Origin of the sequence: Shewanella salipaludis (assembly GCF_012911865.1) — a bacterium.
GTDB lineage: Bacteria > Pseudomonadota > Gammaproteobacteria > Enterobacterales > Shewanellaceae > Shewanella > Shewanella salipaludis.
Map to the genome: position 1 here is coordinate 173,015 of NZ_JAAXYH010000004.1, position 115,343 is coordinate 288,357.

At 57.4% G+C, this 115,343-nt stretch carries 101 protein-coding genes and 4 tRNA genes (2 of these 105 running past the window's edge); 51 read left to right on the forward strand and 54 right to left on the reverse strand.

Annotation, left to right across the window (positions count from 1 at the left end; all coding sequences use genetic code 11):
* Positions 1–51, forward strand: partial view of a YgiQ family radical SAM protein gene (locus HC757_RS07985; protein ID WP_169563796.1) — the 3' end only. 2,301 nt of this gene lie to the left of the window's left edge; only the last 51 of its 2,352 coding nucleotides appear in the window; its start codon lies off the left edge, out of view; its stop codon occupies positions 49–51.
* Positions 52–154: 103 nt separating this feature from the next.
* Here HC757_RS07985 and HC757_RS07990 read toward each other — a convergent pair whose 3' ends face one another.
* Positions 155–1,090: a cysteine hydrolase family protein gene (locus tag HC757_RS07990; protein WP_169563797.1), complete on the reverse strand. Its 936-nt coding sequence runs from the start codon at positions 1,088–1,090 to the stop codon at positions 155–157.
* Positions 1,091–1,165: 75 nt separating this feature from the next.
* Here HC757_RS07990 and HC757_RS07995 point away from each other — a divergent pair, with 75 nt between their 5' ends.
* Entirely contained in the window at positions 1,166–2,083 is a 918-nt protein-coding gene (locus tag HC757_RS07995; RefSeq protein WP_244623318.1) for a LysR family transcriptional regulator, read from the forward strand.
* Positions 2,084–2,166: 83 nt separating this feature from the next.
* On the opposite strand, the gene HC757_RS08000 is transcribed toward HC757_RS07995, so the two are convergent.
* A complete protein-coding gene (locus tag HC757_RS08000; protein ID WP_169563798.1) occupies positions 2,167–2,748 on the reverse strand; it encodes a YSC84-related protein in 582 nt (193 codons plus the stop codon).
* A gap of 127 nt (positions 2,749–2,875) precedes the next feature.
* Positions 2,876–3,784 (reverse strand): hypothetical protein, encoded by a 909-nt coding sequence (locus HC757_RS08005; protein ID WP_169563799.1) that lies wholly within the window; start codon positions 3,782–3,784, stop codon positions 2,876–2,878.
* 501 nt (positions 3,785–4,285) lie between these two features.
* Between HC757_RS08005 and HC757_RS08010 the strand changes: the two genes are divergently transcribed.
* The 7 genes from HC757_RS08010 to HC757_RS08040 all read left to right on the forward strand — a co-directional run bounded on the left by HC757_RS08010 (position 4,286) and on the right by HC757_RS08040 (position 9,593).
* Positions 4,286–5,080: a hypothetical protein gene (locus HC757_RS08010; protein WP_169563800.1), complete on the forward strand. Its 795-nt coding sequence runs from the start codon at positions 4,286–4,288 to the stop codon at positions 5,078–5,080.
* Between the two features lie 113 nt (positions 5,081–5,193).
* Positions 5,194–5,493, forward strand: a complete 300-nt coding sequence (locus HC757_RS08015; RefSeq protein WP_169563801.1) for a hypothetical protein — start codon at positions 5,194–5,196, stop codon at positions 5,491–5,493.
* A gap of 12 nt (positions 5,494–5,505) precedes the next feature.
* A complete protein-coding gene (locus tag HC757_RS08020) occupies positions 5,506–6,960 on the forward strand; it encodes a protein adenylyltransferase SelO (protein WP_169563802.1) in 1,455 nt (484 codons plus the stop codon).
* A gap of 15 nt (positions 6,961–6,975) precedes the next feature.
* Positions 6,976–7,293: a DUF3630 family protein gene (locus HC757_RS08025; RefSeq protein ID WP_169563803.1), complete on the forward strand. Its 318-nt coding sequence runs from the start codon at positions 6,976–6,978 to the stop codon at positions 7,291–7,293.
* Complete coding sequence (locus HC757_RS08030; protein WP_169563804.1) at positions 7,280–8,281, forward strand: serine/threonine protein kinase; 1,002 nt, start codon at positions 7,280–7,282, stop codon at positions 8,279–8,281. The genes HC757_RS08025 and HC757_RS08030 overlap by 14 nt, the downstream gene beginning before the upstream one ends.
* A 130-nt stretch (positions 8,282–8,411) precedes the next feature.
* Positions 8,412–9,020: a thiol:disulfide interchange protein DsbA/DsbL gene (locus HC757_RS08035; protein WP_169563805.1), complete on the forward strand. Its 609-nt coding sequence runs from the start codon at positions 8,412–8,414 to the stop codon at positions 9,018–9,020.
* A 360-nt stretch (positions 9,021–9,380) separates the two neighbouring features.
* Positions 9,381–9,593 carry a DUF1107 family protein gene (locus HC757_RS08040; protein WP_169563806.1) on the forward strand — a complete coding sequence of 71 codons (213 nt, stop codon included), beginning with the start codon at positions 9,381–9,383 and terminating at the stop codon, positions 9,591–9,593.
* Here the strand turns inward: HC757_RS08040 and zapB are convergent.
* Positions 9,590–9,790, reverse strand: coding sequence for a cell division protein ZapB (gene zapB / locus HC757_RS08045; RefSeq protein WP_169563807.1), 201 nt, complete (start codon positions 9,788–9,790; stop codon positions 9,590–9,592). The genes HC757_RS08040 and zapB overlap by 4 nt on opposite strands.
* A 180-nt stretch (positions 9,791–9,970) precedes the next feature.
* Here zapB and HC757_RS08050 point away from each other — a divergent pair, with 180 nt between their 5' ends.
* From HC757_RS08050 to HC757_RS08065, 4 genes are all read left to right on the forward strand, one after another.
* Positions 9,971–11,512 (forward strand): Na+/H+ antiporter NhaC family protein, encoded by a 1,542-nt coding sequence (locus tag HC757_RS08050; RefSeq protein WP_169563808.1) that lies wholly within the window; start codon positions 9,971–9,973, stop codon positions 11,510–11,512.
* A gap of 37 nt (positions 11,513–11,549) precedes the next feature.
* Positions 11,550–11,900, forward strand: a complete 351-nt coding sequence (locus HC757_RS08055; RefSeq protein WP_169563809.1) for a RidA family protein — start codon at positions 11,550–11,552, stop codon at positions 11,898–11,900.
* Between the two features lie 181 nt (positions 11,901–12,081).
* A complete protein-coding gene (locus HC757_RS08060) occupies positions 12,082–12,855 on the forward strand; it encodes a DUF1223 domain-containing protein (RefSeq protein ID WP_244623320.1) in 774 nt (257 codons plus the stop codon).
* Positions 12,856–12,987: 132 nt separating this feature from the next.
* Positions 12,988–14,079, forward strand: a complete 1,092-nt coding sequence (locus tag HC757_RS08065) for a branched-chain amino acid aminotransferase (RefSeq protein ID WP_169563810.1) — start codon at positions 12,988–12,990, stop codon at positions 14,077–14,079.
* 124 nt (positions 14,080–14,203) lie between these two features.
* Here the strand turns inward: HC757_RS08065 and HC757_RS08070 are convergent, their stop codons facing one another.
* The 7 genes from HC757_RS08070 to HC757_RS08100 all read right to left on the reverse strand — a co-directional run bounded on the left by HC757_RS08070 (position 14,204) and on the right by HC757_RS08100 (position 26,007).
* Complete coding sequence (locus tag HC757_RS08070; RefSeq protein ID WP_425313955.1) at positions 14,204–18,724, reverse strand: EAL domain-containing protein; 4,521 nt, start codon at positions 18,722–18,724, stop codon at positions 14,204–14,206.
* Between the two features lie 217 nt (positions 18,725–18,941).
* Positions 18,942–20,387 carry a bifunctional 2-methylcitrate dehydratase/aconitate hydratase gene (locus HC757_RS08075; protein ID WP_169563811.1) on the reverse strand — a complete coding sequence of 482 codons (1,446 nt, stop codon included), beginning with the start codon at positions 20,385–20,387 and terminating at the stop codon, positions 18,942–18,944.
* Positions 20,388–20,667: 280 nt separating this feature from the next.
* Positions 20,668–21,621, reverse strand: coding sequence for an acyltransferase (locus HC757_RS08080; protein WP_169563812.1), 954 nt, complete (start codon positions 21,619–21,621; stop codon positions 20,668–20,670).
* Positions 21,614–22,534 carry an acyltransferase gene (locus HC757_RS08085; RefSeq protein WP_169563813.1) on the reverse strand — a complete coding sequence of 307 codons (921 nt, stop codon included), beginning with the start codon at positions 22,532–22,534 and terminating at the stop codon, positions 21,614–21,616. The genes HC757_RS08080 and HC757_RS08085 overlap by 8 nt, the downstream gene beginning before the upstream one ends.
* Before the next feature lie 242 nt (positions 22,535–22,776).
* Complete coding sequence (locus HC757_RS08090) at positions 22,777–23,619, reverse strand: PhzF family phenazine biosynthesis protein (protein ID WP_169563814.1); 843 nt, start codon at positions 23,617–23,619, stop codon at positions 22,777–22,779.
* 281 nt (positions 23,620–23,900) lie between these two features.
* The gene (locus HC757_RS08095) at positions 23,901–24,215 is read right to left on the reverse strand and encodes a hypothetical protein (RefSeq protein WP_169563815.1); all 315 of its coding nucleotides are present in this window, start codon (positions 24,213–24,215) and stop codon (positions 23,901–23,903) included.
* 268 nt (positions 24,216–24,483) lie between these two features.
* Positions 24,484–26,007 (reverse strand): YifB family Mg chelatase-like AAA ATPase, encoded by a 1,524-nt coding sequence (locus HC757_RS08100; protein ID WP_169563816.1) that lies wholly within the window; start codon positions 26,005–26,007, stop codon positions 24,484–24,486.
* Between the two features lie 286 nt (positions 26,008–26,293).
* Between HC757_RS08100 and paeA the strand changes: the two genes are divergently transcribed.
* Complete coding sequence (paeA, locus tag HC757_RS08105; protein ID WP_169563817.1) at positions 26,294–27,598, forward strand: polyamine export protein PaeA; 1,305 nt, start codon at positions 26,294–26,296, stop codon at positions 27,596–27,598.
* A 60-nt stretch (positions 27,599–27,658) separates the two neighbouring features.
* On the opposite strand, the gene ilvY is transcribed toward paeA, so the two are convergent.
* Complete coding sequence (ilvY, locus tag HC757_RS08110) at positions 27,659–28,531, reverse strand: HTH-type transcriptional activator IlvY (protein WP_169563818.1); 873 nt, start codon at positions 28,529–28,531, stop codon at positions 27,659–27,661.
* Between the two features lie 187 nt (positions 28,532–28,718).
* Here ilvY and ilvC point away from each other — a divergent pair, with 187 nt between their 5' ends.
* From ilvC to HC757_RS08145, 7 genes are all read left to right on the forward strand, one after another.
* A complete protein-coding gene (gene ilvC, locus HC757_RS08115) occupies positions 28,719–30,200 on the forward strand; it encodes a ketol-acid reductoisomerase (RefSeq protein ID WP_169563819.1) in 1,482 nt (493 codons plus the stop codon).
* Between the two features lie 524 nt (positions 30,201–30,724).
* On the forward strand, positions 30,725–32,398 hold the full coding sequence (gene ilvG, locus HC757_RS08120; protein WP_169563820.1) for an acetolactate synthase 2 catalytic subunit: 1,674 nt from the start codon (positions 30,725–30,727) through the stop codon (positions 32,396–32,398).
* Positions 32,399–32,525: 127 nt separating this feature from the next.
* Complete coding sequence (ilvM, locus tag HC757_RS08125) at positions 32,526–32,786, forward strand: acetolactate synthase 2 small subunit (protein WP_169563821.1); 261 nt, start codon at positions 32,526–32,528, stop codon at positions 32,784–32,786.
* Between the two features lie 20 nt (positions 32,787–32,806).
* The gene (locus HC757_RS08130) at positions 32,807–33,730 is read left to right on the forward strand and encodes a branched-chain amino acid transaminase (protein ID WP_169563822.1); all 924 of its coding nucleotides are present in this window, start codon (positions 32,807–32,809) and stop codon (positions 33,728–33,730) included.
* Between the two features lie 53 nt (positions 33,731–33,783).
* Positions 33,784–35,643, forward strand: coding sequence for a dihydroxy-acid dehydratase (gene ilvD, locus HC757_RS08135; RefSeq protein ID WP_169563823.1), 1,860 nt, complete (start codon positions 33,784–33,786; stop codon positions 35,641–35,643).
* 1 nt (position 35,644) lies between these two features.
* On the forward strand, positions 35,645–37,237 hold the full coding sequence (gene ilvA / locus HC757_RS08140; RefSeq protein WP_169563824.1) for a threonine ammonia-lyase, biosynthetic: 1,593 nt from the start codon (positions 35,645–35,647) through the stop codon (positions 37,235–37,237).
* A gap of 168 nt (positions 37,238–37,405) precedes the next feature.
* Entirely contained in the window at positions 37,406–38,557 is a 1,152-nt protein-coding gene (locus HC757_RS08145; RefSeq protein WP_169563946.1) for a pyridoxal-phosphate-dependent aminotransferase family protein, read from the forward strand.
* A 1-nt stretch (position 38,558) separates the two neighbouring features.
* Here the strand turns inward: HC757_RS08145 and HC757_RS08150 are convergent, their stop codons facing one another.
* Together HC757_RS08150 and ubiK are read right to left on the reverse strand one after the other, a co-directional pair.
* Positions 38,559–39,503, reverse strand: coding sequence for a LysR substrate-binding domain-containing protein (locus HC757_RS08150; RefSeq protein WP_169563947.1), 945 nt, complete (start codon positions 39,501–39,503; stop codon positions 38,559–38,561).
* A gap of 607 nt (positions 39,504–40,110) precedes the next feature.
* A complete protein-coding gene (gene ubiK, locus HC757_RS08155; protein ID WP_169563825.1) occupies positions 40,111–40,365 on the reverse strand; it encodes a ubiquinone biosynthesis accessory factor UbiK in 255 nt (84 codons plus the stop codon).
* A gap of 178 nt (positions 40,366–40,543) precedes the next feature.
* Here ubiK and rep point away from each other — a divergent pair, with 178 nt between their 5' ends.
* The gene (gene rep, locus HC757_RS08160) at positions 40,544–42,556 is read left to right on the forward strand and encodes a DNA helicase Rep (protein WP_169563826.1); all 2,013 of its coding nucleotides are present in this window, start codon (positions 40,544–40,546) and stop codon (positions 42,554–42,556) included.
* A 44-nt stretch (positions 42,557–42,600) separates the two neighbouring features.
* Here the strand turns inward: rep and HC757_RS08165 are convergent, their stop codons facing one another.
* Positions 42,601–45,234, reverse strand: a complete 2,634-nt coding sequence (locus HC757_RS08165; RefSeq protein WP_169563827.1) for a diguanylate cyclase domain-containing protein — start codon at positions 45,232–45,234, stop codon at positions 42,601–42,603.
* 218 nt (positions 45,235–45,452) lie between these two features.
* Between HC757_RS08165 and HC757_RS08170 the strand changes: the two genes are divergently transcribed.
* The 4 genes from HC757_RS08170 to HC757_RS08185 all read left to right on the forward strand — a co-directional run bounded on the left by HC757_RS08170 (position 45,453) and on the right by HC757_RS08185 (position 45,877).
* Positions 45,453–45,529: transfer RNA gene (locus HC757_RS08170), tRNA-Arg, on the forward strand.
* A 40-nt stretch (positions 45,530–45,569) separates the two neighbouring features.
* Positions 45,570–45,645, forward strand: a tRNA-His gene (locus HC757_RS08175).
* A 20-nt stretch (positions 45,646–45,665) separates the two neighbouring features.
* Positions 45,666–45,742, forward strand: a tRNA-Pro gene (locus HC757_RS08180).
* Between the two features lie 58 nt (positions 45,743–45,800).
* A tRNA-Pro gene (locus HC757_RS08185) sits at positions 45,801–45,877 on the forward strand.
* A 3-nt stretch (positions 45,878–45,880) separates the two neighbouring features.
* Here the strand turns inward: HC757_RS08185 and HC757_RS08190 are convergent.
* The 12 genes from HC757_RS08190 to hemC all read right to left on the reverse strand — a co-directional run bounded on the left by HC757_RS08190 (position 45,881) and on the right by hemC (position 64,529).
* Positions 45,881–46,312: a heterodisulfide reductase-related iron-sulfur binding cluster gene (locus HC757_RS08190; RefSeq protein WP_169563828.1), complete on the reverse strand. Its 432-nt coding sequence runs from the start codon at positions 46,310–46,312 to the stop codon at positions 45,881–45,883.
* Between the two features lie 48 nt (positions 46,313–46,360).
* Positions 46,361–48,325 carry a bifunctional diguanylate cyclase/phosphodiesterase gene (locus tag HC757_RS08195; RefSeq protein WP_169563829.1) on the reverse strand — a complete coding sequence of 655 codons (1,965 nt, stop codon included), beginning with the start codon at positions 48,323–48,325 and terminating at the stop codon, positions 46,361–46,363.
* Positions 48,326–48,333: 8 nt separating this feature from the next.
* Positions 48,334–49,041: a transglutaminase-like cysteine peptidase gene (locus HC757_RS08200; protein WP_169563830.1), complete on the reverse strand. Its 708-nt coding sequence runs from the start codon at positions 49,039–49,041 to the stop codon at positions 48,334–48,336.
* A gap of 19 nt (positions 49,042–49,060) precedes the next feature.
* The gene (locus HC757_RS08205; protein ID WP_169563831.1) at positions 49,061–49,666 is read right to left on the reverse strand and encodes an OmpA family protein; all 606 of its coding nucleotides are present in this window, start codon (positions 49,664–49,666) and stop codon (positions 49,061–49,063) included.
* Positions 49,663–51,012, reverse strand: a complete 1,350-nt coding sequence (locus tag HC757_RS08210) for a TolC family outer membrane protein (protein WP_425313957.1) — start codon at positions 51,010–51,012, stop codon at positions 49,663–49,665. The genes HC757_RS08205 and HC757_RS08210 overlap by 4 nt, the downstream gene beginning before the upstream one ends.
* A gap of 77 nt (positions 51,013–51,089) precedes the next feature.
* On the reverse strand, positions 51,090–52,466 hold the full coding sequence (locus tag HC757_RS08215) for an HlyD family type I secretion periplasmic adaptor subunit (RefSeq protein WP_169563833.1): 1,377 nt from the start codon (positions 52,464–52,466) through the stop codon (positions 51,090–51,092).
* Complete coding sequence (locus HC757_RS08220; RefSeq protein WP_169563834.1) at positions 52,463–54,640, reverse strand: type I secretion system permease/ATPase; 2,178 nt, start codon at positions 54,638–54,640, stop codon at positions 52,463–52,465. Before HC757_RS08220 ends, HC757_RS08215 begins: the two co-directional genes overlap by 4 nt.
* A 195-nt stretch (positions 54,641–54,835) precedes the next feature.
* Positions 54,836–60,133, reverse strand: a complete 5,298-nt coding sequence (locus HC757_RS08225) for a retention module-containing protein (protein ID WP_169563835.1) — start codon at positions 60,131–60,133, stop codon at positions 54,836–54,838.
* 293 nt (positions 60,134–60,426) lie between these two features.
* Positions 60,427–61,593: a heme biosynthesis HemY N-terminal domain-containing protein gene (locus HC757_RS08230; protein WP_169563836.1), complete on the reverse strand. Its 1,167-nt coding sequence runs from the start codon at positions 61,591–61,593 to the stop codon at positions 60,427–60,429.
* Complete coding sequence (locus HC757_RS08235) at positions 61,590–62,783, reverse strand: uroporphyrinogen-III C-methyltransferase (RefSeq protein WP_169563837.1); 1,194 nt, start codon at positions 62,781–62,783, stop codon at positions 61,590–61,592. The genes HC757_RS08230 and HC757_RS08235 overlap by 4 nt, the downstream gene beginning before the upstream one ends.
* A gap of 78 nt (positions 62,784–62,861) precedes the next feature.
* Complete coding sequence (locus HC757_RS08240) at positions 62,862–63,587, reverse strand: uroporphyrinogen-III synthase (protein WP_169563838.1); 726 nt, start codon at positions 63,585–63,587, stop codon at positions 62,862–62,864.
* Positions 63,588–63,596: 9 nt separating this feature from the next.
* On the reverse strand, positions 63,597–64,529 hold the full coding sequence (gene hemC / locus HC757_RS08245) for a hydroxymethylbilane synthase (protein ID WP_169563839.1): 933 nt from the start codon (positions 64,527–64,529) through the stop codon (positions 63,597–63,599).
* A gap of 199 nt (positions 64,530–64,728) precedes the next feature.
* Between hemC and HC757_RS08250 the strand changes: the two genes are divergently transcribed.
* On the forward strand, positions 64,729–67,143 hold the full coding sequence (locus HC757_RS08250) for a class I adenylate cyclase (protein ID WP_169563840.1): 2,415 nt from the start codon (positions 64,729–64,731) through the stop codon (positions 67,141–67,143).
* Positions 67,144–67,168: 25 nt separating this feature from the next.
* Here HC757_RS08250 and cyaY read toward each other — a convergent pair whose 3' ends face one another.
* The gene (gene cyaY, locus HC757_RS08255; RefSeq protein ID WP_169563841.1) at positions 67,169–67,498 is read right to left on the reverse strand and encodes an iron donor protein CyaY; all 330 of its coding nucleotides are present in this window, start codon (positions 67,496–67,498) and stop codon (positions 67,169–67,171) included.
* A 100-nt stretch (positions 67,499–67,598) separates the two neighbouring features.
* On the opposite strand from cyaY, the gene lptM reads away from it, so the two are divergent.
* The 6 genes from lptM to HC757_RS08285 all read left to right on the forward strand — a co-directional run bounded on the left by lptM (position 67,599) and on the right by HC757_RS08285 (position 72,226).
* Entirely contained in the window at positions 67,599–67,742 is a 144-nt protein-coding gene (gene lptM / locus HC757_RS19180) for an LPS translocon maturation chaperone LptM (protein WP_244623372.1), read from the forward strand.
* Between the two features lie 19 nt (positions 67,743–67,761).
* Positions 67,762–69,006 (forward strand): diaminopimelate decarboxylase, encoded by a 1,245-nt coding sequence (gene lysA, locus HC757_RS08265; RefSeq protein WP_169563842.1) that lies wholly within the window; start codon positions 67,762–67,764, stop codon positions 69,004–69,006.
* Between the two features lie 63 nt (positions 69,007–69,069).
* A complete protein-coding gene (gene dapF / locus HC757_RS08270) occupies positions 69,070–69,897 on the forward strand; it encodes a diaminopimelate epimerase (protein ID WP_169563843.1) in 828 nt (275 codons plus the stop codon).
* Complete coding sequence (locus HC757_RS08275; protein WP_169563844.1) at positions 69,894–70,550, forward strand: DUF484 family protein; 657 nt, start codon at positions 69,894–69,896, stop codon at positions 70,548–70,550. The genes dapF and HC757_RS08275 overlap by 4 nt, the downstream gene beginning before the upstream one ends.
* A 39-nt stretch (positions 70,551–70,589) precedes the next feature.
* Positions 70,590–71,504, forward strand: coding sequence for a tyrosine recombinase XerC (gene xerC, locus HC757_RS08280; RefSeq protein ID WP_169563845.1), 915 nt, complete (start codon positions 70,590–70,592; stop codon positions 71,502–71,504).
* Positions 71,504–72,226: an HAD-IA family hydrolase gene (locus HC757_RS08285; protein ID WP_169563846.1), complete on the forward strand. Its 723-nt coding sequence runs from the start codon at positions 71,504–71,506 to the stop codon at positions 72,224–72,226. The genes xerC and HC757_RS08285 overlap by 1 nt, the downstream gene beginning before the upstream one ends.
* Before the next feature lie 77 nt (positions 72,227–72,303).
* Here the strand turns inward: HC757_RS08285 and HC757_RS08290 are convergent, their stop codons facing one another.
* The 4 genes from HC757_RS08290 to prmA all read right to left on the reverse strand — a co-directional run bounded on the left by HC757_RS08290 (position 72,304) and on the right by prmA (position 75,335).
* Positions 72,304–72,819: an AlbA family DNA-binding domain-containing protein gene (locus tag HC757_RS08290; protein ID WP_169563847.1), complete on the reverse strand. Its 516-nt coding sequence runs from the start codon at positions 72,817–72,819 to the stop codon at positions 72,304–72,306.
* A 192-nt stretch (positions 72,820–73,011) separates the two neighbouring features.
* Positions 73,012–73,317: a DNA-binding transcriptional regulator Fis gene (gene fis / locus HC757_RS08295; RefSeq protein WP_169563848.1), complete on the reverse strand. Its 306-nt coding sequence runs from the start codon at positions 73,315–73,317 to the stop codon at positions 73,012–73,014.
* Positions 73,318–73,333: 16 nt separating this feature from the next.
* Positions 73,334–74,302 carry a tRNA dihydrouridine synthase DusB gene (gene dusB / locus HC757_RS08300; protein WP_169563949.1) on the reverse strand — a complete coding sequence of 323 codons (969 nt, stop codon included), beginning with the start codon at positions 74,300–74,302 and terminating at the stop codon, positions 73,334–73,336.
* Positions 74,303–74,447: 145 nt separating this feature from the next.
* Entirely contained in the window at positions 74,448–75,335 is an 888-nt protein-coding gene (gene prmA, locus HC757_RS08305) for a 50S ribosomal protein L11 methyltransferase (protein ID WP_169563849.1), read from the reverse strand.
* A 291-nt stretch (positions 75,336–75,626) separates the two neighbouring features.
* Between prmA and HC757_RS08310 the strand changes: the two genes are divergently transcribed.
* The 3 genes from HC757_RS08310 to HC757_RS08320 are packed head-to-tail and all read left to right on the forward strand — an operon-like array spanning position 75,627 to position 79,129.
* The gene (locus tag HC757_RS08310) at positions 75,627–76,307 is read left to right on the forward strand and encodes a fumarate reductase cytochrome b subunit (RefSeq protein ID WP_169563850.1); all 681 of its coding nucleotides are present in this window, start codon (positions 75,627–75,629) and stop codon (positions 76,305–76,307) included.
* Positions 76,308–76,340: 33 nt separating this feature from the next.
* Positions 76,341–78,365, forward strand: a complete 2,025-nt coding sequence (locus HC757_RS08315; RefSeq protein ID WP_169563851.1) for a fumarate reductase flavoprotein subunit — start codon at positions 76,341–76,343, stop codon at positions 78,363–78,365.
* The gene (locus HC757_RS08320; protein ID WP_169563852.1) at positions 78,362–79,129 is read left to right on the forward strand and encodes a fumarate reductase iron-sulfur subunit; all 768 of its coding nucleotides are present in this window, start codon (positions 78,362–78,364) and stop codon (positions 79,127–79,129) included. The genes HC757_RS08315 and HC757_RS08320 overlap by 4 nt, the downstream gene beginning before the upstream one ends.
* Positions 79,130–79,246: 117 nt before the next feature.
* Here HC757_RS08320 and rho read toward each other — a convergent pair whose 3' ends face one another.
* Positions 79,247–80,512 carry a transcription termination factor Rho gene (rho, locus tag HC757_RS08325; RefSeq protein WP_169563853.1) on the reverse strand — a complete coding sequence of 422 codons (1,266 nt, stop codon included), beginning with the start codon at positions 80,510–80,512 and terminating at the stop codon, positions 79,247–79,249.
* A gap of 215 nt (positions 80,513–80,727) precedes the next feature.
* The gene (trxA, locus tag HC757_RS08330; protein ID WP_169563854.1) at positions 80,728–81,054 is read right to left on the reverse strand and encodes a thioredoxin TrxA; all 327 of its coding nucleotides are present in this window, start codon (positions 81,052–81,054) and stop codon (positions 80,728–80,730) included.
* A gap of 152 nt (positions 81,055–81,206) precedes the next feature.
* Here trxA and rhlB point away from each other — a divergent pair, with 152 nt between their 5' ends.
* The gene (gene rhlB / locus HC757_RS08335; protein ID WP_169563855.1) at positions 81,207–82,526 is read left to right on the forward strand and encodes an ATP-dependent RNA helicase RhlB; all 1,320 of its coding nucleotides are present in this window, start codon (positions 81,207–81,209) and stop codon (positions 82,524–82,526) included.
* Positions 82,527–83,447: a Ppx/GppA phosphatase family protein gene (locus HC757_RS08340; protein WP_169563856.1), complete on the forward strand. Its 921-nt coding sequence runs from the start codon at positions 82,527–82,529 to the stop codon at positions 83,445–83,447.
* Between the two features lie 64 nt (positions 83,448–83,511).
* On the opposite strand, the gene HC757_RS08345 is transcribed toward HC757_RS08340, so the two are convergent.
* From HC757_RS08345 to rraA, 13 genes are all read right to left on the reverse strand, one after another.
* Positions 83,512–83,985, reverse strand: a complete 474-nt coding sequence (locus HC757_RS08345; protein WP_342343052.1) for a thioredoxin family protein — start codon at positions 83,983–83,985, stop codon at positions 83,512–83,514.
* Positions 83,986–84,077: 92 nt separating this feature from the next.
* The gene (gene hemB, locus HC757_RS08350; RefSeq protein WP_169563857.1) at positions 84,078–85,091 is read right to left on the reverse strand and encodes a porphobilinogen synthase; all 1,014 of its coding nucleotides are present in this window, start codon (positions 85,089–85,091) and stop codon (positions 84,078–84,080) included.
* Positions 85,092–85,100: 9 nt separating this feature from the next.
* Positions 85,101–86,987 carry a sensor domain-containing diguanylate cyclase gene (locus HC757_RS08355; protein WP_244623328.1) on the reverse strand — a complete coding sequence of 629 codons (1,887 nt, stop codon included), beginning with the start codon at positions 86,985–86,987 and terminating at the stop codon, positions 85,101–85,103.
* Positions 86,974–87,783, reverse strand: a complete 810-nt coding sequence (locus HC757_RS08360) for a TatD family hydrolase (protein WP_169563858.1) — start codon at positions 87,781–87,783, stop codon at positions 86,974–86,976. The genes HC757_RS08355 and HC757_RS08360 overlap by 14 nt, the downstream gene beginning before the upstream one ends.
* Positions 87,784–88,284 carry a hypothetical protein gene (locus tag HC757_RS08365; protein WP_169563859.1) on the reverse strand — a complete coding sequence of 167 codons (501 nt, stop codon included), beginning with the start codon at positions 88,282–88,284 and terminating at the stop codon, positions 87,784–87,786. It lies immediately after the preceding gene.
* 58 nt (positions 88,285–88,342) lie between these two features.
* Positions 88,343–89,089 carry a twin-arginine translocase subunit TatC gene (gene tatC / locus HC757_RS08370; RefSeq protein WP_169563860.1) on the reverse strand — a complete coding sequence of 249 codons (747 nt, stop codon included), beginning with the start codon at positions 89,087–89,089 and terminating at the stop codon, positions 88,343–88,345.
* A 3-nt stretch (positions 89,090–89,092) separates the two neighbouring features.
* Positions 89,093–89,485 (reverse strand): Sec-independent protein translocase protein TatB, encoded by a 393-nt coding sequence (tatB, locus tag HC757_RS08375; protein ID WP_169563861.1) that lies wholly within the window; start codon positions 89,483–89,485, stop codon positions 89,093–89,095.
* Positions 89,486–89,490: 5 nt separating this feature from the next.
* Positions 89,491–89,733, reverse strand: coding sequence for a Sec-independent protein translocase subunit TatA (tatA, locus tag HC757_RS08380; protein ID WP_169563862.1), 243 nt, complete (start codon positions 89,731–89,733; stop codon positions 89,491–89,493).
* Positions 89,734–89,849: 116 nt separating this feature from the next.
* Positions 89,850–91,499 carry a ubiquinone biosynthesis regulatory protein kinase UbiB gene (gene ubiB / locus HC757_RS08385; protein ID WP_169563863.1) on the reverse strand — a complete coding sequence of 550 codons (1,650 nt, stop codon included), beginning with the start codon at positions 91,497–91,499 and terminating at the stop codon, positions 89,850–89,852.
* On the reverse strand, positions 91,496–92,113 hold the full coding sequence (locus HC757_RS08390; protein WP_169563864.1) for a ubiquinone biosynthesis accessory factor UbiJ: 618 nt from the start codon (positions 92,111–92,113) through the stop codon (positions 91,496–91,498). Before HC757_RS08390 ends, ubiB begins: the two co-directional genes overlap by 4 nt.
* 1 nt (position 92,114) lies before the next feature.
* Complete coding sequence (ubiE, locus tag HC757_RS08395) at positions 92,115–92,870, reverse strand: bifunctional demethylmenaquinone methyltransferase/2-methoxy-6-polyprenyl-1,4-benzoquinol methylase UbiE (protein WP_169563865.1); 756 nt, start codon at positions 92,868–92,870, stop codon at positions 92,115–92,117.
* 629 nt (positions 92,871–93,499) lie between these two features.
* Complete coding sequence (locus HC757_RS08400) at positions 93,500–94,546, reverse strand: formimidoylglutamase (RefSeq protein WP_169563866.1); 1,047 nt, start codon at positions 94,544–94,546, stop codon at positions 93,500–93,502.
* Positions 94,547–94,648: 102 nt separating this feature from the next.
* Complete coding sequence (gene rraA, locus HC757_RS08405; RefSeq protein WP_169563867.1) at positions 94,649–95,134, reverse strand: ribonuclease E activity regulator RraA; 486 nt, start codon at positions 95,132–95,134, stop codon at positions 94,649–94,651.
* 320 nt (positions 95,135–95,454) lie between these two features.
* On the opposite strand from rraA, the gene HC757_RS08410 reads away from it, so the two are divergent.
* Both HC757_RS08410 and HC757_RS08415 read left to right on the forward strand, forming a co-directional pair.
* Entirely contained in the window at positions 95,455–95,964 is a 510-nt protein-coding gene (locus tag HC757_RS08410) for a phosphatase PAP2 family protein (protein WP_169563868.1), read from the forward strand.
* Between the two features lie 73 nt (positions 95,965–96,037).
* A complete protein-coding gene (locus tag HC757_RS08415) occupies positions 96,038–97,078 on the forward strand; it encodes an MJ1255/VC2487 family glycosyltransferase (RefSeq protein ID WP_169563869.1) in 1,041 nt (346 codons plus the stop codon).
* 29 nt (positions 97,079–97,107) lie between these two features.
* On the opposite strand, the gene HC757_RS08420 is transcribed toward HC757_RS08415, so the two are convergent.
* The 5 genes from HC757_RS08420 to argS form a co-directional block, all read right to left on the reverse strand.
* Complete coding sequence (locus HC757_RS08420; protein ID WP_169563870.1) at positions 97,108–97,488, reverse strand: gamma-butyrobetaine hydroxylase family protein; 381 nt, start codon at positions 97,486–97,488, stop codon at positions 97,108–97,110.
* A 126-nt stretch (positions 97,489–97,614) separates the two neighbouring features.
* Entirely contained in the window at positions 97,615–98,940 is a 1,326-nt protein-coding gene (hslU, locus tag HC757_RS08425) for an ATP-dependent protease ATPase subunit HslU (RefSeq protein ID WP_169563871.1), read from the reverse strand.
* Between the two features lie 19 nt (positions 98,941–98,959).
* Positions 98,960–99,484: an ATP-dependent protease subunit HslV gene (hslV, locus tag HC757_RS08430; protein ID WP_169563872.1), complete on the reverse strand. Its 525-nt coding sequence runs from the start codon at positions 99,482–99,484 to the stop codon at positions 98,960–98,962.
* A gap of 274 nt (positions 99,485–99,758) precedes the next feature.
* Positions 99,759–100,337 carry an SPOR domain-containing protein gene (locus tag HC757_RS08435; protein ID WP_169563873.1) on the reverse strand — a complete coding sequence of 193 codons (579 nt, stop codon included), beginning with the start codon at positions 100,335–100,337 and terminating at the stop codon, positions 99,759–99,761.
* Positions 100,338–100,340: 3 nt separating this feature from the next.
* Positions 100,341–102,086 (reverse strand): arginine--tRNA ligase, encoded by a 1,746-nt coding sequence (gene argS / locus HC757_RS08440; protein ID WP_169563874.1) that lies wholly within the window; start codon positions 102,084–102,086, stop codon positions 100,341–100,343.
* A gap of 310 nt (positions 102,087–102,396) precedes the next feature.
* Between argS and trxC the strand changes: the two genes are divergently transcribed.
* The gene (gene trxC / locus HC757_RS08445) at positions 102,397–102,816 is read left to right on the forward strand and encodes a thioredoxin TrxC (protein WP_169563875.1); all 420 of its coding nucleotides are present in this window, start codon (positions 102,397–102,399) and stop codon (positions 102,814–102,816) included.
* A 459-nt stretch (positions 102,817–103,275) separates the two neighbouring features.
* A complete protein-coding gene (locus HC757_RS08450) occupies positions 103,276–103,692 on the forward strand; it encodes a hypothetical protein (protein ID WP_169563876.1) in 417 nt (138 codons plus the stop codon).
* Positions 103,693–104,588: 896 nt separating this feature from the next.
* Here HC757_RS08450 and priA read toward each other — a convergent pair.
* Positions 104,589–106,784, reverse strand: coding sequence for a primosomal protein N' (priA, locus tag HC757_RS08455; RefSeq protein ID WP_169563877.1), 2,196 nt, complete (start codon positions 106,782–106,784; stop codon positions 104,589–104,591).
* Between the two features lie 115 nt (positions 106,785–106,899).
* Between priA and HC757_RS08460 the strand changes: the two genes are divergently transcribed.
* From HC757_RS08460 to HC757_RS08470, 3 genes are all read left to right on the forward strand, one after another.
* Positions 106,900–107,538, forward strand: coding sequence for a LysM peptidoglycan-binding domain-containing protein (locus HC757_RS08460; protein WP_169563878.1), 639 nt, complete (start codon positions 106,900–106,902; stop codon positions 107,536–107,538).
* Positions 107,539–107,694: 156 nt separating this feature from the next.
* Positions 107,695–107,907: a 50S ribosomal protein L31 gene (gene rpmE, locus HC757_RS08465; protein ID WP_169563879.1), complete on the forward strand. Its 213-nt coding sequence runs from the start codon at positions 107,695–107,697 to the stop codon at positions 107,905–107,907.
* 737 nt (positions 107,908–108,644) lie between these two features.
* Positions 108,645–109,892: a malic enzyme-like NAD(P)-binding protein gene (locus HC757_RS08470; protein WP_169563880.1), complete on the forward strand. Its 1,248-nt coding sequence runs from the start codon at positions 108,645–108,647 to the stop codon at positions 109,890–109,892.
* Between the two features lie 93 nt (positions 109,893–109,985).
* Here the strand turns inward: HC757_RS08470 and HC757_RS08475 are convergent, their stop codons facing one another.
* The gene (locus tag HC757_RS08475) at positions 109,986–110,282 is read right to left on the reverse strand and encodes a hypothetical protein (RefSeq protein WP_169563665.1); all 297 of its coding nucleotides are present in this window, start codon (positions 110,280–110,282) and stop codon (positions 109,986–109,988) included.
* On the opposite strand from HC757_RS08475, the gene csrD reads away from it, so the two are divergent.
* The 6 genes from csrD to mshL form a co-directional block, all read left to right on the forward strand.
* Positions 110,179–112,092 (forward strand): RNase E specificity factor CsrD, encoded by a 1,914-nt coding sequence (gene csrD, locus HC757_RS08480; RefSeq protein ID WP_169563881.1) that lies wholly within the window; start codon positions 110,179–110,181, stop codon positions 112,090–112,092. The two genes, HC757_RS08475 and csrD, sit on opposite strands and share 104 nt — an antisense overlap.
* Positions 112,093–112,329: 237 nt before the next feature.
* Positions 112,330–113,211, forward strand: a complete 882-nt coding sequence (locus HC757_RS08485) for an MSHA biogenesis protein MshI (protein WP_169563882.1) — start codon at positions 112,330–112,332, stop codon at positions 113,209–113,211.
* Positions 113,208–113,810: a PilN domain-containing protein gene (locus tag HC757_RS08490; protein ID WP_169563883.1), complete on the forward strand. Its 603-nt coding sequence runs from the start codon at positions 113,208–113,210 to the stop codon at positions 113,808–113,810. Before HC757_RS08485 ends, HC757_RS08490 begins: the two co-directional genes overlap by 4 nt.
* Positions 113,807–114,460: an MSHA biogenesis protein MshJ gene (locus tag HC757_RS08495; protein ID WP_169563884.1), complete on the forward strand. Its 654-nt coding sequence runs from the start codon at positions 113,807–113,809 to the stop codon at positions 114,458–114,460. The genes HC757_RS08490 and HC757_RS08495 overlap by 4 nt, the downstream gene beginning before the upstream one ends.
* Positions 114,447–114,776, forward strand: a complete 330-nt coding sequence (locus HC757_RS08500; protein WP_342343053.1) for an MSHA biogenesis protein MshK — start codon at positions 114,447–114,449, stop codon at positions 114,774–114,776. The genes HC757_RS08495 and HC757_RS08500 overlap by 14 nt, the downstream gene beginning before the upstream one ends.
* A 24-nt stretch (positions 114,777–114,800) precedes the next feature.
* Positions 114,801–115,343, forward strand: partial view of a pilus (MSHA type) biogenesis protein MshL gene (gene mshL / locus HC757_RS08505; protein ID WP_169563885.1) — the start only. Its footprint extends 1,119 nt past the window's final position; the window shows 543 of its 1,662 coding nt (coding positions 1–543); its start codon is at positions 114,801–114,803; its stop codon lies beyond the right edge, outside the window.

Consider the following 115,343-nt stretch of genomic DNA (forward strand, 5'->3'; position numbering starts at 1 on the left):
AACGGCAATAAGCCCAGGGCCGGCAAGCCAAGCCCAAACAAGTCCAGATAAGTCCAGATAAGACTGGTAAAGAAGGCGTTTAGCCCGGAAAACTAAAAAAATGGCTGCCGATGGCAGCCATTTTTTTATGCAGCAGGCACAGAGTTCGGCCGGGCTAGGCGTGCGCCTGCAGCCATTCGTTGGCGGTTTTCAGCTCGGCCATGCCGAAGGCGAGGGAGCACAGGTTGGCGGCGATAACCTGCGGCGCCGTCAAGGAGACACCGCCCAGGCTCAATGTCGGAGCGGCGATGGCATCGGCAATGACAGTCACTCCATAGCCTTTCTCTATGGCGCTGCGGGTCATGCTCTGGATGCAGACGTGGGCCATGGCCCCGGTTACCACCAGCTCATCTATCCCCAGGGTGACCAGCACCTGCTCCAGTTGGGTATGGGTGAAGCTGTCGACCCTGTGTTTCACCACTAAGGTTTCATCTTCCTGTGGCGCGAGTGCCGGATAGATCTCGCTGCCCTGGGTTCCCGGGGCGAAGAAGCCGGCTTCGGGATCCTCGAAGATGTGCTGCACATGTATGACGGGCTTTCCCTGGCGACGAAATTGTTCCAGCAGGATCAGTGTCTTGGCCGCTGCCGCCTCTGTGTCCGCCAGCGGGAAGCGCCCGCCGTCGAAATAGTCATTTTGCATGTCGACTATCACCAGGGCGGTGCGTTGTGTCAGGGGTTGTGCATGCTGGGCCAGGACGCTGAAATCATCCTCCGCCAGGTACCACTGACCATCTGCGGCCTTGATCCATAGCTCCTTGGTGATGAAGCCGCTGGCGATGTTCATGCGCCAGTTGGCCGACAATATTGCCTGGCTATCATCCAGCACCTTGATGTCGACGTTGCGGTAGATCAAGTCTCCTGGCCTGTGGCCGGCGAAGTCTTGCCAGAAGCCGGCGATAGCCTCTATCCCGGCGAAGCGCCCGAAGGGCGAGACCTGCAACTGTGCCTGGGGTAAATAGCGTGCGATACAGGCCTGGGTATTGCCCTGGTTGAAGTCCTGGATCCACTGGCGACTGGCGTTCATTACCTGCTCTCTGATGGCTTGGGTCATATTAGCTCCTTTGTTGTAGTGGAACTCAGTTTATTGTTTAATTAATCCATGATAATTAGCCAAATGATGAAATGAATGTTCATAAAAAATGAACTTAAGCGTTTGCCCTACCAGATGCTGGTGTTCGATGAGGTGGTCAAGTTGGGTTCATTTACCAAGGCGGCCGAGGCGCTCGGGCATACCAAGTCCGCTGTGAGTCAGTACATCACTCAGTTGGAAGCCGAGTTGGGGGTGCGCTTACTCAATCGCAGCACCAGGCAGCTTAATCTGACCTTTGCCGGCCAGCAGCTGGCCAAACGCAGTGCCCAGTTGCTGGAATTGCTGGGGCTGACGCTCGAGGAGAGCCGGGCGCTGAACGCTGTGCCCAGGGGACGCCTCGCCATCACGGCTCCCCACGCTTTCGAGGCAGGTCTGATCACACCGCTGGTGGCCGAGCTGGTGGCCGAGTATCCGCAGCTCGCCCCCGAGCTACTCTTCAGCGATGAACGCTTGGATCTGCTCGAGCATAAGCTGGATCTGGCCATTTCGGTCGGGCCCCAGAAAGACAGCGGTTATCAGGCGATCCCCGTGGGGACGCTCGACAACATTCTGGTGGCTTCACCGGCTTTCCTGGCGCGTCATGGTCCTGTTGCGGCAGCCGCCCTAGGCTCCTTGCCCTTGATCGTGACTCCCTGGCAGCAGGATTGTCACCTGAGTTCGGCCAGGGGAGAGTCGCTGAGCTTCTCCTCCAGCCGATCGCTGAGGGTCAACACTTCCCTGGGGGCGGTGAATAGCGCCCTCTGTGGCGCCGGCATTGCCTTGGTTTCAAGTGTGTTTGTCGCCGCGGCGCTGGCCGAAGGGCGGCTGCAGCGCGTGTTGCCCGACCATGCCGGACCATCGCGCCGAGTCTATGCCTTGCATGGCTATCGGCAGCAGCTCCCCCTGGTGCTTCGCCTCTTGGTCGAGCGGCTGACCGCGCGGCTTGCCAGGGTTCAGGGAGTGTCGGTGGGCTGAGCCGGGAATGAAAGGGGCGATCGCAGTTGGACCGCCCCCATTGGCCTCTCGTCGATTGCTGTCATGGACAGGATGGGACCGGTTTATTTGGCCTCGAAGGTGAAGGATTGTCCCGCCAGGGCGGCTTCGAACATCAGCCCGCCCTTGGCCATGGTAAAGACCGCCATGCCATTGATATAGGAGGCCTTGGCGGCATCATTGTCGGCGCCCGCCTGTCCGGCGCCGGCCGAGTTACCCGTAGTGCCTGCCTGGGCGTTGGCACCGAGATTGATGGCGACAGCGGAGGCTTGGGCACCAAACTCGAAACTGCCGCCGGTGAAGTCGTTATAGGCCTTGGCATCCTTGAAGAAGATGAGTTCGCTGTAGGCCTGGCCGCCGAGCTGGAAGCCTATGGATAGCTGGGTCAGGCTCGAGTCTCCCCGATAAACGCCCCCCTGAAATACCCGCCCCTTGCCATAGGCGGCGCCTATGCCGATGCCGCCTTTGCCAACCGTGGGGAAAAGGGCGTAACCGTAGGCGTTGTTGAAAAACCTTTGGGTTTCCTGGGCTTGCTGAAAACGCTGCAGAGCTTCAGTGTAACTGTCAGCCGCGCTCGCCATGGGCGCAAGCAGCATGCCGATAAGCAGGCTGCAGCCGATGACGACACTTGAGTAAAAACTTTTCATATGAGTCTCCAAAAAACGTGGGTTGACCTGAATAAGCTTACCCCCGGGCAGCCGAAAAGACAGCCCTAAATGAGCCGGGGTCAGCCCGAGTTCAGCTAAGTCGCAGGGATGGGCTTGGCCCGGCGCGTTATTCCTTATCCTCGGGAGCGGCGCCATTGTCTGTGTCTGCCTCTTCCAACACAGTCTGCAGGTAGTTGAATTCCTCCCGGCTCAGCACCTGTGCCAGCTCCTTGGAGTGACCCTCTTTGCTGGCGCTCATCAGCCCCCTGAGATAGGCCACCTGAGTGATCTGCTTCAGGCCATAGAGCACCAGGATATAGACCGTCAGCAGCATGCTCAGGCGGGTCACCGCCAGGGACAGGGTCGAGAGCTGATCGCCGAAATAGAAGGGCAAGATCACCAACAGGGCACGGATCAGCCAGTTCACCAATACGCCCAGGGTCAGCACCAGCAACCAGCGAAACTTGATCTCCTTGAACTCATCCTTATGACGTCTGGCTTGACTGGATTTATAGTCGACCAACATGAAGATGATGGCGAGGGCATAGAGCCCTGTCTGCAGGGTCAAGAGTCCAACGAGCACGGCGCCAAGCACATTGAAATGCCCCAGGTTTCCCAGGCTGGAGATGCTGATGAACGCCGCTTTGCTTGTGAGGTCGATATGGGTCAGCAGGGCGACCGTGACCGACAACATGGCGACCAGGGCGGGCAAGAAGTGCCAGGATAATCCCGATGCCTGTTTGTTCAATCCCAATAAACGCCTGCAGTAGAGATAGAGGGAGGGCATCAGCAGGAAATACACGGGAATGAACAGGGTCATCAAGAGGTGCAGGGGAATGGGACTGTTTTCCCGGGTCAGCATGCCGGTGAAGAAATACAGGGCGATCAAGTTGAAGATGTTGGCCAGCAGATGGCGGCTGTCGAAGGCGCGGCGATAGATATGCCGAATATAGAATGCCAGCAGCAGGCAATGCAGTCCCCCTAGCAGGGAAAGCCACCAGTAAGCCTGCAGGAAAAAGTCGCTGAATTCGTTCATCTATACCTCGCGTCTTTGTTATAGCAGGGATAATACCGGCTGCAAATTAATTTTGTTTATCCGAGGCCGTGTTCGTCAGCAGAGGTTCAGTTGTTTGTGTCCATGTCAGGCACCCGGTTGGGGCATCCATCCCTCAAACAGGGTAAATCCCGAGTATATGCCAGGACTAAGGCGCGACTTCTGCGGCGGCAGCCTCACTGGCGGTCCTGGCGATAGCAAGGATGCCACGGCAGCGGATTTTGAAGCCGGGCAGCCTGACCAGCCAGGCATTCCAAGGAATTAGTCCCTGGGTTTGCAAAAATAGTGCTTTGGGGATGTATTTGGTACTCAAGCGGAAAATAATGTATAAACACTTGATTTACACTGAGAGTATGCTCTATTAATAGCGCTTAATCTTTGCTCGTTATTGGCTCGTGTGAGTGTGGTGTTTCCTGTCGCCACAGGTTTGGAAATGAGGTTACGAATATACTTGGTCCATAGGGCCATTCAATGGTGAATACGATGAAAATTATAATTATTTTTTTGCTCGTTGTTATCGGTGTGTATCTGTACCGCCGTACTCAGCGTCTGGCGAGAGAAGAGCAGCAGCGTAACATTAAGCCGGAGGCCCGGAAAACAGCGGCAGAACCGGTCGAGTCGCTCGCCCGGCCAGAGAGCGGTGAAGCACAGCCAGAGGTTGAGCAGGCCGCACCCCAGACAAGCACAACAGCAGCTGTGGCAGAAATCAGCGCGGAGCCGGCACCCGAGCCGGAAACGGAAACAGAAACGGAAGTTGCAGCCGCGGCAGCCCCCGAACCTGCGGCAGCGGTCGAAGCTGCACCCGAGCCAATGCCTGAACCCGAGCCGGCCCCTGACGCCGAACCTGCACCCGAAGTGAAGGCCGAGCCGGCAGCGGCGGCCGGCGTCGATCTGAGCTGGGCCAATCCCCAGCTGACCCAGGCCATGAGCGACTATGAGGCGGCGACGAGCGTGCAACTCAAGCATCAGGCGCTGCTCGGCGTCCTGGGTGAGTGCTATAAGCAGCGTAAACAAGCCGACTATCTGAATTTTGGTGCCAACCTGGCGACAGACTATGTGCAAGTCTTCACCGAGTTGCAAAAGCAGATGCCTGGAGTCGAACAGAAGGGACAGGGATTCATGCAGTTGGCTACCCTGCTCAACGACAGCGGTCGTTTCGATACCGCCATAGAGCTATGCCAACAGGCATTGCAGCATGGCTTGAGTGACGGTACTGTGACAGGTTTCGAGGGACGCATAGCCAGGATTGAGAAGGCAAAACTCAAGGCGGCGCAATAAAAGCGGTAAACTCACGGGCGCCGGCAGTGTAGAATCTGAAGTGACTGGATTTGCAAGAAGCGAACTTAGGTTCGCTTTTTTTATTTTTCATGGTTCGAACAGGGCGGGGCGGCATGAGACGAGTTGGTTGGTGGTATAGGGTTTTCTTGCTGTGGGTCGCTGTCGCCTGCCTTTCCGCTTGCACCCGGACGCCCGAATGGACCCTATTCTATTATCCAGAACGGGCCGAGCTGCCCGCCGATGCTGTTAACCCGGAGGCGATAGCGGGTTATTATGAAGATCTGGCGCAATGCCGCAGCAAGGCCAGGGGCCTGCTGCGTTTGAGTGACAGCGGTGTCGGCAGCTACCTCTGTGGCGAACGTTGCGCTTTCAGCGAGCAGAAACGGCTTCAATGTCGGAGTGTCAGTCAGTAAATGGAACACAAGATGCGGTTTAAGCAAGATTTTTTCACCCAGTTACCGGGTTTCTATTCCCAGGTGCAGCCGCTCGGGTTGAGCAATCCCCATTGGCTGGCCTGGAGTCAGGATGGGGCACAGTTGATCGGGCTGCAACAGCCCGATGACAATTTGCTGCAGGGCTTGGCCGGTAACGCCAAGCTGGAAGGCGCCCGCTACTATGCTCAGGTCTACAGTGGCCACCAGTTTGGCGGTTATTCCCCCAGGCTGGGTGACGGTCGTTCCATCATCCTGGGCGAAGCCATGGGCCCGGATGGCGCCTGGGATGTGGCACTCAAGGGCGCCGGTCCCACACCCTATTCCCGTCAGGGGGATGGCCGCGCCGTGATGCGCTCCGCCGTGCGTGAGTTTCTGGTGTCTGAAGCCCTGCATCATCTGCAGGTGCCGACCACCCGCGCCCTGGCCGTGATAGGCTCGGACTTGCCTGTGTGGCGTGAAACCCAGGAGAGTGCCGCCATCACAGTACGCCTGGCCCGCAGCCATATCCGCTTCGGTCATTTCGAGTATTTCTGCCACAGTGAACGCGGCGCCACCGCCAAGCTGACCCAGTTGTTGAACTTCACCCTGGAGCAGCATTATCCGCATCTGAGCTGTGATGCCGCCGGCTATCGAGCCTGGTTCCGGCAGGTGGTGCGCGATACCGCCCGGCTGGTCGCCCATTGGCAGGCCGTGGGCTTCGCCCATGGAGTGATGAACACGGACAACATGTCTATCTTGGGGGACAGTTTCGATTTCGGTCCCTTCGCCTTCCTGGATACCTTCAAGGAAGACTTCATCTGCAACCATTCGGATCCCGAGGGGCGCTATGCCTTCGGCCAGCAACCAGGTATCGGCCTGTGGAACCTGCAGCGTCTGGCCCAGGCGTTGACGCCGCTGATCCCGTCCGATGACTTGATTGCCGCGCTCAACAGCTATCAGGGCGAGTTGGTGCAGCACTACCTGCAGCTGATGCGTGCCAAGCTGGGGCTGACGCCGGGGGCGGATAACCAGACGCAGCAGGATGAGACGGATCTGCAGCTGGTCGGCGAATTGACAGTGTTGATGGAGCAGAATCAACTGGATTACACCAATACCTGGCGCCGCTTCGGCAGCCTGGACCCTGGCAGCAAACACTCGTCTCTGAGGGATGATTTTACCCATCTGGCGGCCTTCGATAGCTGGTTTGGCCGTTACCAGGCCCGCCTGGGACAGGTTGCCGATGTGCCCCGCTGGCAGGCCGAGCGCAACAGGGTGAATCCCAAATATATCTTGCGTAATTATCTGGCGCAGGAGGCGATTGTTGCCGTCGAGGCGGGGGACACTGGGCCTCTGACTGTCTTGCACCAATTGCTGCGCCGACCATTCGATGAGCAGCCGGAACATGAAGCCTTTGCCAAACGGCCGCCGGAATGGGGTCAGGGGCTGATCATGTCCTGCAGCAGTTAAGCCTATGAGGTGGAAATGAACATAAAGACGGTGCAATTGGACAGGGGCTCCCTTAGCCTGGCGATCACGGCCGAGGTTGACTTCGAGCGTTTCGGCGAGTTTGCCGAGCCGCTGGCGTTGGCTCTGGATGCCAAGGTGCGTGAGCGCCAGTGGGGAGCGGACAGGCATCAGTGGCTGCTCGATTTCGAGGCATGCCCCCTGTGGCTTAATTATGAATTTTATGGCGATATCTGTTGGCTCAGCGTCGAGCGGGATAGCGATTTCGAGGTGTTGGCCTATCTGGCACAACTGCTCAAACCCCATCTGAAGGCGGCACAGAATGCAGGACAATAACACGGGTGCAGGCTTTCATTTCCAGGCATTGACGCCGGATCTCATCCTGGATGCCATAGAAGACCTGGGTATCTATCCTGAGACAGGCCTGTTGGCCCTGAACAGCTATGAGAACCGGGTCTACCAGTTTCGCTGCGATCGCGGCCAGCGCTATGTGGTGAAGTTCTATCGCCCCGAGCGCTGGAGCGATGCCCAGATCCAGGAGGAGCATGATTACGCCTTGGCATTGGCGGCTCAGGACGTGCCTATCGCCATCCCCGTCATATTGAATGGCAAGACACTGCATACCCATGAGGGCTTCCGTTTCACCCTGTTTCCGTCCATCGGCGGCAGGGCCTTCGAGGTGGATAATCTCGACCAACTGGAGGCCGTCGGCCGTTTCATCGGCCGCATTCATCAATATGCGGCTCAGGGTCGTTTCGTCTATCGAGAGCCGCTCACCCCGGAGATCCTCGGCCAGGCGTCGCTGGACTGGTTGAAACGCTCGGGACATGTGCCTGTGAGTTTGCGGCTGGCTTTCTTCACCGTGGTCGAGCAGGTGCTGGCCAAGGCGACGGCCATCTGGCAAGGGCAGGATTTTCCCGGCATAAGACTGCACGGGGATCTGCATCCGGGCAACATACTCTGGACCCCTGATGGCCCTGGGTTTGTGGATCTCGACGATGCCCGTATGGGGCCGGCGATTCAGGATCTGTGGATGATGCTGACCGGAGATCGCAGCCAATGCCTGCTGCAGCTGGAGATCTTGCTCGAAGCCTACGGGGAGTTCTGTGATTTCGATACCCGCCAGCTGGTGCTGATCGAGCCGCTGCGGGCCCTGCGCATGGTGCACTATAACGCCTGGATCAGCCGCCGTTGGGAAGATCCTGCCTTCCCGGCCAACTTCCCCTGGTTCGCCGAGGACAAGTATTGGGAGCAGCAGATATTGGCGTTCAAGGAGCAGTTGGCGGCGCTGGACGAGCCACCCTTGAGCCTGTTGCCCTACTAGCAGCAGAGTCGGAGCCAGGTATTTGTTAACCTGAAATTGAACTCTCGGCTTGAGATACACTCGAAAAACGTAATGTGTTAATCTCGAACCCGATAAGCCTATTATTGCCCAGTTGAATAAAGGAATACCCATGAAAAAAGTACTATTGATGGCTGCCGCCCTGTTACTGGCACCCATGGCCGCATTGGCCGTCGATTATCAGGAAGGTGTGCATTACACAGTGATCAACGACGGTCCTGGCACCAGTAAACCCGAGATCACCGAGTTCTTCTCTTTCTATTGCCCCCACTGCTATCGTTTCTCCAAGACGGCCCTGCCTAAACTGGAAGCCAGGATACCGAAGAACGTCACCTTCAATCAGTCGCATGTGGATTTCATCGGCCGGGAAATGGGCCCGGAGATGTCGCGTGCCTTCGCCGTCGCCCATCAGTTGAATGTGGAGAAGACCATGGAGGCCGCCCTGTTCAGCGCCATCCACGAGAAGAAGCAGCACTTCACCAAGCGTGAGGATATCCGTGCCCTGTTCGTCGCCAACGGTGTCGCGGCCAAAGACTTCGATGCCGCCGCCAACTCCTTCATGGTGAATGCGCAGATTGCGAAGATGCGCCGTGCGGCCGAAAATGCCAAGGTATCAGGGGTGCCGACATTGATAGTCAACGGCAAGTACAGGGTCGAAACCGGCGCTATCAAGTCCTATGACGAGGCGATAGACATCGCTTTCTACCTGACGACCAAGTAAGGACGTCCGTCCTCGAAATGAAGGAGCCGAATGGCTCCTTTTTTATTTACCGATGGCATACTCTTGAATTTCAGGCAAAAAAAACCGTACCTCCTGGTCGCAAGAAGTACGGCAGTAGAGCCATAGGGCTCAGTTTTACCCTGAGTAACAGCTTAAATGTAGCAGGGTGTCAATTTATTGGCAAGTGACATATTTACGACACGGTTAAACTTAGGTATCGTTTGTTGCTTTTATAATCAATTGGTTAGTCTTGGCGGGGATTTTATTTTCACCAAATCACCTCAGGGGGGAAACTCTGGAGGCCGACTGCGGGTCTGAGTCTTTGAGACAAAGAATAACAAGCTGTATGTCGGAGGTACTGTGAGAACTTTTCCCGTGTACGCGCCAAAGCTCATCGTGAAGCATGTGCGCATTTTCTTGAAAGGGGTTATCTGGGTGGCGGATTTGGGGAGACTCGAATTCGATAACGGCAAATTTGTGTTACCGAGAAGCAGCCTGCCTAAGGTTAAGCAGGCCATTCTTGAATTGAATGGGCTGCTTACAACCCAGACACATCAAACGAAAACGGTTTAGATTTCGCTGTTCAGCAAGCCAACAAGACCTGTGACTTTCTCGTTCCAGGAACTGAGTTCCTGTTGCAACTGTTGGTTTTGCTCACTCAGGGTATGACTCTTTTGCTTCTCTTCTTCAAGCTCCATTTTCAAGAGCTCTATGGTGTCGAGTGCTGCCTGGATTTTCGTTTCCAGCTTGGACAGTAATTCAAGGCTCATGGGGAGTCCTTATGGTTTTCGGATGGGGTTGTGATTCTAGCAGTCGGCGCCGCTTAGGGAATAGGGCTAATGACTGACAGCTCAAAAAATAAACATTAAATGCCGGGTCGACGGCTTTTCTTTTGCACTTGTTGCTAACTCGTTAGTATTCTTGTCGTTATTTCCTATTTGGAGTGCCGGATGCAAGCCAGTCTGGTTTCGCTGCTGCCCTTGGTATTGACCTTCCTGTTGGCCCTGACGCTCAGGCGCACCCTGCTCGCCCTAGGGGCGGGAGTCCTCTGTGGCAGCCTGTTGCTCGCCGACTGGCAGCCCCTCGCCGGCGTTGCCTATCTGTGGCACATACTGAGTCAGCAATTTTATGCCGCCGGGGCCTGGCAGCAGTGGCACCTCAACGTGTTGGCGGCCATGGTATTGCTGGGCATGATGACCCAGCTGCTGGCCCGGGGCGGCGCCGTCGAGGCGCTGGGCCAATGGCTGTATCTCAGGGTCCGCCGTGAACCTCAGGCGCGTATCGGCATAGTACTCCTGGGGTGGCTGGTGTTCATCGACGGCATCTTCAGTTGCCTGGCCGTCGGCCACGTGTGTCAGCCCCTGGTGGACAGATACGGTATCAGTCGGCGCCAGCTGGCTTATCTGGTGGATTCGACCGCTTCGCCCCTGTGTGCCTTGCTGCCTTTCTCCACCTGGGGGCCGTACGTCATGGCTCTGCTGGCGGGGATCGGCTTCTTGCCCGTCTCCCCGCTGAGCGCCTTCCTGCAGATGGCGCAAGTCAATTTCTATGCCGTCCTGACCCTGGGTATCGCCGCTTGGGCCGCCTGGTCGGGTATGGGTTTCCCCAAACCCATATCCAAGCCCAAGGCCATGCCTGGCTGGGAAAAGTGCCGTCTCCGGGCCGAGAGTCAGTCCGACGCTGCGGCTAAGGCCAATCCCTGGTTGCTGGGGGTTCCCATCTTGACCCTGCTGGGGGGCGCCATGGTTCTGACCCTCTGCTCGGGTGCCCGTCAGGTGGCGGGCTGGGATTTGAGCCTCTGGCTGGCCAAGGCGGACATAGGCGCTGCCATGCGTGATGCGAGTCTGCTGGCCTGCCTGCTGACCCTGGTCATGCTCAAGGGCACAGGGCGCAGCGTGAGCCTGCTGTGGCGGGATCTGGCCCTTGGCTTCAGGCTCATCCTCTATGCCATCGCCATACTCTTGTTCACCTGGATGATCGGCGCGGTGATCCGGGATCTCGGGGTGGCCAGCCTGCTCGCCGGCTGGGCCCAGCTCTATCTGTCGAGCCAGCTGTTGCTGGCGGGGATGTTCCTCCTGTGCGCCCTGATGGCCTTCGCCACCGGCTCGAGCTGGGGCACCTTCGCCATCATGATCCCCATAGGCAGTGAAATCGCCGCGGCGGTGGCACCGGAAATGCTGCTCCCCGCCCTCAGCGCCGTGATGGCCGGCTCTGTGTTTGGCGATCACTGCTCGCCGATTTCCGATACCAGCGTGCTCAGTGCCACCAGCAGTGGTTGTGAGCCCCACGAGCATGTCGTGAGCCAGCTGCCCTTCGCCCTGATTGCCGCGGTTGCGGCGCTGTTGGGGTATCAATTGCTCAATGTCGGCATGGGCGCCGCCTGGGTGTGGCTGAGCTGCGCCTCAATGGTCGTTTTGAGTCTGGCATTGGCTAAGCGTTACTATGGACCCTGGCGTAGGCTTGATCATAGCCTGATATTTTCATCAAAATAAATCAGAGGCTTAGCCTCGAAAATCTGGAGAAGACAGCATGGATATAGTGAGACTGGGAACAGGCAAGAGAATGAGCAGTGCAGTGATCCACAATGGCACAGTGTATCTCTGTGGTCAGGTGGCCAAGGATAAGCACCAGGACATAGAGGCGCAGACCCTGAGCATGCTGGAGGAAGTCGACAGTCTGTTGTGCCAGGCGGGCAGTTCCCGCGAGCGGTTGCTGTCGGCGACCATTTACCTGAAAGACATGGCCGATTACGATGCCATGAATGCCGTCTGGGACGCCTGGCTGGCCGAGGGGCATGCCCCGGCCAGGGCGTGTGTGCAGGCGGCCATTGCCGAGCCCGAGTACAGGGTGGAAGTGTCGGTTATCGCCGCCTTGAAATAGGCGGCATAGGCAGCGCCGTCTGCCCTGGCTTAGGGCCTGAACTGGGCGGCGCCGGCTGACAAGCTTGCTCTGCCCGTCCTCGGCTGAACTCTCTGGCGCGAGGCGGCATCCGCTCATCATGGGTACTTGAATAGCACTGAGGCAATTGCGGGTCTCCTATGCTATAGAAAGGAGAAACGCCATGATGAAGCCCCTGTCGCCACTGATATTCTGCCTCTTATGCACGGCGCCGCTGGCCCAGTCGTTGCACAGCTTCGACAAGCTCAGCCAGGATGTCAGGCCCCATGTCATAGAGCTTTTTACCTCCCAGGGCTGCAGCAGCTGTCCGCCGGCGGAGGCCTGGTTGAATGCGTTCGGCGCCGAGCCCGACTTATGGCGGCACTATTTTCCGCTGGCCTTCCATGTGACCTATTGGGACTACCTGGGCTGGCAGGATCCCTTTGGGAACAGGGCGTTCAGTCGGCGGCAGTATGAGCACCTGGAGCGCTTGCATAGCCGGCAGGTGTATACCCCGCAGTTTGTGATCGACGGTCGGGAGTGGCGCGGCTGGTTCGGTGGCGATAGAGCCCTGCCAAGGGCACGGGGGGAGAAGGTGGGACGGCTCAGGTTAAGCATTGACGGCGACGAGCTGAGGGCGAGTTTCACGCCAACGCCAACAGCGACCCTGGACTCGACCCATGGTCCGGAGTACAGCTTGCAGCTGGCCTTGGTGGGATCCGGGTTCATTACCAGGGTGGAGCGGGGCGAGAACAGTCACAAGCGCTTGCAGCAGGACTTCATAGTGCTGAGCTACACTCGGCTGGCCCCTGCAGCGGGCGGCAACCGCTTCCACGCCAGGCTGCAGCCTGAGCTGTTTGCCATCCCCAAGATTGCCGCTGCGGGCCGTCTGGCCTGGGTGGCCTGGATTGAAGCCGATGGCCGCCCGCTGCAGGCGGTGGCCGATTGGCTCGAGTGAGGCGCAGGGCAAGATGCCGCCGCGGCTGCGTATAGAAATATTACCGCCACTGCCGGCCCGGGGGGCGGCTCACACTTGACTTTAGCCTTGTCGCTCCCTAGTCTGCTTGCTCAGTCTTCAAGGTGGTATGCCATGGATATAAAATATACTTTAAAACCCGCGTCAGAGCGCCGTACTGAACCATTCCGGCCCGAGGGCAATGTGGGTTTCGGCAACCTCAGGACAGATCATATGTTTCTGATGGATTACCGTGATGGTCAGTGGCAAGATCCCCGGATAGTGCCCTATGGGCCATTCGAGATGGCGCCGGGCGCCATGTCGCTGCATTACGGCCAGTCTATCTTCGAGGGCGCCAAGGCCTTCATGCATGAGGACGGTGAGATCTATACCTTCCGCCTCAACAAGAATGCCGAACGCATGAACCGCTCGGCCGAGATCGTCTGTATCCCGAATCTTCCTGAGCAGATGCAATTGGCGGCGATCAACGCCCTCATAGACGTGGATCGCCTCTGGTTCCCGATGCAAGAGGGGGCCTGTCTCTATATCCGGCCATTCATCTTCGCCACCGAAGACAGGCTGTCTGTCAGCCCGAGCAATCAATATACTTTCTGCGTCATCCTGAGCCCAAGCGGTGCCTATTATTCTGCCGGGGTCAACCAGGCGATCCGTTTGCTCATCAGCAAGCAATTCCACCGTGCGGTTTCCGGTGGCACGGGCGCTTCCAAGGCTGCGGGCAACTATGCCGCCTCCCTGCGAGCCGGTAAGGCCGCGGCTGCCTATGGCGCGGCGCAGGTACTCTACCTGGATGCCGGCAATCGGCAGATAGAAGAAGTCGGCGCCATGAACCACTTCCATATCCTCAAGGATGGCACAGTGATCATCCCGAGTTTCACAGATACCATACTCAAGTCCATTACCTCCCAGTCCATGCTGGAGCTGGGGGATTTACTCGGCTGTGAAGTGCGCCAGGAAACTGTGATGCTGGATAAGTTCATCGCCGACATAGAGGCGGGGGAGATCATCGAGGCCGGCGGCTTCGGCACCGCCGCCGTGGTATCACCCGTGGGTTCCTACATCTTCGAAGATGGCCGTGTCGTCACTGTGGGGAACGGCGAGGTGGGAGAGCATACCCTGAGACTGTATCGTCTCTATACCGACATGCAGAAGGGCCTGGTGGCCGCGCCGCCGGGTTGGGTGCAGAAGGTCGAGCGCCGACAGGGCTGAACACCTGGCTCATGTGCCATCAAGCAACCTAATAATAAAGGCTCCCCGGGGAGCCTTTATTATTGGCTGCGCAGTGCCTTGGTTTGGCTGCACAGTGCCTTGATTTAGCTGCGCAGTGCCTTGGTCACCATTTACCCGCCTTGAATAGCTCCAGGCATTGGCTTGCCGGCAGTGGCCGGCTGAACAGGAAGCCCTGTACCTGATCACAACCTTCTCCGGCGAGGAAGTTGAGCTGCTCCTGGGTTTCCACCCCTTCGGCCACTACCTTGAGATCCAGGCTATGGGCCAGGGCTATGATGGCGCTGGTGATCGCCGCATCATCAGGATCGTTGGAAATATCCCTGACAAACTCACGATCTATCTTGAGGGTATCCAGCGGCAGACGCTTGAGGTAACTCAGGCTGGAATAGCCGGTGCCGAAGTCGTCTACCGCTATGCTGAGCCCCAGGGCCTTGAGCTGAGTCAGGATGGCGACCGAATCCTGGGGCGTCGCCATGATCATGGACTCGGTCAGTTCCAATTCCAGTGCACTCGCGGCCAGGCCGGAAACCGCCAGCGCGACTTCTATGGTGGAGATGATGTCGGCCTTGAGCTGCCTGGCCGACAGGTTCACCGCCACCGCGACATTGGTATAGCCCTGCTCATGCCAGCTGGCCAACTGGCTGCAGGCGTGGTGTATGGCCCACTGGCCTATCTGGGTGATGATGCCGGTTTCCTCGGCCAGCGGGATAAACTCCGCCGGTGAGATGTTGCCCAACTCAGGGCTTTCCCAGCGCAGCAGGGCTTCCAATCCGCTGAGGGTGCCGTCTATGACATTGAACTTGGGCTGATAAACCAGGTGGAACTCGTTGCGCTGTATGGCCAGCTTCAGCCCGGCTTCGAGCTGGACATGGCGCACCGCATATTCGTTCAGGCTGCTGGTGTAAAATTGGAAGTTGTTGCGGCCCGATGCCTTGGCATGATACATGGCGGTATCTGCATACTTGATCAGGGCGGCGCTGTTATCCGCATCGTTGGGATACAGGCTGATGCCTATGGAAGGCGAGATGGTCACTGTGTTGTCATCGAGCAGGAAAGGCGCCTGGAATGCCCGCAGCACTTTCTCGGCCACCACAGTGGCGGCTTTTGCCTGGTTGATGCCCTCGAGTATGATGGTGAATTCGTCGCCGCCCAGACGGGCGACGGTGTCGCCTTCCCTGATGGCGTTTTGCAGTCTGAGGGCGACCGACTTGAGCAGCATGTCGCCGACATGGTGACCCATGGAGTCGTTGACATGCTTGAATCTGTCGAGATCCAGGAAGAAGAGTGCCACTATGGTGCCGGCCCTGTGGGCCTGGGTTATGGCATGATTCAGTCTGTCCTGAAACAGGGTGCGGTTGGGCAGGCCTGTGAGGGTGTCGAAACTGGCGAGGAAACGCAGATCTTCCTCGGCCTTCTTGCGATCCGTGATATCGGTAAATACCGCGACGAAGTGGCTGGTTTCCCCCTTGTTGTCTATGACCTGGTTGATCTCCAGCCAGATGAGGATGCTCTTGCGGTTGCGGGTGCGTATCTTGATCTCACCGGCCCAGTGCTTGTGGCGCAACAACTGACGTTCGATATTCAGGTAGCTCTGGCGTTGCCTCTTGCCCAGCGCCAGGAAGAGGAAGTGCTGGTTATAGACCTCCTGTTGGCTGAAGCCTGTGATGGCGCTGAAGGCCGGGTTGACCGAGCAGATCCTGAAGTTGAGATCGCCGACCACCACGGCCTCGTTCATGCTCTGCAGCACCTGGGATGACAACCTGAGCTCATTCTCTGTCAGCTTGCGGCTGGTGATGTCTTTATGGGTGCCGGCCATGCGCACGGGTTGTTGGTTGCCATCGGTTTCGACCACCTTGCCGCGATCCAGCAGCCAGATTAATTCTCCCGGCTGTTGCTCTATACGATATTCGGCTTCGTAGAACGCCGATTTCCCCTCAAGGTGATCTGTCAGGGCCTGCCTCACCCTGGCCCTGTCTTCGGGATAAATATTGTCTATCAGGGTCTGAGTACCGCTGCCATAGGCCGAAAGAGGTGCCATGTTGGTGCGGTAAACCTGATCCTTGGAAATGCTCCAGTCCCACATGCCGTCCCCCGAGGCCCAGAGTGCCAGCTTCAGCCGCTCCTCCGACGCCCTGATGCTGGTTTCGAATTCCCTCTGGCGCAGGCGTTTCCTGCGCTGCAGCAGGCTGAAACCCAGCAGCAGGGCCAATCCTGTCAGCCAGTAGAGGCCGTAGGCCAGCTGGGTGAGGTAGAAAGGCGCCAGCACCTTGAGTTTCACTTCCAGGGTTTCCTCCCCTGGGGCATTGTATTGCAGGCCCTGGCGCACCCTCAGGGTGTAGTCTCCCGGAGGCAGGTTGGTGTAGGTGATCTCAGACGTGTTGTGCAACGTGTGCCATTGGCTGTCGAAACCCTCGAGTCGGTAGTCGAATAGATACTGGCCCGGGTAGCTGAAATCCAGTGAACCCACCTCGAAGCCTATCACCTGATCGTCAAATTGCATCTCTATGACGGGGGGTTGGCTCAGGTCGAGTAAGCGATGGGCGTGACCGGCTATCTTATAGCCTGTCAGCGTGGGTGGGTTCGCCGTCCTGTGTGAAGGGATCTGGGCCGGATTGAACCTGTTGATGCCGCGTATGCCACCGAACCAGAGATCGCCGTTGTCATCGGCCATGGCGACGGCACCATTGTATTCCAGCGCCTGCAGGCCTTCGAGCTCATTGAAGGTGATGATACTGCCATCCGGGGATAATCTGCTGATGCCGGCGTTGCTGCTGAGCCAGATGTCGCCTTGGCTGTCTTCGAGCATGGCATAGACGGTATCGCTCGGCAGTCCCTGGGCACCGTTATAGTGCGTAAATCGATAGCCCTCGGCCTGTGGCCGCAGGCGGCTCAGACCGCCATGGCTGGCAACCCAGATATCCCCGTTTCTGCCCTGGATTATGTCGCGTATTCTGTCGTTGCTCAGGCCCAGGTTAGAGTCGCCTTCCTGGTGGAACATGCGGCCGGCGCCCGTGTCGGGATCCAGGCTGACGAGGCCATTGAAGGTGCCCAGCCAGAGGCGACTCCCCAGGGCCCTGACGATTATGATTTGGTTGGTTTCGGCGTCGAATTCCGGCAGGGAGGCGAACGTGAATTGCCTGAACTCGTCCCTGTCTGCAGGTTTGACATACAGCTCCCTGGCGGTAGCGACCCAGAGCCGGCCCTCGGCGTCGAATTCCAGATTGCGCACCAGCTCGTCCTGCTGCCGCCCCAGGCCGTCATCTTCCAGGGAAAGCAAGCTGAAGTCGCCGTCGGGAGCCAGGACGGCGACACCATAATTGCTGGCGAACCATAGCCGTCCCTGCCTGTCCTGGGCTATGTCGCGGATGATCAGCTTGAGTTCCGTTTCCTTCAGCCCGAGAGCCCTGGCAAACAGGGCGTTGTGATGCAGGTAGTCGTCGCCGTCATGGGGCAGGCTCTTCAAGCCACCGCCATCCGTGCCTATCCAGAGATCGCCGTTGGCGGCGCGAAACAGGGCGCGGATATTATTGTTTTGACGTGGATTGATATTGTTGTTTTCGAAGAAATATTCGAAATGCTGCTTATCCAGGCTGACCCTGTCTATGCCGGAATAGAGACCGCCAATCCATAGGGTGCCTGAGTGGTCAAGCAGCAGGCGGCTCATGTTGCTGTCGCTGAGACTGGAGCCGCGTTGCGGGGCATTCATATGATATTTGACATGCAAATGGGTGCCGGCATTATCTATCTGTATCAGCCCCTTGCCTGGGCTTATGGCCCATATGTCCCCGGTTGCCGAGACGGAGAAGTCGGTTATGTTGGCAACGTCGGTCGCCGAGGGCGTTTGTTGCCAGACGAGTTCGGCTTGTTTGGTTTCCAGGCTGTAGTGCCACAGCTGATTCTTCAGTGCGAACCAGACTGAATAGAGAGAGGTCGCCCGGATCTGGTTTACCGGCAGCCCTTGTGGCAACCCCAGCTGGGTGATCTTGTTGCTGCTGATGGCGAAGGCGCCATCCTCTTGGGTGCCAACCAGCAGATAGGTGTTGGCGGCATTGGCCAGGCTGGTGATCTTGGGTGTTTGACTATTGCCAAGCTCCAGCCGTTTGATGCTGTCGTTGTGGAGTGACAGGGTATACAGGCCAGTTTCCGTGCCTATCCACAGGGTATCGCCTGTCACGCCGAGCCTGGTGACTCTGGGATCATCCAGGCCTTGGGCCTTGTCGAAGTGCTGGAATTTGCCTGTGTTGAGATCGAGCCGATTGAGGCCATGGCTCAGGGTTGCCACCCAGAGGAAGCCATCGCCGTCCTGGATTATGTCCGTGACATAGCTTTCCGAAATGCTGTCAGGGTCTTGGGAGGAATGCAGGAACACCCGGAAATCATTGCCATTATAGCTATGCAGCCCATCCTGGGTGCCGGCCCATAACATGCCGGCCTTATCCATGAACAGGCTGGTAATGGTATTTTGGTTCAGGCCATCCTGACTGGTCAGGTGTTCAAATTTCAATACGGATGGCAGCACCGGAGCTGCGACGGCAGCCGGCGCATACAGGGCCAGAAAGGTCCACGACAGCAGAACATGAAAATACAGGAATATGCGCACGAGCGGGCTAGCTGGCTGTCCCAAATTCGCCTCTATCCGAATGAGTCTCTTGGTGGAGACATCTTGTTGTCGCTATCTATAAGATAGTCATCATGGAGTCGGTACTCTTAGCACCTTAATGGGGCAATATTAACACTCTTATAACTGTACTGGCTAAAGGTTTAGTGAAATTTGTCACAAATGTTTCCCTGGCTGGCGCTGGGTTGGCAGGCCCATCTCTGGGGCGGGCTGAGACACAGGGCTAGACGTATAGCATGGCCATAAATTCATGCACCCGGGTATTTTCCAGCCGTGTCTGCTGGTGGCAGAGGTCGAAGATTTCGCCGCTGCGTTTGGCGGCGAAACGGCTCGCCAGGTTATGCCTGAACTTGCTTTCCAGCAAGGGAATGCCTTCGGCACGGCGACGTCTATGGCCCAGGGGGTAGTGCACTTCGACCTTCCCGGTCGCGCTGCCGTCCTTGAAGAAGATCTGTACTGCGTTGGCTATGCTGCGTTTTTGCGGGTCCAGGTAGTCTTCGCTGTAGCCCTTGTCTTCCTCGACCCGCATCTTGGCGCGCAGCGCGTCGATGCGCGGATCGGCGGCGACAGCGTCTTCATAGTGCTCTGCGCTCAGGCTGCCGTAGAGCAGTGGGATGGCCACCATATACTGCAGGCAGTGATCGCGATCGGCCGGATTATGCAGCGGGCCGCGTTTGGAGATGATGCGTAGCGCCGATTCTTGGGTGGACAGGACTATCTCGGCAATCTCCTCCAGGCGCGCCTGGACTTGCGGATGGAGCATGAGGGCACACTCGACCGCAGTCTGGGCGTGAAACTCCGCCGGGTAAGCGACCTTGAACAGTATGTTTTCCATCACATAGCTGGCGTAGGGGCGGGTGACTTGCAGGCTTCTACCCTCGAACAGCACATCGCAGAAGCCCCAACTTGGGGCGCTCAGGGCGCTCGGATAACCCATCTCGCCCGTCATGGTCAGCATTGCCAGGCGCACGGCCCGGGAGGCTGCATCGCCGGCGGCCCAGGACTTGCGCGAGCCGGCGTTCGGCGCGTGACGGTAAGTGCGCAGCGACTGGCCATCGATCCAGGCCTGGGAGAGGGCGTCGATGATCTGCGCCTTGGTGCCGCCCAGCATATGGGTCACTACCGCGGTCGAGGCCACCTTGACCAGCAGCACGTGATCCAGGCCGACACGGTTGAAACTATTCTCCAGCGCCAGTATCCCCTGGATTTCGTGCGCCTTGATCATATAGGTCAGCACCTCTCTCATGCTCAGCCCAGACTTGCCCTGGCCGACGCGTAGCTGCGACACATGGTCGGCGACCGCCAGGATGGCGCCCAGATTGTCCGAGGGATGGCCCCATTCCGCCGCCAGCCAGGTGTCGTTGTAGTCGAGCCAGCGGATGCAGGCGCCTATGTCCCAGGCCGCCTTGACGGGATCCAGCAGCAACTGGGTTCCAGGTACCCGCGCCCCGTATGGCACAAGAGTGCCAGGTACCAGTGGCCCCAGGTGCTTGGTGCATTCGGGGAAACGCAGCGCCAACAGGCCGCAGCCCAGGCTATCCATCAGGCAGTAACGGGCCGTATGGTAGGCCTCCTTGCTGTCGATTTTATAGTCACAGACATAGTCGGCAATATCCACCAGCACGGGATCCGGTTGGGGGCGGACGTTGGCTTCCACATTGGCTGACATGGCTTATGCTCCCTGTTGCGCGGTCTTGACTCATGGGCTGTTGCCCGCTCGTCCGGTCGATTTGCCTGGGCTCAGACTGGGCCTATGGCTCTGTCAGTCTGGTCGAACTCAATGGCATTTGCCAACCGGATGGCATGAACTTGGGGCCGGCGCGGGCTCGGTATGCCTGAGCGTCAGGGAAGGATCTGTGCATGGGGGCGCTAAGGCGCTAATGCACTAGGCACTGGGAGGGCATGGGGAGGGCATGCGGAGCGGCGCCTATGCAGGCGCCGCATGGGCGTTATTCTTTCGGGGCTTTTGCCGGCTGTTTTTCCGGCTCGGTTGCCGACACAGAGGCGGTGTGTTGTTGCAGTATCTGGTGGATCAGGCGATCTTTATCGGCCCAGAGTTGGTTGAGCCAGCGCTGAAAATCGACCCTGTACTCGGGATCGCTGAAATAGCGCTTGTCGTCGACTCTGGGCACCGGCAGGGCTTGGATTCGCACCACTATCTTGTTGACCTTACCGCTCATGACCCCGAAGAGTATGTCCTTGGGCGCGTCCGGATACACCAAAGTGATATCGAGCACCTTGGTGAATTGCTCACCCATGGCCGCGAGGGTGAAGGCGATACCGCCGGCCTTGGGCCGCAGTAGGTAGCGGTATGGCGAGTTCTGGCGCCGGCGCTTGTCTTCGGTGAAGCGACTGCCTTCGACATAGTTGATGATCGACGTCGGCATGTGCTTGAATTTCTCGCAGGCGCGGCGGGTGGTCGCCAGATCTTTACCCCTGAGCTTGGGATTCTTCTTCAACTTGGCCGGACTGGTTCTGTTCATGAAGGGCATGTCCAGTGCCCAGCAACCCAGCCCCATCAAGGGCACATACAGCAGCTCCTTCTTGAGAAAGAACTTCAGCATGGGGATATGGTTACGCAACAGGTAAGTTTGCGCTGCTATGTCGAAACCACTGAGGTGATTGCTGACCAGCAGGTACCAGCCATGCTTGTCCAGCTCATCCAGCCCCTGGACATCCCATTCTATCTTGGCGATCAGAAACAGTATGCCGCCGTTGCAGCTGGCCCAGGCCCACATGCAGCGGTTCATCAGCGCCGTGATCCCCAGCTGCAGTGGCTTTATCGGCAGCAGGAGCTTGACTATGCCCCCCAGGCTGATCAGGCCGCTCCACAGGACAGTGTTGATGATCAGCAGGCTGAGGCTGAGGGCGAACAGGACTGGGCCGGGAAGAAAACTAAACATGCTTGGCGCTATCCTCTGCTTGCTTGTCCGCCTGCTCGGCATACTGACTCAAGAGTGCATCTTTGCGTTGCCACAATAGATTGAGCTGCTCCTGAAAGCCTATCTTAAATTGTCTGTCGTTCATGTAGTCGCCGCGCATCTCCTGGGCTATGTCGGTGATCTTCACATCGACATAGACGCGACTCAGATCGCCACAGATATACTCCCAGAAGCTGGGCACCTTGCCCGGGTAGTAGATGGTGACATCGACCAGTTTATGGATCTGCTCGCCCATGGCCGAGAGGGCGAAGGCCATGCCGCCCGCCTTGGGTTTCAACAGATGCCGATAGGGCGAGCCCTGCTTGCTGTGCTTGGCTGGGCTGAAGCGGGTGCCCTCGACAAAATTCATCACACTGACGGGCTTATGCTTGAACTTGGCACAGGCCTTACGGGTGATCTCTATATCCTTGCCCTTGAGTTTGGGATTTTTCTTCAATTGGGCCGTGCTGTAGCGGCGCATGAAAGGAAAATCCAGGGCCCACCAGGCCAGCCCCAGCACAGGCACATACAGCAGCTGTTGCTTGAGGAAGAACTTGAGGAAAGGGATCTTATGATTCAGCAACCGTTGCAGTATCAGGATATCGACCCAGGATTGGTGGTTGGCGATCACCATGTACCATTCCTGGGTGGAGAAATGCGTGTCACCGGAGAAACGAATGTCGACCGGGTGGAATAGCTTTTCAATGAGGGTATTGACGCTGATCCAGGCGCTGGCGCAATGATCCAGCAGATAACTGCAGCCGGTGCGCAGTGGTGTGACGGGAATGAGTTTGAACAGGCTGATGACGAAGATAGGCATGACCCAGAACAGGGTATTCACCACGTATCCACAGAAGGCGATCCAGCCCCTGACTCGTATTAATAATGCCCGCATGCAACTCTCCTGACAAAAAAGGGAGGCCTATGTTACTCGGTGTCGGCTCCGGGCTCAATCTCGGGCAGAATTTAGCGCAGCCTAAGCTGCTTCAGGTATGTTGGGGCATGCATATTCTGACTTGTGCCGGAGGAGGCGTGCAGGTTGCCTGCACGCTGCTTAAGCCCAGCGACTTAAGCCCAGCCGCTTAAACCCAGCCGCTTAAGCTAGAGCCGAATGCCAATGCTGGATGCCGCAACTTATCAGACCAAGTGCATGTCGGCGACTTTCACCACATTACCGCTGACGTTAATCTTGCTGATCCCGTTGGCGTCACATTCCAGGCTGACGGCTATTTCGCTGGGTCTTCCCAGGAATCGCCCTTGGCGTATGATGAAGTCATTGCTCTGTGTCAGTGCGTGCTTATGCAGATAAGCGGCAACCGGGCCGGCGGCACTGCCGGTCGCTACGTCTTCAACCTTGCCACAGTTATCCCAGGTCCTGCCTTCTACGCTATTGATATCCAGCACATAGAGAAACTTGGCGCCATGTTTCTCCAGCAGGGGTTCCAGATTTGCCACCTTGAACTCTATGTCTTCCAGGCCATGGGTCACAGGCAGTATTATGTAGGGCAGGCCGGTTGAGATCGCCTCGGCAGCCTGGCCGGCCCTGTGCGCTGCGCCCAGGTTCAGCGCCGCATACAAGACAGAGGCTTCCTCGGGGCTGAGCGTCTTGATGAAGTCGGGCCGACCCTGAGTCATGGTGGCGGTAAATGCCCCCTCAGTGACCGAGCTTGTGAGCAATACGCTGGTGTGATTCAGCTCGACCGACCATTGATGGGCAGGAGCCGCTCCGAACGCTTCATGTAGATGGTATGCCAACCCTATGAGCGGGTGACCTGCGAAGTCGAGCTCTTCCTCCACTGTGAAGATCCTCGCCGCATACTTGCCATCGACAGCAGTCAGAAAGATGGATTCGAATTGGCGCATCTCCTGGGTCAGGGCCTGCATTTGCGCAGCAGTCAGCTCATCGAAATCGTAGAAAATCGTCAGTCCATTGCCCGTGAGCCTGGTATTGGTAAACACATCCACTAACTTACACTTCATCTATTTTCCCGAATGTTCAGTGCATGGCATAAGGTTAAGGGCCGCCACTCGATTGCCCGCTTGAGTCATGATAACCAGAAACAAAAATCTTACTGTAACCGGAGCAGCATGCCAAACAAGGCGTCTAAGTAAAAGTGCTTTTGTCTAAATGCCCGTGTCTAAATGCCTATGCCTAAATGTCTATGTCAAAGTGCCTGTGTCTAAATGCCTTTGTCTAAAGGCCTGTGTCAAAGTGTTATTTCTGTGTATCTGTTTAGTGCCCGCCGGGGCAGCCTGGCGGCCTAGAGACCGTTCAGGTTAAAGGCCAGCGCATCCGGAGCCGGATCCGAGGCAAGCTGTGTCTGGCGTTGACTCAGTATCTCGTCGCTCAAGGGTCCCGTCTGTGCCAGCAGCCCGTCTATCTCTGCCTCCAGTCGCAGTTTGTCGTGGTGTGATGCGGCCTTCTCCAGGGCTGCGCTCCGGAATGAACCGAGTCGCAGCCCTGAGGACGTCACAGTTTCAGGCCCGGCAAGGTAGACCTCGGCGGTTGTGGCATGGGCCATGGTGCCCATGGCGGACAAGATGCTGACTAACAGCAGGGTGATGGATGTTTTCATTATTGGCTCCTTGTAGCTTGGCTTGGCCCTCTGGCCCTGGCGATATCCTGGATGGATGTCGCAGTGGTATCTTCGCTGTATAGATAGCAGTAAGCGTGCCAAAACTACTTATCATTAAGTTTCAATGCTTTATGTGTTTTTCTGTCCGGGGTTAAACCTGAGCCCTGTCCGCCGCGGGTGTCCGCTCACCCTGCGGACAGAGTCGAGTGTCCGCCAGGCTGTACCGCTTTTTCGGCAGGGCTTGGGCAGGCTCCGGATGTGATTGGCGCTATTGTTGTGCCAGCCGGGCCAGCAACCTGTCCATGGCCCGGTAACCCAGGGCCTGGGCCAAATGGCTGCGCTGCGCCCTGGGCTCCTGTTGCAGATCCGCTATGGTGCGGGCGACGCGCTGCAGCCGGTGAAAGCTGCGCACCGACAGCCCGAGTTTCACCACGCTCTGCTCGAGAAACAGCAGATCTGCCTCGGACAGGCCGCTGAATTGCTTGAGCTGAGTGCCGCTGAGTTCGGCGTTCAGCATCCCCTGGCGGCCTAACTGAATGTCTCTGGCTCGCTTGACCCTGGCGGCGATCACCTGGCTGTTTTCCCCCAACTGTGCCGTCTGGGTCAGGGTGCCCTGGGGCAGCCTGGGCACTTCTATGGTCAGGTCGAAACGGTCGAGGAAAGGCCCGGACAGACGGGCCAGATAGCGCTGGATCTGCTCCGGGGTGGCCCTGGACTGGCTGTCGGCATCGCCGCAGGGACTGGGATTCATGGCGGCAATCAGCTGAAAGCGGCTGGCGAAGGTGAGTTTGGCGGCGGCGCGGGAGATCACCACTTCGCCCGTCTCCATCGGCTCACGCAGACAGTCGAGCACCTTGCGGGGGAACTCGGCAATTTCGTCGAGAAATAACACGCCTCTGTGCGCCAGGGAGATCTCCCCGGGTCTGGGAATGCTGCCGCCGCCGACCAGGGAGATGGCCGAGCTGGTGTGGTGGGGCGAACGGAAGGGCCGGCGCAGGAAATCCTCCGGCTTGATGTCCAGTCCGGCCACAGAATGCAGGGCCGCGACCTCCAGTGCCTCATCATAGTTGAGTTGCGGCAGCAGCGGCATGATGCGGCTGGCGAGCATGGTCTTGCCCGTGCCGGGTGGCCCCAGCATCAGCAGGTTATGGTTGCCGGCGGCGGCGATCTCCAGCGCCTGCTTGGCCTGGTACTGGCCCAGCACTTCGCTCAGGCAGGGCTGGGGGGCTTGTGGCTCGGGGGTCAGCCATTCCAGGCGGCTGCTGATGCCGGGCAGCCGAGCCTGTCCCTGCAGGCAGGCGGTCAGGTTCTGCAGATGGGCGGCGAAGCGGACCGCCCCATAGCCGACCAATTCGGCATCATGGCGGTTATCCAGGGGCATGATCAGGCCATGCCCCTGACGCTTGGCCGCCAGTATCGCCGGCAACAGGCCTTGGCAGTAGCGGATATGGCCGGACAGCGCCAACTCACCGATAAATTCCATCTCCTTCAGGCTCTGGAGCGGCACTTGCCCCGAGGCGGCGAGTATCCCTATGGCGATCGGCAAGTCGTAGCGGCCGCCCTGTTTGGGCAGGTCGGCCGGTGCCAAGTTGACCGTGATCCTGCGTGTCGGGAATTCGAAGCCTGCGTTGATCAGGGCGCTGCGGACCCGCTCCCTGGCTTCCTTGACCGAGGCCTCGGGCAGGCCAACCAGATTGAAGGCGGGCAGGCCATTGCTCAGATGCACTTCCACCTTGACTTCCGGTGCCTCGACGCCGGCGCTGGCGCGGGTGGTGACACAGGCGATAGCCATCAACAAATCCTTTTGTTTTGGAAGATAATTTGAGTCTAGCAGCTATTGGCGCTCCTGCCTGGGGCCAGGCTTGGGCTCGGCCATGGGGGCGAATAGTGGCGCTGGCGGCCATGGCAAATGCCGTGGGGCTTTCCCAATGGCAACAAGCGGATATAATAACCCGGCCACGACTGTCGGCCGCTAGACTTGAACCTGGGTACTGGCGCGACCGGAGCCGTCCTGTTGCTGCCTTGGCGAGCGCTGTCTTAAGTCAGCTCATAAGCTGTATTGTTAAATAAGGTGTTCCATGACTCTGTTCGATAACCTGTTGGTGATCCTATGCCTGGTCGGTGCCAGCTGCTTCTTCTCCATGTCGGAAATCGCCTTGGCGGCGTCGCGCAAGATACGCCTGCGGCAGTTGGCCGATGAGGGCGACGTGCGGGCCGAGCGGGTGCTGCAACTGCAGGCCCATCCCGGCAGTTTCTTCACCGTGGTGCAGATCGGTCTCAATGCCGTCGCCATCATGGGCGGTATCGTCGGCGAGTCCGCCTTCAGGCCCCATTTCATTGCCCTGTTGCAGCCTTGGCTGGCCGATCCCTGGCTCGGCAAGCTGAGCTTCCTCCTGTCTTTCGTGTTGGTCACCAGTCTGTTTATCCTGCTGGCGGATCTCATGCCCAAGCGCGTCGCCATGGCGATGCCAGAGTGGGTGGCGCTGCGTCTGGTGGCCCCCATGTCCTGGTGCATCACAGTACTCAGGCCGTTGGTGTGGTTGTTCAACGGCCTGGCCAATGGCCTGTTCAAGTTGCTGCATATCCCTACAGCACGCAACGATGAGATCACCTCGGACGATATTTATGCCGTGATGAATGCCGGTGCCGAGGCCGGCGTGCTGGACAGAGGCGATCAGCAGATGATGGAAAATGTGTTTGAAATGCAAACGGTTTCCGTTACCTCGGCCATGACGGCGCGGGACACCCTGGTGTATTTTCTGCTGCAGGACAGTGAAGAGGACATAAAGCGCAAGATCACCGAGGCGCCCCATACCAAGTTCCTGGTCTGCGACGGCCAGCTGGACACTGTCAAGGGCGTGGTCGATGCCAAGGAGCTGTTGATCCGGGTGATCAACGGCGAGCAGATCAGCCTGGAAGGCAGTAACCTGGTGCACAATACCCTGATCATTCCCGACAGCCTGAGCCTGTCCGAGTCGATGGAATACTTCAAGAACAGCCGCGCCGACTTTGCCGTGGTGATGAACGAGTATGCCCTGGTGGTCGGGATAGTGACCACCAACGATCTGCAGCGGGCCGTGATGGGGGCCTGGTCGCTGCACGAGAGCGAAGAGCAGATCATCGCCCGCGATGCCAACTCCTGGCTGGTGGACGGAGTGACGCCGATAACCGACGTGATGCGCGCCTTCGGCATAGAAGAGTTCCCCCATAGCCAGAACTACGAGACCATAGCGGGTTTCATGATGTATATGCTGCGTAAGATCCCCAAACGCACAGATTTCGTTAACTATGCAGGTTACAAGTTCGAGGTGGTGGACATAGATGCCTACAGGGTAGATCAGTTGCTGGTGACCCGTCTCGATGCCTTGGATAAGGCGCAGTGATCTTGTACCTGCTTCACCCTCTGGGGCAAGCAAGATTTAGCTGTTAATACTGGCCGAGCCTCAGACCACGGCGAGGAACGCCGCTATTATGGGGTCGTCTAGCCGCTTCTGCTTACAGCAACAACCCAGCTCGAAGGCGGGAATGGCCACGGGCGAAGGCACCAGCTGCAGCCTATCCCTGACCGGGCTGTTATGCACGACCACTTCCGGGGTGATGCTGACACCACAGCCAAGGGCCACCATGGAGGTCATCGCCTCCTGTCCCGAGACCTGGGCGTAGATCTTGGCCTCTATGCCCATCTGCTTGAACCAGTTGTCCGCCCTGCGTCTGCCTGGGCCATGGTCCGGAATGATGAAGGGGAGGTTGCCCCAGTCGATCTCCGGCTCGCCCAGCTGTTGCTGCACCCGGCAGTGGATGGTCGGGCCTATGATGACCAGGGGCACTTCCTCTATCTTGGCGAAGTGCAGGCTGGCGGGGAAGGGATCCGGCAGGGCGGCGATGGCGATATCGGCCTTTTGTTGCTGTATCTGGGTCAAGGCATTGGCGGCATCACCCGTCGTCAGGTTGATTTCCACCAACGGCTGTTCGCGGCGAAACCTGTCCAGCAACCCGGGCAGATGGCTGTAGGCGGCGGTGACCGAACAGTAGATGTTCAACTTTCCATGCAGCAAGTCCTGGCGCGGATCTATGCGGGTCTTCAGGGTCAGCCACTGGCTCAGGGTCTGCTCGGCAAAGCGGCGAAACTCGAGTCCGGCGTTGGTGAGTGACACGCTGCGGTTATCCCGTTGCAGCAGCTGGGCGCCGACTTCCTCTTCCAGGCGTTGCAGGGCCCGGCTGAGGGTCGAAGGACTGACATGCATCTGCTCCGCGGTGCGGGCGAAATGCAGGCTGTCACAGAGATGCAGGTAGAGCTTGAGTGAGCGAATATCCATAGAGTTCCCGTCATGGCTCGCGCCTGAGTGCCGACGAGACATGTTGCCAAAAACGCAATATCAGATTCCGAATATATCATTTTCCGCAATTAAAGCCATGGACTATAGTGAGTCCAATCACAATTTAGCCCGGCCATGAGCCAGGTAGATTGAGTCCCAAATTTCTGACTTTAAGGTGGTGTATCAGATGGCTAACTATTTTAACTCTCTGAACTTACGTCAACAATTAGCCCAGCTGGCACAGTGCCGTTTCATGGACCGCAGCGAATTCGCCAAGGGTTGCGACTATATCAAAGGCTGGAACATAGTCATCCTGGGGTGTGGCGCCCAGGGCCTGAACCAGGGGCTGAACATGCGTGACTCAGGGCTGAACATCACCTTCGCCCTGCGCCCCGAGGCCATAGCCCAGCAGCGGGCCTCATGGCGGCAGGCCACAGACAATGGTTTTCGGGTCGGCACCTTCGAAGCCCTGGTGCCGGACGCAGATCTGGTGCTCAACCTGACCCCGGACAAGCAGCATTCCAATGTGGTCAATGCCGTGATGCCGCTGATGAAACAAGGCGCGACCCTGGCCTATTCCCACGGCTTCAACATAGTCGAGGAAGGCATGCAGGTGCGTGAAGACATCACAGTCATCATGGTGGCCCCCAAGTGTCCCGGCACCGAGGTGCGGGAAGAATACAAGCGCGGCTTCGGCGTGCCGACCCTGATCGCCGTGCATCCGGAGAACGACTCCCGCGGCGATGGCCTGGAGATCGCCAAGGCCTATGCCAGCGCTACCGGCGGCGACAGGGCCGGGGTGTTGCACTCGTCTTTCATCGCCGAAGTGAAGTCGGACTTGATGGGGGAGCAGACCATACTCTGCGGCATGTTGCAGACGGGTGCCATCCTGGGCTACGAGAAGATGCTTGCCGATGGGGTGGAGCCCGGTTATGCCGCCAAGTTGATCCAGCAGGGCTGGGAAACAGTGACCGAAGCCCTCAAACATGGCGGCATCACCAACATGATGGACAGGTTGTCTAATCCGGCCAAGATCCAGGCCTTCGACATGGCCGAGGACTTGAAAGGCATACTGGCGCCCCTGTTCGAGAAGCACATGGATGACATCATCAGCGGCGAATTTTCCCGCACCATGATGGCCGATTGGGCCAACGACGATGCCAACCTGCTGCGCTGGCGCGCCGAAACCGCCGAGACGGGTTTCGAGCAAGCCCCGGTATCGAGCGAGCACATAGAGGAGCAGACCTATTTCGATAAGGGCATCTTCCTGGTGGCCATGATCAAGGCCGGGGTCGAGTTGGCCTTCGACACCATGGTTGCCGCCGGAATAGTAGAAGAATCAGCTTATTACGAGTCACTGCACGAGACGCCGCTGATCGCCAACACCATAGCCCGTAAGCGTTTGTATGAGATGAATGTGGTGATTTCCGACACCGCCGAATACGGTTGTTATCTGTTCAACCATGCGGCAGTGCCCTTGCTGCGCGACTATGTCAACGCCATGTCACCCGAGTTCCTGGGGGCCGGCCTGCAGGACAGAGGCAACGGCGTGGATAATTTGCGCCTCATCCAGGTGAATGAGGCCATTCGTCATACCGGGGTGGAATACATAGGCGCCGAATTGCGCGGCTACATGACGGACATGAAACGTATCGTCGACAATCATTGATAGCGTATTTTGTTGATTTAACTCAGCGGCCTGCCCGGCAGGCTAACGACAAGAGATTAAGTTTGCACAGGAGGCGTTCGACATGAACTCCTATATGGCATGCGTCAGGTTCGATTTTGTTGTTGTTTTGCATTGTCTCGGCAAGGACGCTGAATTTTTTTAACGATAAGACATTTTGATTGTGTTTGTTGCTCGCTTCATGGTAAAGCTAATAGCTCGCATCCGGGCCATTAACCTGGACGACAACGAATTCAAACCCAAACTCAATACCCATAGGACACTGTTATTCATGTTTAACCAGGCTGCCAAGCTCCTCCTCGTGATTATTACCGTGGTGATTATTAAATCGCAGCGGGGGCGGCGCATGGCAAACAGACAGACCTAAAGGTTTAGAAGTTTCAAAGAACCCCCCGCTCCGCAAGGACCGGGGGGTTCTTTCGTTTCAGGGGCCGAAACTTGGCCCAGGGTACGGCAAGCAACGGCAGCTCAGCGTCAATAACATTTTGGAAAACGAGAGAAAACATATGGAACCAGGGCAGATGATACGAGGCGCAGACGCAGTCATAAAGGTGTTGGCGGCCCATGGCGTGACCACGGTATTCGGTTATCCGGGCGGTGCCATCATGCCACTCTACGATGCCCTCTATGGCGCGCCGGTCGAACACCTGCTGAGCCGCCACGAGCAGGGCGCCGCCTTCGCCGCCGTGGGCTACGCCAGGGCCAGTGGCAAGACGGGGGTCTGCTTCGCCACCTCGGGTCCAGGGGCCACCAATCTCATCACCTCACTGGCCGATGCCCTGCTCGACTCAGTGCCCCTGGTGGCCATCACGGGCCAGGTATCCACCTCAGTCATAGGCACGGATGCCTTCCAGGAAATAGATGTGCTCGGCATGTCACTGTCCTGTACCAAGCATAGCTTCATGGTCACCCGGATAGACGAGCTGATCCCGACCCTGTACCAGGCGTTCGCGATCGCCGCCTCCGGGCGTCCGGGCCCTGTGTTGGTCGATATCCCCAAGGATATCCAGCTCGCCGAGCTGGAATACCGCACGCCGCTGCTGGCGATCGCCACCGAGCCCAGGGCCGAGGCGGGTGACGTCGAGGCGGCGAGGCGCTTGTTGGCCCAGGCCCGCCAGCCGATCCTCTATGTCGGCGGCGGGGTCGGCATGGCCGGCGCGGTCGAGCAGCTGCGCGACCTGATCCGGGTGACGGGCCTGCCGTCGGTGGCCACCCTCAAGGGACTGGGCGCCATAGCCCACGACACCCCAGGGTACCTGGGCATGCTCGGCATGCATGGCGGCAAGGCGGCCAATCTGGCGGTACAGGACTGCGATCTCTTGCTGGTGGTCGGCGCCAGATTCGATGACAGGGTGACGGGCAAGCTGGCCAGCTTCGCTCCCAAGGCCAAGGTCATACACCTGGACATAGATGCCGCCGAACTCGGCAAGCTGCGCCGGGCGGACGTCGCCATCGCCGGCGATCTGCGGCAGATCTTGCCGGCGCTGGCCATGCCGCTGAACATCACGCCCTGGCAGGCCGAGGTGGAACATCTGGCGCGCAAGCATAGATGGGACTATCGGCACCCGGGCAAGCTCATCTATGCCCCCGCCATGTTAAGGCGCCTGGCCAACAAGCTGCCCCAGGACAGCGTCGTCAGCTGTGACGTGGGCCAACATCAGATGTGGGTGGCGCAGCATATGTGGTTCCGCCGTCCCGAGGATCATCTGTCCAGTGCTGGGCTTGGCACCATGGGCTTCGGCTTGCCTGCGGCAATTGGCGCCCAGATGGCCCGCCCCGGAGCGACGGTAGTGCTGGTGTCAGGGGATGGCTCCTTCATGATGAATGTGCAGGAGCTGACCACCATCAAGCGGCGTCGGCTGCCGGTGAAGATCTTGCTGCTCGACAACCAGAAGCTCGGCATGGTGAAGCAGTGGCAGCAGTTGTTCTTCGAGGAGAGGTACAGCGAGACAGATCTGTCGGATAACCCGGATTTCGTGCTGATGGCCTCGGCCTTCGACATCCCGGGGCGCAGCATCACGTCTGCCGATGAGGTCGAACCGGCGCTGGAGCAGATGCTGACCGCCCAGGGGCCTTATCTGCTGCACGTGGCGATAGACGATGCGTTCAACGTCTGGCCCTTGGTACCACCCGGGGCTTGCAACAGCGAGATGATGGATGAGCCGGAGACGCGCACATGAGGCACTCTCTGGCGCTCAGGCGACAAGCATCAAAGCTGACACTGGCTTATGCCCTTACCCCCAGGCCCCTGCAGCTTCTGCAATGGGCCGGCAACAACGACACTATGGACCCAAAGGAGACACGCACATGAGGCACTCACTGGAACTAACAATGCAGCAGCGTCCCGAGGTGTTGGAGCGGGTGCTGAGGGTAACACGTCATCGTGGCTTCACAGTCACCCAGCTGCAGATGCGCATCAACGAAGATGCCAGCCTGTCGCTGGATATCATGGTGGATGCCGAGCGCGCCATAGAATTGCTGAGCAATCAGCTGAACAAGCTGATCGATGTCACCCAATGTCGGGTCATCCCGGCCGCAGCTTCATCACATAATGTCTGTGCCCAATAGTCCAATAGAAAGAGGTAAGTATGGCTGCAAAACAAGCTGAGTGGATTTGGTTTAACGGTGAGATCATGCCCTGGGGCGATGCCAAGGTGCATGTCATGTCCCACGCGCTGCATTATGGCACTTCCGTGTTCGAGGGCATCAGGGTCTACGACACCCATCTGGGGCCGGCGGGGTTCCGGCTGACCGACCATGTGCAGCGCCTGTTCGACTCGGCCAAGATCTACCGCATGCAGCTGTCCTACAGTTTCGATGAGGTGATGCAGGCCTGCCGTGACGCGGTTGTGCATAACGGCTTGCCCAGTGCCTATGTTCGCCCCCTGGTGTTTATCGGCGATGTGGGCATGGGGATCACCCCGCCGCAGGGCGTGGATTGCGACATGGTGGTGGCGGCCTTCCCCTGGGGGGCTTACTTGGGTGAGGACAGCATGGAAGCCGGGGTGGATGTGGCCGTGACCTCCTGGCAACGGCTGGCGCCCAACACCATACCCACGGGGGCCAAGGCGGGGGGAAATTATTTGTCTTCGCTGCAGATCTCCACCGAGGCCAAGCGCAACGGCTTCCATGAAGGCATAGCCCTGGATGTCAATGGCCTGGTCAGCGAAGGCGCCGGCGCCAACCTGTTCGTGGTGAAGAAGAATAAGCTCTATACCCCGCCGGCGACGGCGGCGATCCTCATGGGGATCACCAGAGACACTATCATTAGCCTGGCGAAAGATTTAGGTTATGAGGTGGCCGAGGAGCCGATGGCGCGGGAGTTCCTCTATGTTGCCGACGAGATCTTCATGACAGGCACGGCCGCGGAAATAGTGCCGGTGCGCAGCGTGGACAGGTTGCAGGTGGGTGAGGGCAAGCGTGGCCCTGTGACCCGCAGGATACAGAGCGCCTTTTTCGGCCTGTTCAACGGTGAAACCCAGGATAAATGGGGCTGGCTGGAACCGCTGTAACAGGCAACGCCCGGGTCAGCCCTCACATTTTCAGAATCAAAAGGACAGTCGCAATGCCTAAATTACGTTCAGCTACCAGTACAGAAGGCCGCAACATGGCCGGTGCCCGCGCCCTGTGGCGTGCCACCGGGGTCAAGGATGGCGATTTTGGCAAACCCATCATAGCCATAGCCAACTCCTTCACCCAGTTCGTGCCAGGGCATGTGCACCTCAAGGACATGGGGTCCCTGGTGGCCGGCGCCATCGAAGAGGCCGGTGGTATTGCCAAGGAGTTCAATACCATAGCAGTGGATGACGGTATCGCCATGGGCCATGGCGGCATGCTCTACAGCCTGCCGTCGCGGGAGCTGATCGCCGACAGCGTCGAGTACATGGTCAACGCCCACTGTGCCGATGCGCTTGTGTGTATCTCCAACTGCGACAAGATCACCCCAGGCATGCTGATGGCGGCACTGCGACTGAACATTCCCGTGGTGTTCGTTTCCGGCGGCCCCATGGAAGCGGGCAAAACCAAGCTGTCGGATAAGCTGATCAAGCTGGATCTGGTCGATGCCATGGTGGCGGCCGCCGACGACAAGGTATCGGATGAAGACAGCGAGAAGATTGAACGCAGTGCCTGCCCCACCTGTGGCTCCTGTTCCGGCATGTTCACCGCCAACTCGATGAACTGTCTGACCGAAGCCTTGGGTCTGTCTTTGCCCGGCAATGGCTCCATGTTGGCGACCCATGCCGACAGGCGCGAGCTGTTCCTCGAGGCCGGCCGCCGAGTGATGGCGCTGGCCAAGCGTTATTATCGGGATGACGATGCCTCGGCATTGCCGCGCAACATAGCCAATCTCAAGGCATTCGAGAATGCCATGGCGCTGGATATCGCCATGGGCGGCTCCTCCAATACCGTGCTGCACCTGTTGGCGGCGGCCCAGGAGGCCGAGGTGGATTTCACCATGGCGGACATAGACAAGATGTCACGCCGGGTGCCACACCTGTGCAAGGTGGCGCCCTCGACCCCTGAGTATCATATGGAAGATGTGCATAGGGCCGGCGGCGTGATGGGGATCCTCGGCGAACTCGACAGGGCCGGACTGCTGCATACGGATGTTTACCATGTGGCGGCGGACGAGGGTGGCAACCTGGGATCTGTGCTGGCCAGGTACGACATAGCCCAGAGCCAAGACCCGGCTGTGAGGCACTTCTTCAGCGCCGGCCCCGCCGGCATCCCCACCACCAAGGCGTTCAGCCAGGATTGCCGCTGGCCATCGGTGGATGACGACAGGCAGGCGGGCTGTATTCGCAGCCGCGAGTTCGCCTTCAGTCAGGAAGGCGGGCTGGCGGTGTTGTCCGGCAACCTGGCCGAGAATGGCTGCATAGTCAAAACCGCCGGGGTAGATGCCGACAACCTGAGCTTCGTCGGCAGAGCGCGGGTGTACGAGAGCCAGGATGACGCAGTCGCCGGCATCCTGGGCGGCGAAGTGGTCGCCGGCGATGTGGTGGTGATCCGCTACGAGGGCCCCAAGGGTGGACCCGGGATGCAGGAAATGCTCTATCCCACCAGTTACCTCAAGTCCCGCGGCCTGGGCAAGGCCTGCGCCCTCATCACCGACGGGCGCTTCTCCGGCGGCACTTCGGGCCTGTCCATCGGCCATGTGTCTCCCGAAGCCGCGGCCGGAGGCACCATAGCCCTGATAGAGAATGGCGACAGGATAGAGATAGACATTCCCCGCCGCAGCATCAAGCTGGTGGTGAGCGACGCTGAGCTGACCCGCCGCCGTGAGGCCATGCAGGCCTTGGGGCCGCTGGCGTGGAAGCCAGTGGGACGGCAGCGTTATGTGTCGCTGGCGCTGAAAGCCTATGCCTTGCTCGCCACCAGTGCCGACAAGGGCGCGGTGCGGGATCGCAGCAAGTTGGAGTACTAGTATGCTGGCATCCTTCCCCCAGAAAGGCCAGGCGCAGGCAGCGCTGGATTTGGCCCAGTACTATCTGCAAAAAATCCTCCTGTCCTCCGTGTATGAGGTGGCCAAGGTCACGCCCCTGTCGAGCCTGAACAAGTTGTCGGCGCGCCTGGGGTGCCAGGTGTTCCTCAAGCGGGAAGACCTGCAACCCGTGCATTCCTTCAAGCTGCGCGGCGCCTACAATCGCATCGCCGCCCTGAGTCAGGAGGAATGCGCGCTGGGGGTGGTGTGCGCCTCGGCGGGTAATCATGCCCAGGGGGTGGCCATGTCGGCGGCGGCGCGGGGCCTGGACGCTGTGATCGTCATGCCTTCCACCACCCCGGATATCAAGGTCGATGCGGTGCGCCGCCTGGGGGGCAATGTGCTGCTGCATGGTCAGGGTTTCGATCAGGCCAACGACCATGCCATGCAGCTGGCAAGGGACGAGGGCCGGGTCTATATCGCGCCATTCGACGACGAGGCGGTGATCGCCGGCCAGGGCACCATAGCCCAGGAGCTACTGCAACAACAACGGGATCTGGAAGTGATCTTCGTGCCCGTCGGCGGTGGTGGCCTGATTGCCGGCATTGCCGCCTATTACAAGGCGGTGTTGCCCGGGGTGAAGATCATCGGCGTCGAGCCGGAGGATGCCGCCTGCCTGCTGGCGGCACTCGAGGCAGGCGAACCTGTGACCCTGCCTCAGGTCGGCTTGTTTGCCGATGGGGTGGCGGTCAAGCGCATAGGCGCCGAACCCTTCAGGCTGGCGCGGGAGTTTGTCGATGGGGTGATCACCGTCACCTCGGATGAGATCTGCGCCGCGGTGAAGGATATTTTCGAGGATACCCGCGCCATCGCCGAACCCGCCGGTGCCCTGTCGCTGGCCGGCTTGAAGAAGTATCTGGGCGCCGACGGCAAGGGCGAGAAGGTGGCGGCGATCCTCAGCGGTGCCAACGTCAACTTCCATAGCCTCAGGTATGTATCCGAGCGCTGCGAGCTGGGCGAGCATAAGGAAGCCGTGCTGGCGGTGAAGGTGCCCGAGCGTCCCGGCAGTTTTCTGCGTTTCTGTGAGCTGCTGGATAAGCGGGTGATGACAGAGTTCAACTATCGCTTCAGCAGTCGGGAGCAGGCGGTGGTGTTCGCCGGTATTCGTCTGAGTCGGGGCCAGGGTGAGCTGGCCGAGATCATCGCTACCCTGGAGGCCAACGGCTTCGAAGTGCAGGATCTGTCCAGGGACGAGACCGCCAAGTTGCATGTGCGCTACATGGTCGGCGGTCATCCGCCCGAGCCATTGCAGGAGCGCTTATTCAGCTTCGAATTTCCCGAGCATCCGGGCGCGCTGCTGCAATTTTTAACCACGCTGCAGAGCCAGTGGAACATCAGCCTGTTTCATTACCGTAACCATGGGGCGGCCTTCGGCAGGGTGTTGGCCGGCTTCGAGGTACCGGCGGCGGATGCGTCGGCCTTCCAGCAGTTTCTCACCGAGCTCGGGTTCGTCTATCAGGAAGAAACCCAGAGCCCGGCCTATAGATTGTTCCTGAACTCGGGCCATGGCGCGGAGCATGGCGCAGATAATAGCTAGCGCCGGGCGCCATAGTGCTTTTTTCATGCTAGTGTATTTGAGCTTTTACTCTTATTTTCGTCCGGAGTCGTGGCAATGCCATGTGCGCCCCGGTTGCAGAGCCGAGCGAACCAGCAGCCATGACCATAACCATAGCCACCCGCTAACTTGCACGCCCAAGGAGACATGATGTTACCAGCACAGCTATTGCAAGCCCCTGAGGTTCACGCCTTCAACCCGCCCCGCCGCATCCTGATGGGCCCAGGACCATCGGATGTCTACCCCCAGGTGCTGGCGGCCCAGGCCAGGCCCACGGTAGGCCATCTGGATCCCCTGTTTGTCGGCATGATGGATGAGCTCAAGCGCCTGATCCAATACGCCTTTCAAACCAGCAACGAGATGACACTGGCGGTCTCGGCCCCCGGCAGTGCCGGCATGGAGGCCTGTTTCGTCAACCTGGTGGAGCCGGGTGAGAAGGTCATAGTCTGTCGTAACGGGGTTTTCGGCGAGCGCATGCGCCAGAATGTCGAGCGGGTCGGCGCGGTGGCCGTAGTAGTGGATAACCTCTGGGGTGAATGTGTCGATCCCCATGCCGTCGAGGCGGCGCTCAGGGCGCACCCGGATGCCAAATTCCTGGCCTTCGTGCATGCCGAGACCAGCACAGGTGCCCTGTCCGATGCCAAGACCCTGTGCCGTCTGGCCAGGGAGCATGGCTGCCTGTCGATCGTCGATGCGGTGACGTCCCTTGGCGGGGTCGAGCTCAGGGTCGATGACTGGGGCATAGATGCCATCTATTCCGGCAGCCAGAAATGCCTGTCCTGCGTGCCCGGCTTGTCACCCCTGTCTTTTTCGCCTGCGGCGGTGGCAAAACTGCGCAGCCGCAAGACGCAGGTGCAGAGCTGGTTCCTGGATCAGAGTCTGGTGATGGGCTATTGGGGCAGTGATACGGGCGCCAAGCGCAGCTATCATCATACGGCGCCGGTCAATGCCCTCTATGCCCTGCATGAATCACTGCGGCTGCTGGCACTCGAGGGGCTGCAGCAGGCCTGGCGGCGCCATGCCGAGATGCATTCTGTCCTGCGTCTGGGGCTGGAGCGACTCGGGCTCGAGTTCGTGGTCGAGGAGGCCGCACGCCTGCCGCAACTCAATGCCGTGTACATCCCCGAAGGGGTGGACGACGCCTTGGTGCGCCGGCGTCTGCTCAACGACTATAACCTGGAGATAGGTGCCGGCCTGGGGGCGCTCGCCGGCAAGGCCTGGCGCATAGGTCTGATGGGTTATGGCGCCAGACGGGAGAATATTTCCCTATGCCTGCGGGCGCTGGAGGAAGTGCTGGGCTAGTCTAGCTCGGGAGCTCTTCCCCGGCCTGGCGTGGCACACTGGCGGCTATGAGTTCCCGCAACCATTTATGGCTGGGATCCAGTTCGAAGTGCCTATGCCACATCAAGAGGTAGGCGCCGGGCACCAGGCTGACGGGCACGGGTAAATGGGTTAAGGCATACGCCTTGGCCATCAGGGCGGCATATTTGGCCGGCGCGCAGAGTATGAGATCACTCTGCTCGCACAAGGTCAGTGCGCTCTGGAAATCCGTCATGTTGACGGCAATATCCCGCCTGTAGCCCTCGAGCTGCAATACCTCATCGAGCAACCAATGTTCTATGCCGCCGAAGGCGACCTGCAGATGGCGATAGCGCAGGAAACTGGTCAAATTCCAGCTTTGGGCCAGCGCCGGATGATCGCGTCTCAGCAGGCACACCGGATGATCCCGCACCAACTCCAGGTACCTCATGTCGTCTGGGATATGGCTGATATGCAGGGGAGAGCGCGGATCCCACTCGCGGCAGACGATGGCGAGATCTATCTCGCAGCGCTGCAGTTTATCCATGCTGTCCAGCGCCAGAGTCTGGCTGTTGAGGCTGATGCCGGGTGCTTGGGCCAGCAGTTTGGGCATGAAGAAGGGAAAGGTCAGCGAATAGGCGGTTTCCACCAAGTGCAGCCGGAATTGCCGCCGGCTCAATTCCGGCTCGAACTTGTCCGGGCGGGTGAATTTCGCCAGTTGTTGCAGGCATGAACGCAGCTCCGGCCCCAGGGCGATGGCCTTGGGTGTCGGTCTCAGGCCGTAGGCAGTGCGCTCGAACAGGGGATCATCGAAGATTTCCCGCAATCGGGTGAGCTGTTTGCTGACGGCAGACTGGCTCAGGTGCAATCTGGATGCCGCCGCTGTGACACTCTGTTCTTCCAGTAAGATTTCCAATACTGGCAGTAAATTTAAGTCGAGTCGTTTCAGAGTCTGCTCTCCCTGACTGAATCTAACCTGCTGCTATGATGAGGTAAATAATGAAAACACCAGAGTGTAAATGATTTAGCCGGATCAGGCTGAGCTTTTCGATAAAAAATGGCTCAGGGTCTTTTTTATACAAATTCCATAAAAATTCCATAAAAAAATCCCGGCAACAAAAATCCTGCTGCCGGGGCCTTCAAGGGTGAACTGAACGCTTTGCGAGTGGTTACAGAGAGGATGCTGATTAGCGGGTCTGTAACCCTAAGTTGGTGCCGCTGCCACCCAAGTCATCGGCAGGAATAAGAAAGAAGTCAATAGGAGGCGTCCTACTGTCAGGCCTGGGTGGCGGCGACGGGAGCTATTAAAACAGTTTCTACGGTGAAAGTCGGGGCAAGCCGGTGATCAATTGTGGCGAAATGATGGCTTTTTAAAACACGCCGTAGGGTAATGGCATTTTGGTGGGGAGATGCCCGGTAGCCAGAGGCCTAAAAAAAGCACTCGTCCTTGCGTTGGCAAGCTTGAGTGCTCTATTCGGGGCTGTGCTTAGGGGCTGTGCTTCGGGACTGGGCTTAGGGGCGGGGCTTAGGAGGCCGTGCCCAGCTACTCGCCGAGCTTACTTGTCTTCCAGCAGGCGTTTTTCCAGCTCATTGACCTGATGTTGCAGGGCTTCCAATTTTTCGCGGGTCTTGAGCAGCACATGTTGCTGCACTTCGAATTCTTCCCGTGAGACCAGATCCAGTTTCAGCAATTGATGTTGCAGCACCTGTTTGCTGCGCTCTTCGAATTCACCGGCAAATTGCTTCAGGCCGCTTGGCAGGTTTTCGCTCAGTTGACGGGCAACTTCTTCGATTTTTTTCGGGTTGATCATGGTGGACTCCGCTAATGACTTTTGGCTGGTGGGCTCAATAGTTAGATTGTACTCCAGGGCCGGGGTTTTCCAAAACCCTGTGCGCCGACCGAGTGTAAGCCAGGGAGTTATCGCCTAAGAAGTGGTGCTTCTGCTATCATCCAGCCTTTCCCGTGTTTCAGGTGGATATAGTTTAGAGATGAAGCTTAACCCAGCGCAAAATGATGCAGTTCACTATGTTTCCGGCCCCTGTCTGGTGCTGGCGGGTGCAGGCAGTGGCAAGACCCGGGTGATCATCAATAAAATAGCCTACCTGGTGGAGAAGTGTGGCTATAAGGCGCGCAATATCGCCGCCGTTACCTTCACCAACAAGGCGGCTCGCGAGATGAAGGAGCGGGTGGCCCAGTCCATGGGGCGCAAGGAGGCCCGCGGCCTGTGGATCTCCACCTTCCACACCCTGGGGTTGGAGATCATCAAGCGCGAGCATAAGGTGTTGGGACTCAAGCCGGGTTTCTCCCTGTTCGACGATCAGGATACCTTGGCGCTGCTCAAGGAATTGACCCAGAACGAGCTGGATGAAGACAAGGACTTGCTCAAGGCCCTGGCAGGTTGCATCTCCAACTGGAAGGGCGGCCTGGTGGTGCCCGAGCAGGCGCGCAAGATAGCCAAAGACGAACAGCAGCAGCTGTTTGCCATGCTGTACCAGCGTTATGCCCAGCACATGAAGGCCTATAATGCGCTCGATTTCGACGATCTCATCCTCTTGCCGACCCTGTTGCTCAGGCATAACGAAGAGGTACGTACCCGCTGGCAGACCCGCATCCAGTATCTGCTGGTGGATGAATATCAGGACACCAACACCAGCCAGTACGAGATGGTGAAGTTGCTGGTGGGCGAACGTGCCCGTTTTACCGTGGTGGGCGATGACGATCAGTCCATCTACTCCTGGCGCGGTGCCAAACCCCAGAACCTGGTGCTGCTGGGGACAGATTTCCCCAGGCTGAAACTCATCAAGCTGGAACAGAATTATCGCTCCAGCCAGCGAATATTGCGCTCGGCCAACATACTGATCGCTAACAATCCCCATGTGTACGATAAGGCGCTGTTCAGCGAGCTGGCCTACGGTGAGCCGCTGCGGGTGCTGATCGCCGCCAACGAGGAGCAGGAGGCCGAACGTGTGGTGGCCGAGATAGTGCGGCATAAGTTTGTCGGCCGCACCCAGTTCGGCGATTACGCCATCCTCTATCGCGGTAACCATCAGTCGCGGCTGTTGGAGCGGGCGCTGATGACCAACCGTATTCCCTATAAGCTCAGCGGCGGCACTTCCTTCTTCGCCCGCGCCGAGATCAAGGACATCATGGGCTATCTCAAGCTGGTGGTGAATCCGGACGATGACAACGCCTTCCTGCGGATAGTCAACCTGCCCAAGCGCGGCCTGGGACCTGCGACCCTGGAGCGGCTGGGCACCTTCGCCAACGAGAAGCATATCTCCATGTTCGCCGCCATCTTCGAGCCTGAGCTGAATCATTACCTGGCGCCGGCGGCGATGGCGTCCCTGTATGAGTTCGGGCGTTTCATAGTGGATACGGGCGAGAGTGCCGAGCGCGGCGAGCCGGTGGAAGCGGTCAAGCAGCTGATCCGCAAGATCAACTATGAAGATTATCTATACGAGACCAGCACCAGCGCCAAGGCGGCCGAGATGCGGATGAAGAATATCTCCGAGCTGTATCGCTGGGTAACAGAGATGCTGCAGGGCGATGAGCTGGATGAGCCCATGACCTTGCCCGAGGTAGTCACCCGCCTGACTCTGAGAGACATGATGGAGCGCAACAGCGAAGACGAGGGCGGCGATCAGGTGCAGCTGATGACACTGCACGCCTCCAAGGGGCTGGAGTTCCCCTTCGTGTTCATGGTCGGCACAGAGGAGCGGATCTTGCCCCATCAGACCAGCATAGATGAAGACAATGTCGATGAAGAGCGGCGTCTGGCCTATGTGGGCATCACCCGGGCACAGCGTGAGCTCTGGTTTACCCTCTGCCGCGAACGGCGTCAGTTCGGTGAGACCATGCGCTGCGAGCCGAGCCGCTTCCTGCTGGAGCTGCCCCAGGACGATGTGATTTGGGAGAATCGCAAGCCACAGCAGACGGAGCAGGAGCGGATGCAGACGGGCAAGGCAAATATTTCCAGCCTGAGAGACATGTTCAAGAAATAATTGGCTTTAATTGATTTATATTCAATGGCTTTCATTGCCAAGGCTCAGGCGCATACCTGCTGTGCCTGGGCGGGTAAGCTGAAGACCTTGCCGAGCAAGGGCCCTTGTCCCTGGTTATAACCCAGCTCCGTCAGCTGGCGTTGTTGTTGTTCGCAGCTAATGCCATCGGCGTAGATCTTGAGGTCGAGGGTCTTGGCCGTCTGCCAATAGATCTTGAGCAGTTTGATTTGATGCTCGCCGGTTAGGTGTGTGGTGATGTTGGCATCCAGCTTGAGGGCGTCGATAGGCAGAAAGAGCAGGTTGTGGCTGGCACTATAACCGCTGCCATAGCCATTGATCCCCAGCTTAAGCTCCAGTTTTTTCAGGAATTCGAAGGCATTGATATGGGTTTGGGTATCCTGCACCAGGGCCAGCTCATTGAAGAACAGCAGCAGTTTACTCAGGGGCAAGCCGCACTGCTTGAGGGTGTTTTTCAGGCTGCGCAGTGCGTGTTTATGTTTCAGATGTTGGCTGGAAATGGCCAGATGCAGCTGAGGTTCATACCCCAGGTGGGCCTGGAGTACAGGGTATTCCCGCGCCAGCAGTATGAGCATGTACTTATCCAGCTCGATGATCATATTGCATTGCTCGGCGATATCTTTGAGCCTGGCCTGCTTAAGCTTGCCTAACCTGGGGTGTTGCCAGAAGAGCCTGGGTTCTATGGCGGTCACTGTCCCGCTGGGCATGTCAAAGATGGGCAAGTAGCTGAGCTGGAGTTTGTCTTCGGCTATGGCCTGCCTCAGTTCATTCTCCAGGGCGACCTCATGGAGCAGTTCCTGGTGCGACTCGTCATCGAAAATAACATAACAACCTTTGCCCTTGGATTTGGCTTGATACATGGCGGCGTCGGCGTCGCTGAGCATGGACTCACTGGTGTCGGATCTGCGATTGCCATTGCTGCTGAGGGCTATGCCTATGCTGGCGCTCGAGCCGAATGACTGGTTTCCGAGACGGTAGGGTTGGGAGAGCGCGCTCAATATGCGTTCCGCGACTTCTTCCGTGTCTGCGGCGCTGTGTATGCTGTCGAGCAAGACGACAAACTCATCGCCGCCGAGGCGGGCCAGGGTATCGTTGTCCCTTATGCAGGCCTTCAGGCGTTTGGCGGTTTCGATGAGGAAGCGATCCCCCTCCACGTGGCCCAGGGTGTCGTTGATCAGCTTGAAGCGATCGAGATCGATAAACAGCAGGGCGAAGCGATCCAATCCATGGCGGCGAACATGTTTGATCGCCTGGTTGAGTCGTTCCATGAACATGGCCCTGTTTGGCAGGGATGTCAGGGTGTCATGTTTAGCGTCGTGGGTCAGCTGCGCCTCGACCTTGCGCCTTTGGTTGATTTCTTTTACCAGGTTTTGATTCAGCGCCGCCAGGGCCTGGGTTCTGGCGGTGACTTTCTCTTCCAGCTCCTGGTAGCTGCGCTGCAATGATTCGGCCGAGAGTTTGCGTTCTATCGCCGCACCTATGTGCTGGGAAACAAAGGTCAGCAATTCGAGATCTTTTACCTGATAGGTTTGAGTCGGTGTAAAACTGTAAATGGTCAGCGCCCCGCGCACCTGCTCATGAATAAACAGGGGAATGCCTATCCATTGGTGCATGTCCTGGGTTTGATTCAGATCCGGTGACTCGGCATAGAGTTCGCCCGCGGCTATCAGGGCTTGAATATCCTGCTGCTCCAGTTTCAGGGGGCGTTTATGTTTGAGTACATATTCGGCCAGGCCATCACTGACGGGACGACTTCCAGGGGCGGAGAGCCCGAGTTGTGACACATAGAAAGGAAAAGTCAGCTGTGTCTTGTCTTCATCGAGCAGGGCTATGTAGCAGTTATTGGCGGGCAAGAGGTGGCTGAGCACATGGTGCAGTTGGGCATAGAACTCCAGGCTGTCTATCCTGGAGGTGGCCAAGGCGGCGATTTCGAATAAGGAGCGCTGGAGCCGCTCGGCCCGGCGCCGCTCATGGACTTCCTGCTTCAGCTTGTCATAGGCCAGACTGAGTTCTTTGGTTCTCTGTGTTATGGCCTGCTCCAGATGCTCCTGATGACGCAGGCGTTCCTGTACCCCGGCGATATGATGGCAGATGAAGGCCATCAGCTCGAGTTCTATCTCGCCATAGGTCTTTTGGGTGTCGTAGCTTTGCACGACCAGCACGCCACTGACGGCCTCGTTTTCGAATATGGGCACCCCCAGCCATTGATGGCAGGCGGAGCCCAGGCTCACTATTTCCTCGGCGGCCAATAGCAGGTTGAACTTGTCTTCGTCACATAGCAATGGTCGGCCGGTACGGAACACATACCCGGTCAATCCCTGGTGCAGCGTCGCCGAGAGCGATTCTTCGGAAAAGAGCTGAGCCGGGTGGGCGTCTTTCTCGTCGGCGAAGAAGGGGATTTCCAGTTGTCCCGTGTGGGGGTTCAGGGTCGAAATGAAGAAATTGTCGGCGGGGATGAGTTTCTGCAGGTGCTTATGCACTCCGGCATAAAAGTCTTCTGGCGAGGAAGCCTTAGCGGCGATGTTAGATATCTCCAACAAGGCATTCTGAATGATTTCTGCACGCTTATACTTACCAGCTAAACGCTTTAAGCGGCGAATCCTTTTATGTAACCGTTCAGCCTCACAGGTAAGAGGCTCGATAGTTTCATCCCTAAACATGACGCCCATTTATGTTAAATTTTAGTAATTTATGGCAATACGTATATTTAGCACAAAAAACACACAAGCCCAAGCCATTTTTTTGGCGCTAGTCCGATGTTTGACTAAGTTTAAATTGTTGAAATGTGACAATTCTTGAGCGAACGGCTAAAAAAAGCAAAATAGCTGTAGACGCAAAGGCAAATAATCCATAGTATATGCGGCGCTAACCAAGGCGAGCGCCCATAGCTCAGCTGGATAGAGCGCACCCCTCCGGAGGGTGAGGCCGAAGGTTCGAATCCTTCTGGGCGCACCAGCTGGATCTAGTCGGCTTGGTTGGTAGGAAAAATACAGTGGTGATTGTAGCTCAGTTGGTAGAGTCCCGGATTGTGATTCCGGTTGTCGTGGGTTCGAGCCCCATCAGTCACCCCATTTTTCAGCAGTAATATCTTCGGTGATTAGCGCAGCCCGGTAGCGCATCTGGTTTGGGACCAGAGGGTCAGAGGTTCGAATCCTCTATCACCGACCACTTTCTTCGCCTCATCTAGCGAATTTAGCAATGGCTAAATAAATAGCTGAATCATTTACGGTGATTAGCGCAGCCCGGTAGCGCATCTGGTTTGGGACCAGAGGGTCAGAGGTTCGAATCCTCTATCACCGACCATTTTTACAAAAAGCCTTCGAGAAATCGAAGGCTTTTTTGTTGCTGATTTTGTGCCTGAGTTGGACTCAAACCACAGCAGTTCGAATCCTCACTCTCTATGACGGCTTGGCCGACCATTTTTACAAAAAAGCCTTCGAGAAATCGAAGGCTTTTTTGTTGCTGATTTTTTGCCTGAATTGGACTCAAACCACAGCAGTTCGAATCCTCACTCTCTATGACGGCTTGGCCGACCATTTTTACAAAAAAGCCTTCGAGAAATCGGAGGCTTTTTTGTTGCTGATTTTGTGCCTGAATTGGACTCAAACCACAGCAGTTCGAATCCTCACTCTCTATGACGGCTTGGCCGACCATTTTTACAAGAGCCTTCGAGAAATCGAAGGCTTTTTTGTTTCTGGCTTTGTGTCTGAGCTGGGAGCAAACCACAGCAGTTCGCATCCTCACTCTCTATGACGGCCTGGCGATCCGTTTCACTGGGCTTCCTCATCAGCCATTGTTAACCGTGTTGGCGTACATGTCCTCGGCCGCATCGAGCTCCAGCTGTATCGGTGGCGCTATGTAACCTTGATAGGCGTCGATCCTCAGTTCGGCGAAGCGTTCGAGCTGAATTTTTTCCTGGATCCCCGTGACTATCACTTCTATGTCCAAGCCCTTGGCGACGTTAATCAAGGCTCGGCATAACTCGCTGTTTTGCTGATGCTCGTCATAGTAGGCGAAGGATTGATCCAGCTTGACATAATTGGGCCTGAGTTTTTGCAAGTAAGACATGGAGCCGAATTGACGGCCGAAGTGATCTATACCGAATTTAGCCCCATGCTTTCTGATGATGTCGCAGAGGGTTTGGCAGGCGTCCGCATTGCTGAATACCCCGAGTTCGGGGATCTCGAAGCAGATGTGCTTGGTATGCGCCGAGGTACGGAGAAATTCATCGAGCCAGGCATGAAACTGGGGCGAGATGATGCTTTCCAGAGTCAGGTTGATGGCCACGGGTTCGGGATTGTGGGCGAAGACATCATGGTCGCCGAGGGCCTGGATCAGACATTTATCGAGCAGCGAGCCCAGGGAGAGCAAATCCACGTAAGGCATGAACTGCCCAGCATGGACCAATTTATCCCCGAGCTGCAATTGGCAATAGAGTTCTCGTTGGGAAATGGCGCCTGTGTCGGTGCGTAACACGGGTTGCCACCTGAACTGAAATTGTTTGTCCTTGATGGCGCTGTTGAGCTTGGTGCGCCACTGTTCGCGGGTGAAAATTTGCTGTTCGTGAATAGAATGCCATTGATATACCTTGTTATTCTGCAGCGCATTCTGCAATGCATTGTCGGCCTGGGCCATGATATCCGTGACGGTCGTCAGCTCGATACGCTCGGCTATGCCGATAGCGTAATGCTCATTGGGCTTACAGTCGGCTTTGGTGATTTCCTGGTTGATGGTGCGGATCAAGGTTTCCAGATACTTATTGAGCTTTTCGTACTCGACATTGGTCACCAAGAAGGCGAATTCAACGGCAGAGATCCTGGCGATGAGCGATGGGGCTATGTCGTCGAGTTGCGCCTTAAATTGGATCGACATCAGGCGTATGGTCTCATCCCTGATCTGGTAGCCGTATCTGTTGTGGATTGCTTCCAGGCAGTCGAGCCTGGCCAGGAATAGGGCGCCATTGCTGGGTTCATTCAACCAGCCATTCAGGCGACTGACCATGTATTGTCTGTTGGGAAGACCGGAAACCTGATCTACCAAGGTCTTCTTCCTCAGGGTGGCTATTTCATCATCGAGAGAGTCGAATACCTGCTTCAACTGTGCCGACATGCTGTTAAAAGCCTGCACCACCTCCTTGAGCTCCGAGGTCCTGGGCAGCGGCATATCCGGGCTGAACTGGCGCAGGGCCACATTCCTGGCGTGGTCCGAGATGGCGTGCAAGGGTTTCAATATCCACCCCAGCCCTATCCTGGCGAAGAGTATGGCGACCAGAAAGAGCAGCGAGAAGGCGATGAGCGTATTCGAGATGATGCGCCACAGCTCATGATAGCCGAAGCCGGGGTGGGCGGTAATTTCGAGCTTGGCCAGCTGCAGCCAACCGGAGGTGATGGTGCTTTCTTTCTTGATGGTGTCGAACAGGTGCAGATCGAGAAACCACTGGGGGGTATCTTCTATGCGGATGCTGTTATGCCATTCCTGCTGTTTGCCATCCACCAGCCAGGTCAGCTTGATGTTCTGATAGTAACCGCCTTCGAAAATCACATTCACCAGGGTTTCCGCCGCCGCCGTATCGCCTGTCTCGAGTGCCGGGACCAACATCAAACCGAGTGAATTGCTGGCGTTGTTAAGATCCGACGCCATCTGCTTGGTCAGAAAGTCTTGGGTTTCGGTAAACTGTACATAGCCCAAACTGGCGACTATGAGCAGGAAGAGGGTAAATAGCAGTGAGTATATCTCTCTGAACAGTGTCATTTTTGTGGCTACTCCTGTCTTAGTTTAGGCAGCTTGAGTCGCTTGAGGCCTAATCTATAGTTGAGATCATTCCATTTCTCGAGTCTGGTGGAGGAGCCGGCCAAGGCCCCGCGTCCCTTTTCTTTGTTCAGCCATAGCTGTTTACCATTGAAGCTGTATACCGGCAGCAAGTCCCGCCGTGCGGTCGCCGGCTGGATGACAGGATTCAAGTTGTCCAGGACCAGGGGGACAGAGGAGGGGGTCTCATAGTACGCCAGCACCATGTGGTATTGGTTGATAGTGGTGGCTTTAACCATAGTGAGCCGCATCTTGTCCTCCGGCACCCCCAATTGCAGCAGGGTGAAATACTTGGCGATGGAAAAGTCCTCGCAATCCCCGCCATTGGCACCGATAAACTCCATCGGGGTCGCCCAATAGTTGGACTCGCCCCAGAGTTTAATATCGTCGATGAAATGAAACAGATTGAAAAAATTATTCACTTCAAGCAATTGGGATCTTTCATCCAGGCCTTTCGCCTGGTTGACTATCTTGAACCAGGTCCTGGCCCGGTTGCCGGCCCTGGCGCCATAACGTGCTTCGAGTGTCGAGATTATGCTATTGGCATCGAGTTCCTGTGACGGCGCGCCATACAGGTACGGGGTGGCCAGAGCCGATGCCAGCAAGCTCAGATGGCAGACTCGCCTCACATAATTGAGACCACTCAGTTTGGCTTCCATGGCCTGTTGGCTTGCTTCCTTATTTTATTGGCCCATCGACCGTGTATATGGTCCATTTCATGTCGGCAGCGCTGTCGCTGCCTGTGACCGCGGCGATCACCCTGCGGTTGCGGGTATGCGCCAATTGGGTGTGTGTCGGGTCGACCGGCCTGTCATAACCATAGCCTATCGCCGTCAGCCGCCCGGGATCTATGCCGAACTTCTGTGCCAGTACCTGGGTGACGGCATTGGCTCTGTTCTGTGACAGGCTCATGTTGTGCTCGTAGGAGCCAGTCTTGCTGCAATGACCTTCTATGGTGACCCTGGTATTGGGATATTGCTCCATGAAGGCGGCAATTTTTTCTATCTGACCATGATATTTGGGGTCTATGTAGAAAGAGTCGTTGGCGAACAGTATCTTCAGCTCCTGACGTTCATTGATTTCTTTTACCCTGCCGCAGCCATAGTTATCTATGCTGGCTCCCGGATAAGTATCGGCGCACCTCTCCCTAGCTTCGATGACGCCGTCCCTGTCGAGATCTTGCAGATCTTTGAGTTGGGTTGTTGGCTCATCCATCGAGGCCATGTCGCGCATCGAGCAGGCCGAGAGCAAGATGATGCCTAAGATTAGAATGCAGGTTTTCATTGTGCTACCCCTCCCTCGTAGTGGCGTTCTCCGAGCCAGACCTGTGGCCGGGTCACTCTCAATGAGTCGAGCAGTCGCCCCGTGGCATTGAGTACCCGGTACTTGGCGATGATTTCATCGTATTCGGCCTGCAGGTAATCCTTGCGGGCCTCGAACAGTTCATTCTCTGTGTCGAGCAAGTCGAGCAGGGTGCGTTGCCCCAGGTTGAACTGCTGGGCATAGGCCATTTGGGTGTCCTTCGCCGCCACGACATGCTCGCGAATATAGCCTTTCTGGGGGGGCAACAACTCATAGGCATTCCAGGCCAGGTTGACGCCTTCGAGCACCTGGCGCTGGGCGCGTTGGCGAATATCCTTTGCTTCACCCAGCTTGTAGGCGGTTTCTTTCTCCCTCGCCAGATCCTTACCGCCGGCGAACAGGTTGTACTTCACCCGCACCATGGCGAGCAGGTCGTTGTGATAGCCACCGACATTCTGGCTGGCGATGAGGCTCTCACCGTCCTCGCCATTGATGTCGTTGTTCCAGTTGCCGCTGAGCTCCAGGGTGACCTTGGGATAGTAGTTGCTCTGGGCCGAGGATTTTTCCTGTTCGGCGGCGTGAATGTCGCTGGCGGCCGATTTGAGTATGGGGTGATTGTCCTGTGCCAGTTGCATGCTTTCGGCTATGTCTTTGGGCAGCATATCCGCATCCGGTACCGGGATGATCAAGCTTTCGGGTGGCAATTCAACGACCCGGATGAACTGGGCCTTGGCATCATAGAGATTATTGCGCGCCGCTATGACATTGGCATTGGCCCGCGCCAAACGCCCGGTGATCTGGGATAAGTCGGCCACTGAGCCCAGGCCAGAATCGGTTCTCTGTTTGATCTGGGCATAGATATCCTGGTGGCTCTTGAGGTTCTTCTCCGCCAGGGTCAGCACCTGCTCGGTGCGCAGATAGTTGATATAGACCTTGCTGACATCCAAAGCCATGTCTTCGGCGGCCGAGTAGAGCGCCCATTGATCCGCACTGGCCTCGAAGCTGAATCTGTCCACCTCGCTGCCGGTGAAGAAGCCGTCGAATAAGATCTGCCTGATGCTGACACCAAACTCCCCCCTGTCCAGCTCATTGTCACCGTCTTTAAGATCCAGGCGGCGACGGGTGTTGGGGCTGTCGGTTTTCTCATAGCCATAACCGCCACTGATATCGACCGAGGGCATGTAGCCGGCTATGGCCTGATTCACTTGTTCTTCACGTGCCTTGAAGCGGTTGAAGGCAATGTTAAGTTCAGGATTGGTATCCAGGGTATAGGCGACGGCCTGCTCCAATGTTTGGCTGTAAGCGCCTATGGGGAGCATCAGCAACATGAGTGCTGCGGCCAATGTGTTGCGTTTCAGGTGCTCAACGACAGTGTCTTTCATATCAAACCCTCCTGGGTATCGGCTTAGCGCTCTCTTAACGCCGTATCTTTTGCTCTTAGTATTGGATTGAGAATGTACTCGAGGATAGATCTCTGGCCGGTGATCACATCGACCGAGGTCAACATGCCGGGAATAATTGGCATCTGGGTGCCATCATTTTTGACCAGGCTGGACTCCTGGGTGCGGATCCGTATCAGGTAGAAACTGTTGCCCTTTTCATCCTGAGAGGTATCGGCGCTGATCTGTTCCACTGTGCCCAGGAGGCCGCCATAACGGGTGAAGTCATAGGCGGTGATCTTGACTATGGCAGGCAACCCAGGGTGCAAGAAGGCGATGTCTTTGGGGGGGATCTTGGTTTCGATCAGCAATTGATCTTCCGACGGCACTATTTCTATTATGTTGACACCCGGCTGGATCACACCGCCGAGGGTATTCATATGTATTGTCTTTATGGTGCCGTTGACCGGCGAGCTGATCACCGCCTTGCTCACCTTGTCCTGAGCACCGACCTGGGCCTCATTCATCCTGGACAGGCGCGTCTGCATTTCATTGAGTTGCGCCCTCAAATCCGCCGCATAGACGAAGGCGGCCTCACGACGTTTCAGGATGGCTTCGTCCATCGAGGCCTTGATTTTCGGGCGCAGCAAGCGCATGGATTTCAGCTCGCCCTGAATGTCGTTGACGCTACGTTCCAGCTTCAGCAGCTCGACTTCGGGCACTATGCCTTTATCGGCCAGGGGGCGGGTGAGTTCGAGTTCGCGTGAGACCAGCTGAAAACTCGTGGTCAGAGTGCCTATTTTCGATGTCAGCTCTGCCGCTTCCTGTTGCCTTTGTTGGAGCTGGCGCACCAAAATTTCCAGCTGGTTGCTCAGGTTATCGAGCCGGCCGTTATATTCCTCCTGTTGACGCCTGACCAGCTCAGGCTCTGCGGTGATCAAGTCGCTCGGAAATATCAGCGCCTGTTTGGTGATGAGCACCTGCTGGCGCCAGTCGGATGACATGTCTGCAATGCGTATGCTGTCGAGTTCGGCACGCAGGCGTATTATGTTGCTCTGCAAGCTGTAGACTTCCTGCTCCTGCTGGGCAAAATCGGAGCGAAAGCGGGTGTCGTCGATGCGTACCAGGGGTTGCCCCTTGCTGACCTGCGCGCCTTCCTGCACATAAATTTCCTGCAATATGCCGCCATCCAAACTCTGGATCAGTTGCACTTGCGAGGAGGGGATCACCTTGCCCATGCCTGTGGTGACCTGATCCAACTTTGAAAAGTAGGCCCAGATGAGGAAACAGATCACCATGATCGCCAGCGCCCAGATGGTGAGTCTATGACCCGGGGGGGCATCTGTCATCATGGCGCCGTAGACATCGTCGACCATGTCGAGTTCTTTGCTGCTAAGGCTCATTGTTCCTGCTCCCCGGCCTGTTGGCCGAAGCTGAGTTTTTGCAGTACTTCATCTTTAGGGCCATCGAGGATGAGATGGCCCTTGTCGAGAACCAGGATGCGGTCGACCAATTGCAGCAGGTGTGTCTTGTGGGTGATCAATAGCAAGGTTCTGTCTTTGCTGACATTTTTCATGGCACTGATGAACTGTTTCTCGGCCCTGGCATCCAGGCTGGCACTGGGCTCATCCATCAGGAGAAGCGGTGGGTCGTTCAGGGTCGCCCTGGCCAGGGCGATCGTTTGTCGCTGGCCGCGGCTCAGCGACAGGCCACCTTCACCTACCTGTTGGTCCAACCCTTCGGACTCCAGGTTGGTGAACAGGCTCACGCCGGATAATTGCACCGCCCGGATCAACTGATGCTCTGTGACCTGGCGGGAACCAAAGAGTATGTTGTCCCGGACCGAGCCATGGAATAGGGTGACATCCTGCGGCAGGTAACCGAAATTGCGGCGCAGGTCACTTGGATGGATCTGGGCCGAATCCAGGCCATCGTAGCGCAAGCTGCCCCGGCTGGGTTGATACAGACCCAGCAGCAATTTGGCCAGTGTGCTCTTGCCCGAGCCATTGCGGCCTATGATGGCAATTCGCTCGCCGGGTTGAATCGTCAGCGACATGGGATTGAGCACAGGCTTCTCCGAGCCTGGGTAACTGAAACCCAGGTGATCCGCCTCTATCTTGCCCTGCAGTCGCTGTTTGCTGACCAGGTGGCCCTTGGTTTCGAATTCGTCTTCCTGGGTCATGACGCTATTCAGTTGCCGCAGGGCACTGGCGGTATGGTTGGCACGGGTCATGAGTCCGGCCATTTGCGCCATTGGGGCCATGGCCCTGCTGGAAAGGATCACCGCGGCTATGATGCCCCCCATGGAGATAACGTTGTCTGACACCCTGTATACCCCCAGGATGACGACGCACACCACGGTGCACTGCACCATGAAATTGGCGACATTGGAGACAGAAGCCGACAGTTTCTTCACCCGCAATTGCCAGTTGGCCGTATGGCCTATCATCTGTTGCCAGCTCTTCTGCACCAGGCCTTCGGCACCATTGGCCTTGATTGACTCTATCGCCGCCAGGCTCTCGATCAGGTGGCCATGCTTGAGGCTGGAAAACTTGTTGCTCTCTTCGATGGCGGCCTTGAGCCTGGGTTGGGTATAGAGGGTAAACCCCAGGATCAGCAGGCCACCCGTCAGGGGGGCCAGGGCCAGGTCGCCGGCGACAATGAAGATGATCGCCAGGAAAAAGAGGGCGAAGGGCAGGTCGACCAGGGTGGTAATGGTGGCCGAAGTGAGAATGTCGCGTATGTTGTCGAATTCCCCCAGTTGCCGTGCCATGCCGCCAACGCTGGCGGAGCGTTTCTCCAGCGGGATGCCGATCGCTTTGGCGAATAGCCGGGAGGACACTATGATGTCGACTTTTTTGCCTGCGACATCGATCAAATAGCTGCGCAGCTGGCGCATGACAAGGTCAAACAGATAGGCTATCCCTGCGCCTATGGCCAATACCCAGAGTGACTCGAAGGCCAGGTTGGGCACCACCTTATCGTAGACATTCATGATGAATAAGGGTGACACCAAGGCGAACAGATTGACCAACACGGAAGCGATAAGGGCGTCGCGGTAGATGGGGGCCGAGTCTTTCAGTATCTGCAGCAACCAGTGCTGCCGGTTGTCGTGGAGGTGCACATCGAAGCCCATGTCACCGCGATATTCCTGCTTCACCAGGAAGAGGTAGCCGACATAGAGAGCCTCCAGCTCGGCAAAACTGAGGCTTTGTTCTCCCCCGCTGTCCGGCAGTTGAATGATGGCGCTATCTGTCTTAGGGTCAAGTTGCCGCAGCAGGCAGGCCTGGTGATCCTTGAGCAACAGAATACAGGGCAGGAGAATGGGGGAGATCAGGTTCAGGCCTTTGCGGGTAAGTTTTACCGCCAAGCCCGCACGTGCAGCCGCCTGGGGCAGCAACTCAGGAGACAGGCAAGCTCCCGACAAGGGCAAGCCCGCCGCCAAGGATTCGGCCGAGCAGGGGGTGCCGAAATATTCGGTGAGCAAGACCAGGCTATCCAGCAGAGGGTCGACAGTGACTCTCTGGGAGGCTGAAATAGTCCATTGTTCTTTTTTATTTGTGGTCGTCGAGGGCACAGTAATTACTCATCCCTAAGACTGCATGAAAGTAGTGTAAGTATTGTTGATGAACCCGGGTTGCGCTATGTCGCCTGGCTAATTTAGTTTTGTTTTTCAGTGGCTCTAGTCGAAAACCCAAGGGTGACAGCCACAGTCGGCGACTGCCGGCATCGCTGGAGTGCATGCCGGCGGTCGTCTGTTTGAAGAGGCCTGTCAGGGGATGTTGACCCCGTTCGGCAACACGTCATTTTGATAGGGGTCGAGGGATTGGGGATCCACAATCAAGGCATGATCTGCGATCAAATTGGCGATGATCTGCGACTCATTCGTGGTGCCATAGGTGACCGACAAGTCTATGCCATCGAGCACTATGGTGACATTGTCACCGCCTGCCAGGGTCCCGTTGGCGTCTATGGTTATCGTGGTATTGCCACCAGAGAAATCAAACTGCAGGTAGTCATCCAGGTTATTATTCTCTTCATTGAGCAGAATATCCGACAGGTCGAGCACATCATGGGCGGGATCGAAGTTCATGACTGTGTCCGTGCTGCCATCGGCCGAACCTACTTCCCAGATGAAGGCATCACGAGCCGTGTCTACACCTCCGTCCAGGACATCGCTGCCAGTGCCGCCGATCAGATAATCACTGCCTGCCCCGCCGGAGAGGCCGTCATTGCCAGTGCCGCCGTCGAGGTAATCATCCCCGCTGCCTCCACTCAGGATGTCGTTGCCGCTGCCGCCAATGAGTTCGTCATTCCCCGCCAGCCCTGAGAGGGAATCGTCTCCTTCACGGCCAAAGATCCTGTCATCCTGGTTGGCACCCGTCAGCGAGTCATCATGGGTGGAGCCGAAGATCAGGTTGTTGACGTCATCCGTGCCGACTATGGTGATGGCCGCATCGGGCAGATTCTCATGGGTGAATACCGCCTGCACGAACCTGGCCTGGAAGTTACCACCATTATTGTCCAGATAGGTCACAGTCCAAACATCGCCAGCATTGGGCTGATTGAGGAGCAGATAATCGGCCAGGCTGGTGGTGGTGGGGACACCATTGTCGAGCAGGAACATGTGCGAGTAGTCTATGTTGGCCTTCATCAGGCCGGAAGCGGCATCATAGCTCCAGGTCTGGGTGATGGCGTTGGCCGCATCGGCCGCAATCACCATGAAGACCATGCCATTGATGGTGAGCGTGACCGAGACTTCGGTTTCCCGTGCATCGCCGGCGACAGCGCCGACATCACGTTCCCCTATCGGGACCGGCACTGCATTGGGTTGCTGTTGGAAGTCGGTGAACAGTTCCAGGCTGCCGAGGGCCGTCCCCGTGTTCAGTGCGGCGGCAAATTCATCCGTGATGACCAGTGCAGCGTCTTGCGCGTTACCCGAGTTGAGGGGCGATGAGCCGTCGCCTATGTTGACAATCTGGGAACCCAGGCTGTTGATCGGCACAGTATGCACGATAAATTCACCGTTAACGGTTTCAACTCCCGCCACCAACTCGAAGGTGAAGCTGACATCATGCTGCAGGCCATCCCCGTTAGGGATATAGACCAGGTTACCCAGTTGTTCTGCCGTCAGTCCCTCATCCATGCTCAAGGCATGGAAAACGCCCCCCTCGTAGTAACCTATGCTGCCAAACGCCGGCAGCCCTGTGACCGTGATGAATACCTCGTCATCGACATCCGTGGGCGCGCTGATGTTCATGGGGTAGCCATCGCCATAGGGGTTAACGAGTTCATCCACTGAGGCCGGCATCCAGATTTCCTTGGCAAATTCTCCCCGGACGCTATCGTTATGCCCATTGATCGTGATGCTTAGGGTCGATTGTGCCGTGCCGCCAACCGGGTCGGCGATCCAATAGGTGAAGACTTCATCTAGGGTGTCACCTTCGTTGAGTCGGTCGACATCTGGATTATCATCATTGAGTTGATAGCTGTAACTGCCATCTGCGTATATGGTCAACACCCCATATTGTCCCTGGATAACATGGGTGCTCAGGGGGGATGAACCATCGCCTATGGTCTCGACCGAACTGGAGACCCGCACCAGCTGGACGGGCATGCCTTCGGGATCTGTATCTGCCTGATCCGCATAGCCGTCGCCATGGGCCTCACCCTGTATGACCTGTCCTGAGATCAGCGCCGCCGCCATGCCGTCGACGCCTTCATCGACGATATTGGTGTCGGCATTGGCGATGGGGACATCGTTGGAACCCTGGAGGGTAATACTGACGACTCGGGTATCTGTGGCCAGGTTGTTGTCGGTCACAGTCACATCGAAGCTCAGGGTGATGGTCTCGCCCGGGCTGAGGAAGCCAATCAGGCTATTGAGTACGCTATAGTCCCAGCTGTCACCATCGACACTGAAGCCTGCGACTATCGCCGCTATCTGCGCCTGGCTTAACACGCCACCACTCCAGCTGATATCCCCTCTGTAGTCGAAACTCAGTTGATGTGTGTCTCCTATATCGACATCGGTGAAATTCAGCGCACCCTTGGTCGAGATCATGTCAGCAACGACGCCTATGTCTTCTATCACACTGCCACTGGCATCGACTGTCAGTATGGGGGCATCGTTGGTGCCAATGACTGTGACTGTCACCTCTTGCGTGGCCGTGGCGCCATTTTCATCCGTGACAGTCACCAGGAAGGTTTCGTCGGCGGACTGACCAAGCGCCAGGCTATCGGCGGCATTGTTATTCAAGACATAAGTCCAAGCTCCAGTACTGGCGTCTATGGCGAAAGTGCCGTAGGCATTGACCTGGGGTGCAAAGCTCCAACTCAGCACGGCGCCGTTATCGACATCGGAGGCGGTCAGAGTACCGCCGGTTGCTGTTATGCCTGTGTAGGGGGTATTTTCGGGCTGCACCCCGGCTTCGATGACTGTGCCGCTGGCATCTTGGTCGCCCGAGGTGATGACGGGCGCGTCGTTGCTGCCCGTGACCGTGACTGTCACCCATTGGGTGTCCGTGGCACCAAATTCGTCTGTGACTGTGACCAGGAATTGTTCTTCATGGGTCTCACCCTGGGCCAGGCCGTCGACCAGGGCGCTGTCGTTGAGGCTATAGCTCCAGGCCCCCGTCGCCGAATCTATGGCGAACTCACCATAGACGCCGCTGGCGTTGCCGCTCCAGTTGAGTACGGCGCCGTTGTCGACATCCGTTGCAGTGAGGATGCCGCCGACCCGGGCGGGCTCATCTGTCATAGGTTCGGCCAGGGCGCCACTGGCATCTTGGTTGCCTGAGGTGATGATGGGCATGTCATTGGTGCCTGTGACTGTGATGGTGACCCATTGGGTGGCGCTGGCACCGTGCTCGTCTGTGACCGTGACCAGGAATTGTTCTTCATGGGTCTCACCCAGGGCCAGGCTGTCGACCAGGGCGTTGTCGTTGAGGCTATAGGTCCAGGCTCCTGTCGCCGAATCTATGGCGAACTCACCATAGACGCCGCTGGCGTTGCCGCTCCAACTGAGCACGGCGCCGTTATCGACATCGGAGGCGCTGAGGGTGTCGCCGATCTGCAGCACCCCAGGTTCTGGCAGATTGCCGCCGGGCTGCACCCCGGCTTCTATGACTGTGCCGCTGGCATCTTGGTCGCCCGAGGTGATGACGGGCGCGTCGTTGCTGCCCGTGACCGTAACTGTCACCCATTGGGTGTCCGTGGCACCAAATTCGTCTGTGACTGTGACCAGGAATTGTTCTTCATGGGTCTCACCCTGGGCCAGGCCGTCGACCAGGGCGCTGTCGTTGAGGCTATAGCGCCAGGCCCCCGTCGCCGAATCTATGGCGAACTCACCATAGACGCCGCTGGCGTTGCCGCTCCAGCTGAGCACGGCGCCGTTATCGACGTCCGCTGCAGTGAGGGTGCCGCCGATCCGGGCGGGCTCATCTGTCATAGGTTCGGCCAGGGCGCCGCTGGCATCTTGGTCGCCCGAGGTGATGATGGGGGAGTCGTTGGTGCCCAGAATGGCGATAGTCACCAGCTGGGTGGCGCTGGCACCGTGCTCATCCGTGACTGTGACCAGGAGTTGTTCTTCCAGAGTCTGACCTTCGGCCAGGCTGTCGACCAGGGCGTTGTCCAGGTGATAGGTCCATTGCCCGCTGTTGGCATCTATGCTGAAACTGCCGTATTGGCTGCTGGCGTTGGTGCTCCAGGTCAGAATGGCGCCGTTGTCGGCATCGCCGGCGGTAAGAGTGCCACTCACTTCCGGGGTGCCTGGCACAAGCGTGCCATCGTCTTCATTACCCGCCTCTACCACAGTGCCCGCATCGGCCCCGGAGCCTGGCACCGAGGTGATCACGGGGGCGTCGTTGCTGCCTGTGACTGTGATGCTCAGTTCCTGTGTCACGCTGTCACCATCACCGTCTGTCAACAGGTAGGCAAAGGTTTCCAGCAATTGTTGCCCCTCGGCGAGCGCCTGAACCGTGGGATTGTTATTGTCGAGCTGATAGGTGTAACTGCCATCGGCGGCCAGGGTGAGCACGCCATAGGCACCCTGAATGGAAACGACAGCATCGACAGCGCTGCTCTGACCGGCGGCGTTGCTCACCTGGGACACCTGCCCGGAATCGGCCCCAGGGGTATCATTGTCCAATACATTTCCCGAGATACTTTGGCTTGTATCCTCGGCTAGGCTGTTCACATCATCCTGCCCCCTGGGTGAGTCATCTACCAGGTTCACGGTAATGGTCGAGTCGACAGGCCTTCCCTGGGCATCGATAAGCTGTAGGGTGAAGATCTCACTGAGCGGGTCACCCTCGGTATGAGAGGCTGCCGAGGTGAGGGTAAAGCTGTATGTCAGCAGGCCGGATACAGGATCGAAGCCGGTGATGCTGAGCAGTCCATAGGCGGTGTCGATGTTGACCTGACCTGCGAACTCGCCGTTGTTGATGACGAGGACACCGTTGATGCTGAGACTGGCTATGCCGGCAGGCGCGTTAATCGACAGGCTTTGCTGTTGCGTCAGGGCCGAACTCTGTGGGGCAGAACCCGCGGGCAGATTGGCCTCGTTGAAGTTCATAATGTTGGACGACAGGCTCGATAGCGGGGATTCGGCTATCGAAGCCGGGCTCTGGGTCGTAACCAGAGGCTGGGTGAAGCCCAAGGTGTCATAGCCTGCATTGGCCAGGGTTTCATCCCCGGTTCTGGCGATGGCAGCATAGTCGAAGTCGCCTTGGTTGCCCGGGGCGCCGGCGGCGGTTTCCGGCAGTGCTGTGCTGGGATCCGCGCCGTCGACAAGCTGGGCTTGCAGGGCGGCTATGTCGGCGTCCTGGGTATCACTCGCCTGAGTTGCATCCGTGTGGGGGGCTTCCTGGGTAAGATCTTGCTCCGTGGTCCTCGAACCATCCGCATACTCGAGCTGGAAATGGGCATCGGCACCATAGAGGAGCTGTTCTCCCTGGGTGATGAGATCGCCTATGTTGAGTTCTCTGGTGTTGCCGCTGCTGTCTCTGGCTTTGAGCTGTCCGATAAGATTGATCACAACAGCTTCCTGGTTACTTATCGCAATACTCATGGGAGGAACCTCGAATTCTTTCATCCGTAAAATCGCCGAGGTCTGGATGCAGGCCCGGCGAGATTATGTTATTTGAATAGCTAAAGCTTGGTTGGCTTCTGAGATCTGTCAAATATGAGCACATGGAAATGTGCTATCGGTGGCGCTTCCAAACCTGGTGATATTGGCTATAAGCCCAGTATATTCAGTTTCTTAGGCTGGAGTTAGAGGGTGCGGTGTCGAGCGGAAAGAAAAAACCACCTAAGAGGTGGTTTTTTTATCGTAAAAGATTATATCAAAAACTGTCTGGCAACTCAGGCATTCGCCGCCTTGCGATAGCTTTGATTGGCGTCCTGTTGTTCACCCAACTGTTCCTGCAATTGAGCCAAGGCCAGCCATGAGTCCTTGTCCGGGCGTAAGTTGCAGGCGCTTTGCCAGGCGGCTTTGGCTTGCTTGAATTCCCGCGCCTGGTGCGAGAGTTTGGCGACACAGATCTGGTAATCGGGATCCTGTGCCAGCTTGGTCTCATAGGCCGATAATTGTTTCCTTATGTCGGCATCATGGGCGTTGGCTATCTGCGGCAAGACAGAGAAGATGTCGCTGCAGGCGCCGGCCTTGAGGCGTTTCATCAACAGCTTCAGGGCTTCCTCCCTGCGCTCGAACCGGCTCAGCCCCAGGGCATAGGTAGCGAGATTGCTGCCTTGTTGACGTTCGTCCCGGCTCAGCCAATGCCAGCATTTTTCCAGCTCTTGTTCGCTGTCATGCATTGCCGCCTCGAGCAGTGCCCGATTGGTGCGGTTGCTGAGGGCCTCGAACTGAGCCGGCTCGAGCAGCCGGCGTTTCTTGATGATGGGCAACAAGAGTTTCAGTGCCTGCCAGTCTTTCTGTGCCTGGTAGAGCTCCAATGCCAGCTGGAGTACCGGGCGCTTGCTGCGACTCGTGGGGGCGAGTTTATCCAGCTCGGCCCTGGCCTGAGTCAATTCGCCCTGTTGCAACAGGTAGCGGGCGCGGGTGGTATTGACCGCATTAACCGCGGCCGGATCTTGCGCCGCCTGCTCCAGGTAACTATTTCTGGCCGCCGTTTTATGCTGTTGCTGTGCCGCCCTGGCTGCCGCCAACAGGTTCAGGGTGGGAATTTCCCCTTTGCTGGCGCCTTTGACCATGGCCTTCTCGGCTTCGGCCCAGTCTTCTTCCGCCAGTGCCAAGGCCCCCATGAGGGTGTGTTTCCTGGCGGCATGCCTGCGCCAGCGCTCGGGCAGGTAACGGCTGTTCATTATCAGCTTAAGACCGAATACCACCAACCATTCAATGAGCTGTAACAGGCTGTAGAAGAAGATCAAGCCTATGACCCCGAAGACTATGCTGGTCTCTATTTGGTAATCGCCGGCGGCGATATAGATGTAACCCGTATTGCCCACCAGGAAGGGGCTCAGGCAGAGGCCGAGCAGAATGATGACGAGATAGACCAGGACGCGGATCATAGGGAGGTGTCCTCTGGTGCCATCAGGTTGCCATAGTTGCTGAGCTCCTGTAACAGCGGCGTCGACTCAAATTGTGTCAGGGTCACAGTATCCAGCTTCAGGGTGGCCAGGGCGTCCAAGGCAGCCAGGGTTTCCTTGGTCTTGTTGTCGTTCAGATTGAAATACTGTTGTATCCACTTGCGTGCCAGGGCGAGCGACTGGCGATAATTGACTTCATCATAGTTGTAGAGTGCCAGTTGTGATTGCAGCAGCTTGTTGCGTATGTTCTCCAGCAGGTACCATTGCTGATCCGGCGCCAGCAGCGGGGCTATGTCCGTGGTGCGCTTGCGTATGGTGATGAAATCTTCGCTCAGCGCCTTCCAGGTTTTGGCCAAATTCTGCCGCCAGTCGCTCAGTGAGTCCGTCATGGCATCCTCGGCTTGCACATCTGTGCCTGCCTGCGCCTCGGCGCGGTTCAGTGGCAGCTTATCCAGTTGGCCGATGATGGCATCCAAGGTAAACACGGTGCCTGCTATGTCTGTTCCTTTGATGGCGGCAGTGGCGGCTATGTCTCTGGCCAGCGCCTTTCTGACGGGCATGAGTGCCGGATCTTTCATCGCCAGGATGCGCTCATCGGCGGCCTTGAGCAGGCCTGCGGCGGTCTGGGGATCTCTTTCCAGCCATAGCTTGCGCCCGGCCATGCGCACCAGATAGTCGGCCTCGGCGGCCATCCAATGGTTCGGGTTGCGCTGGGCCAAGGCGGCAACGCGCTGCTGCAGCTGGGTCTGGGCCTTGCTCAGCTCAGTGAGGTGTTCATAGGCCTTGGCATCGAGCAGCTGTTGTTGCTCCAGCTGGTTTAAACGTTTGACCGGCTCGTCCAGGCGCTGTTGCAAGCGAGTCTCCAGCTGCATTGCCCGGGTGTTTTGTTCCAGCAACTTAAGGTAAAGGTAGTATCCGCCGCCTATGGCCATCAGGGTCAGGAGTAAACTCAGCCCCAGAGTGAGGCGCATCAGCCAGGAGCTACGCTGCGGCTGGTTTGAGTCTTTATTGGCCCCTGAGCCCGCCTGCGCGGGTTTTGGCCGTCGGGGCCCGGCCTGTGTCTTGGTCTGTGTATTGGCCTGTTCTGGACCCGACTCCTGGCGCGCTTCTTTCGCCTCGGATACGCCTGGTTCCCGGGTATCCTTGTGGGTCTCTTGCTGATTATTTTCCATGAAACATCCTTGAAGGCGCTAATGCCGCCGGAGTGAATAATTGCGCTGGGCTCGGACTCATGAGATCAAAGCTCGCTGCTACAGCTTAAGTGCATCTAACATGGCTTGGGTGTTGGCCCCTTTGGCCTGGCTCACCCGGGTCAAGCCGGCGGCACTGGCCTGAGCCGAAATTCTGGGGCTGGGCACTATGATATGACAAGCGCGCAGCCATGAAAATAACTCTTTCGGCACCAGTTCCAGCAGATTTTCCAGGATTTCCCCGCTGGTGACCAGTATCGTATCTATCCCAAAAGCCTGCCATTGGGCCAAGATCTGCTGCGGTTCGAGTGGCGGACAGACACGCCGGTAGACCTCCAGGTAACTGACCTCGGCCCCTCTTGCCTGCAGCTGTTCGGCCAAGGTTTCCCGGCCACCCTGGCCGCGAACTATGACTATGCGTTTACCTTTGACCTCCCGTAAGGCCGGCAGGGTCAGCAGGCCTTCGGTCTGTTGCTGTTCGTCCGGCGCCTTGACGGCGGCTATCCCCAGCTGGCTCAGGGCTTGCCAGGTCGCATCACCGACCGCATAGCAGGCCTGGGACGGCAGTGGCCGCGACCGGGAGGAGAGGGCATAGTGCACCGCATTGGTGCTGATGAAAATCAGTATGTCTGCCGTTTGCAACCGGTTCAGCCCCGCCTCCAAGGCGGCGCCGCTCAGGGGTTCGACCGCCAGCAGCGGCGTGACCAGGTGAGCTATGCCCCGCGCGGACAAGGCCGCGGCCATGGCGGCGTTGCGTCCGTCGGGGCGGGTGAGTAAGACTCTCATCCCCGGAGCCTAGGCGTTGGCGTAGACTGCATCCAATATGGCCTTGGCACCCTTGGCGAGCAATTCTTCCGCCAGGGCAGTGCCCAGATGCGTGGCCTGGGTCTTGGGACCCGTGACCTGGCCCCGAATGATCTGCTTACCATCCGGGCTGCCGACCAAGCCCCTCAGTGTCAGGGTATTGCCCTCGATTTCGGCATAGGCGCCAATCGGCACCTGGCAACCCCCTTCCAGGCGGGTATTCATGGCCCGCTCGGCCAGTACCCGGTAGCGGGTCTCCATATGCTCCAGCGGCGCCAGCAGGGCGTGCACCCTGGCATCATCGCTGCGACACTCAATGCCGACGGCGCCCTGGCCGTTGGCCGGCAGGGATTCCTCGGCAGAGAGGAAACTGGCGATGCGGCTCTCCAGCTGCAGACGTTTCAGGCCGGCCGCCGCCAGTATGATGGCGTCGTAATCGCCATTGTCGAGTTTCGCTAGCCGGGTGCCGACATTACCCCGCAGATCTTTGATGATTAAATCTGGTCTGGCGGCCCGGATCTGGCATTGGCGGCGCAGGCTGGAGGTACCCACCAGGGCCCCCTCGGGCAGTTCGTCGAGACTTGTGTAGCGATTGGACACGAAGGCATCGCGGGGATCGTCACGCTCACATATGACCTGTAATCCCAGGCCGTCGGGGAAGTCCACGGGGACATCTTTCATCGAATGCACTGCGATATCGGCTTCATGCTCCAGCATGGCCACTTCCAACTCTTTAACAAACAGTCCCTTACCTCCGACTTTCGCCAGTGGGGTGTCCAAGATCACATCGCCTTTGGTGCTCATGGGCAAGAGCTCAACCCTGAGACCCGAATGGATGCGCTCCAGTTCGGCCTTAACAAATTCTGCCTGCCACATGGCCAGCGGGCTCTTACGGGTTGCGATACGAATGAGATTGGATGACATGCCTGGAGTTCCGTCGGAAGCGTAATAAGCCCAATGCTAACATCGAGTGGCCGTCTATGTCACAAGTCCAGCCTCATTCTTTGTCTTCTGCGGGCGGTGGCATGGCGCTGAAATGTGATCTGGATCGCATTTCTTTGTCGCCCCGGTGAAAGCTGCTAGCATATAGGCGTTTTTTACTCGGTTTGAGTCATTTTTTGGCATGAAAACAGTAGCTCGGGCGGCTGAAATAGCGGAAAGGTTGAATAAGGTGCGGCTGGCCCGCACCTTGGCCTTGCTGTCGCCGTTGCAGCGGCAGTTATTTCGCCTGATCCCGTTGTTTTTCCATCATCATGCCCAGGCCATGCCAGGTTACAACGGGCCGCTGACGCCGCGGGGAGTCCTGGGTTACCTGGCATCGGCGGATGAGTTGCAGGCCTGTGACACTTTCGCGCTGCCGCGGCCGGACCCGGATGACACCGCCCTCTGGGTGTTCAAGGGCATCTACGCCATGGGCAGCACAGGCAGTTTTGGGCAGAATGCCAACAGCGATGTCGACATCTGGCTGGTGCACAGGGCCGAGCTCGGCGCAGAAGCCCTGGCGGCATTGCGCCAAAAGGCGGCCGGCATCAGCCTCTGGTTCGCCGGTTTTGACTTCGAGGTCAACTTCTATCTGGTGCATCCGCAACAGTTCAGCGGCCGCCATTCACCAGGCCATACCGGGCAGGCCATGGGGCATGAGCATAGCGGCAGCACCCAGCACTGGTTGCTGCTGGAAGAGTTCTATCGCAGCCAGATCCGCCTCGCGGGCCTAACTGTGGCCTGGTGGCCGGAGGCCGAAGCGGATGAGACGCTGTTGCATCTGGGGGATGTTCACACCTTGCCCGCGACCGAGTATTTTGGTGCCTCCTTGTGGCAACTTTATAAGGGGCTGGACACCCCGCATAAGGCCTTGCTCAAGGTCTTGCTGCTCGAGGCCTATGCCAGCGACTATCCCAGGAGCCGGCTCTTGTGTGACAGCCTCTGGCAACGCACCCTGGCCGGCGATTTTTCCAGTGCCAATGACGCTTATTTTCTCCTATACGACAGCATAGAAGCCTATCTGCTCAAACAGCGGAGCCGGCGGCGGCTGGAGATTGTCCGCCGCTGTTTTTATCTCAAGTGTGCTATCCGGCTGAGCGACCCGCAAGCGGCCAGGGACTGGCGTTATCACAGGCTGCAACACTTGGTCGCCGACTGGCAATGGCCCATGAGCCTGCTGCAGACGCTGGATGACAGTGCCAATTGGCATAGTGGCCAGCTGCAGTGGTTCAACGAGCAGCTCAACGAACTTTTGCTCAGCAGTTACAAGACACTGCTGGGCTTCGTGTCGACCCACAGGCTGAGTGAAGGCCTGAGAGTCGAAGAGCTCGGCATGCTCAGTCGCAAGCTGCATACCTATTTCAGCCAGGAAAAACAGCGGGTGCCCATCCTTAATCCCTTGTGGAGCCGGACCGTCGCCGAGCCGCATCTGACTGTGATCTACAGCCGGCAGGAACAGCTTTACCACTTGTACCTGGGCCAGCCCATACGGCGGGATTTCATCGGCCGGGCCGGTATTTACCGCGCCAATACCCCGGCAGCCCTGCTGAGTTGGGCCTGCTTGAACGGGGTGGCGACCGCCCGCACCCGCTGGCATGAGTTGGGGCCCAACAGGGTGGACTCCAGGGCGCTGACATTGGCGTCCAGGCGCTTGCGCCGGCATCTCGGCGCGCCTTGGCGGGTATCCAAGCTGGATCTCTGCCGCCCCTGGCATTACCGTAAGCTGATATTCATGCTGAACCTGGATGAGGATCCCACCCAGAGCTGGCGGGGACAGGAGCTGGCCGTCGCTCTCACGAATGCCGATGTATTTTCCCTCGGCAGGCGGGGGCAGAATATGCTGGGTTCAATCGATGTCATCAGTCTCAGCAGCTGGGGGGAATGGCAGTGTCATAGGTTCGATGGCCGGCAGGCGCTATTGGCGGCCCTGTCTTGGGTCACCCCGGGGCTGCTCAGGACGCCGCCTTCGAGTGAGATAAGCGTCATAGGTTGCTCCCGGCGGCTCAGACGCAGGCTCGAGCGCAGGGTGGACAAGCTGCTGCGCCAGAGTTTTGCCCCGGGCCCGAATGCCCAGTCATCGCCCCCCGGGATGCGGGAGCTCACACTGGCAGGGACCCGCTATGGGCTGTATTTCACCCCCCAGGGCATGCATTATCGCGTCTCGAGCCATGAGTCCGGGACCGAGGCTGCATCTGAGCCATGGCAGGCGCCCGGGTCGGCGGCTGAGACTCAGGTTGCCATGCCTGAGATTGCCATGCCTGAGATCATCCGGGACTTCGCCGCCAAGGGGGCGGTACAGTATTTTCTGCACCAGGGGGAGTCAGGGCTGGAGGTGTTTATTCTGGATGAAGACAACGCCTTGACCCATGAGGTGCAGACGGATGGCGACTCGGCCGAGCTGGTCGCGAGCGTGAGTCATGCCTATGCATTCGATGCCTCGAGTCCTGCCCGCCATAGCTTTAATCTGCCGCAATTCTTCAGCCTGCAGAGGCTCGCCGGTCGGCTGCAGGTGATCCCCTTCGGTCTGGTGGCCGCAGAGCAGGATATTGACTTTTAATTCATAGGCCTGGCTAGGCAGCCGTTCAGAGGCTGAGGCGAATGCCACCCTGACGATAGATGGATTCGAGCACGAAGGGCATGAATTCGCCGCCGTTGCGCTCATCCAGCCATTGACCATCGACATAGGAAAAATGATAACCGCCGAAGCGGGTGGCTATCCAAATCTGGTGCAAAGGTTCCTGCTTATTGATGACGATTTTTGAGGTGTCCTGGAACTCGAGCTGCAGCACATTGCCACTGGCATCGATATCCACATCGGCATCCTGTTCGTCTATGGCCGTTTCTATGGCGTTTTCTATGGCTTGAAACATCTCATCTGCGAGCTGATGGAACTGCGTATCTGTCATGGCCATGTATTTCTATCCTTTGCTTTCGTCAAGATGGATGCGATTATAAGGCCAATACTCACAGGATGCACAGATGTTGACACAAATGAGACTGCTTTTATTGCTAATGCTTGCTAGTTTATTCACTTCGGGCTGTGGTCAGAAGGGGCCGCTCTATAAAACCCCGGCGACAGAAGCCAATCGGCCTGCAGCCGCGGCTGAGCCGGCTGCGGACACGCCGGTCGGGCAAACTCAATCGCAACAGCAATAACCTCTAAGGAACCTATACCGTGGATCACTTTCTCTACCAAGATAATGCCTTGTTTGCCGAAGACGTCCGGGTCAGCGAGTTGGCGCGGAAATACGGCACGCCGCTCTATGTCTACTCCAGGGCGACCCTGGAGCGGCATTGGCATGCCTTCGATCGCGCCGTGGCAGCGCATCCACATCTGGTATGTTATGCGGTCAAGGCCAATTCCAATCTGGCGGTATTGAATGTGCTGGCACGGCTGGGCAGTGGTTTCGATATCGTCTCGGGTGGCGAGCTGGCACGGGTGATCCAGGCCGGTGGCAGTCCGGACAAGATAGTCTTCTCCGGCGTCGGCAAGACGGTGGCCGAGATGGAGCAGGCGCTCGAGCTGGGCATCTATTGTTTCAATGTGGAATCGGCCGCCGAGCTGGAGCTGCTCAATGAGGTCGCCGGCCGCCTGGGCAAGCTGGCACCCGTGTCCTTGAGGGTCAATCCCGACGTCGATGCCGGCACTCATCCCTATATCTCCACCGGCTTGAAAGAGAATAAATTTGGCATAGGCATGGACGAGGCCGAGACCGTGTTCGCCCGCGCCCAGCAACTGCCCCATCTGCAGGTCAAAGGGGTAGATTGCCACATAGGTTCACAGCTCACCGAGCTGCAGCCCTTCCTCGATGCCATGGATCGCATGCTGGCATTGGTCGACCGTTTGGCGAGCCGGGGGATTAGCGTCGAACATTTCGACGTGGGTGGCGGTCTTGGCGTGCCTTACGATGCCGAGACACCACCGCAACCCGACGTCTACGCCGCGGCGCTGCTGGCGCGTTTGGGCGACAGGAAGCTCAAGCTCATCTTCGAGCCAGGCCGTGCCATCGCCGCCAACGCCGGCCTGTTCGTGACTCAGGTTCTCTACCTCAAGGACAATGGCGACAAGCATTTCGCCATTGTCGATGGTGCCATGAACGATCTCATTCGCCCGGCGCTCTACAGCGCCTGGCAGAATATCATTCCGCTCGAACCCAGAGTCGGTATGACCCGGGCCTTCGACATAGTCGGCCCTGTGTGTGAGACGGGTGATTTTCTCGGCAAGGACAGGCAGCTCAACTTAGAAGCCGGCGATCTCCTGGCGGTGCGCTCCAGCGGCGCCTACGGCTTCGTGATGTCCTCCAATTATAATACCCGTCCGCGGGCGGCCGAGGTGATGGTGGATGGCGACCAGGACTATTTGGTGCGTGAAAGAGAAAAACTGGCGCAGCTCTGGCAAGGTGAACGACTCCTGCCGTAAACTAGTTGATATTAATCCGGCGCTTCCCGGCGAAGCGCTAAGGCTCGACAAAGGATATCTCTCTTGATCCAATTCACTAAGATGCACGGACTGGGCAATGACTTCATGGTGGTCGATGGCGTGACCCAGAACGTGTTTTTCTCGCCAGATCAGATCAAGCGTTTGGCCAACCGGAATGTCGGCATAGGATTCGATCAACTGCTGCTGGTCGAGCCGCCCTATGATCCGGATCTGGATTTTCATTATAGGATCTTCAATGCCGACGGCAGTGAGGTGGAACAATGCGGCAACGGCGCCCGCTGTTTTGCCCGCTTCGTGCGCAATAAGGGGCTGACTAACAAGAATAAAATTCGTGTCAGCACCTCATCCGGCAAGATGACCCTGCGCCTGGAACGCGATGGCAGCGTGACGGTCAACATGGGAGTGCCGGTCACCGAGCCGAGCCAGATCCCCTTCAAAGCCAAGAAGGCTGAGAAAACCTATTTGTTGCAGACCCAGATGCAGACCTTTCTCTGTGGTGCCGTCTCCATGGGCAATCCCCATTGCGTGATTCAGGTCGAAGACATAGAGACGGCCCCGGTGGCGGAAGTGGGGGCCATGTTGACCCGGCACGAACGTTTTCCCAGGGGGGTGAATGTGGGTTTCATGCAGGTGCTCAACCCGGGCCATATCAAGTTGCGCGTCTATGAACGCGGCGCCGCCGAAACCTTGGCCTGTGGCAGCGGGGCCTGCGCCGCCGTGGCTGTCGGCCAGCTGCAGGATAAGCTCGGGACCCAGGTGCGGGTGGATCTGCCGGGCGGCACCCTGACCATTAACTGGGAAGGTGAAGGCAAGCCACTGTGGATGACAGGCCCGGTCCAACATGTGTATGACGGACAGATACAATTATGACAGAAGTGACCAAGATGACGGGGCCCAAGGGCTCACGCATGAGCGAGCCCTTCGATGAGGCGATTATTCGTGAATATCTGCTGGATAATCCCGACTTTTTCAGCCGTTATCCCGAGTTGCTGCTGGCGATGCGCATCCCGCATCTGGAGCGCGGCACCGTCTCTCTGGTGGAGCGCCGCCAGGACATCTTGCGGCAGCGGGTACGCCAGTTGGAAGAAGAGATCACCGCCCTGTTATCCATAGCTTCGCGCAACGAACAGATCTATCTCTTCAATAGCGAGTTATCCCTCAAGCTGCTCGGCTGTGCCGATCTCGGCGAGCTGCGGCAGATCTTGTCGAAAGAGTTGAAGCGGCAGTTCAATTTCAGCCATGTCAGGCTGATCACTGTGCATGATATCGACAGTGAATTGGCCAATATCTGGGCCAAACGCCTGCATCAGGGGCATTATTTCGGTCGCCTGACCCAGCAGGAGGCCAAACGTCTGTTCGGCAGCAGTGTGGGCTCGGTGGCATTGAGCAAGCTGGCGGACACCAATGGCCAGGTGATCTTCGCCATCGCCAGTCAGGATGCGGCGCATTTTCAGCCCGAAATGGATAATCTGCTGCTGGATCAGCTGCGGCGCTTGCTGGATTTCTTGTTGCCCAAGTTTTGATGCCGACGCTTATGTTTCACTTCCCGGCCCGAGGTACCTATGTCAGCTGCAAGCGGCGACTGTAAGTCTGCCTTCGAGCGTTACCTGAGCACGGAGCGGCAGTTGTCGCCCCATACAGTGCGCAATTATCTCTATGAGCTCAACCGCGCCGAGGGCCTGCTGCCGGCCCCCGTCATCTGGCCCGAGATCGGGCGCGAGCAACTGCAACAGGTGCTGATCAAGTTGCATCGCCGCGGCCTGAGTCCAAGATCCCTGGCCCTATGCCTGTCTGCGCTGAAACAATTCGGCGAATTTCTCCTGCGTGAGGGCCAGATAGCGGCGAATCCGGCCGCCGGCCTGAGCGCACCGAAACAGCATAAACCTTTGCCCAAGAATATGGATGTCGATGCCGTCAGCCACTTGCTGGCGCTGGAGGGCACAGATCCCTTGAGCCTGAGGGATAAGGCGATCATGGAGCTGTTTTATTCCAGCGGCCTGCGTTTGGCCGAGTTGGCCGGGCTGAACCTGAGTGACGTGCATAGGGGGCAGGCCGAGGTCAAGGTGATGGGCAAGGGCAGCAAGGAGCGGATAGTGCCTGTGGGCAAGTATGCCCTGGCGGCGCTCGAGGCCTGGTTGGCCATCAGGGCAGGTATCGGCTGTGAGGATGAGGCCCTGTTCGTTACCGCCAAGGGCAAGCGCTTGTCCCACCGCAGCATTCAGGCGCGCATGGCCAAGTGGGGCCAGGAGCAGGCGTTGGCGGTGCGGGTGCATCCCCATAAGTTGCGGCATTCCTTTGCGACCCATATGCTGGAGTCCAGTGCCGATCTGCGTGCCGTGCAGGAATTGCTGGGACACGCGAACTTGTCCACGACCCAGATCTATACCAGCCTGGATTTCGCCCATCTGGCGAAGGTGTATGACGGCAGCCATCCCAGGGCAAAGAAAGCCAAGGCAATGAAGACCAAGGATAAGTGATGAAATCTTACCTGAGACTCGGTGAGTTCAAGGCGCTGAGTTTCGACCTCGATGACACCCTGTACGACAATGCCCCCTATATAAGGCGCGCCGAGGCCGAGCAGCTGGCCTTCCTCCATCGCCAGTTCCCGGCGACGCGGGTGTGGCAGTTGAGTGATTGGCATAACCTGAAACACAGGCTGTTGGCCCAGGAGCCGGGCTTGGCCCAGGACACCACCAAGGCCAGGCGGGCGTTGTTAACCCAGGGCTTGCTGAGTCTGGGCTACAGCGAGGCTCAGGCCAGACGCGGCGCCGCCGAGGGACTGGCCTGTTTCCTGGCCCATCGCAGCGACTTTAGCGTTCCTGCCGGCGTCATCCGATTTTTGCAACGCTTGGGTCAGCGTTATCCCCTGATAGGCATCACCAATGGCAATGTCGACCCCCAGCGCATCGGCCTGGGGCAGGTATTGCAATTCGTCTTGCAACCTGGGGAGGGGCTGAGGATGAAACCCCATGGCGACATGTTTGCCCTGGCCTGTGAGCGCTTGGCAATCGCGCCGCGGGAGCTGCTGCATATAGGCGACAGTTATGCCGCAGATGTGCAGGGAGCAAGGCGCGGCGGTTGCCAGGTTGCCTGGTTGAATCCTGCCTATGCCCGCAATGAGCCCAAGCCACCGACGGCCGGGCAATTGCCCCAGCTGGAAATTGCCTCGCTGGATTGTTTGCTGTCGCTCCTGGACTGAGATGCAGACTTGGTGCTCGGGCTTGATGCCCAGCTTTGATGCTATGGAAGGATTTGGCGCCATAGGAGGCGGTATCGCTAGGGGCTGTGTGTCTGCTGGTTGGCCGCCAGCCGCTCGACCTCGGCCCGGCGCAGCATGATCTTTACCTGGCGCCGACTGGCCCGCATATCGGCATCGCCGACCCGAAAATAGCTGCCGGAATAAGGATCCGACCCTATGTAGACGGGGCGTTCGCTCAAGGGGACTGCCGGTACTCGCATGCGTATCAGCCTCTTGCCGACTATCTCTATGATTTGCACGTCGGTCGGTGCCAAGACATTGCGGCTGATGCGGCTGCGGTCATTGAGAATTTCCCAGATCTCGCTCAGCATGGGCATGGGATTGTGTATGCCTTCTATGCTGAAGCCGCTGCCATTCTCTTTCACCCCCAGGATGATTTCACCGCCTATGGTATTGGCGAAGGCGCTGTAGCTTTCCCACATGCCCTCGGGTAACTGTCCCTGGCCATCGCGACCCTGGGCCAGCTTGAATTCCACCTGCGCCGATTCCTGCAGTTGCTCTATGTCATCCAGGGCGAAGGATTGAAAGCTCATGGGCGTCTCGAACAATGGCACTATAGCCAAAAAATAACACGCAGATCCCGGAAACGCCAGCAGGCTCGAGTCGCCACATGGGCCGAAACCAGGCCAGAGCCCGGCACGGGCTGGCCGTAAAAGCCTGGACAGCAAAAAGGGCTAACCATTGCTGGTTAGCCCTTTTCAATACCACAGCCTAATCCCTGAGGATTAGTTCATGCCGTATTTTTTCAATTTTTTACGCAGGGTGCCGCGGTTGATACCCAGCATGTTGGCCGCACGGGTTTGGTTGCCGCGGGTGTGCTGCATTATGATGTCAAGCAGAGGCGCTTCTACTTCGCTTAATACCATCTCGTAAACTTCAGAGGCTTCCTGACCGTCCAACTGAGCGAAGAAGTTAGTTACGGCACGCTTGACGGCGTCACGTAATAACTGGGGCTTGATAGTGCCGTTAGCGGTTTCGATTTTGCCTACGGTAAGCTGGTGAACTTCAGTGTTAGTTGTCTGATCAAACATTCTATTCTGCTCTTTATTAATTCTGTACTAATTCATCAAAATAACATTCCACCAGGGAATATTGTTCTGCAGCGGTTTCCAGCCGATTGAAGTCAGCCCTGAATTGGCGCTGGTCTTCCTGGTTCAGGTACCACCCCATATGTTTTCTGGCGAAGCGGCTGCCCATGTATTCGCCATACAAGTCATACAGTTTGCTGAGGTGTTCCAGCATCACTTGACGCTGCTGGGCCACATCTATGGGTGCTAGCTTATTACCCGTGTCCAGGTAATGCTGGATTTCTCTGAAAATCCAAGGCCTTCCTTGGGCGCCCCGTCCTATCATCAGGGCATCGGCACCTGTGTAATCAAGCACAAAACGTGCCTTCTCAGGACTGCCTATGTCCCCGTTGGCGATAACAGGAATCGAGATATTCTGTTTGATAGCTTTGATCGTGTCGTACTCGGCATCGCCTTTGTACATGCATTGCCGGGTGCGGCCGTGAACGGCCAGCGCGACTATGCCACAATCCTGGGCTATCCGGGCGATTTGAACACCATTCTTGTGTTCCGGATCCCATCCGGTGCGAATCTTGAGCGTCACAGGCACCTCGACTGCGTTCACCACGGCTTGTAAAATGCTCTTTACCAAGTCGGGGTTTTGCATCAGTGCCGAACCTGCCAGCTTCTTATTCACTTTTTTTGCCGGGCAGCCCATGTTGATGTCAATGATGTGAGCGCCCTGTTCAACGTTGAACCGGGCGGCTTGCGCCATTAACTCGGGATCTGCCCCTGCGATTTGTACCGAGCGCAAGCCTTCTTCGCCAGAATGCGTCATACGCTGGCGACTCTTATCCGTGTCCCAAACATCTGGGTTAGATGAAAGCATCTCCGACACCGCCAGGGCTGCGCCATAACGAAGGCAGAGATTGCGAAAGGCTTGATCTGTGACACCTGCCATTGGTGCCACGATCAGCTGATTGTTCAGTTGATAGGGTCCAATCTGCATTTGTGGTCTCACCTTGCTCTTCAAAGGGGCGCTATAGTAGCCCTTTTTATCGGCCATGAAAAGGTCAATAAATGACCTGGGGACAACTTTTTTACTTGACTTTTATCGGCCAGGAACTCACTCGGGACGCAGGGTCGCGCGTCTATTACAGTGATTTACGTGTGCCTGTCAAGCGGCTCCATTCTTCTTTGTGAGCGGCGGGGTCCATGTCGAACCATTGGGCGTAGAAGTCGGAAATTTCCTGGGATTGCTCCTGCAGCAAACCCGAGAGCGCCAACTTGCCACCGGGTTTGACCCGTTCGGCGATCAGCGGTGCCAGTTCACGCAACGGACCCGCGAGTATGTTGGCGACCAGCACATCTGCCTTGAGATCGGCCGGCTGATCTTCCGGCAGGTACAGCGCCAGCTTGTCGGCCACGCCATTTCGTTCGGCGTTGGCGCGTGAGGCGTCTATGGCCTGGTAGTCTATGTCTATGCCTGTGACTTTCTTGGCGCCCAGTTTCAATGCGGCGACCGCCAGGATGCCGGAACCACAACCGAAGTCGATCACTTCCTGCCGGCTCAAGTCCAGGCTGTCCAGCCATTCCAGGCATAGGGCCGTGGTGGGGTGAGTACCGGTGCCGAACGCCAGACCGGGATCCAAAATCACGTTGACCGCATCGGGATCCGGGATCTCACGCCAGCTGGGACAGATCCACAGACGTTGACCGAATTGGATAGGGTGGAAGTTATCCATCCATTCGCGAACCCAGTCCTTATCTTCTATCAGTTCTACCTTGTGGCTGAAATCCTCCCCCAGGAAAGGCAAGTGCTTCAGCATCTCGATCGTCGGGGCCAGATCTGTGTCTGCCTCGAACAGCGCCACCACCACAGTATCTTGCCACAAGGGGGTTTCGCCCAGCTTGGGTTCGAATATCGGCGTGTCTTTACCATCTTCGAAGGTAATGGAGACTGAGCCTGCTTCCATCAGCAGGTCGCTTAAGGTTTCGGCATCGTCACTGTTGGTGTTGATGCGCAGTTGGATCCAGGGCATGTGGGCTTCCTGTGAGTCTTGGGATCGAATTTCGCGCTATTGTAACTCCAAGCCGTGGAGGTTGCGAGTTTCAGCACACAGCAGCCAATTAGCCGGCATCGACATGGGGCGACTGTGGGGAATTTAACCCGGCGGCAAGATTCTCTGTGGTCGTTGGATGAGCTGCTAAAATAATGATTCCGGGTTAGTTATTGAACATTTGATCCAGCTCATACTGCCCGGCACACAGATGTACGACATTCATAGAGCGTGATGCAAGCTTGCCGCTCCCATTACTTAAATGAGGCCGATATGGCGAAACGTCTAAATCTGACCAAGTGGTATGCCTATCTGGATGTGTGCCAGAGCCTGTCCGGGGTGCTGCTGGCAGTATTTCTGTGGACCCATCTGCTGTTGGTGTCGTCAATCTTGCTCGGTGGTGAGGCCATGGCCTGGGTGGCGCGCACCATGGAGCTGAGTTTCCTGAGCGCAGATGGTCAGGGTTATCCCTGGGTCGTCAGCCTGATCGCCATAGGCGTCGCCGGGTTGGCCTTGGTGCATGCTGTGCCTGCGTTGCAGAAAATGCCGCTGACCTTGCGCCAGCATGCAGCGCTGCGAACCCAGATGCACAGCATAGATCATGGCGACACCCGTCTTTGGTACTGGCAGGCGTTGACAGGCGGCGTCATTTTACTGCTCTTGCCCGTGCATCTGTGGTTGATTGGCTCGGCACCCGAGACCATAGGTCCCCAGGGCAGCGGCCACAGGATATGGGCTCAGGGCGCATGGCTCTTATATTTGCCGCTGTTGCTGGCGGTGGAGTTGCACGCTGCCATCGGCATTTACCGGGTCGTATTGAAATGGGGCGCGGCGCGGGGGCTGGACACCCGAATCTGGCTCAAGAAGCTCAAGACTCTGGTCAGCCTGCTGTTCATCGCCATAGGCCTGGCATCTTTGCTGGCGTTTTTGCCTTATGCGCCGCTGGCAGGCTAGCCAGACGGTCACTATTTCACAAGGAGAGCAGACGTGAAACTCATCTATACCGATGCCTTGATCGTGGGGGCAGGATTGGCGGGTCTGAGGGTGGCCATTGCCGCCAAGGAACGTGGCCTGGATACTTTGGTGTTGTCGCTCATTCCCGCCAAACGTTCGCACTCGGCCGCGGCCCAGGGCGGCATGCAGGCGAGCCTGGGGAACGCGCTCAAGGGCATGGGCGATGATGAAGATGTGCACTTTCAGGATACGGTCAAAGGTTCCGACTGGGGCTGCGATCAGAGCGTGGTGCGGATGTTTACCCACTGTGCGCCCAAGGCGGTGCGGGAATTGGCCCACTGGGGGGTGCCCTGGACCCGGGTCACAGCCGGCCCCAGGGAAGTGATAGTCAATGCCCAGAAGGTGACGCTGGAGGAGGCCCAAGCCGCCCATGGGCTGATCAATGCCCGTGACTTTGGCGGCACCCAGAAATGGCGTACCTGCTATACCGCCGATGGCACAGGGCATTCACTCCTGTATGCCATGGATAACAAAGCCATTTCCATGGATATCCCGGTGCATGAAAGAGTCGAGGCGCTGGCGCTCATTCATGACGGCAAACGCTGTCATGGGGTGATTGCCCGTTGTCTTATCACGGGTGAACTGCGGGCCTATGTCGCCAAGGCGACGACTATAGCCACAGGTGGTTATGGCCGCATCTATGCCGTGTCCACCAATGCGGTCATCTGCGAGGGCATGGGGCAGGCGCTGGCGCTGGAGACAGGGGTCGCTACCCTGGGCAACATGGAGGCGGTGCAGTTTCACCCGACCGCCATAGTGCCTGTGGGGATCCTCACCACAGAGGGCTGTCGCGGCGACGGCGGCCTGCTGCGCGACAAGGACGGCTATCGCTTCATGCCAGATTATGAGCCAGAGAAGAAAGAGCTGGCGTCGCGGGATGTGGTATCACGGCGCATGACGGAACACATACGCAAGGGCAAGGGAGTCGACAGTCCCTATGGGCCACATCTGTGGCTGGATATCACTCTGCTGGGGCGCAAGCACATAGAGACCAACCTGCGTGAAGTGCAGGAGATCTGCGAAAACTTCTTGGGCATAGATCCCGTCAAGGATTGGATCCCGGTGCGCCCGACCCAGCACTATTCCATGGGCGGGGTACGCACAGATGCCAAGGGCCAAAGCCCGCAGCTCTGGGGGCTGTTCAGTGTCGGCGAAGCGGCCTGTTGGGACATGCACGGCTTCAATCGCCTGGGGGGCAATTCGCTGGCCGAGACTGTGGTGGGCGGCATGATAGTCGGCAAATATGTCGCCGATTTCTGTGAGTGCAACAACCTGGAGGTCGATACCGGACTGGTGCAGCTGTTCATGGACAGGGTCGGCGACGAAATCGACGCCCTGATCGACGGCGGTGGCAGCGAGAGCCCCATAGTGCTCAAGCGTGAGATGCAGCGCATCATGATGGATTATGTGGGCATATTCAGAAATGGCGCCGAACTGGATAAGGCCGTCGCCGGGTTGAAAGTGCTGCTCGAGCGTTCCCGCAGACTCGGGCTCAAGTGTAACAAGCGCCACGCCAATCCCGAGTTGGTGGAGGCGCTCAGGGTCAGGCGTATGCTCAAGGTGGCGCTGACGGTTGCCTGCGGCGCCGCGGCCCGCACCGAGAGCCGCGGCGCCCATGCCAGGGAAGATTATCCCCAGCGCAACGACAGGGATTGGCTCAAGCGTACCCTGGCAAGTTGGCCCGACAGCGAGGCGCTCGAGCCCGTGCTGCACTATGAAGCGCTGGATGTGATGCAGATGGAGTTGCCGCCGGGCTATCGTGGTTATGGCGCAGATAACAGCATAGCGCACCCGGATACCGAGAGGCGCTCGGCGCAGATAGCGGCCATTCTCGCCGAACTGGGGGATGATGCCGACAGGTATACCAGGCAGAGGGCGCTGATGCCGTTTGACTTGCCCGACAGCCTGGCGCCGAGAAATGAACGCCTGTGCGACACTCTGGCAACGCCGCTGACGTCTGTGGCCGGCAAGATCTCGACGGGGGAGCAGGCATTATGACGACAAGACTCATTCCCACAGTGACAGATACCGGGTCTGCGGGACGCAGATTAACCTTCAATATTTTTCGCTTCGATCCCCAGGAAAACGGCGATAAGCCCAAGATGGTGAGCTACAGCCTGGATGAAACCCCGGGGATGACCATCTTCATCGCCCTCAATCGTTTACGGGACGAGCAGGACAGCTCGCTGCAGTTCGACTTTGTCTGCAGAGCGGGGATCTGCGGCAGTTGTGCCATGGTGATCAATGGCTTGCCGACACTGGCCTGTCGTACCCTGACCACTCGTTATCCCAAGGGAGAAATCACTCTGATGCCACTGCCGGGTTTCGAACTCATAGGGGATCTGTCGGTCAACACGGGCAAATTCATGCGGCAACTGGCCGAGCGTCTGCAGTTGTGGCTGCATCCCAGGGAAGGAGAACAGTCTATCCATGCGTTGGAGCAAGCCATGGATCCCGACGAGGCGGCGCGGCTGTACGAGCTGGAGCGCTGCGTCGAATGCGGCGTATGCGTGTCGGCCTGCGCCACCAAGCAGATGCGTGACACCTTCGTCGGTGCCGTGGGACTGATGAAGATTGCCCGCTTCGAGCTCGACAGCCGCGATGGCCGCAGCGTTGAGGATTTCTATCATGTGATAGGCAATCAGGATGGGGTCTTCGGCTGCATGACCTTGCTGGGTTGTCAGGATAATTGCCCCAAGGATTTGCCGCACATGCAGCAAATTGCCTATCTGCGCCGCAAGATGGCCATGACCCTGCTCTAGTACGGCTTGAGGCCGGGTTTAGCCAGGCATCGCCGACCGCTCAGGGTGATTTTCAGCCACAAAAAAGCCGCTTAGCGCGGCTTTTATTATGCAACCTATCGTAAAAAAATAGGGGCCTTACGACTTGGCGCGTTTCATCGCGGTGAAGAATTCATCGTTGGTCTTGGTCATCGCCAATTTGTCGATGAGGAATTCCATGGCGCTGACTTCATCCATGGGATTGAGGATCTTACGCAGGATCCACATCTTCTGCAGTTCTTCGGGCGTGGTCAGTTTCTCTTCGCGGCGGGTGCCTGAGCGGTTGAAGTCTATCGCCGGGAAGACGCGTTTCTCGGCCGCCTTACGTGACAGGTGCAATTCCTGGTTACCCGTACCCTTAAACTCTTCGTAGATGACTTCATCCATCTTGGAGCCGGTATCGACCAGGGCTGTGGCTATGATGGTCAGGCTGCCGCCGTGTTCTATGTTACGTGCCGCGCCGAAGAAACGCTTGGGTCTATGCAGGGCGTTGGCATCCACACCACCCGTCAGTACCTTGCCAGAGGACGGGATGACAGTGTTATAGGCACGTGCCAGACGTGTGATTGAGTCGAGCAGGATGACCACGTCTTTCTTGTGCTCAACCAAACGTTTGGCCTTCTCGATAACCATTTCGGCTACCTGCACGTGACGGCTCGCCGGCTCGTCGAAGGTCGAGGCTATCACTTCGCCTTTGACCAGGCGTTGCATCTCGGTCACTTCTTCCGGCCGTTCGTCGATTAGCAGTACTATCAGCACCACGTCGGGATTATTATAGGTAATGCTCTGGGCAATGTTCTGCAGTAACAGTGTCTTACCCGCTTTTGGCGGTGCGACAATCAGACCACGCTGACCCTTGCCTATCGGCGAACAGAGATCCAGAATACGGGCTGTGATGTCTTCTGTCGAACCATTGCCGCGCTCCATACGCATACGCTCTTCGGCATGCAGCGGAGTTAAGTTTTCAAACAGGATTTTATTGCGGGAATTTTCTGGCTTGTCGAAGTTGACTTCATTGACTTTGAGCAGGGCAAAATAACGCTCGCCTTCTTTGGGTGGGCGGATCTTACCGAAAATAGTGTCGCCGGTGCGCATGTTGAAGCGGCGGATCTGGCTGGGCGAAACATAGATATCATCCGGGCCGGCAAGGTAAGAACCGTCTGCACTGCGTAAGAAACCAAAACCGTCTTGGAGGATTTCTAATACGCCGCCACCAAAAATGTCTTCACCACTCTTGGCATGGGCTTTAAGGATAGAGAAAATAATGTCCTGCTTGCGGGCGCGGGCCATATTTTCGAGCTTCATATTTTCAGCTAGTGAGACTAGCTCAGAAATAGGCGTGTCTTTTAATTCAGTTAGATTCATTTTAGGGGGTCTTGTGTTACGCGACAAAGCTTACCGCGTTCAATCAGTAAAGTTTGTGATGCTAGGATAGTGATTGAAAAGCGAGAAGTGGTTCAGTTAGAAGAAATCTGATTATTAAAGTAGCACTAACAAACGCGGGCGTCCAGAAATTTAGGGAAACCCGACACGATTTATTTACAACTCGTATCGGGCCGACGGACGCTAATGCCTGGGCATTAGAGCTGGGCGTCGATGAATTCTTTCAGTTGGGTTTTAGACAGGGCGCCGACCTTGGTCGCAGCCAACTCACCACCCTTGAACATCAGCAGCGTCGGGATGCCACGCACGCCGTATTTGGCCGGTGACACATTGTTCTGATCTACGTTCAGTTTTGCCACTGTGATGCGACCGGCATATTCCTCGGCAACATCGTCCAGAATGGGGGCGATCATTTTGCATGGACCACACCACTCGGCCCAGAAGTCTACCAATACTGGCTGTTCTGACTTTAATACGTCGTTTTCGAAGCTGTCGTCGCTCAGGTATACAATTTTCTCGCTCATGATGTTCTCCAGTTTGGTTGCCATTGCTGGTTTGTTAATGGCTTACCATGTATATTGGGGTTGAAAAATAGCTTTTCAAGTTGCCTTGTTACAATGTGGCTATTTCAAACGATCGAGTATCTTATTGCAACCCTAACTGGTAAGCTTGCGCTATGAGCCAAACACATTTATCTACCCAAAAATTTGCTGACCTGCCTCTGCATCCCGAGGTTATTCAGGCACTAACAGAAAACGGTTTTGAATATTGTACGCCTATCCAGGCGTTATCATTACCCATATTACTTCAAACAAAAGATATCGCAGGCCAGGCACAAACGGGCACAGGCAAGACCATGGCTTTCCTGGTAGCGACCTTCAGCCACCTGTTATCGACCCCCATTCCCGAAGGGCGCCAAATCAATCAGCCCAGGGCCATCATCATGGCTCCTACCCGCGAACTGGCGATTCAGATAGCTAAAGATGCCACCCTGCTTGCCAAGCACACCAAGATCAAGGTGGGCATAGTCTATGGCGGCGAAAGCTATGATGTACAAAGAAAAGTTCTGGATCAGGGTGTCGACATTCTGATCGGCACCACGGGGCGCATCATAGATTATGTGCGTCAGGGGATCATTAACCTGAGTGCGATTCAGGCTGTGGTGCTGGATGAAGCGGATCGTATGTTCGATCTCGGTTTCATCAAGGACATACGCTTTCTCTTCAATCGCATGCCGGCGGCGGATCAACGCCTGAACATGCTGTTTTCGGCGACCCTGTCGATGAAGGTGCAGGAACTGGCCTACGATCACATGAACGAGCCGGAAAAAGTCGTCATAGCGCCCGACGAGAAAACCTCCAAGAACATCAGGGAAGAGATTTTCTATCCGTCGCAGGATGAGAAATTGCGGCTGCTGCTGACCCTGATAGAAGAAGATTGGCCCGAGAAGGCGATCGTTTTCTCCAACACCAAGCATAGCTGCGAGAAGCTCTGGGCCGCCCTCGAGGGGGATGGCCATAGAGTCGGCCTGCTGACCGGGGATGTGCCGCAGAAGAAACGTATTCGCATTCTGGAACAGTTCACCACAGGGGATTTGGATATCCTGGTGGCGACCGATGTGGCGGCCCGTGGCCTGCATATCTCGGACGTTTCCCATGTGTATAACTACGACTTGCCGGACGACTGCGAAGATTATGTGCATCGTATCGGCCGTACCGGTCGCGCCGGCGCCAAGGGCGTGTCCATCAGTTTCGCCTGTGAAGAGTATGCGCTGAATCTGCCGGCCATCGAGAGCTATATCCAGCACTCCATCCCCATGAGCAATTACGACAGCTCGGCGCTGCTGGATGATATTCCGCCACCTGTACGTATTCATCGCAAGCATCCCAGTGGCTCGCGTAACCTGAGAGACCGTCCGGGTTCGGGCAGGACTCAAGGGGCACATCGCAGCGGTGCTCGTCCGCCGCGCCATGACAGGACACACAGACACTCGTAAATGCCGACACCCGCTTACGCCGCCATTACTCTGGGCTCTAACAGTTTCAATATGCTGATCGCCAGGACTCAGGGTGATCGGCCTCAGGTTATTGCCAAGTATAAGCGTAAGGTCAGGTTGGCCGAGGGAATCGCGCCCGATGGCCGCCTGAGTCAGGCCGTGATGCAGCGTGGTCTGGATTGTCTGGCGATGTTTGCCCAGATGTTGGCCGAGCATAAGATAGCGGCAGATAACGTTGCCGTTATCGCTACCGCCACCCTGAGATGCATCAGCAATGCCGACGACTTCTGTCGGCATGCCCTGTCCGTGTTGGGGCATCCGATAGAGATCATCACCGGTCTGCGTGAGGCCGAGCTCATCTACCAGGGCATGGTCACCACCACCTGTGGTGCCGGCCGGCGCTTGGTGATCGACATAGGCGGTGCCAGCACCGAATTTATCGTGGGTGATGGCCATGAACTGTTATTCAAGACCAGCTTGCCCATAGGCTGTGTCACCTTCAATCAGCAATTCTTTACCTCTGCGCCACTGCAGCAGCTGGACTTCGATGATGCCAGGCAACAAGTGTTGCTGAGCCTCGGCGAGCAGCGCCAGGAGTTGCGCCGCCTGGGCTGGCAGTGTGTGGTGGGCGCCTCGGGCGCCGTCCAGTCCGTGGTCGAATTGTTACTGCATCGCCGGCAGGCGGAAACCATTACCCCCCAGGTGCTCGAGTGTCTCAAACAGGAAATCCTCAATCAGAGTGATCTATCCCTGTCCGGCATTCGGGGTCTATGCCCCGAGCGGGCACCTACCTTCGCCGCCGGTGTTGCCATTCTGTCGGCGTTGTTCGAGTTACTCGGGATAGAAAAGCTGTCGCTGTCGGGCGGGGCGTTGCGTGAAGGGGTATTGCATATGCTGGCGAGTCGCATCGACCACCGCTAGCCGGAGGAATCCCGGCGCTGGCGACCTCTGTTATCTTCCATGACTCATCCGGGAGTCGGCATTCCTATGCCGACCTCAGTATCCCGGCCAGATCCCGCTCCAGGGATATCTCTGGACGCTCGACTATCCGTCCCATCTCCTCGCCATCTTGCCGGACTATGAAGGTGGGAATACGCGCGAAGTCGTAGGCGGCCGCCAAGCCCTGGGGATCTTGTTTGGCACGGTCGATGCCGATATAGCTGGCGCGGATATTGGGGTTGTCGATGGCCTCCAGCACCCGGATGAAACGGGGCAGTTCCCTATGACAGTCGGGGCACCAGGTGCCTATGATGGCAACGATCTCTATGGCGCCGCCGAGCTGGCTGAGGGGGGCGAGAGTGGCCATATCCGGCTGATAGGCCAGATATTCGCTGTCGAAGCCGGGTAGCTGCCCGGCCAGTTGGGTGCTTGGGATCTTGCCTGTCAGTATCACTGCTATGCCCTCATAAATCACCGCTGCCTTGGATAGGCCGCTCTTGTCGCTTTGGGGATGATACACTCTGGCTCCCCTGCCTGTCAGCTCACCGGCGTTTCCCCTTAGCCATAAAAAACGCCGCACCGGGCGACGTTTACTCTGTTAGCCGCAGCAGGCTATCGGGTGCTCTCTTTGAGCCACTGGGCGACGCGTTTGGCGAAGTAGGTCAGGATGCCGTTGGCGCCGGCGCGCTTGAAGCAGAGCAGCGACTCCATCACTATGGCTCTTTCCGCCAGCCAGCCATTCTGAATGGCGGCCATATGCATGGCGTATTCACCGCTGACCTGATAGGCGAAGGTAGGCACAGCCAACTCGGTTCTCACCCTGTGGATGATATCCAAATAGGGCATGCCGGGCTTGACCATCACCATGTCGGCACCTTCCTGTATGTCTAGCGCCACTTCGTGCAGGGCTTCGTCGCTGTTGGCCGGATCCATCTGGTAACTGTGTTTGTTGCCACCCTTGAGGTTGGCCGCGGAGCCAACCGCATCCCGGAAGGGACCATAGTAATTGGATGAGTATTTGGCCGAATAGGCCATGATCTGGGTATTCACATGGCCGGCGGCTTCCAGCGCCTGGCGTATGGCGCCGATGCGGCCATCCATCATGTCCGAGGGGGCGACGATATCGGCGCCGGCCTCGGCATGGGACAGGGCCTGTTTCACCAGCACTTCCGTGGTGATGTCATTCAGTATGTAGCCGCTGTCATCTATGATGCCGTCTTGGCCGTGGGTAGTGAAAGGGTCCAGGGCCACGTCCGTCATCACCCCTAATTGGGGGAATTCTTCCTTCAATGCCCGCACCGCGCGCTGCACCAGGGCATCGGGATTGTAAGCCTCTTCCGCCATCAGGGTCTTCTGTTCCGGCGGTGTCACAGGGAAGAGGGCGATGAGGGGAATGCCGAGTTCGACCAGTTCGGCGGCTTCCTTGAGCAGCAGGTCGATGGAATACCTCTCTATGCCAGGCATGGAGGCTATCTGCTCGGTGCGGTTGATGCCTTCGAGGACGAACATGGGATAGATGAGGTCGTCGACGCTGAGGCTGTTCTCGGCCATCAGGCGGCGGCTGAATTCATGTTTACGCATGCGGCGCATTCTGCGCTGGGGAAAAGCACCGGTAATTATATTCACATTCGACTCCTAACTTGGTTGTGTCCTATCCTGGGGCGGCGAATAGCGGCAGACGCGATTGCGCCCGGTATTTTTGGCCTGATATAACGCCTTGTCGGCCTGTTCCAGCAGGGCCGTGGGGTGGGTATCGCTGGCGATCACTTCGGCGCTCACTCCTATGCTGACGGTGAGCGGAATGGCATCCCCTTCCCAGTCGATAACCAGTGCATTGACTGAGGTCCGGATCATTTCGGCCACTGTGATGCCGCCCTCGGCCGAGGTGTTGGGCAGTATGATAGCAAACTCTTCACCGCCAAAACGTGACACAAGATCGGTCGGGCGCTTAATATTCTGCTGCAGACAGGCGGCAATGGCTCTCAGGGTCTGATCGCCGGCCAGGTGACCGAAGTTATCGTTGATGGCTTTAAACCTGTCGATATCCACCATGAGCAGTGCCATGGGGGCCTGCTGCCGGCGGCTGATGCGCCCCTCGGCAATGAGGCGCTTATCGAAGGCGCTGCGATTCTTCACCCCTGTGAGGCTATCTATCGTGGTCTGCTCGGTGAGCTTCTGATTGACCTCATTGAGTTCCCGCAGCGTGACTTCGAGCTCCAGGGTGCGCTCCTGCACCATTTTCTCCAGCCGCTCTTTGCTGCTGGCCTCGGCCCTGAGGGCTTCTTCCCGGGTGATGCGGATGCGCTCGGCCTGTTGCAGCGCTTCCTGTTGGATCTTGAGTTTGGCCTTGCGTTCGTCGTTGTAACGTATGGCCAAGACGGCGGCCATGAACACGATTTCGAAACTGAGGCCTATCATCACTGGGGTCTGCGACATGATGTCGATATGCACCAGTCCCAGGTAGATCATGCTGCTGCCCAAGGCGCCCAGCAACAGTCCAAGCCAGCCGATGGAATACAGCTTGGCCAGCTTATGCCCGCGCACGGCCTGGCGAATGGCGGTCACCATCAGGATGCTGGAGATAAGCAGCACAGACACGACTTCGATATACAGCAGAGTCGCAGTGTCCATGAAGGGCACCAGGGCAAGCTGTAGCAGCGCATAGACGGCACCAAGGCGGCAGAACCTCAGCATGCGGATACTCTGATACTTGAGCTGCAGCACCTTCTCGGTAAACATCAGGGCGAAGGCCGTCACCAGGGGGATCAGCAACGGCACCATCAGCTGCTGTAACTCGGGCCAGTCGGGCCAGAGGAAGCGGAAGGCGATGCCATTGAGGGTGGCGACCAGCAAGCTCATGGATAAGACATAGCCGGCATAGTAGCTGTAGCTGAATGAGCCAGACGCCAGGGCGATGAAGAGGCTGAACAGGCCGATGGCCGCCAGTCCCCCCAGTTGGAAGCCGCTGATGAGCGAGCTGGACTCTGTCATCTGCGCCAGCTCGTTTGCCGACCAGAGGCTCAGGGGCAGATACATGCCGCCCTGAGAACTTATTTGCAGGTAGAAGGTATGCTTGTCGCCGGCTTCGATCTCGAAGGGATAGAGGAAAATGTTGCTCTGCAGCGGCCGGTGAGCAAAGGGCAAGCTGTCGCCCATTTCCTGTACATCCACCAACTCGTCGTTGATCAGATGGAATAATTTAATCTTATCCAGCAATGGATTATCCAGGGCGATGATCCTGGTCAGCCGCGTCTTGTCACTGAATAGACTGAAGGTCAGCCAGAGCTTGTCCACGCTTATGTGACGTCGATCTTCGTCGCCCAGGCGCCGCCATTGACCGGCGGGCGCCTGGCTCGCCTGGGCCAGATCGTCGACATCTGCTGCCGTGTTGATGTAGGACCAGGCGGACAGATCAAATCTGTTGTTTGAATTTGCATCCGGGATCAGTACGGGTGCCGTCTGCGCCGGCAATGCCATCAGCCAGAGCGAGAGCCAGAGATAGATTCCCCTAAGTGCCGACATGGTCGCGCTCCAGGCCGAAGAAGCGCAAGCTGTTGTGATAACAAAGCGCGGCAAATTGACTCGGATCCTGGCCACGCAAGCCGGCGATATGCTCTGAGATATGAGGCAAATATTCAGGTTTATTCTTACTCGACTTAGGCTTGGGCCGCAGGTTTCTCGGCAGCAGATAAGGGCTGTCGGTTTCTATCATGATACGTTCATCCGGGATGTCCGGCACCAGCGCGGCGAGCTCCTGACCGCGGCGTTCATCACAGACCCAGCCTGTGATGCCTAAATGCAGATCCAGGGCCAGGCAGGCTTCCAACATGGCGCGATCGCCGGTGAAGCAATGCAACAAGGCATTGGGTAGATGCGGGCGATACTCTCTGACTATGGCGATAAAATCCCGGTTGGCATCACGCTCATGCATGAATACCGGCATGTTCAGCTTGGTCGCCAGTTCAAGCTGGGCGGCGAAGACCCGGCGTTGCACTGGTCTGGGGGAAAAGTCACGATTGTAATCCAGACCGCATTCGCCGAGCGCCACCACCTGTGCGGCAGAGCAGAGCTGAGTCAGCTCGGCGGTGCTGGCGTCATTCCAGCTGCTGGCCTGGTGGGGATGCACCCCGGCGGTGCAGTAAAGCCGGCGCGGATGTGCCTGGGTTAGCGCCAGCGCCTTGGCACTCTCAGCCAGATCGCTGCCAATAACCAGCAGCGGCGAAACCCGCAGTTTCGCCGCATCCTCTATGACGGTGTCTAGCTCATGCTCCAGCGCGCTGCCGACCAAGTTGACGGCAATATCGAAATAGGCCGGCATTTACTTCAGACGTTTGACCCTGATGGTCGCATTCCTGTCATCGCTGCCCAACAGGAAAGAACCCAGGGCCCCTTTTTCGATGAAGACGGTATCGCCGGCTTTCAATTTATAGTGGCGAGTCTCGACCTGTTTCCAGACCTGACCATTGGTGAAATTTAAGGTCAAACTGCCATAGAGGTCTTTCTGGACTGATGCTATTTCCAGATACAGTTTGTCGACATCCAGTTCTACCGGCTTTCTGTGGATACCGAACTCGGCTTCGGCGGTGGTGGTCACGGCGGTAGCCGCAGGTGCGGCCGATGCCGACGGTTGCGCCTGAGCGGCAGCGGCCTTTGGAGCCTGGCGGCCCGGCTTGGCGACACCCGCGGCGAGCTTGTCATAACAGAGCAAGCGATCCAGTTTATCCCCCTGGGCGGCACATAAGGCCAAGTCTTGCTCCAGGCCGGCATATGCCTGGCTCGAAAATCCTATGACTGCAGCGACTATCCAAGTTAAGCGCATGACCTCTTCCTTATTGTTCTGGGTCCGAATAGGGTACGAACCTGGCTGTTGAACCTTGTTATTGATTTATGTCTTGTTGCTCTACTTCGTCGTCTTTCTTGGTATAAAAACGGGCGGCGAGCAAGCCACCTTCGAACAGTAACAGCATGGGCACTGCCAACATAGTCTGGGAGATGATGTCCGGCGGTGTCAGCAGCATGCCGATGACGAAGGCCGCTACCACTATATAGGGACGCTTGGCCCTGAGATCTTCCGGCGTGGTCACGCCGGCCCAGCAGAGTAGCACGACGGCGACGGGGATCTCAAACGCCAGTCCGAAGGCGAAGAATAGCTTGAGCACGAAATCCAGGTAGCTGCTGATGTCCGTCGCCACCTGGACCCCCTCAGGGGCGACATTGGCGAAGAAGCCAAAGACGACAGGAAAGACCACATAATAGGCGAAGCAGATACCCAGATAAAACAAGAGGGTGCTGCTGACCAGCAGGGGAACGACCAGGCGTTTCTCGTGTTTGTACAGACCAGGCGCCACGAAGGACCATACCTGAAAGAGTATGTAAGGCACCGCGAGGAAGAAGGAGAGCACCAGCGTCAGTTTAAAAGGCGCGAAGAAGGGGGCTGCGACATCCGTGGCTATCATGCTGCCGGATGCGGGCAGGGATTGCATCAGGGGGATCGCCATATAGTGGTAAATATCATTGGCCCAATACACAAGGGCGATAAACACCAACAAGACACTGGCGACTATCCTGAGTAATTTGGTGCGTAACTCCAGCAAGTGGCTGATGAGCGGCAGGGGTTGTGACATGGTTTATCCGTTTGCTTTGGGATCTGAGGATGGCTTATCTGCCGTCTCTGGCGGCGTCGAATCTTGGCCGGTTTGACCGTCGCCGCTATCTGCCTTGTCTAGCTGATAAGGCCGGTTCACCGACTGCGCCGCTTGTTTCAACTTGTCTATGGATTCCTGCAATTCAGGCGAGAGATTGCCCAGACCCTTTTGCTCGGCCTTCTTGAGATCCGCATGCAATTGCTCGATCTTGAGTTCTTGCTCCAGCTCGTCTTTGACCGAATTAGCCATGCGTTTCATGGCGCGGATCCAACCTGTTACCGAACGTACTGCCACGGGTAAACGCTCAGGGCCCAGAACGACCAGGCCCACGATACCGATCAGCAGCAGCTCCATGAAGCCAATACCGTCAAACATAGGAGTTACGCCTGTTCTTTATCCTTGGATTCAGGTTTCTTGTCAGTCGCCTGTTGTGAGGTCTGTGCCGTGCTGTCAGCCTGTTTGTCTTCGAGAGCCTGCTTGTCATCCTCGGTCGACATGGCGTTCTTGAAGCCTTTTACCGCGCCACCAAGATCGCCGCCCAGAGAGCGCAACTTTTTCGTGCCGAACAGCAAGATCACTATCAATGCTATGATGAGAAGTTGCCAAATGCTAATGCCACCCATGAAGATATCCTCTTAAAATAGTGTAGGGTTCTATACCCATCTCGCCGGAAGCTGCGGCATGCCCGCCTTTTCCGCGATCCTGAGTTCATTATGAACCTCTGATAATTTAGCGCTAGCTAAAATTTACCGCCCCTGGGGCGGGCTCGCCAGCCCAGCAACCACAGCAGGCCACCGGCCGCCAAGCTGCCATAGGCAGGCCAGAGTATAAGGCCTTGGCTAAGCAAAATAGTGCCGCAGATCAATAAAATGGCCGATGTGATCAGCAAATAGTTACTCTTGTGGGATTTTCTCTGATATCTCAGATACTTGTCCAGAAGTTGCTGTTGGGAACCCAGCAATTTTTCCCCGAGTTTGAGGTTGTCGTAGACGAGTTCGGGCAATTCGGGCAGTTTGTCGGCCCAGTAGGGCATCTGCCCCCTCACCTTATCGAACATGGCCTTGGGGCCAACTTGTTCGGACATCCACCGCTCGAGGAAGGGCTTGGCCGTCTGCCATAGATCCAGCTGTGGATACAGTTGCCGTCCCAGGCCCTCGATATAGAGCAAGGTCTTTTCCAGCAACACAAGTTGCGGCTGTACCACTATGTCGAAGCGCCTGGCGGTGCGAAACAGTTCCAATAACACATGGCCGAAGGAGATTTCGTCCAAAGGCTTGTTGAACATGGGCTCGCAGACGAGTTTTACCGCCTGTTCGAACGCCAGCAAGTCCGTGTTGCCCGAGACCCAGCCCGACTCTATGTAGAGCTGGGCTATGCGTTGATAGTCGCGGTTGAAGAAGGCGAGGAAGTTTTCTGCCAGGTAGCGCTTGTCCGACTCGCTCAGGGTCCCCATGATGCCGCAATCCAGGCCTATATAGTAAGGATCGTGGGGGTGCTCCCGGGAGATGAAGATATTGCCCGGGTGCATGTCGGCGTGAAAGAAGTTATCCCTGAACACCTGGGTGAAGAACAGCTCGACGCCGCGCTCGGCCAATAACTTGAGATCTGTGCCCTGGGCCTTGAGCGCGTCTATGTCCGAGACTGGGATGCCCTCGACGCGTTCCATCACCATCAGGCGTTGAAAGCAGAGCTCTTCATAGACGTAAGGCACATAGAGGGCGTCTGAGTCGAGGAAGTTGTTTCTCAGCTTGGTGGCGTTCAGGGCCTCCAGCTTAAGGTTCAGCTCGCCCAGAATAGTGGTGCGATAGTCTTGGATCACTTCCGCCGGCCGCAACCTGTTGCCTTCGCCGAGCACCCGCTCCAGCAGGTTGGCGGCCAGGGTCATCAGCTTGAGATCCGCGGCTATCTTCTGTTCTACCTGGGGGCGCAGCACCTTGAGCACCACAGACTCGCCGTTGGACTTGAGTGTCGCAGTATGTACCTGGGAGATGGACGCCGAAGCCAGTGGCTCGTCACAGAATGCCTCGAACAGGCTGTCGATCGGTGCCTTGAGTTCGGCCTCGATCGCTTGGCGGGCCAACGCCGAGTCGAAGGGCGGCACCCTATCCTGCAGCATGGCCAATTCCTCGGCCCATTCGTCGTTGAGCAGATCCCTGCGGGTCGAGAGCATCTGCCCCAGCTTGATGTAAACCGGGCCGAGTTCCTGCATGGCGAGCTTGAGGCGCTCACCGCCGGCTTTGTCTTTATGCTTGTTGCGCAGCCAGAACAGGCTGCCACGCAACAGGCCGACATATCTTGGGGTCAAGTGTTGCGGCAGCATTTCGTCCAGACCGAAATGCAGTGCCGTGCGTATGACCTGATAGCCTCTCTTGATGCTGGCGACTGTCATGAAGTAAAAGTGTCTCTCAGTTGGGCCAGACGGCGCTCCAGCGCCGCCACCTCGGCGTTCAGTTCGTCCAGCCGATCGCAAAAGTGGATGAATTCCAGTTTATGGGGCGCCAGGCGATATTCTTCCGTGGTGAGCTGGCTTAGATGGGCGCGACTCTGGCTAAGCAGATGAGTCATGCCTGTCCTGGCCCGTTTCAGCCCGGATAGCAGCATGTGGGTGGGGGCATCGCCGAGGTAACGCGACAGGGGCTCGGCGAAATCGAAGCGGATCTGCTGCAGGTATTGACTGAAGCTCTGCAACAGGCCGAGGTCGCCCTCTATGGCCAGCTTGTCCTGTTTGATGAGATCGGTCAGCTCGGCGCCTTCGCCCAGCCGATACAAGCTGGTCGCATCGGCATTCAGCTTGATGGCGACCTCGCCCTGGTACTGGCTCAACACCAGTATCTCCCCGGCGAACACCAGATAGATGGGCCAGCTGAGCTGACTGAGCTGGATGCAGAACACCTTGCCATGCAGTTGGCGCAGGCGAGCGTATTCCTCGGGGGCCTGGGCCCTGACTCGTGCCAGTGCGGTTTCCAGTGCGGCGCAGGCCAGCAATCTCCACTCTTGGTTCATATCAGAACTTATAACCCAGGTGCAGGGCGACTATGCCGTCTGTCATATTGGTGTACTTGACCTGTTCGAAGCCGGCATCGAGCATCATCTGCTTGAGGGTGTCCTGATCCGGGTGCATGCGGATAGACTCGGCCAGGTATTCGTAGCTGTCGGCATCCTTGGTGATCAGTTCGCCCATCTTGGGCAGGACTTTAAAGCTATAGAGATCATAGGCTTTACGCATGACTTCGTGCTGCGGCTTGGAAAACTCCAGCACCATCAACTTGCCGCCTGGCTTGAGCACTCTGAGCATGGAACGCAATGCCGCATCCTTGTCGGTCACGTTGCGCAGGCCGAAGGCGATGGTGATGATATCGAAATAATTGTCGGCAAAGGGCAGGGCTTCGGCATTGGCCTGCACATAGTTGACGTTGCCTACTATGCCCTTGTCCCTGAGCTTGGTGCGGCCGACCTTGAGCATGGAATCGTTGATGTCCGCCAGTACCACCTCACCGCGATCCCCCACCAGATGCGAGAACTTGGCGGTCAAATCCCCTGTGCCACCGGCCAGATCCAGGATCTTCATGCCGGGACGGGCACCGGCAGCCTCTATGGTGAAACGCTTCCAGAATCTATGTATGCCGAAGGACATGACGTCATTCATTATGTCGTACTTGGCGGCCACAGAATGAAACACGCCCGCAACCAGATCCGCTTTCTTGTCGGCTTCGACAGTCTTATAGCCGAAATGAGTGTTCTTTGATTCGCCTTCAGACATGTATGTATTCCTATAATGTGCACTGGATCACTGCGAGGCCCCTGATGTTGCGCATATCGCCTCGCGTGAGAGAGTCAATCGACAGACTCATCATCAGCGGTTGCAGTGTCTGCAGCCGCTGCATAAATTTGATGGGGCATTAGACCACAATATCCCCCTTTGTTGAATAGCCTGTGTGCGGCCAATCCACGCCCCGACAGGGAGTCAACTGGCAGCGTCGCGGCCTAATACCATTCCTTATAAATATCTGATCAGTTCAGAGCTGTGTCAGCGGTTCGAGCACCAGCCAAATTGGTAACGTCATAGTGGTTTCTATGACTAGACAATTTGGTGCCCTAATCGGGCCGCTGACAAGCTCCCAAAGGGCGAGTTTATAAGGGGTGTATGCTGTGTTGGCCAATGTCGACTTATCCCGATAAGGCTTCCATCGGCCGCCTTGCCTACCCTCCCTTATCATTCTCGCTGAATGAGCACATATTTATGCGGAATGGTATGAGTCTTCAGCGGAGAATTTAAGCATGATTCGCCCCGCAGATACTTTGACCTGGCTCACGTCGCCCGAGTTTGTCCGCCGGCATCCTATAGCAACCTGGATGAGCAACCTGGATGTCCATGAGCGCCGGCTATCTTCATGCCAGCAGGGCGTGGTTGCGACCGTGCAGGTATGCATAGATAAGCTCACTTATGCTCTGGCCCACTTCACGGCAGCCGGCAACGGCTCCTGCCTCATGGCAACTGGGCGCGGCTTCGGCCAGATGCAGGTAGGCACAGGGGCAGTGGCTGGCTATGTATTGGACATAATGGGCGGCATCCAGCAGGGGGACCCCGGCGACCGTGGCGGCGCTGCTGGGCATGCGTGCTATGGCGTCTGTATCCAGTTCCAGACCGACCGGCAGCCGGGTCTGGTTCAGCGCCGTGGCTATCTGTTCCAGCGCCTCGCTCAAGCCGATTTCCCGCCGTATCCAGATCTGTTGCAGGCTATGCCAACTGCCGCCGAAGGCAGTCAACTGGGCCAGGTTGGTCTCGCTGTTCTTGAGTTCATGCAGGCCGAGCACATGATAATGCCCCAGGGCACCGTTGGCGGCGGCGTAGCTGAAACCGTTGCCGCTGTGGCGGCCCTCGCGCAGGCGGAAGTCCGAATGGGGATCCAGGTTGACCGCCGCCACCTGCTTGCCCGTGCTGGCCTTGGTCGCCATCAGCAGGCCATAGGCATTGTTGTGACCGCCGCCTATGACTATGGGCTCAAGGCCTGTGTCCATGATGTGGCTGACTATCTCTATGACTCTGGCGTCCAGTTGCTCGACGGCCTGGCGCAGCTGTGCCAGCGAGCTGTCGGTTCCCAGCTGTAGATCGGCCGTGACTAGCTGCCCCAGGACCAGGCATTCCTTGCCGCTGAGGAAACGGTTGGACTGCAGATTCAGAAATTGCCCCATGCCGGCATCGAAGGCGTCGGTGGCGCCGCCTCGGCCAAGATTGGCCCTGGGGCCGAGATCTTCACCCACCCCGAGTATCGCGAAGCGGGCGCCCTCAGCCTTGGCCGCGGCCAGGGCCTCGGCGAGCGGCAGGTCGGGGGCCGGCAAGAGCACGGTTTGGCCCAGCCTGGTTTCGCCCTCTCTGGGGCTGAGGAGTTGTTGGAGTGCGGCCTGGGTAAAATAGCTGAGTGGGGTCTTGGGCATGCTGCTGTCTTCATGGTACTGAGTTGAGACATTGTTGCTCAAGTGATGGAAATAAGGCAATAAAAAAGCCAGCAGGGCTGGCTTTAATCCGGGAGGTGGCGCTTATTCTATGTCTAACGGCTCGGGAGACAGTATGACCCCGGTGTTATCCGCATACAGATGATCGCCCGGCAGGAAGGTCACTCCACCGAAGTTGACCGGAATGTCCACTTCGCCAACCGAGTGGCCATCGGCACCCACGGGAATGGAAGCCAATGCCTGAATGCCGATATCCAGCTCTTCCAGGGTATCGACATCGCGCACCGAGCCATAAACCAGTATGCCTTCCCAGTTGTTGGTGACGGCGGTCTCGGCGATGGCGGCATCGACTAAGGCACGACGCAGTGAGCCGCCGCCATCGATCAACAACACCTTGCCTTGGCCATCCTGCTGCAAAACGTCAAGGATCAGGCCATTATCTTCGAAGCACTTGATAGTGCTGATAGCGCCGCCAAAAGAGCTACAACCACCATAATTACTGAACATGGGTTCGACTACGTCTACGACATCTAAGTACATGTCACAGAGTTCTGAGGTGTTGTATTCCATATTTACACTCCTATTGATCCGCTTTGTGCCGGGGTTACGCACAGTTTAGCGAGTTTACGCCAGTTTAGAAGGGATTGTCGAAAAGAAAAGTGTTATCTATCACGGTATTGTTGCCCCATGCTGGCGATTCGCCCCGGCGCGTCCCGGGATTGGCGCCCGGCGCATTCGTCCCTGAGCCAGGGGGCAGCTTGCCGGCCCCTTGGGTGTCATAAATATTTAGGCGGCCTGTCACCCTGGCGTCATCAAGCTTTTCTAGGCTCTGAATCACACCTGACTATCTGTTGTTGTTCGAGTCGAATGAAATCAGAGGAGCCAATGCCATGTTCGATTACATCAGAGCCCTAGACAGGCAAGGATTCTGTTTCATTGCCGGCATGACCCACAAACATGGCTTGCACTCCTTGGGCCTGCGGGTGTCGGCCAGCGGCGACGGCCATCTGTACCTGTACCTGTCGGTCGGCCTGTTGCTGACCCAGGCCCAGGGACAGCATTTCTTCAACCTGGTGCTGGCGGGTTTTTTGGTGGAGCTGCCCTTGTATCTGCTGTTGAAGAACAGCATACGCCGCCCCCGTCCTTGCCATGTGGTCAGCGCGGTTGCGCTGTTCGAGCCTTCGGATAAGTTCAGTCTGCCCTCGGGCCATACGGCGGCGGCCTTTGTGTTGGCGTTTGCCGTGCTGACTGTGTATCCGGCCTTCGCCCTGCTGGCCTATGCCTGGGCCGGGCTGATAGGCCTTTCCCGCATAGTGCTGGGGGTGCATTACCCACTGGATATCGTCGCCGGAGCCTGTCTGGGCACGGGGGCCGGCCTGTTCGCACTGCAGTTCATCTGATACCAGGCAAGCTCATTGAAGGCGTGAATGCGGCGAGCCTTCATCGGACTTCACTCACTAGATAGGAGAGTCAATGCGAATACTCTACGGCGTACAGGGCACGGGTAATGGCCACCTCAGCCGGGCAAGGGTGATGGCAAAGTCGCTGGCGAAACAGGATGTCCAGGTCGATTTCCTCTTCTCCGGCCGCGCCCCTGAGCACTTCTTCGATATGGAGTGCTTCGGTGATTATCGGGTGCAACCCGGGTTGACCTTCGCCACGGAGAAGGGACACGTCAGCATAGCCAAGACGCTGAGGCGCAACTGCGCCAGCAGGCTGCTGCGGGACATACGTGAATTGGATCTGAGCCACTATGACATGGTGCTCAACGACTTCGAACCCGTTTCCGCCTGGGCCGCCAAGCGCCAGGGGGTGCCCTGTGTCGGCATCAGCCATCAGGCGGCGCTCAAGTATCCCGTGCCCAAGCAGGGCAATACCTGGTTCAACGAGGCCCTGTTGAACTACTTCGCTCCGGCGAACGTGGCGCTGGGATGTCACTGGCATCACTTCGGTTTTCCCATCCTGCCGCCCTTCGTCGAAGTCGACAAGATAGGGGTCGAACATAGCCACGACATTCTGGTCTATTTGCCGTTCGAGGATGCCGATGCCATAGTCGAGCTGCTGCGCCCCTGGGACGGCTATCGCTTCCTGGTGTATCACGCCAGTCAGCCGCTGCTGCCACCGCCGGAGCATGTCCTCTGGTTCGGCTTCAACCGCGACGGTTTCAAGCAACACATGGCCGATTGCGGCGGTGTGATAGGCAACGCCGGCTTCGAATTGGCGAGCGAAGCCCTGACACTGGGCAAGAAATTGCTGGTGAAACCTCTGCTGGGGCAGTTCGAGCAGCTCTCCAATGTCGCCGCCCTGCAGCTGCTGGGCATAGCCGACAGCATGATGAGTCTGGACGCCGCCGTGCTCAAGCGTTGGCTGAAGGCGGCCTCGCCCAGTCCCATAGCCTATCCCCAGGTGGGGGATGCGCTGGTGACTTGGCTGAGGGCGGGGGATTGGCAGGACAGCCGGGCCCTATGCCAGGATCTTTGGTCCCAGGTGGAGTTGCCCGATACCTGGAAGTAGCGGAGCGCGCGCCGCCCTGGCGTTTGGGCTCAGGAGTATTTCACCGCCAGGTCGATCAGCGGCTCGCGACTGCCTTTCTCCGTCTTGAGAAGGTCGAGGTACTCGGCCCACAAGCGCTCGCTCTGGGTCGCCAGCCGATACAGCAGAGGCCAGGAATAGAGGCCTGTGTTGTGACCGTCGTCGAAGACGAGCTTGACCGCATAATTGCCGACGGGCTCTATGGCGCTGATGTTGACATTTTTCTTGTGGCACACAAGCTTAGGCTTACCATGGCCCTGGACTTCGGCCGAGGGGGAGTGCACCCGCAGCAGTTCGCAGCTGAGCAGATAGCTGCTGCCATCGTCGAAGCACAGCTCCAACTGACGGGACTTGCGTTTGAGCTTGATGCCTGTGATGTTGGGCGTCGCCATGATTCGCCTCCCTGGGACATGCCTGAGCGCATGTGCTGATATGAGTCACTGAGATAAAGATAACAAAAAGCGGCCGGGGAAGCTTCCCCGGCCGCGCTGTTTCATGCCGGCGGCATGGAGACAAGGCTAGAGGATGAAGCGGCTTAAGTCTTCGTCCTGCACCAGGTTATCCAGATGGGCTTTGACATAGTCGGCATTGATGATGAAAGTGCTGCCGGACTTGTCCGATGCCTCGTAGGAGATGTCTTCCATCAGCTTCTCCATCACTGTATGCAGGCGGCGGGCACCTATGTTTTCGGTGCGCTCGTTCACCTGCCAGGCGGCCTTGGCTATGCTCTCTATGCCCGTCTCTGTGAAGCTGATATCGACCCCTTCGGTCGCCAGCAGCGCCACATACTGCTCGGTCAGCGAGGCGTGGGGCTCGGTGAGGATGCGTTTGAAGTCGTCGGCCGACAGGGCATCCAACTCGACCCGGATCGGCAGGCGACCCTGGAGCTCGGGGATCAGATCCGAAGGCTTCGACATCTGGAAGGCGCCGGAGGCGATGAACAGAATATGATCTGTCTTCACCATGCCGTGCTTGGTGGTGACAGTGCAGCCCTCGACCAGGGGCAAGAGATCACGCTGTACGCCTTCGCGGGACACATCCGGCCCCGAGGTTTCGCCGCGCTTGCATATCTTGTCTATCTCATCGAGGAAGACTATGCCATGCTGCTCGACCAATTCTATCGCCTGTTCCTTGAGATCTTCCTGATTGACCAGCTTGGCGGCTTCCTCGTCGATCAGCTGCTTATAGGCGTCCTTGATCTTGAGTTTGCGGCGCTTGGCGGGTGCCTGGCCCATGTTCTGGAATAGGCTCTGCAGCTGATTGGTCATTTCTTCCATGCCGGGAGGCGACATGATCTCGACCCCTATCTGTGGTTGGGCCACGTCTATGTCGATTTCCTTGTCATCCAGTTGGCCTTCACGCAGCTTCTTGCGGAAGATCTGCCGGGTATGGGCCTGGCTGTCGCTCTCCTGATCCCAGTCGTCCTTGCCTTTGGGCAACAGGGCATCGAGGATCCGCTCTTCGGCATGTTCTTCGGCGCGCTGGCGCACCTTGTCCATCTGCCGCTCACGGGTCAGTTTGATGGCGATGTCCGTCAGGTCGCGGATGATCTGCTCGACTTCCTTGCCGACATAACCCACTTCGGTGAACTTGGTGGCTTCGACCTTGATGAAGGGCGCGTTGGCCAGCTTCGCCAGGCGGCGGGCGATTTCGGTCTTGCCGACACCTGTCGGGCCTATCATGAGAATATTTTTCGGGGTCACTTCCTGACGCAACGAGGCTTCCAGCTGCATCCGGCGCCAACGGTTTCGCAGCGCGATGGCGACCGAGCGTTTGGCCTTATGCTGGCCTATGATGTGGGTGTCCAGTTCGTGGACAATTTCACGTGGGGTCATTTCAGACATAATTCGTCCTCGACTGGGATCAGTAGTTTAATTCTTCTATCGTCTTGAATTGGTTGGTGAAGACGCAGATGTCACCGGCTATGGTCAGCGACTTCTCGGCTATGGTGCGGGCATCCAATTCGGTATTCTGCAACAGCGCCAGCGCCGCCGCCTGGGCAAAGTTGCCGCCCGAGCCTATGGCGATCAGATCATTCTCCGGCTGGAGCACGTCACCGTTGCCCGTGATGATGAGGGAACTCTCGGCATCGGCGACCGCCAGCAGGGCCTCGAGCTTGCGCAGCATGCGATCCGTGCGCCAGTCTTTGGCCAGCTCGACGGCGGCCTTCATCAGGTGGCCCTGGTGCATTTCCAGCTTGGCCTCGAAGCGCTCGAACAGGGTGAAGGCATCGGCGGTGCCGCCGGCAAATCCGGCCAAAACCTTGTTGTGGTACAGACGACGCACCTTCCTGGCGTTGCCTTTCATCACAGTGTTGCCCAGGGAAACCTGGCCGTCACCGGCGATCACAACCTGATTGTTGCGGCGAACTGATACTATAGTGGTCACAATTAATCCTCTTCTCTGGCCGGCGGCACACAACCACCGGTGGACGATAATCCTGATATGGGGATCGCCTGGGAAATATCAAGCTTAGGTGCGGCATTTTGCCGGTTGGGGCTGCTGGGTCTGGCGCCCTGAGCTGCAGTTGCAGCGGGTTGAGTCTATCGCGGAAAAGCAAAGGCCGGCATGAGCCGGCCCGAATCTAAGCTGTGCGACCAGGTCGCACTGTGATGTGACACTGTCTCTGTCACTATCTTTCTCACTAGGGCGCCGCTGGCCCTCAGCTTTCCCAATACAGCATGATGCAACCGTTGATGCCGGCTCGCTGCATTGTGTGGCGCAGTTTTTCGGCCTCGCGCTTGCCGTCGAGCGGCCCCAGGCTCACCTTATACCAGTCGCCGCTGGTGCCGCTGACCTTCTTGACGCTGGCTTCCTGGCCCTGGAAGGCGATGACGGCCTTCATTTCATTGGCCTGGCTCGCGGTGCGGAAGGAGCCGCACTGCAACTTGTAGCGTTTGGCGACCCGGTTCTCGACCACGGGCACATCGACCTCGACATGCTTATTCTCCAGCTCTTCCAGATAGGTCCATTCTTCCTTGGGCTTGGGCGGCAGGGCGTTGGGATCTTTCTTGGGTTGCTTCACTGCGGCTTTCTTGACCGGCTCGGGCTGGGCCTGATCGGCGCTGTCCCTGATGCTCCACAGAAAATAACCGAAGCTGCCGACACCCAGCAGCACAAACAGGGTCAGCAGCAACGGCAGGCGCCGGGAGGGCGCCTGCTGACTGGGCTTGCGGCGCGAGGCACGCTGGGGTTTGGCAGCGCCGCTCGGCCGACGGTTGGCATAGTCTCTATTGCTCATGGCTTACATGCGCTCTAAGGTTTCTATCCCCAGGAGCGACATGCCTTGCTGCAAGGTCTTGGCCGTCAGCTTGGACAGCAACAGGCGGCTGTTTTTCTGCTCGAGCGTGTCGGCTGCCAGCACGGGGCAGGCCTCGTAGAAGCTGGAGAAGGCGCCTGCCAGTTCGTAGAGGTAACCGCAGAGCACATGGGGCTGACCCTTGTCCGTGACCCGCTTGAGAATTTCACCGAATTGGGCCAGTTTATTGCCCAGACCTTTCTCTTTCTCATGCTCCAAGACTATCTTGGCCTGGCTCAGATCTGCATCTTCGGCGCGCTTGAAGATGCCAGCGACCCGGGTGTAGGCGTACAAGAGGTAAGGCGCGGTATTGCCTTCGAAGCTGAGCATCTGTTCGAAGCTGAAGATGTAATCGCTGGTGCGGTTCTTCGACAGATCCGCATATTTGACCGAGCTGATGCCGACCACGCGGGCGATTTCCTGCAGGGTCGCCTCGTCCATGTCCGGGTTCTTGCTGCGAACCAGTTCCAGGGCGCGCACATTGGCCTCGTCGAGCAGATCCACCAGTTTCACCACGCCGCCGCTGCGGGTCTTGAATGGCCGGCCATCTTCACCGTTCATGGTGCCGAAGCCCAGGTGTTCCAGCGACATGTCCTGACGCACAAACTTGGCCAGCTTGGCCAGGCTGAATACCTGCTGGAAGTGCAACGCCTGGCGCAGGTCGACAAAATACAGGACTCTGTCGGCCTTCAAGACATTGGAGCGGTAGCGCATGGCGGCCAGATCCGAGGTGGCATACAGGTAACCGCCATCGGCCTTCTGGATGATCACCGGCAAGGGCTCGCCTTCCTTGTTGCGGAACTCTTCCTGGAATACCACCTTGGCACCGTTGCTTTCTTTCAACAGGCCCTGGGCATCGAGATCTTTAACCACTTGCTCGAGATCTGCGTTATAGGCGCTCTCGCCGTGGACATCGGCACGGCTCAGGCTGACGCCCAGGCGGGCATAGACTTCGTGGCAATGGCTGAGGGAGATATCGTTGAACTCGCGCCATAGCTTGTTGCAATAGGCATCACCTGATTGCAGCGACACCACCAACTGGCGGGCACGGGTGGCAAACTCGGCAGACTCATCGAATCTCATCTTGGCGGCGCGATAGAAGGTCTCAAGATCCGACAGTTCCAGCTGGGCCTGTTCACCGTTCTGGGCCCGCAGCTCTTCCATATAGGCCAGCAGCATGCCGAACTGGGTGCCCCAGTCGCCGACATGGTTCTGACGTATCACCTTATGGCCGAGAAACTCCAGGGTGCGCACCACGCTGTCACCTATGATGGTGGAGCGCAGGTGACCCACGTGCATCTCTTTGGCGAGGTTGGGGGAAGAATAATCCACCACTACCGTCTGTGGCTCGGGCAGGGCTATGCCCAGGTGCTCATCTTCGAGTGCCGTTTGCAACTGATTGGCGAGGGCATTTTCGTCGATGAAAAAATTGATGAAACCCGGGCCGGCGATCTCCACCTTGGCCACATGGGACGAAGCCGGCAGATTGTCTATGATCAGTTGCGCCAGCTCGCGCGGGTTCTTGCCTGCGACCTTGGTCAGCATCATGGCGAGGTTGGTCGCCAGATCCCCATGACTCTTATCCTTGGTGCGATCAACCTGAATGCGCGCCTCGAAGTCGGCCGGCACTATACCTTGTTGTTTAAAGGATTCCAGGGTTTGTTCGAGCAAAGATTGGATATGTGATTTCATGGCTTCTTTTTGATACTGGCTTCGGGATTGATTACAGGAATAACCGCATATTCTAGCCGTTTGTCATGGTCTCTGGCTATCCCTTTCTCGGTTAGTTTTGCCGCATCTGTGGCTGTCATTCCATTCTCTGTCTGGGTTGGGGGGATAGCCCCCGGCGGGTCGCGCCGGCCCGCTCCTCCCTTAGCTCTGCCCTTTACATCTGCGGGTAGCGCTCCTATATCTAACAGCTTAATCTAAGAGCTTAGATATAGAGCAGTTTCAGCTACAATCTGTGATCTTAACCCTCTTCAGCCAGAACCGGAGTCTTGTCATGCTCATTGCCTGCCCCCATTGCGATACCCTCAACCGTGTACCCGAGGAGCGCCTGAACCAGCAGCCAGGCTGCGGCAAGTGTCAATCGCCCCTGTTCAGTGGTGCGCCCATCACCCTGACCGGCAGCAACTTTGCCAAGCATGCCTACAAGTCGGAGCTGCCGCTGGTGGTGGACTTCTGGGCCGACTGGTGCGGCCCCTGCAAGAGTTTCGCGCCCGTGTTTGCAAAGGCCGCCGGCGAACTCGAGCCCAGGTTCAGGTTCGGCAAGATAGACACCCAGGCGCAGCAGGCTTTGGCGGCCCAGTTCGGTATTCGCTCCATCCCGACCCTGATGGTCTTCCACCAGGGGAAGGTGGTTGCCCAGCAGGCCGGTGCGCTGCCCAAGCAGGCCTTCTACCAATGGTTGGATGCTGTTTGATGGCGCGACCTCTTGTTGCTTGTGCTGCTTGTTGATTGCACTACTTGCTGATTGCATTGAGAGCAAAGATAACAGAGCACATGGCTGTCATTTTTTGTGGGACTGTGATGACCCGCATAGCTGTGAGGCCTTGATGCAACCCATCACCTGCCGTGGGCTTTTGCACTGCTTTTATTTAAAGAGCATCAGTGAGACGCAGCAAGTTCGTCCCTGAATGCTCGACGGCGACATCCATGTCGCCAACGCTCACTGGCGCAACAGTGCCTCTTCTGGTGTACCCATTGGCAACGGGGGGAGAGCAATATCATGCCTGTCTAATGAGTGTTTAGTCGGGAAGCATGGTTCTTGAATTGAATGCTTTATATAACAGTGGTTTGCGATAGGGTGGTTTGCATTGAACCAATGTGCATAGGCGCACTATTAAAATCGTTATTTGTTACCTAAGGAGAGATGCCAGCCATGAATAAGAGTTTACTTCTTGCTGCTTCCCTATGCTTTTCTGGAATGGTTCAGGCAGAAGAAGTTGTAATAGACATCCCTGCGTTGGTCGGTAAGGATAAAGCTGAAGTTTCCAAACTAATTGGTACACCGCTATCTTGTGGCCCATCAAAGCATGGCGAAAAGTGTCAGTTTACAAAGGCGGAAACCGAAATCGTATTTATTAATGGCAAAGCTGACTGGATAACAATAGAGGGCATTGACGACAAGCCATTTGCCGATTCAATAATACAGCTGCTTGGTCTTAAAGCTCAAAAACCATCGTTTAGTAATGCATTTGAAAAACGGTGGGAGCCTTTGCAAGGTTTACTGTCAGTTTCGCTTTTCAAAGGCAATAGTAACTCTGACTATGTCTATGTTAAAGCATATACAAAGTAGCACGGCTAATAACAAGTGACTGTGATGTTTAGTCAGTATATTTATGCATATTTTGCCCACCCCAAACTTCATTTTTTGGCGAAAGCCGGAACCGGCATAATCTGACTTGAGTTCAGATGTCACATTGGAACACCAGAGAGGGCACTGTTGCGCCAGTGACCTTCGACGAAAGGGATTTCGTCGCAGAGCATCCATGGATGGACTCGCTGCGTGTCACTGGTGTAACAGTGCAAAGGCGCACCGCAGGTGAATTGGCTGCAAACCGAGTTGGCAGCAATATCGTACTTGATGAGCACTGTCATTCTTGACCGAGAGTGTCGATAGTCCATGCCCCTCAAGTGTCAATAGGGTCGTGATCGAAACCAATTTACCTAGACTCAGGTGTCACCGGCGTAGAAGTGCAAAGGCGCACCGCAGGTGAATTGGCTGCAAACCGAGTTGGCAGCAATACCGTACTTGATGAGCACCGTCATTCTTAACCGAGAGTGTCGATAGTCCATGCCCCTCAAGTGTCAATAGAGTCGTGATCGAAACCAATTGACCTAGACTCAGGTGTCGCATTGGAACACCAGAACGGGCACTGTTGCGCCAGTGACCTTCGATGAAAGGGATTTCGTCGCAGAGCCCTCATGGACGCTTCTTCTTGTGAGATCAAGAGCCGACAACATCCTTGTCTTAAAGCCAGTTCGATATCCCTATCTCTCGTTCATAAGCCGAAGCTAACGCTTCATTCACCGTGTCACTGATGCTCTTTAAATAAAAGCAGTGCAAAGGTGCACCGCAGGTGAATTGGCTGCAAACCGAGTTGGCAGCAATGTTGTACTGGGTGGGCACTGTCATTCTTAACCGAGAGTGTCATGGCAATCAAAGGGCCGATGGCCGAGCCTCTCCCGAGGCTAGAGCAGATCCTGGGGGTCCCTGTCCAGGCTCCAGCGGCAGCGCTTGCCCTCGGGCAGTTGCTCTACCAGGGGTTGTACCCGTTCGAATTCCTGTTGCAGGCGGTTGCGGTTCTTGGCCTGGAACATCAGCTGGCGGCGGAACTTGCCGGCCTTCCTGTCCAGCGGCGCCGGCAGCGGGCCTATGACTTCAAATTCCTTGTCGTTGGGCAAGAGGGCGGCGAAGGCGTTGAGGAAGGCGTCGGCATCGCTGGCAAGGTGAGCCTCGGCGCGCACCAGCACCATATGCCAGGCCGGTGGCAGCAGCGCCTGCTGGCGCTCCTTGAGCTGGGCGCGGGCGAATTCGCCGTAACCCTTATGCAACAGCTCCCTCAGTATGGGGTTGTCGCTCTGGTGGGTCTGCAGCAAGACAGTGCCTGGCTTGCTGGCACGGCCGGCGCGGCCGGCGACCTGGGTGTAGAGCTGGCCGAAACGTTCGGGGGCACGAAAATCTGCGCTGAACAGGGCGCCATCCACATCCAATAGCCCGACCAGGGTGACATCCGGGAAGTGATGTCCCTTGGCCAGCATCTGGGTGCCGACCAAGATCTTGTATTCCCCCTTATGAATGGCGTCCAGATGTGTCTCCAGGGAGCCCTTGAGGCGGGTGGTGTCCCTGTCGATGCGCACCACGGGATGTTTGGGGAACTCTTTCTGCAGTGCCTCGGCCAACTGCTCAGTGCCTATGCCCTGGCCCATCAGCATGGTGCTGCCGCACTCATGGCATTGCTTGGGGATGGCGTATTGATTGCCGCAGTGGTGACAGCAGATCTCCCCCAGGCCCTGGTGCACCGTGAAGAAGGCATCGCAGCGGTCGCACTCGTGCAAATGGCCACATTCGTGACACAGGAGCGCGGGTGCGAAGCCGCGGCGGTTGAGGAACAGCAATACCTGATTGCCTGCGTCCAGGTGCAGGCGGATCTCGTTGAGCAGTGGGGTCGACATCCCGGCCTTGAGCGGCTGGTTGCGGATATCTATGATCCCCTGGCGCACATTCTTGGCCGCGCCGGCGCGCTCATTCAGCAGCAGGTGTTGATAGCGGCCATTGAGGGCGTTCTGCAGCGTCTCCAGCGAAGGGGTTGCCGAGCCCAGGATCACGGGAATGGCTTCCAGATGACCGCGCATCACCGCCAAGTCGCGGGCGTGGTAGCCGACACCTTCCTGCTGCTTGAAACTGCTGTCGTGTTCTTCGTCGAGGATGATGACCCCGGGGTAGGCCATGGGGGTGAACAGCGCCGAACGGGTGCCTATGATGATGGCCGCCTGACCGCTACGTGCCAGGCGCCAGGCCTCCAGCCGTTGGTTGTCCGTCAGTCCCGAATGGATCACCGCCACCTGCACCTTGAAGCGGCGTTGGAACCTGGCTATGGTCTGGGGTGTCAGGCCGATTTCCGGCACCAGGATCAGCGCCTGCTTGCCCTGCTTCAGTTGGCTCTCGAGCACGGACAGATAGACTTCCGTCTTGCCCGAGCCAGTGACCCCTTCCAGCAGGCTGCAGTGGTAGCCGGTCTGTTGGTTGAGGGTCGCCACCGCCACTGCCTGGGCCGGATTCAGTTTCAGTGGCGTCTCGTCGAGTTCGAGCGCGGTGCGCCAGCCCAGATCCAGCTCGGCGGTTCTCTCTTCGGCGGCTATCCAGCCCTTCTCACTCAGGGCCTTGAAGGCGGCCTTGCTCAGGTCGAGATGGCCTATGTCTTCTGCCGTCAGCCGGCCCTGTTTGAGGCGCTCCAGCACTTTTTTCTGCGCCGGTGCCCGTTTGAGCAACTCGGGTGCCGCCGCCTCACCAGCGGCCGTGAGGTGCCAGTGAGTCATGCTCTTCGGCGCCGCGTCCATGCCCTTGCGCAGCGCCACGGGCAAGGCCTGGGTCAGCATCTGCCCCTGACTGCAGAAATAATATCTGGCGGCCCAGAGGGTCAATCTATACAGGGAGTCGGGCAGCAGGGGTTCTTGGTCTAAGATGTCTATAACGGCTTTGATCTGCTTGGGTGCCAGACTGCAGCTATCCTTTATATCAGTGATCAGGCCGATCAACTGTTGACGACCGAAGGGCACCCTGACACGCAAACCCGCCACCAAGGTTTGGGTCAGGGTATCGGGTACCAGGTAGCTGAAGGTTTGCCGCATGGGGACGGGCAGGGCAACCTCGACAAACAAGGGCATAGTGACGCATCTTAGTGGATAGTGCCGCTAAGTGTACCCAGACGGGGGCGGCAGAGCCAGTCCTATCGGTTGAGTGCCGGGCCGCCGGCTTGGGGCGGAATAAGGGAGTAAGCGAATGAGCCATCTGATGAAAATCCTCTGCCTCTTGCCTGTGTTCCTCTGTTGCTCCGTGGGGGCGCAAGTCTCACATCTGAGCCTCAATCAGCGTCAGTTCGAGCTGGGTGGCTACCCCAAGCTGAGGCTCAATCTGGTGGCCGAACCCCGGGACCTGTCGCGGCTCGAGTTCCTGTTGCGTCAGGGGGAGGCGCAGGAGAGGCTGATGGTGCAGCCGCTCGGTCGCTTCATGTTGCAGCTGTTCGGGGTCGAGGATGTGACCTCTGCTGCTGCGCAGTTGGTGGTGCGCCAATACAGGGGCGATAGCTGGCATGAGATTGCCAGCCTGGCCTTGTTCGATGCCTCCGGGTCAAGTCATAGCCCAGGCGGCGCGTCTACCGGGGAAGCCTGTCGGCTGGAGGTAGATGTCGGCGATACCCTGTGGCGTATCGCCCGCCGCTACACTGGCCCATGGCACACCCATGTCTATGGCGCCATGCTGGCCATTTATGAGGCCAACCGCCAGGCCTTCGTCGGGCAGAAGATAGATGCCCTCAGGCGTGATGCCAGCTTGATTTGCCCTGGCAAGGACTCGCTGGCAGCCCAGGGAGACGAGGCCGGTGCCAGACTGAGGTTCGAGGCGCTGCAGGCCGGCACTTGATGGCCAGGCCATGGGGCCAAATGGCGGAGAATCCGCTTGTGTCCCCTGCGCAGATACTGTACCATCCTGCGCCTTAAACATATTGTTATTAACTTGCATGTGGTACCCAACTTCGGGTTGGGAGAGCGACATGGCCTTACATTTGAGGTAATCCCGATGAAACCAGGTATCCATCCTGAATATGCAGAAATCACTGCAAACTGTACTTGTGGCAACGTTATCAAAATCAATTCAACTGTAGGTAAAGACCTGCACTTGGACGTATGTGGTGCATGTCACCCATTCTACACTGGTACTCAGAAAGTTGTTGATACCGGTGGTCGTATCGACAAGTTCAACAAGCGTTTCGGTGTACTGGGTAAGAAGTAACTACCCATGCTATGCATATAGAAAGGGCGCCTCAGGGCGCCTTTTTCATTTCCGTCTTACCATTCGCTGGCCGTTTGCCCCCTGGCCGCATGTTTTCCTGTTCCAGCCTTCCTCGCCAAGCCTCTGCTGTCTTGGGCGTGCTCGCTCGTCGCTGTAGCCATACCTGGCCGACGAGCAGTCGCCGGTGGCTCAAGGTTATACTCAGGGGCTCAGGGTTATGCTCAGGGCTATCCCGGCCCTGTCGCCGCATAGTGCCGTTGCAACGCCGGCGAACGCGTCTGTTCCACCCCGGCAGCCGATGGACCCGTGGGCCCAAACGAGAGGTCGGATCTCTTGGTTGTTTTTTTACAATTAACTCCAGGCATTTTCGGCCTATTCAGGATAAAAATCCTCTCTCTGCCCGGTTCAGCCGCCTAATATGGTGATTTTGTCAAAATTAAACCAAAAAATACGCCTTAAGCACAGTATTTACGCAATAATTTACGTTATTTTCCTACATAAATTGTTGCGAATTTGGGGCTGAATGGGGAAAGATAACTGCTGAAAATGTACCTTAGCGAGCGAGATCCCGCTCTAGGGTGAAATATCTTAATCTATTGTTTAAAAGCCCACTTCATTCGCGTATTCTAATTGGCACCAGCCAGCAAGTTAATGACTCGGATCGCCATCGGCAGAGCATGCTTGGGTTTGGTAGGCCTCTACTCATAAAATTAAATGTCGCATTTCAGGATGTCAAAATGTCAGATATTCGCCAACAAGCACTCGATTATCATGAATTCCCGGTTCCAGGCAAAATGGCAGTTTGTCTGACCAAGCCGGCTCAAAGCAGCCACGATCTCGCCCTCGCTTACAGCCCGGGAGTGGCAGAGCCTGTGCGTGAAATCGCCTCGGATCCTGTCAATGCTTACCGTTATACCAATAAGGGCAACACGGTTGCCGTGATCTCCAATGGCACCGCCATCTTGGGCTTGGGTAATCTTGGCCCCTTGGCCTCCAAGCCGGTGATGGAAGGTAAGGCCCTGCTCTTTAAGCACTTTGCCAACATAGATGCCACGGATATCGAAGTGAAGCATCGCACGGCGGAAGAGTTTATCAACACGGTTGAAGCCATAGCCGACACCTTCGGTGGCATCAATCTGGAAGATATCAAGGCTCCCGAGTGCTTCGAAATCGAGAAAGAGTTGATCGAACGCTGCAATGTGCCTGTATTCCATGATGATCAGCATGGCACCGCCATTGTGACGACCGCCGGCATGCTCAATGCACTGGAAATCCAGGGCAAGTCGATAGAAGATGCCGTCTTCGTCTGCATGGGCGCCGGTGCCGCAGCGATCGCCTGCATGACCATGTTGGTCAAGTGTGGTGCCCAGCGTGAGAATGTGTACATGCTGGACAGGAAGGGCGTGATTCACACCCGCCGCGACGATCTCAATGAATACAAAGCCTTGTTTGCCAATAACACGGATAAACGCACTCTGCAGGACGTGATCAAGGATGCAGATGCCTTCCTGGGGCTGTCGGGACCTAATGTGATCGGCGCCGAAGAGATCGCCATGATGGCACCCAACCCGGTGATCTTCGCCTGTTCCAACCCGGATCCCGAGATCAATCCCGAGCTGGCACACGCCACCCGCAGCGATCTCATCATGGGCACGGGTCGCAGCGATTACCCTAACCAGGTCAACAATGTGTTGTGTTTCCCCTTCATCTTCCGCGGTGCCCTGGACGTGCGTGCCTCCTGCATCAACGATGAAATGAAGATTGCCGCGGTGCATGCCCTTGCCGCCCTGGCGAAGGAGCCCGTACCCGCTTCGGTACTCGAGGCTTACCCTCAGGTCAGTTCATTGAGCTTCGGCCCTGATTATGTGCTGCCTAAGCCAATGGATCCAAGGTTGCTGCCTAACGTCGCTCGTGCCGTGTCCCAGGCGGCGATCGACTCTGGCGTAGCCACTATTCCGACCCTGCCCGAACACTATCAGGTGTAAGGGGTTCTGATACCAAGGGACGAATGATAGAGAAAAGGGGCGTTAGCCCCTTTTTTATTGCCTGCAACAAACATGCTGCCCCTAGCCCTAGCCCTAGCCCGGGCACCCTGGCCCATAGGCCGAACCTGCTTCCCTGGCCGCATCTTTGCCCCCAGGGCGGCTGCCCCCTTCCTGCCGGTTGCCTTTTAATCTTTCCTGCTGAATAATCGCTGGAGCCTTTGGCGCGCGATGTTGGCTCATTTCAACCAGAATCATCACAATAATAATCCTGCGGGTAAGCGGATAAATGAAACTCACGCGAATGTTAACTAAAAAGTTAACCAGTTTTTGGTTAACCTCACTGGCGGCCGTAGCCTTCGTCTGCCTGCTCATCGCAGTGATGAGTTTCATGCAGCTGACCTATAAGTTTCAGCAACAGAAGGTGATGGAGCTCGAATCCATGCTGGTGGAGCACTACCAGGCCGAAAGTGACTGGAGTCTGGATACCTGGTTGCCACCCATGCTGATTGCCTACAATGCCGGGGCCTTTCGTCTGAGTTTGGAGCGGGAGCTCTTGTTCGAATACGAGGGCAATACCCACGACTCGAATGTGATCGTCTATGACCATGTGCTGGACAGTGAACATGGGCTCAGTATGTATCTCACCTTGCCTCAGCCCTTCGCGCGCCATAGCCTGGGGTGGTATGAGCTGCTGATCTTCTTGGTGGGTATGACGGCGATCGCCCTCTTCGTCCGCTTCGGCTATCTATGGTTGTCGCGGCAATTGGAGGGCATAGAAGAATTGGCACAACGCAGTCAATTGATCCTGCAGGGCCGGCATGAGCAGGCGCTGGCCACGCCGGGCAAGGGCAAGCCCAGACTGATCAACCGCGCCCTGACCCACTTGCTCGAGGCGCTGCAGGATGCCCATAAGGAGCGTGGGCGCTTGGATAAGTTCATTCGGGCCAACACCTTCCTCGACACAGAAACCCAGATAGGCAATCACTTGTTTCTGAAGAATCGCCTGGATGCCCTCAGCGATGAGCATGGGATGATCACCTATGGCGTCTTGTACTTGCTGGAGATGGACGATCTCGATGCCCTGGAGGCCAGCCTGGGGGAGACGCCGGCGCTGGAGTTGCTGCATGGGACTATTGCCGGCATCAACCGCGTGCTGCTCACCCAGGCAGACAGCATCTTTGCCCGCCGTTCCCGTAACCAGTTCGCCGTGGTGGTGCCACAGATTTCCCTCGGTGAGGCGGATAAACTGGCGGCCAAATTGCTGAAGGTTTGCCTGAGCCAACCCTTGCCCGAGTTTGACAACAGAGATAATTTCTACCATTTGGGTGGCGCCTACTTCGAGGCGGGAGACGCGCAGGAGCAGTTGGTCGAAGAGGCGGATATGGCGCTGAGGGCGGCGCAGCTGCAGGGCAGCAGCAACTGGTTCATGTACGATAAGGGCATAGTCGACGACAAGCTGTTCAAGAGCAGCGTCCGCTGGCGCAGTTTTCTGGAAAATGCCTTGGCCAACAAGCAGTTTCTGGCCTTCAGTCAGCCCATAATGGACTCGGACAATCAGCTGCACCATGAAGAGATCTTCACCCGGGTCCGCGACGGGCAGGGCGGTATCATACTGGCGACCAGCTTCATCCCCATGGCCAACAAGTGTGGTTTGATGCCGCAGATAGAAAGGCAGATCCTCGAGCGGGTGTTGTTCGGCTTGCTCGGCGACCCCGGCAACAGGCGCGTCAGGTACAGCGTCAATCTCAGCCTGGATTCACTGCTGAGCCGCAGTTTCATGCGTTGGTTGCAGACCTGCCTGTTGGAGCATAGGCATCTAACCTCCAGACTCATAGTCGAGGTGACGGAGGAAATGGTGATCCACCACAGGGAGCGGCTCAAGCCACAGCTGGATATGATACGCAAGATGGGGGTCACCCTCTGTGTCGATCATGTTGGCCAACAGGTGGTAGGCACTTATTACATCAAGGAATACCATTTCGATCTGGTTAAGCTGCATAGATCCATCGTCAGGCGGATACATGTCCGCCAGGAGAATCAATTATTTATCCGCAGCCTGATCGGCGGTCTCTACCGTGCCGATGTGCAGATCTGTGCCGAGGGGGTCGAATTGTTCGAAGAGTGGCAGACCCTGAGGATCCTGGGGGTGAGTGCGGCCCAGGGATTGTATTTTCGTGAGCCGGAAGAAACCCTGGGTTAACTTTGAGATTAGCTATAGGGAATTGGCGAAATTTTGTTACAATGCCCGCATTCGACCTATGGCTAATGTCTAGAACATTTATCTATAAAATTAACCAATTAGCGGTTAATATATCGGTCGTCAATATTCTGACGCAAAAAATATCACAGATCTATGGCATGTATGTCTGAGTGGTAGTGGCGGTAAAAACGGGAATAATGGGTTGATTATCAACCACTAGAGGTACAGTCAGTTTACATGGGTAACAGTCTTTTGGGTAAGTTTGCCTTCTGGCAAAAACCACAGTCAGTGACCGACCTGGGCATCTATGTCGGCGCCGATACCCTGTGGGTCTATCGGGCACCGACCCAGGAGGGGCCGGCGACGGTCAGCGAGATCGGTCTGCAGGCCGAGGATTGGCTGCAGACGTTTGCCGGTGTCGTCAAACAATTTGGCCAGGCACGGGTCTCTGTGCTGCTGGCCGCCAGCCGTTACCAATTGCTACTGGCAGACAAGCCGCAGGTCGAGGCCCAGGAGATGCAGCAGGCATTGCTCTGGTCGATAAAGGACATGGTGTCCATCCCCGTGAGCCAGATCCATCTGGACTATTTCGATTATCCCTTGCCAGGTATCACCAAGGTGAATGTTGTCGTGACCGACAGCAGCAGTCTGAGCCCCATGGTGCGGGCCATGATAGACAGCGGTCTAGAGATAACCAGCATAGGCATAGAAGAATTGGCGATGACCAATCTGTTTGTCGACGACCCCCAGGCCAGGCTGGTGCTGAGTCATCAGCCGGGTCAGGAGTTGTTGCTGACTGTGGTGAAGCAGGGGCAGCTGTTGATGCAACGCCGGGTGCGGGGTTTCAGCCGCATAGACAAGATGTCTGCCGAGGACTTGTCGCTGGGGATGGCGGATAACCTGAGCCTGGAGATTCAGCGCTCTATGGATTATTTCGAGAGTCAGCTGCGCCAGGCGCCCGTGGCCTCGATCGAAGTGCTGATGGAGGGGCCCAGCCGGGAACTGACGCAACTGCTCGGCGGCCAATTTAATCAGCAGGTGAATTTGCTCGAACAAGACACTGTGGCTGCCCATATGGCGGCGCTGGCATTGGCCGAACTCAGTCGGGAGGATGCGTGATCAAGACCCGGGTTAACCTCTTTCGGCTCAGCTTACTGCCGCCTCAGCGGCGGTTGACCCTGACACGCCTGGTCGCTGCCCTGGGAGTCCTGCTGGTGTTGACGCTGGTGATCAGCCTGTTGAGCCATTGGCAGCTGTCCCGGCTCGAGCAGCAACAGCGTCTCGCCACGGCGCAGCAACAGAGATTGCAACAGCAGAAGTCGGCGCTCGAAGCCAGGCTCCAGGCCCATAAACCCGATGCCGCCCTGGTGGCCGGGGTCGAGTCACTGAGCCAGCGCCTGGAGCTGAAACACCTGCTGATGGGCGAGCTGAGCCAGCGGGCATCTTTGACCAGCCATGGCTATGCCTCGTTGCTAAAAGATTTGGCCCTGGTGGCCGACAGCAATATCTGGCTGAGCCGCATCAAGGTCGATGAGCAGGCCTATGTTTTCGAGGGTTATAGCCGGCAACCCCAGGGCGTGCCTCAATGGATCGCCAGACTCGAGTCCACTCAGACGCTCAAGGGGGAGACCTTCGCCACCATGACCATGGATCAGGGCGATGACAAGCCGCTGGCCTTCACTCTGACCAGCATGGCTGCGAAGGAGGAGGGGCAATGAGGCAAAGATGGCAGATGGGGGTCGAAAGGTTTTCCGGCCTGAGCCGCCGCGAACGCGGCATGATAGCCCTGGCGACCAGCCTGCTGGCGCTGTTCTTATGTTACTTGCCGCTGGAGACAGTGTGGTTGAGCCAGGCAAAGGCAAACAAGACACTGGCGTCTCTGACCCAGGAAAATGCCCTCTCGACCCAGCAACTCGAGCTGTATCGCCAGCGCCTGTCCCTGGATCCAGATGCAGATTATCGCCAGCGACTGGCGAGCCTGGAACAACAGATGCGCGAGTTGGACACCCGACTCGACGCTCAGATGGTCGACATGGTGCCGGCAAACACCATGCCGCAACTCCTGGCCGAATTGCTGGGAAAGGTCAAAGGCATAAAACTGTTGAGCTTCGCCTCTATCCCGCCCGTGCCTCTGTTGCAGGTGGGCGAGACGGACAAGAAGATGAATCTCTACAGCCACGGCATAGGGTTGACGCTGGAAGGGGATTACTTCAGCACGCTGCGTTTCTTCGATGAGGTAGAAGCCATGCCGAATAAGTTGTACTGGAAACGTCTGGACTATCGGGTCCATGACTATCCCAAGGCGCATATCGAACTCGAACTTTATACCTTGAGCATCAATAAGGATTTTATCAGTGTGGCGAAATAAGCTTGGCGTGAGCCTGGTTGTCTTGTTGACCGGGATGCTGCTCTCTGGGGTGCAAGCCCAGGCGCTCAGAGACCCCACCCTGCCGGGCACGGGGGCCGTCGCCGGCTCGCCCCCGGTCGCACCCCAGAATGATAATTTAGTCCTCAGCAGCATAGTCAGCTCGGATGCATCGGCATTCGTGGTGATTAATGATGCTATTTATTCGGTTGGCGATGTCGTACAGGGTGTACGCATAGTCGCCATAGACAGTCGCTCTGTGTCACTGTCTGACGGCCGTAAGCTGGATTTGTTTCACGCCTTGGCTGACAAGCAATAACGGCGAGATAGGAAAATAACAACAATGAATGGAATGAAATATATTGCGCCTCTGCTGTCACTCTGCTTGTTGGCCTGCCAGGCGACAGACAGGCCACAGCCCAGGGCCTCGAAAGACGCCCTGAGCCAGGCGGCGCAGCCCGCCGCCAAGAAAAGCCCCATGCCGCCCGCCATGATGCCGGATGCGGTGCAGCAGGAGTTGAGAGCCGGTGGCCTGCTGGCGGGACTCGCCACCGGGCTGCAGACGGAGCGTCGTTTCGACGTCTCGGCCCAGGATGTGGCCGCCCGGGTCTTCTTCCCCAGCCTGGTGCAGGGCACGCCGCTGAGCGTGGCCGTGCATCCGAATGTGCAGGGCAGCATCTCCTTGTCGCTCAAGGGCGTGACCCTGAGCGAGGCCCTGCAGGTAGTGGAAGACATTTACGGCTATGAAGTCAGCCGCGAGGGACGGATATTGCGGGTCTTTCCCGCCGGCATGCGCACCGAAACCTTTTCGCTCAATTATCTGTACATGGAGCGCGATGGCATCTCCCTGACCTCTGTGAGTTCGGGGCGCCTCTCGGACGAGAGA

Bases quoted from the DNA above. Each gene is read 5' to 3' on its own strand.
- HC757_RS07990 (WP_169563797.1), bottom strand. From the start codon at position 1,090: ATGACCCAAGCCATCAGAGAGCAGGTAATGAACGCCAGTCGCCAGTGG.
- HC757_RS07995 (WP_244623318.1), top strand. From the start codon at position 1,166: ATGTTCATAAAAAATGAACTTAAGCGTTTGCCCTACCAGATGCTGGTG.
- HC757_RS08000 (WP_169563798.1), bottom strand. From the start codon at position 2,748: ATGAAAAGTTTTTACTCAAGTGTCGTCATCGGCTGCAGCCTGCTTATC.
- HC757_RS08005 (WP_169563799.1), bottom strand. From the start codon at position 3,784: ATGAACGAATTCAGCGACTTTTTCCTGCAGGCTTACTGGTGGCTTTCC.
- HC757_RS08010 (WP_169563800.1), top strand. From the start codon at position 4,286: ATGAAAATTATAATTATTTTTTTGCTCGTTGTTATCGGTGTGTATCTG.
- HC757_RS08015 (WP_169563801.1), top strand. From the start codon at position 5,194: ATGAGACGAGTTGGTTGGTGGTATAGGGTTTTCTTGCTGTGGGTCGCT.
- HC757_RS08020 (WP_169563802.1), top strand. From the start codon at position 5,506: ATGCGGTTTAAGCAAGATTTTTTCACCCAGTTACCGGGTTTCTATTCC.
- HC757_RS08025 (WP_169563803.1), top strand. From the start codon at position 6,976: ATGAACATAAAGACGGTGCAATTGGACAGGGGCTCCCTTAGCCTGGCG.
- HC757_RS08030 (WP_169563804.1), top strand. From the start codon at position 7,280: ATGCAGGACAATAACACGGGTGCAGGCTTTCATTTCCAGGCATTGACG.
- HC757_RS08035 (WP_169563805.1), top strand. From the start codon at position 8,412: ATGAAAAAAGTACTATTGATGGCTGCCGCCCTGTTACTGGCACCCATG.
- zapB (WP_169563807.1), bottom strand. From the start codon at position 9,790: ATGAGCCTTGAATTACTGTCCAAGCTGGAAACGAAAATCCAGGCAGCA.
- HC757_RS08050 (WP_169563808.1), top strand. From the start codon at position 9,971: ATGCAAGCCAGTCTGGTTTCGCTGCTGCCCTTGGTATTGACCTTCCTG.
- HC757_RS08055 (WP_169563809.1), top strand. From the start codon at position 11,550: ATGGATATAGTGAGACTGGGAACAGGCAAGAGAATGAGCAGTGCAGTG.
- HC757_RS08060 (WP_244623320.1), top strand. From the start codon at position 12,082: ATGATGAAGCCCCTGTCGCCACTGATATTCTGCCTCTTATGCACGGCG.
- HC757_RS08065 (WP_169563810.1), top strand. From the start codon at position 12,988: ATGGATATAAAATATACTTTAAAACCCGCGTCAGAGCGCCGTACTGAA.
- HC757_RS08075 (WP_169563811.1), bottom strand. From the start codon at position 20,387: ATGTCAGCCAATGTGGAAGCCAACGTCCGCCCCCAACCGGATCCCGTG.
- HC757_RS08080 (WP_169563812.1), bottom strand. From the start codon at position 21,621: ATGTTTAGTTTTCTTCCCGGCCCAGTCCTGTTCGCCCTCAGCCTCAGC.
- HC757_RS08085 (WP_169563813.1), bottom strand. From the start codon at position 22,534: ATGCGGGCATTATTAATACGAGTCAGGGGCTGGATCGCCTTCTGTGGA.
- HC757_RS08090 (WP_169563814.1), bottom strand. From the start codon at position 23,619: ATGAAGTGTAAGTTAGTGGATGTGTTTACCAATACCAGGCTCACGGGC.
- HC757_RS08095 (WP_169563815.1), bottom strand. From the start codon at position 24,215: ATGAAAACATCCATCACCCTGCTGTTAGTCAGCATCTTGTCCGCCATG.
- HC757_RS08100 (WP_169563816.1), bottom strand. From the start codon at position 26,007: ATGGCTATCGCCTGTGTCACCACCCGCGCCAGCGCCGGCGTCGAGGCA.
- paeA (WP_169563817.1), top strand. From the start codon at position 26,294: ATGACTCTGTTCGATAACCTGTTGGTGATCCTATGCCTGGTCGGTGCC.
- ilvY (WP_169563818.1), bottom strand. From the start codon at position 28,531: ATGGATATTCGCTCACTCAAGCTCTACCTGCATCTCTGTGACAGCCTG.
- ilvC (WP_169563819.1), top strand. From the start codon at position 28,719: ATGGCTAACTATTTTAACTCTCTGAACTTACGTCAACAATTAGCCCAG.
- ilvG (WP_169563820.1), top strand. From the start codon at position 30,725: ATGGAACCAGGGCAGATGATACGAGGCGCAGACGCAGTCATAAAGGTG.
- ilvM (WP_169563821.1), top strand. From the start codon at position 32,526: ATGAGGCACTCACTGGAACTAACAATGCAGCAGCGTCCCGAGGTGTTG.
- HC757_RS08130 (WP_169563822.1), top strand. From the start codon at position 32,807: ATGGCTGCAAAACAAGCTGAGTGGATTTGGTTTAACGGTGAGATCATG.
- ilvD (WP_169563823.1), top strand. From the start codon at position 33,784: ATGCCTAAATTACGTTCAGCTACCAGTACAGAAGGCCGCAACATGGCC.
- ilvA (WP_169563824.1), top strand. From the start codon at position 35,645: ATGCTGGCATCCTTCCCCCAGAAAGGCCAGGCGCAGGCAGCGCTGGAT.
- HC757_RS08145 (WP_169563946.1), top strand. From the start codon at position 37,406: ATGTTACCAGCACAGCTATTGCAAGCCCCTGAGGTTCACGCCTTCAAC.
- ubiK (WP_169563825.1), bottom strand. From the start codon at position 40,365: ATGATCAACCCGAAAAAAATCGAAGAAGTTGCCCGTCAACTGAGCGAA.
- rep (WP_169563826.1), top strand. From the start codon at position 40,544: ATGAAGCTTAACCCAGCGCAAAATGATGCAGTTCACTATGTTTCCGGC.
- HC757_RS08165 (WP_169563827.1), bottom strand. From the start codon at position 45,234: ATGTTTAGGGATGAAACTATCGAGCCTCTTACCTGTGAGGCTGAACGG.
- HC757_RS08190 (WP_169563828.1), bottom strand. From the start codon at position 46,312: ATGCGAACTGCTGTGGTTTGCTCCCAGCTCAGACACAAAGCCAGAAAC.
- HC757_RS08195 (WP_169563829.1), bottom strand. From the start codon at position 48,325: ATGACACTGTTCAGAGAGATATACTCACTGCTATTTACCCTCTTCCTG.
- HC757_RS08200 (WP_169563830.1), bottom strand. From the start codon at position 49,041: ATGGAAGCCAAACTGAGTGGTCTCAATTATGTGAGGCGAGTCTGCCAT.
- HC757_RS08205 (WP_169563831.1), bottom strand. From the start codon at position 49,666: ATGAAAACCTGCATTCTAATCTTAGGCATCATCTTGCTCTCGGCCTGC.
- HC757_RS08210 (WP_425313957.1), bottom strand. From the start codon at position 51,012: ATGTTGCTGATGCTCCCCATAGGCGCTTACAGCCAAACATTGGAGCAG.
- HC757_RS08215 (WP_169563833.1), bottom strand. From the start codon at position 52,466: ATGAGCCTTAGCAGCAAAGAACTCGACATGGTCGACGATGTCTACGGC.
- HC757_RS08225 (WP_169563835.1), bottom strand. From the start codon at position 60,133: ATGAGTATTGCGATAAGTAACCAGGAAGCTGTTGTGATCAATCTTATC.
- HC757_RS08230 (WP_169563836.1), bottom strand. From the start codon at position 61,593: ATGATCCGCGTCCTGGTCTATCTCGTCATCATTCTGCTCGGCCTCTGC.
- HC757_RS08235 (WP_169563837.1), bottom strand. From the start codon at position 62,783: ATGGAAAATAATCAGCAAGAGACCCACAAGGATACCCGGGAACCAGGC.
- HC757_RS08240 (WP_169563838.1), bottom strand. From the start codon at position 63,587: ATGAGAGTCTTACTCACCCGCCCCGACGGACGCAACGCCGCCATGGCC.
- hemC (WP_169563839.1), bottom strand. From the start codon at position 64,529: ATGTCATCCAATCTCATTCGTATCGCAACCCGTAAGAGCCCGCTGGCC.
- HC757_RS08250 (WP_169563840.1), top strand. From the start codon at position 64,729: ATGAAAACAGTAGCTCGGGCGGCTGAAATAGCGGAAAGGTTGAATAAG.
- cyaY (WP_169563841.1), bottom strand. From the start codon at position 67,498: ATGGCCATGACAGATACGCAGTTCCATCAGCTCGCAGATGAGATGTTT.
- lptM (WP_244623372.1), top strand. From the start codon at position 67,599: ATGCTTGCTAGTTTATTCACTTCGGGCTGTGGTCAGAAGGGGCCGCTC.
- HC757_RS08275 (WP_169563844.1), top strand. From the start codon at position 69,894: ATGACAGAAGTGACCAAGATGACGGGGCCCAAGGGCTCACGCATGAGC.
- xerC (WP_169563845.1), top strand. From the start codon at position 70,590: ATGTCAGCTGCAAGCGGCGACTGTAAGTCTGCCTTCGAGCGTTACCTG.
- HC757_RS08285 (WP_169563846.1), top strand. From the start codon at position 71,504: ATGAAATCTTACCTGAGACTCGGTGAGTTCAAGGCGCTGAGTTTCGAC.
- HC757_RS08290 (WP_169563847.1), bottom strand. From the start codon at position 72,819: ATGAGCTTTCAATCCTTCGCCCTGGATGACATAGAGCAACTGCAGGAA.
- fis (WP_169563848.1), bottom strand. From the start codon at position 73,317: ATGTTTGATCAGACAACTAACACTGAAGTTCACCAGCTTACCGTAGGC.
- dusB (WP_169563949.1), bottom strand. From the start codon at position 74,302: ATGCAGATTGGACCCTATCAACTGAACAATCAGCTGATCGTGGCACCA.
- prmA (WP_169563849.1), bottom strand. From the start codon at position 75,335: ATGCCCTGGATCCAACTGCGCATCAACACCAACAGTGACGATGCCGAA.
- HC757_RS08310 (WP_169563850.1), top strand. From the start codon at position 75,627: ATGGCGAAACGTCTAAATCTGACCAAGTGGTATGCCTATCTGGATGTG.
- HC757_RS08320 (WP_169563852.1), top strand. From the start codon at position 78,362: ATGACGACAAGACTCATTCCCACAGTGACAGATACCGGGTCTGCGGGA.
- rho (WP_169563853.1), bottom strand. From the start codon at position 80,512: ATGAATCTAACTGAATTAAAAGACACGCCTATTTCTGAGCTAGTCTCA.
- trxA (WP_169563854.1), bottom strand. From the start codon at position 81,054: ATGAGCGAGAAAATTGTATACCTGAGCGACGACAGCTTCGAAAACGAC.
- rhlB (WP_169563855.1), top strand. From the start codon at position 81,207: ATGAGCCAAACACATTTATCTACCCAAAAATTTGCTGACCTGCCTCTG.
- HC757_RS08340 (WP_169563856.1), top strand. From the start codon at position 82,527: ATGCCGACACCCGCTTACGCCGCCATTACTCTGGGCTCTAACAGTTTC.
- HC757_RS08355 (WP_244623328.1), bottom strand. From the start codon at position 86,987: ATGTCGGCACTTAGGGGAATCTATCTCTGGCTCTCGCTCTGGCTGATG.
- HC757_RS08360 (WP_169563858.1), bottom strand. From the start codon at position 87,783: ATGCCGGCCTATTTCGATATTGCCGTCAACTTGGTCGGCAGCGCGCTG.
- HC757_RS08365 (WP_169563859.1), bottom strand. From the start codon at position 88,284: ATGCGCTTAACTTGGATAGTCGCTGCAGTCATAGGATTTTCGAGCCAG.
- tatC (WP_169563860.1), bottom strand. From the start codon at position 89,089: ATGTCACAACCCCTGCCGCTCATCAGCCACTTGCTGGAGTTACGCACC.
- tatB (WP_169563861.1), bottom strand. From the start codon at position 89,485: ATGTTTGACGGTATTGGCTTCATGGAGCTGCTGCTGATCGGTATCGTG.
- tatA (WP_169563862.1), bottom strand. From the start codon at position 89,733: ATGGGTGGCATTAGCATTTGGCAACTTCTCATCATAGCATTGATAGTG.
- ubiB (WP_169563863.1), bottom strand. From the start codon at position 91,499: ATGACAGTCGCCAGCATCAAGAGAGGCTATCAGGTCATACGCACGGCA.
- HC757_RS08390 (WP_169563864.1), bottom strand. From the start codon at position 92,113: ATGAACCAAGAGTGGAGATTGCTGGCCTGCGCCGCACTGGAAACCGCA.
- ubiE (WP_169563865.1), bottom strand. From the start codon at position 92,870: ATGTCTGAAGGCGAATCAAAGAACACTCATTTCGGCTATAAGACTGTC.
- HC757_RS08400 (WP_169563866.1), bottom strand. From the start codon at position 94,546: ATGCCCAAGACCCCACTCAGCTATTTTACCCAGGCCGCACTCCAACAA.
- rraA (WP_169563867.1), bottom strand. From the start codon at position 95,134: ATGGAATACAACACCTCAGAACTCTGTGACATGTACTTAGATGTCGTA.
- HC757_RS08410 (WP_169563868.1), top strand. From the start codon at position 95,455: ATGTTCGATTACATCAGAGCCCTAGACAGGCAAGGATTCTGTTTCATT.
- HC757_RS08415 (WP_169563869.1), top strand. From the start codon at position 96,038: ATGCGAATACTCTACGGCGTACAGGGCACGGGTAATGGCCACCTCAGC.
- HC757_RS08420 (WP_169563870.1), bottom strand. From the start codon at position 97,488: ATGGCGACGCCCAACATCACAGGCATCAAGCTCAAACGCAAGTCCCGT.
- hslU (WP_169563871.1), bottom strand. From the start codon at position 98,940: ATGTCTGAAATGACCCCACGTGAAATTGTCCACGAACTGGACACCCAC.
- HC757_RS08435 (WP_169563873.1), bottom strand. From the start codon at position 100,337: ATGAGCAATAGAGACTATGCCAACCGTCGGCCGAGCGGCGCTGCCAAA.
- argS (WP_169563874.1), bottom strand. From the start codon at position 102,086: ATGAAATCACATATCCAATCTTTGCTCGAACAAACCCTGGAATCCTTT.
- trxC (WP_169563875.1), top strand. From the start codon at position 102,397: ATGCTCATTGCCTGCCCCCATTGCGATACCCTCAACCGTGTACCCGAG.
- HC757_RS08450 (WP_169563876.1), top strand. From the start codon at position 103,276: ATGAATAAGAGTTTACTTCTTGCTGCTTCCCTATGCTTTTCTGGAATG.
- priA (WP_169563877.1), bottom strand. From the start codon at position 106,784: ATGCCCTTGTTTGTCGAGGTTGCCCTGCCCGTCCCCATGCGGCAAACC.
- HC757_RS08460 (WP_169563878.1), top strand. From the start codon at position 106,900: ATGAGCCATCTGATGAAAATCCTCTGCCTCTTGCCTGTGTTCCTCTGT.
- rpmE (WP_169563879.1), top strand. From the start codon at position 107,695: ATGAAACCAGGTATCCATCCTGAATATGCAGAAATCACTGCAAACTGT.
- HC757_RS08470 (WP_169563880.1), top strand. From the start codon at position 108,645: ATGTCAGATATTCGCCAACAAGCACTCGATTATCATGAATTCCCGGTT.
- csrD (WP_169563881.1), top strand. From the start codon at position 110,179: ATGAAACTCACGCGAATGTTAACTAAAAAGTTAACCAGTTTTTGGTTA.
- HC757_RS08475 (WP_169563665.1), bottom strand. From the start codon at position 110,282: ATGAAACTCATCACTGCGATGAGCAGGCAGACGAAGGCTACGGCCGCC.
- HC757_RS08485 (WP_169563882.1), top strand. From the start codon at position 112,330: ATGGGTAACAGTCTTTTGGGTAAGTTTGCCTTCTGGCAAAAACCACAG.
- HC757_RS08495 (WP_169563884.1), top strand. From the start codon at position 113,807: ATGAGGCAAAGATGGCAGATGGGGGTCGAAAGGTTTTCCGGCCTGAGC.